Below are 111456 nucleotides of genomic sequence, written 5' to 3' on the forward strand. Positions count from 1 at the left end.
CCCCGTAGGAGCCGGCTTGCCGGCGAAGAGGCCCTCAAGCCTTGCACCGCCCTGGCGAACGCCTTCGCTGGCAAGCCAGCTCCTACCGCACGCAGGCGGTCAGGCTTGCAGCGCCAGTTGCAGGCGCTCCAGGCCAATGCCGAAGCCGGCACCCTGGCGATAGGCGCCTGCCCCCACCACTTGCTGCTGCGCCCCCAGGCGCGGGCAGCGCACTTCGAAACCCTCGCCATTGAGGTAGTAGGTCAGGCCGCGCTTGACCCCGAGGTTGAGCTGGTATTCCAGGCCCAAGGCGTCGAGAAAGCCCACGCACAGCGCCCGCGCCTGCTCCAGGGCGCGCTGCGGATCGGGGCCGAGAATCTCCAGGCCCAACTGGGTGAACTCGCGGTAGCGCCCGGCTTGCGGCCGCTCGTAGCGATAGCAGCGGGCAACGTAGAAGAAGGCCGCCTGCTCGCGCCCCGCCAGCAGCTCGCCGGCGGTTTCCTGGAACAGCGCGGTGGCTTCCGGGATCAGGCAGCAAGGCCGCCCGGCCTTGTCGTTGAAGGCCCACATCTGGCCGATGACTTCGCTGCCGCCGGCCTTCTCGATAAAGGTGTCCTGGCCCCACAGCGCCGGGACAATGACTTCTTCAGCGCCCGCTTCGATGAAGCCAGCTCCGGAAGCGTCCTTCCAGGGTTCGCAGGGTGGCGGCTTGTTCGCCGGTGATCATTCGAGTGCCACGTAACATGGTCATGGGTCATTCCTCTGGTTTTTTGACAGGCAATAAAAAAGGCGCCTTGTGGGGCGCCTTGGTTTTTTTCATCGAAGGTCAGTGATCGCGATTGCTCGATGACTGACGGCTCGACGCGCACAAGCGACCACGGCCCCGGAGATGAGGTCGATGGTGATGAAGGCGGGAGACGAGCCGGGAAAAATTCATGGCGCATCCTGCCACGCCGCCCCCGGGCCTGACAAGCAAGCACCTGCGCCCCGCACAACAGTGCCCCCCTGTGGAAGCCGGCTTGCCGGCGAAGAGGCCCTGCATCGCCCTGGCGGCCGCCTTCGCTGGCAAGCCAGCTCCTACAGCGGGCGTTGCAGGCAGCGCTGGTAGCGTTCGTCCACCCGTTTGGCGAACCAGGCGGTGGTCAGCTGGCGGGTGATCTTCGGGCTCTTGAGTTCGATACCGGGCAGTTGCTGGCGCGGTACGGGCTTGCCCGCCGTGCGATCGGCCAGGGCGAACACCTGACGGTACAGCTCGGTTTCTTCGAAGTCCTGGCGGTCGCCCTTCTCCAGCTGGGCGCGGATCTGCGGGTTACGCAGCCCCAGCTGCTTGCCCAGGGTGCGCACCGCCAGCTCGGTGCTGCCGGGCATGACCGAGCCGTAGCGGATCAGGTCGCCATCCAGCGCCAGCCTGATCCCGCTGGCCCGGCTCACCGCGCTCTGGAACGCCGCGTTGCGGCTGGCGTACCAGCCGGCGTTGAAATCGGCGAAACGGTACAACGGCTGCGGGTAGTCCACCGGGTAGCCCAACAGGTGGGCGATGCCGAAATACAGGCCGCCGCGGCGGCTGAAGACCTCATGACGGATGGAGTCCTGCACCGGGTAGGGATAGCCCTGGGCATGCTGCTGGGCGAACTCGATGCTGACCTGCATCGGCCCACCGGTGTGCACCGGGTTGAAGCCGCCGAACAGGGTCTTGCCCAGGGGCACCATGCCGATGAAGTCATCGAAGATCGCACTCAATTCCTTCTCGCTGCGGGCACTGGCCAGGCGCTGGCTGTAGGACTGGCCGTCCGGGCCGCGCACTTGCAGGGCGGCGCTGACCAGCAGCGCCGGCACATGCACCTTGGCCGCGCGGCGGTCGATCTCTTGCCGGGCGATGCGCCCCAGGCCCGGCACCGTCGGGTCGACCTGGAAGGTGGACTCCTGCTCGGTCACCGCCAGCACCGCGCACAGGTTGCTCTGGCTCGGCTCAAGGCCCTGGGCGCTGAAGGCCACCTGGATGTCCCGGGCCCAGCCCGGGCGGTCCGCCACCTGGGCCGGCAGCAGGCGCAGGATCCGGGCCTGGGTCTGTTCGGGGGTCAGTGTTGGTGCCTGGGGGCCGCGCTGGCTGGCGCAACCGGCCAGCAGCGACAGGCCCAGGAAGCAACTGAGAAGACGAGAGGAAATCATGGGGCTCCGCGAGATGGCTGGGCGAGGGCCGTGCAAGTAAAGCAGCGGCTGGGGCGTTCGACCAAGGAATGCGAGCGCTGTTCCCGCCGCGGCCCTTGTAGCCGCTGCCGCAGGCTGCGTAGCAGACGCCGCGCCCCTGAGGCCTCTGCGGGATCGGCGGGAGATCGCCAGGCAAGGTCCTGCGGACCTTTGCGCAGCTTCGCGGGCTCAGCAGCGGCTACAGGCTAGAATCCTTCTATTGGCGGTGTGGCTGGGTGTATTTTGATGACCCCCGACCTCGGTGTGGCGCCCAGCCCTGACCCCGCGCCTGCCCTCAATGGAGTGATGCCCGGATGTTGACCCTGGATTTCCTGATCACCAGCCTGATCGTCGTGCTGATTCCCGGCAGCGGCGTGATCCTGACCATTTCCACCGCCCTGGTGGCCGGCAAGCGCGCCAGCCTGTTCACCGCCATCGGCTGCACCGCCGGGATTGTCCCGCACCTGCTGGCCTCGATCCTAGGCCTGTCGGCCATCCTGCACTCCAGCGCGCTGGCCTTCCAGGGCCTGAAGTTCGCCGGCGTCGCCTACCTGCTGTACCTGGCCTACGCCACCTGGCGCGACCGCTCGGCCTTCGCCGTGGACAGCAACGCCGTCAGCCATGGCCCCGGCGCGCTGATGCTCAAGGCCTGCCTGCTGAATATCCTCAACCCCAAGCTGACCCTCTTCTTCCTGGCCTTCCTGCCCCAGTTCATCGCCCATGACGGCAGTGACCCGATCCCGCAGATGCTGCTCCTGAGCGGCGTGTTCATGGCCATGACCTTCTTCGTGTTCGTGCTCTATGGCCTGCTGGCCAACCTGTTCCGCACCGCGGTGATCGAATCGCCCCAGGTGCAGAACTGGCTGCGCCGCAGCTTTGCCGCAAGCTTCGCCGGGCTCGGCCTGAACCTGGCCTTCGCCCAGCGCTGAGCCCGGCGGCAGCCGCCTGCATGACCTTGATCGTCTACCGAGGGCAAGCCCATGAATTGCAGCGACGTACTGATCATCGGCGCCGGCCCCACCGGCCTGGTCCTGGCGCTCTGGCTGCGCCGGCAGGGGGTCAAGGTGCGGATCATCGACAAGACCCCAGGCCCGGGCACTACCTCCCGGGCCCTGGCGGTGCAGGCGCGAACCCTTGAGCTGTACCGCCAGCTGGACCTGACCCGGGCCATCGTCGAGCGCGGCCACCATGTGCCGGCGGTGAACCTCTGGGTCAAGGGCGAGCGCGCCGCCCACCTGCCGTTCAACGCCATCGGCGAAGACCTGACGCCCTACCCCTTCCTGCAGATCTTTCCTCAGGACGAACACGAGCAACTGCTGATCGAACGCCTGGCGCTGCAGGGGGTGGAGGTCGAACGCAACACCGAGCTGCTGGCCTTCACCGACCACGGCCACCTGATCAACGCCCGCCTGCGCGGCCCCGACGGGCGCGAAGAACACTGCCAGGCCTTCTACCTGGCCGGCTGCGACGGCGCCCGCTCCACGGTGCGCAAGACCCTGGGCACCGGCTTTCCCGGCGGCACCTACCAGCAGGTGTTCTACGTCGCGGATGTGCAGGCCAGCGGCCCGAGCATCGACGGCCAGTTGCACGTGGACCTGGACGACGCCGACTTTCTCGCGGTGTTCCCCCTGGCCCAGAGCGGCCGCGCACGGCTGATCGGCACGGTGCGCGACGAGCGTGCCGAGCACCCGGAGAACCTGCGCTTCGAGGATGTCAGCCAGCGCGCCATGCGCCAGCTCAAGGTCGAGGTGGCCCAGGTCAACTGGTTCTCCACCTACAAGGTGCATCACCGGGTGGCCGAGCAGTTTCGCACCGGCCGGGTGTTCCTCCTCGGGGACGCCGCCCACGTGCACAGCCCGGCCGGCGGCCAGGGCATGAACACCGGGATCGGCGACGCCATCAACCTGGCCTGGAAACTGGCAGCGGTACTGAGCGGCAAGAGTGCCGAGCGCCTGCTGGAAACCTACGCCACCGAACGCATGGAGCTCGCCCGGCGCCTGGTGGCCACCACCGACCGGGTGTTCAGCTTCGCCACCGCCGACGGCCCGGTGGCCTACCTGGCGCGCACCCGCCTGGCGCCCCTGCTGCTGCCGAAGATCGCCGCCTTCGACAGCGCCCGGGAGTTTCTCTTCCGTACCGTGTCGCAGATCACCCTGAACTACCGCGGCATGCCCCTGAGCGCCGGCGGCGTCGGCCCGGTGCACGGCGGCGACCGCCTGCCCTGGGTGCGCGATGGTGAACACGACAACTTCGACAGCCTGGAGTACCTGGGCTGGCAGGTGCATGTCTACGGCGTCACCAGTGACGCCCTGCGCGACTGGTGCACCGCGCACCAGGTGCCGTTGCGCACCTTCGACTGGCGCCCGGCCCATGCCGCCGCGGGGCTGGCGCGCAACGCCTTCTACCTGCTGCGCCCGGACACCTACGTGGCCCTGGCCGAGCGCTCGGCCGACCCGCGCGTGCTGGAGCGCTACTTCCGCGAACGGGAGATCTCCCCGCAGAGCGCCGCCCCCTCCCTCAAGCCCCGATGAAAGGCTGCTTGATCTGCCCCCAGCGCCGGGCGAACTGCTCCGGCGTGGCCGCCGCGATCCGCTTCAGGTCCCGGGGGTAATCCACACCGGGGGCCTCCTGGGGGCGCCAGGCACTGAACTGGCCATTGCTGGCCCGCAGGATGTAGCCGCTATCCTGGCACTGCTCGCTGACCAGAAACAGCACCCCCGGCGTCACCCAGTCCGGCTTGAGTTCCGGCGGCTCCTCGCTGACGCCCCACATGCGGGTCTTGGCCACCGGCGACACCGCGTTGACCCGGATCCCGTGCTCCGCCCCTTCCTGGCCCAGGGCATTCATGATCCCGACCTGGGCCATCTTGCCCGCGCAGTAGGCCAGCAGCCCCGGCTGGGCATATTCCGGGTACAGCGCACGGTCGGAGGTGGTCAACAGCAGCCGCGGTGCGGCGGACTGCCGCAGATGGGGCCAGGCATGCCTGGCCAGCCAGATGGGCGCATACAGGTTGATCCCCAGCATGCGCTCGAGAAACCCGGCGTCGGTCTGCTCCAGCGCCTGGTAGCCAACCCAGCCGGCGTTGTGAATCAGGATATCCAGGCTGCCAAAGGCCTCCAGGGTGCGCTGCACCAGCCCCTGGCAACCGGCCTCGGTGCCCAGGTCGGCGGTGTCGGCCAGCGCCCTGGCACCGCTGGCCCGCAAGGCCCGCACCGCATCATGGGCGACACTGTCATCCGCCCCGCTGCCGCTGCCGTCACTCCCGCAATCGCTGATCACCACCTGGGCACCACGACGGGCCAGGGCCCGTGCATAACTCAAGCCCAGGCCGCGCCCGGCGCCGGTGACAATCGCCGTTCTGCCGCTGAAATCCATGCTCTTCCCTCCTGTGTGAATTCCAGGGTAACAGCATGAAAATCAGTGACTTAATACTAAATTCCAGGTTCTGTGAGAGGTTTTTGATATCAATGAATTCGCTGTGAAACCATGAGCCTTGGGGTTTACAGTCCCACAGCCCCCAGCCAGGAAGCATCGCCATGATCGAAACGCGCCTGTTGCGCCAGTTCATCGCCGTCGCCGAAGAACTGCACTTTCACAAGGCCGCCACGCGCCTGCACATGGCCCAGCCGCCCCTGAGCCAGGCCATCGCCCGCCTGGAGGAAAAACTCGGTTTCAGCCTGCTGCGGCGCAATCGTCGAGGCGTGGCCCTGACCCCGGCCGGGGCGGATTTTCTGCACAGCGCCCGGCGCACCCTGGCTACCCTGGAACAGGGCATCGAGCAGGCGCGCCATATTGCCCAGGGCCTGGCCGGCAGCCTGCGCGTCAGTAGCCTGTCACTGGCCGGCTACCCGAGCTTGCTCGCCCGCCTGCGGGGATTTCGCCAGGCCTTGCCCGAGGTGCGCCTGGAACTGCGGGAACTGCCTTCGGCCGAGCAGCTCAAGGGCTTGCTCGGCGGCGACATCGACCTGGCGTTCATGCGTGAGCTGCCGCTGCCCGAAGGGCAGATAGCCTCGCGCCTGATCCTCGATGAGCCGATCGTCATCGCCCTGCCCCACGACCACCCCCAGGCCCAGGCGCCAGAGGTGGACCTGCGGGAGCTGGCCAACGACGACTTCGTGTTCACGCCCCAGGCCCTGGGCAGCGGCTACCACAACCAGTTGATGGCGCTGTGCAGCGCGGCCGGGTTCACCCCGAAGGTGGTCCAGGAAGTGGCCCGGGTCCAGACCCAGCTGGGCCTGGTGGGCTGCGGTTTCGGCGTGGCCCTGGTGCCCCGCTCGATGGCCGATGCGGTGCTGCAGGGCAGCGTCGCCTACCGCCCGCTGCGGGCCATGGGCACGCAGCCCGGGCCAAGCATCGGGCTGTACATGAACTGGCACCGGGACAACCCTTCGCCACAGCTGCAGCGTTTCATGGCCTTGCTCGACGCCGGGCCCGGGGCCTGAAGCGGCCGTGCAGAAGGTCTGCGCGGCCGCCACCAGGCCTTAGAAGTCGGCCTTGACCGACAGGGTGAGGTTGCGCGGGTCACCGTAGAAATTGCCGAAGCCTTCGGTGCCGATGGTGGTGTAGTAGCGCTTGTCCAGCAGGTTGTTGCCGTTCAGCGCCAGGGACCAGGTGTCGTCGATGCGGTAACCGATGCGGCCGTTCCAGATCGCATAGCCGGCCTGGCGGATGTGGTTGCCGCTGGTGGGCGAGACCCGGTAGTTGTCACTCTGGGCGTTGACCCCGGCCCCCACGGTGAAGCGCTCCAGGGCACCTCCCAGCTGATAGTCGCCCCAGACCCGCAGCAGGTGGCGCGGCACGTAGGTGGTGAACGGCAAGCCGTTGTTGGCGCTGTTGGCATCCTCCAGGGTCTTGGTCTGGGTGTAGGTGTAGCCGGCCAGCACTTGCAGGCGTTCGATCACCTCACCGCTGAGCTCCGCTTCAAAGCCCTGGGCGCGGACCTTGCCCGAGTTCAGCGAGCAGGTGCTGTCCGGGCAGGCCGGGTCGTCCTGCTGCGCGTCCTGCTGGATGGTGCGGAACAGGCTGAAGGCGCTGTTGAGGCGGCCATCGAACCACTCGCCCTTGATCCCCAGCTCGTAGCTCTTGCCCACCAGCGGCTTGAGGGAGGCGCCGTCCAGGGTCCGATAGCTGCCCTGGGGGGTGAAGATGCTGGAGTAGCTGGCGTAGGCCGTGAGGTTGTCGTTGAGGTCGTACAGCACCCCGGCGAACGGCGTGACCTCGCCGGTTTCCTTGGATCGGGCACTGCTGGGCGTGCGCGTATCGCGCCAGTAGGCCACCGAATCGTTCTGCGACTTGTACCAGCTGACCCGGCTGCCCATGACCAGGGTCAGCGGGTCGGCCAGCTTCAGGCGCACAGTGGAATACAACCCTTGCTGCTGGATCCGCAGATCAGTGGGGCCGCCCCGGGTGGAGTTGCTTTCGTAGTAGCTGTCGTCGGGCTTGGGCAGGTGGTGATCGGGGTCCAGCACGTTCTGCCGCTGGGGCAAGCCGGCCACGGCGTAGAAGTCGTCCTTGATCGAGCGGCTGGCGTTGGCGCCGAAGGTCAGCTCGTGCTCCTGGCCAAAGGCCTGGAAGTGCCCGTCGACATAGGCATCGAAGCCGTAGTCCACCTGGTCGTAGTCGTAGATGCTGCCCAGCATCAGGGTGCTGGAACGGCTGGCCCCCACCGGCACCGAACCGCTGGGGAAGGCGTACTCGATATCCTGGGTATTGCGGGTGTAGACCCCGGCCACCTTCAGCGCCCAGTCGTCGTTGAGTTGCTGGCGCAGGTCGGCGAAATAGGTCGCGCGCTTGCTGCGCGAGTTGTTCCAGGCGGTGTTCAGGCAGGTGGAACGGCCCAGCTTGAGGTCGCTGCCGTCGCTGTAGCGCGGCAGGCCGCCCCAGCACGGGCGCGAGTCGACGTCTTCATAGGCCATGCCCAGGCCCAGGGTGGTGGCGTCGCTGAGGTCGAAATCCAGGGCGCCGTAGTAGACCTGGTCCTTGCGCTCGCCCAGGTCGTAGAAGTACTGCCGGGTCTGCTGGGTCACCACCGCCCGGCCGCGGACGGTACCGGCATCGTTCAACGGCCCGCCGGTGTCCACCTGGGCCCGGTAGTTGTCCCAGCTGCCGGCGGACATCGTCAATTCGGTGTGCGGCGTGGCCTGGCCGCGCTTGCGCACGAAGTTCACCGAGCCGGCAGTGCCGCCCGCACCCTTGAGCATGCCGGCAGCGCCGCGCAGGATCTCCACCCGGTCATAGAAGGCCATGTCGCTGCTGAAGCTGTCGGCCTGTACGTAGCTGCTACCCATGTCCAGGGGCACGCCGTCGTACTGGTACTGGCCGGTCATGCGAAAGCCCCGGGAGTAGAAATACTTGCCGCCCATGGGCGAGTCGTAAAGGGTGATGCCCGGAGTCTTCTCCATCACCTGGTCAATGGTGTTGAGGTTCTGGTCATCGAGCATCTTGCGGGTGATCACGGTCACCGACTGCGGGGTTTCCTTGAGCGAGTGCTGGCCCTTGCCGATGGTGACCGCGCCGGTGGTGTAGGAACCGGAATACTCGGTGGTGGCTCCCAGCTCCTGGCCCTGCACCTGGGTGGTGCCCAGCTCCAGAGCGCCGCTGCCCTGGGGCACGGGGCGCAGCACGAAGCTGCCGTTGCTCTGTGGCTCGGCCTGCCAGCCGCTGCCGGCGAGAATCCGCGCAAAGCCTTCCTGTACCCCGTATTCACCCTTGAGCCCCGCCGAACGCAGGCCGGCGGTCTGCCGGGCATCGAAGGAAATGGCCGCGCCGGCAGCGCTGGCGTAACGGCTCAGCACCTCGGTCAGGTCACCGGCGGCAATATCGAAGCGGCGCACCGCGGTCTGTTCGCTGGCCGCCACTGCGGTCAACGGCAGCAGTGCCGCCCCGTAGACCGCCAGTGCGCCCCAAAGCCCGACCTTGATCGCCTGGGCCAACTTCGACTTGTGAACATCAGACATGCTTTGCCTTCCCCGCTAACGAAAATGAATCCACTGGGGGATAAGCCGGACCAGGAGGGGCAAACATGCAAAGACCATTGAATTTTTTTTCGCCCCGCGGATTCAACCCACGCGGCTATCGCAAACCCGTACCCAGTAGCGGGTGTAGCGCTTGATCTGCAGGGAGAAACCGCTTTCCAGCGCCGCCAGGGCGCGGTCAGTGTCATCGATGGGGAAGGCCCCGGAGATCTTCAGCCCGGCAATCTGCGGATCGCACTGCACAACCCCGCGGCGGTAGCGCGACAGGTCGGCCAGCAATTCCCCCAGGGGGCGGTCGATGGCGATGATGCTGCCCTGGCGCCAGGCACCCACCGCGGCATCGTTGGGCCGCAGCGCGGCAAAGCCCCCGGCGCTGAACGCCAGTTGCTGGCCGGCCTCGACCCGACGCGGCGCAAGGCCTGCGCCCAGGCTGACCTGCACCGCGTGCTCCAGCACCGCCACCTGCTCCTCACGCTCATCGCTGCGCAGCACGAAGCGAGTGCCCAGGGCCAGCACCTCGGCGTCCCGGGTGAAGACCCGGAACGGCCGCTGCAAGGGATCGGCAGCGGTGCTGACCAGCATCTCGCCCCACAACAGCTGCACCTTGCGTTGCTGGCTGTCGAACTGCACGTTGATCGAGGTGTTGGTATTGAGCAGCAGCGAAGTGCCGTCCGCCAGGCGCACTTGCCGGCGCTCGCCGATCTGGGTGCGATAATCCGCCAGCAGTTGCTGGGCGCTGTCGCTGCGCCAGCCCAGCCAGCCCAGGGAACCGGCCGAGGCCAGCACCACCAGGTTGCGCATCAGCTCGCGGCGCGAGCGCCCTGCCCCGCGCAAGGTGGAACCGGCCAGGCCGCCGGGCAGTGCCGACATCTGCTCGCCCATTTGCTGCATGCGCTCCCACGCCTGGCGGTGCAAGGGGTCGGCGGCCAGCCATTCGCGCCAGGCGGCCTGCTCCTGCTCGCTGGCGCTGCCGGAGCGCAATTGCGCGTACCAGCGTGCCGCGCCGCTGATGGCCTGGCGCTCGCCGACGCTCAGTTGCAGGCCGGCGAAACTCATGACAGCTGCATCCGCATCTGCATCAGGCAGCAATGCTCCATGGCCTTGGCCATGTAGTTGCTCACGCTGCGCACGGAAATCTGCAGGCGCTCGGCGATCTGCTCGTAGGTCAGGCCGTCGCACTGGGACAGCAGGAAAGCCTGTTTCACCTTGGGCCCCAGGCCATCCAGCAGCCGGTCGATTTCCATCAGTGCCTGGAACAGCACGCTCTGCTCCTCCGGCGACGGGTGCTCGCCCTCGGGCACCAGCGCCAGGGCTTCGAGGTAGGCCTGCTCCAGGGAACGCCGGCGAAACAGATCGATCAGCAGGCCCCGGGCAATGCGCGACAGGTAGGGCCGCGGCTCACGGATCTCCACTGCGTTGCGCGCCTTGAGCACCCGCACGAAGGTGTCCTGGGCCAGGTCGGCGGCATCGAAGGCGTTGCCCAGGCGCTGGCGCAACCAGCCCTGCAGCCAGCCATGGTGATGGGTGTAGAGGTCGGTGACGGCACAGCGCAGGGATAAGTCGTCGGCGGGCATGACAGTAAGGATTCATATTTGATAATGAATCGCATTGTCATGTAGAGGCGGAAGTCTTGGCAATAGCCACGAACGCCGGGCGACGTTCGTGGCAGTACTGCGGGGCCTAATCAGATCCCGGCCAGGGCCAGGTCCATGGCGAAGTAGGTGAAGATCAGATCGGCGCCGGCACGCTTGATCGAACCCAGGGTTTCGCGCACCACTCGCTGCTCGTCGATGGCGCCGGCCTGGGCGCCGAACTTGATCATCGCGTACTCGCCGCTGACCTGGTACGCCGCCACCGGCAGGCGCGAGGCCTCGCGGATGTCGCGGATGATGTCCAGGTAGGCCCCGGCGGGCTTGACCATCAGCGAGTCGGCGCCTTCCTGCTCGTCCAGCAAGGACTCGCGCACCGCTTCGCGGCGGTTCATCGGGTTCATCTGGTAGCTCTTGCGATCGCCCTTGAGCGCGCTGCCGCCGGCTTCACGGAACGGGCCATAGAGCGCCGAGGCGAACTTGGTGGAATAGGCCATGATCGGCGTCTGGGTGAAGCCGGCGGCATCCAGGGCGCGGCGGATGGCCTGGACCTGACCGTCCATGGCCGCCGACGGCGCGATCACATCGGCGCCGGCACGGGCCGCAGCCACCGCCTGCTTGCCGAGGTTGAGCAGGGTCTGGTCGTTGTCCACTTCATGGCCGTGCATGACCCCGCAGTGGCCGTGATCGGTGTATTCGCAGAAGCAGGTGTCGGACATCACGATCATCTCCGGCACCGCATCCTTGGCGATGCGCGACATGCGCGACACCAGGCCGTTTTCCTTCCAGGTATCGCTGCCGTCGCAGTCCAGGTGGTGGGAGACGCCGAAGGTCATCACCGACTTGATCCCGGCGCGGGCGTAGCGCTCGATCTCGCCGGCCAACCTGGATTCGGGAATGCGCATCACCCCGGGCATGCTCTTGATCGGCACGAAATCGTCGATTTCTTCCTCGACGAAAATCGGCAGCACCAGGTCGTTGAGGGTGAATTCGGTTTCCTGGAACAGGCTGCGCAGTTGTTCGGAGCGACGCAGGCGACGCGGACGGGCTTCTGGGAACTGGCTGGACATGATTTTTCCTAAGGCTGAGCGCGAAACAACACGAGCTATGGCGAAAAAAGGCTGAAAGCTTATGCCCGCAGCCGCCCCGGTACAAACCCGCACGGCTCAAGAGAGTCTTGCCCAAGCCGTAACAATGCCCTTGAGGCCCCGCGATCCAAGGGGTATCGGTCACTCGACGCGGCCAGCCTGCGACCATCTGACGCAACAGCGGCAGCCGCCATTGAAAAACCTGCGTGCGACAAATCCGGCGGTTGGCCGCTTGCAGCAGCTCCTGGCTCCCGCACGGGTGTGCACACTACGGCGGCTCGCTGCCCTGCAAATTGAGGGTGTAGTCCTTCAGAGGCGTTTTGAAGTAGGCCATGCCGGTATCGTCAACCTTTCCCCTGAGCACGATCTTCTTGATCCGGTCGGCAATTTCATCGGCAGCGTTTTCGGACTGAATCGTCGCTTCGATACACTCGCCAGGCCGGTAACCCACAGTTCGAACGATCAGATTGAGATCGACGTAATGGTCAGCCTCGCGACCCACCACGCGACGATTTTCCGGGCCCTGGGTCCAATATATCTCCACGACTTTGCCGGCCGATGGCTTGAGCGGCAGGTTGCACGTGGCATTCACCGCCACGCCCTTGTCCCCTGGCGTGGCCGCCACGCTGGCGGATGTCGCGGATTCGCTCCCCGGTGTATTACCAGGCAAGGTTGCCGGGCCGGGCGGTTGTTTGACCGCTGTGGTTTGTGCAATGCAAAGCAGTGGATCAAGCGCCAGCAAACCCAGCAGGCCTGCCCGCAGCATCCAGCCCTTCCAGGACACAACCTGGGCCCAGGCGCACAGGAGCCGTGCCTGCCTGTGCGTGGCGGTGCCTGCAAAATCGCCAGGTGCCAGCGCGCTCATGGATGCCTCGGTCCAGTGGGCGAAGGTGTGTTCTCGCACGTTTGCTCACTGCTTGGGAAAAGCCGCAGGTGCCCTTCGATGCAGGTTCGTGCCGTGCCGCCGATCCAGATTTCATCGCCGATCTGTTCCACGTCAATCCGCCCTGCCCGCCCCATGCTCAGGCCCTGGCTGACGCGGTAGCGCGCCGGTGCCAGCCCGGCGCCCAGCAACCACTGGGCGATGCCGGCATTGAGGCTGCCGGTGGCCGGGTCTTCGGGCATGCCATCACCGGCGATAAAGGCCCGTACCTCGAACTGCGCGTCGCTGTCATCACGCTCGGGGTCACAGGGCGCGATCACCCCGACCGCCAGACCGATCAGCGCCGGGTAGTCCGGTTGCAGGTCCAGCACCTGCTGGCGTTCGCCGAGCATCACCGCCAGCCAGCCGGCGCCGTTGTCGACCCACTGCGCCTGCACGATGTCCCCGGGCGTAAGGCGCAGGCCACGGCGCACCTGCTCCAGCACCTGGGGCTCCACCGGGCCGGCCTTGAGCAGCGGCGGCGCGAGAAAGGCCAACTGATCGCCCTGGCGGCGGATGCGCACCAGGCCCACTTCGCACTCCTGGATGATCTCCTCGCCCCGGGGCACGCCGCCGGCTTCGAGCCAGGCGTGGCAACTGCCCAGGGTCGGGTGGCCGGCGAAGGGCAATTCCTGGGTGGTGGTGAAGATCCGCAGGCGGTAGTCGGCCCGGGGATCGCGGGGCTGGAGCAGAAAGGTGGTTTCGCTGAGGTTGGTCCAGTTGGCGAAGGTGGCCATGCGCTCGGTGCTGAGCTCGTCAGCGTTGAATACCACGGCCAAGGGGTTGCCTTTGAGGGGAGTCGAGCTGAAGACATCGACTTGCTTGAAACTTAAGGGGCGCATGCAAAAATTCCTGTTTCTTAATAAGGCCCAGCGTTATGAGGCACAACGTTGGCTGTAGCCGCTGCCGAGCCAGGGCGAGGCTGCGAAAGAGCGGGCTGCGTTCGGTACGCAGGCCCTGGCTTGGCGCCCCCAGACACCCCCCTGGCATTCTTGGGATCGCCGCCACCGCTGCGCGCTCGTGCACAGCCTGCGGCAGCGGCTACAGGGCGTGCGTGCGTCAAGAAACCTTGGGAATCTCCAACCCGCGGATCACCGCCGGGCGCGCCACGAATTTGGCCAGCACTCGCTTGACCTCGGGGAAGTTGTCGATGCCCACCAATTCACCCGCCTCATAGAACCCGATCAGATTGCGAATCCACGGAAAGGTCGCGATATCGGCAATGGTATAGCGCTCGCCCATGATCCACTCGCGCCCCCCCAGGTGCTTGTCCAGCACCCCCAACAGACGCTTGGCCTCGTTCACGTAGCGCTCCAGCGGCCGCTTGTCCTCGTACTCCCTGCCGGCAAACTTGTTGAAGAACCCCACCTGCCCGAACATCGGGCCGATGCCGCCCATCTGGAACATCAGCCACTGGATGGTTTCATAACGCGCCGCCGACTCCTGGGCCAGCAGTTGCCCGCTCTTGTCCGCCAGGTAGATCAGGATCGCCCCCGACTCGAACAGCGCCAGCGGCTGGTCCCCCGGGCCGTGGGGGTCGAGAATCGCCGGGATCTTGTTGTTCGGGCTGACACTGAGGAACTGCGGGGTCATCTGGTCCTGGGTCTCGAAGCTGACCCGATGCGCCTCGTAGGGCAGGCCGATCTCTTCGAGCATGATCGAGACCTTGACCCCGTTGGGGGTCGGCAAGGAATACAACTGAATCCACTCAGGGAATTGCGCAGGCCATTTCTGGGTGACGGCAAAGGCGGAAAGATCGCTCATGACAGGCTTCCAGTCTCAATCAAAGGGGGGTGGCGCCACGGATGGGCAACGGCGGGGAATTATCCGCCGGGTTTTCTTAAATCGGCAACATGCAGCGCTTAAGCTGCCTGCAATCGAACCAAAAGCCGTTCAGGGACTCATAAGCCACGGCCCGATCAGGCCATGAGCAACGACAGGGAACATGGGTTTGTCAGCCTCACGCATCGCACTTGAAGAATGACCGCACCATGAACCTGCCCCGCCGCCTTGCCCGCCACTGCAAGCACCGTCGCTACCTGCCGTTGCCGGCCCTGTTGCTGGGCGGCGCCCTGTGCCTGTCCCTGGAATCCAGCGCCAGCCGCGCGCAACCGGTGGACGGCACCCAGACCCTGGTGTTCCTGCGCCACGCGGAAAAGCCCGCCGGCGGCCTCGGGCAGCTCAACTGCCAGGGCCTGAACCGGGCCATCGACCTGGCCTCGCTGCTGCCGGAGAAATTCGGCAAGGCGCAGTACGTGTTCGCCGCCAACCCCACGCGCAACGTCGAGGAAGGCGAGCTGGACAACTCCTACAGCTATATCCGCCCGCTGATGACCATCAGCCCCAGCGCCATCAAGCTCGGCCTGCCGGTGAACATCGACTTTGCCGCCAATGACACCAGCGACCTGGCGGACGAGCTGCTGCATGACCGCTACCACAACTCGATCATCTACACCGCCTGGTCCCACGGCTACCTGCCGGAGCTGATCAACAAGGTCGCCGAAGAAGCCGTGGGCGAACAGCAGCCGATCACCGAAGACTGGGCCTCCAGCGACTTCGACTCGCTGTACGTGCTGACCCTGACCTGGCGCAACGGCAAGGCCAGCCTGCACAGCCAGAGCTACAAACAGGGCCTGGACGGCGGCGAGCAGGATTGCCCGAGCTGATCAGCCCAGGGCGTCGAGCAACCGGTACCAGGCGATCCCCGCCCCCAGGTAGAGGCGTTGCAGGCCGTGCAGCGGAATCGGCCGCAACGGCGTGACCGGGAAAGGAAAACCCTGCCCCGCTCCCGTCAGCCGCGCCGCCAGGTGCCTGCCCAGCAGGGTCGACAAGGCAATGCCGCGCCCGTTGTAGCCCAGCAGGATCGACAGCCCCGGCGCCGGCTCGTGCAACTGCGGCAGAAAACTCGGGGTCAGGGCCACGCGCCCGCTCCAGCGATACTCGATGGGGACGCCCGCCAATTGCGGAAACAGGTTCAGCAACGAACGCTCCAGGTGGTTCCAGTCGGCATCCCGGCGCGGCTCGGAAAACGGCCCGCGCCCACCCAGCAGCAGGCGCCCCTGGGCGTCCTGCTTGAAATACAGCAGCAGGCGCCGGGCATCGGAACACACCTCGCCGCCCGGCAGGATGCTCTGGCGCAGCTCGGCAGGCAGCGGCCGGGTGGCGATGATGAAACTGTTGGCGGCGATCACCGTCTGGCGCAACCCCGGCCACAAGTCGTCGGTGTAGCCATTGGTCGCCAGCAGTACCTTCGAGGCACGCACCCGAGCGCCGCGGTCGGTCTCCAGGGTCCAGCGTCCGCCATCGCGCTGCAGCTTCCGGACCCGGCTCTGGCCGTGAATGCTCACCCCCAGCCCCATCGCCACCCGGGCCAGGCCCCGGGCGTAGTTCAGCGGGTGTAGGCTGCCGGCCCGCGGGTCGACCCAGCCGCCCAGGTATTGCGAACTGCCGATGCGCTGGCTCACGGCGGCCTTGTCCAGCAACTCCACGGCCACGCCGCGCTGGCGCCACTGCTCGGCGCGCTGCTCCAGGGTGTGCATCGCCGCGCCGGAAAACGCCGGCTGGATCCAGCCCTTGCGGGTGGCGTCGCAGCGAATGCCGTGTTCCTTGATCAGCTCGAACACTTCATCGGCCGCGCCACCCACGGCATCGACCAGCGCCTCGCCCTGTACCGGGCCGAACTTGGCCAGCAGTTGCTCGGGGTCGAACTTGAGCCCGGGGATCACCTGCCCACCGTTGCGCCCGGAGGCGCCCCAGCCGGGCTCGCCGGCATCCAGCACACAGACGCTGGCACCGCTCTGGGCCAGGCGCAGGGCGCTCACCAACCCGGTGTAGCCGGCGCCGACAATCGCCACATCGACCTCCCGGTCCTCGGCCAGTGCCGGGGTGTGCTCGGCCGGCATGGCCGTGGCCGCCCACAGCGAGGGCGGCATGCGCAGGGGCTCGGATGCGCTCATGCCTGCACCTCCGCGCCCTGGTTGAGCAAGCGCCGCAGGAAGTCCTGGGTGCGCGGGTGGCTCGGGGTACTGAGCACGGTTCGGGCCGGGCCGGCCTCGACGATGCGCCCGCTGTGGAGGAAGCACACCTGGTCTGCCACGTCCTGGGCAAAGCCCATTTCATGGGTGACCACGATCATGGTCATGCCCTCGTCGGCCAGCTTGCGCATCACCGCCAGCACCTCGCCCACCAGTTCCGGGTCCAGCGCCGAAGTCGGTTCGTCGAAGAGAATCGCCTCCGGGTCCATGGCCAGTGCCCGGGCAATGGCCACCCGTTGCTGCTGGCCGCCGGAGAGCTCGTCCGGGTAGGCGTGCATGCGATGGGCCAGGCCGACCTTTTCCAGCAGCGCCTCGGCCCGCAGGCGTGCTTGCCGGGGGTCCTGTTTCTTGACGTAGATCGGCCCCTCGGTGACGTTCTGCAAGGCCGTGCGATGGGGGAACAGGTTGAAGCGCTGGAACACCATGGCCACCCGGGTACGCAGTTCATGGATGCTCTTGGCCTGCCGGTCGACCCGCGCCCCGCTCACCAGGATGTCGCCCTGCTCGTAGCTTTCCAGGCCGTTGATGCAGCGCAGCAGGGTCGACTTGCCGGACCCCGAGGGCCCGATCAGGCACACCACTTCACCGCTGTGCACCTGTAGGTCGATGCCTTCGAGCACCGCCACGTTGCCAAAGCTCTTGTGTACGCCCTTGATCTGGATCATGGCTTTCTCCGGGTGCTGATGCGCGCCTCCAGGCGGCGCAGGGCAAAGGACAGCGGCAGGCTCAGGGCCAGGTAGAGCAAGGCCACCAGGGTGTAGACGGTCATGTTCTCGAAGGTCGAGGAAGCGATCAGCTGCCCGGCCCGGGTCATCTCGGCCACGGTGATGGTGGACACCAGGGACGAGTCCTTGAGCATCATCACCAGGGTGTTGCCATAGGGCGGCAAGGCGATGCGCAGGGCCTGGGGCAGCACCACCCGACGCATGATCATCGGCCCGCGCATGCCGATGGATTCGGCGGCCTCGATCTGCCCCTGGTGAATGGCCTGGATACCGGCGCGGAAGTTTTCCGCCTGGTACGCCGAGTAGGCGATACCCAGGCCGATCACCCCCGCCTGCATGGCGGTGAGCTGGATGCCGAAATCCGGCAGCACGAAGTAGATGTAAAACAGCTGGACGATGATCGGCAGCCCGCGAATGACGTTGACCACGCCGATGGCGAACAACGCCACCGAGCGCACCTTGGACACCATCATCAAGGCGAAGACCAGGCCGATCAGCGAGCTGAGCACGAAGGAGCCAACGGTAACCTGCAGGGTGACCACTGCGCCTTTCAACAGAATGGGCAGGAAGTCCAGAGCGTTCTGGAGAAACATGGAGAGACCCGTTTAATCAGCAGGAAAGGGACCCGGGCCAGGCGCCGGGCCGCGACTGGATCAGTTGAGCTTCCAGTGCTCGATGATGCGGTCCAGGGTGCCGTCGGCCTTGATCGCGGCGATCCCGCGATTGACCTCGGCCAGGGTCTGGGCATCGCCCTTGCGCACGATCAGGCAGACATCGCCCATGACCACCGGCTGGTAGCCCTTGACCAGCCGCACCTTGTTCTGGGTGCCCTGGGCCAGTTGGTAGGCGAGGATCGGCCGGTCGGCGAAACCGGCCTTGATCCGCCCCAGGGCCAGGTCGCGCATCAGGTCGGGAATCGAGTCGTAGCCGCGTACTTCCTTGAAGATCCCACGCTTGTTCAGCTCGTCGATAAACACCGTGCCGACCTGGGCGCCGACGGTTTCCCCGGCCAGGTCCTCCATGCGGCGGTAGTCGCTGGCGTCGTCGGCCTTGACGATCAGGCCCTCGCCGTAGCTGAACACCGGGTCGGAGTACTGCACCACTTTCTCGCGCACCGGGGTGCGCAGCATGGCGGCGGAGATGATGTCGATCTTGTTCGAGGTCAGAGACGGGATCAGCGCGGCGAAGGTGGTCTGCTGGATGTCCACGGCGAAACCGCCGGCCTTGCCCACGGCCCGGGCGGCATCGATCATCATGCCCTCGATGCTCTGGCTCTTGACGTCAAGGAAGGTGAAGGGAATGCCGGTGGCGGTGGCCCCGACCTTGTACAGCGGCTCGGCCTGGGCCGACGCCGAAAGGCCCAGGCCAAGGGCGCAACAGAATGCGAAAACAGCGGGTGCAAGGACGCGAGTGCGGGTGTGCATGGCGAATCTCCCATTGGACGGTTTTATTGTTTGAAGTCCGTGATGGATAGCCTCTGGTGTGGAAGGCAGGAGGCATGAACCCGACTATAAACAATTTACAAAAATCGTAAAGAGATTTATAAATATCGAATATCGATATTAAAAACACAAAATAACCTGAAAGGACTGGTCATGAGCGATAACAACAACTCCCTTTTCAACCAGTCACTGGAGAAGGGCCTGGCGGTGCTGCGGGCCTTCAACGCCGCGCAACGGACCATGAACCTGGCGGAAATCGCCACGGCCGCCGACATCAACAAAAGCTCGGCGCAGCGCATGATCCACACCCTGGAACAGCTGGGCTACGTGCGTAAGCACCCGCAGACCAAGCGCTTCCAGCTGACCCCGCGGGTGATGGAGATCGGCTACAACTACCTGGCAGCCGACACCCTGGTGGACGTGGCCAACCCCTTCCTCGCCGAGCTGGCCCAGGTCACCGGGGAAACCACCAACCTCACCGAGCCCGATGGCCTGGACATGGTCTATGTAGCGCGCTTCGTGGCGCCCAAGTTCATCCCCATCCACATGCCCATCGGCAGTCGTATCCCGATGTACTGCACCGGCTCGGGCCGCGCCTACCTCAGCGCCCTGCCCGCCGCCGAGGCCTTGCAGATCCTCCAGGCCAGCGACCGCAAGGCCCACACCCGGCACACCCGCACCGACCTGGACGAGATCCAGCGCGAGATCGACGCCACCCAGCGCCGCGGCTATGCCCTGAACCCGGAAGAACTGTTCCTGGGCGACATGGCGATAGCCGCGCCCATCCTCGACGGCAAGGGCTTGCCGGTGGCCGCGGTGCACGTGGTGGTGCCCAGCAGCCGCTGGACCCTGGAAGAAGCCGAACGCAAGCTCGCGCCCTCGGTGATCGAATGCGCCCGGGCCATCCGCACCTCGATTCGCACCCTCTGAAAATCACTCTCCTGTAGCCGCTGCCGCAGGCTCGGGCCGCGTTCGGACGAACGACCCGAAGGGGCGCGGCGCTCTCAAGGCCGACAGCGCTCCGACGGAGGATCGCCAGGCAAGGCCCTGCGGGCCTTTGCGCAGCCTCGCTGACGCTCGGCAGCGGCTACAGGGCCAGTGCCGATCAAGGATTTGTGTAGCCGCTACCACAGGCTCGGGCCGCGTTCGGACGAACGGCCCGTAGGGACGCGGCGTTCTCAAGGCTGATGAGCTCCCGACGGGGGATCGCCAGGCAAGGCCGGACGAGATCGGTTCGCAGCGCGCCAGCGCCAGCGGCTACAATTCGCGCTTATTGTCCTCGTGCGGAATACCTTTCATGTCCAACCTCGCCTCCACCCAGCCCAACCGCGGCTGGGCGTTCTGGTGCAAACCCCTGCTGTTCCTGCTGGTCGCCGCCATCGGCCTGTATTACGTGAAGTGGTCGCCCTACTACCTCAAGGCCTTTGTCGCCGCCGACAGCCACAGCATCGGCGCCTCGATCCTCAACGATCAGCAGAGCTCGCCCTGGAGCGCCGCCCTGGCCTATTCCCAGGTGTACTTCCTGTCCATCTGGAAGGCTGCGGTGCTGGCGGTGATCCTGGGTTCCCTGCTGCAGGTGCTGATTCCCCGGGATTGGCTGCTGCGCCTGTTCGGCCGTGCCGGCTTCGGCTCGACCCTGCGCGGCGGGCTGTTCGCCCTTCCGGGCATGATGTGTTCCTGCTGCGCCGCGCCGGTGGCTGCTGGCCTGCGCCGGCAGAAGGTTTCGGTGGGTGCGGCCCTGGCGTTCTGGATCGCCAACCCGGTGCTCAACCCGGCGACCCTGGTGTTCATGGGCTTTGTCCTGGGCTGGGGCTTTTCCGCCCTGCGCTTGGTGGCGGGGATTGTCCTGGTGCTGGGCGTGTCCCTGGTGGCGCAGCGGGTCGCCGGCCCCGAGCAACTGCCCGAAGCCGCGGTGGATGCGGTGGTGGAAGCCAGCACGGTGAACGACCAGCCGTTCCTCAGCCGCTGGGGCAAGACCCTGTGGCAACTGTTCTGGAGCACCATTCCGATCTACGTACTGGCGGTACTGGTGCTGGGCGCGGCGCGGGTCTGGCTGTTTCCGCATATCGACGGTGCCATGGGTGACAGCCTGTGGTGGCTGGTGCCGCTGGCGATCGCCGGGGCCCTGTTCGTGATCCCCACGGCGGCAGAGATTCCCATCGTCCAGACCATGATGACCCTGGGCCTGGGCACCGGGTCGGCGGTGGCCCTGCTGATGACCCTGCCGAGCATCAGCCTGCCGTCGCTGCTGATGCTGCGCAAGGATTTCGATGCCCGGGTACTGGTGACCGTGGCCGTGCTGACCATGCTGGTGGGGATTGTCTGCGGGTTGATTGGTGCGGTGTTGTTGTAGGGCTGGAGGGCCCCTTCGCTGGCAAGCCAGCTCCTACGGTCGGTGGGAGCTGCCCATGTAGGAGCCGGCTTGCCGGCGAACGAATCAGCGCGGTGAGCGCTGGCGCAGGTAATCGAGCACGGCGCCGTGGTCGCCGCTGAACTCGATCCGCGCGCCCTTGCTCTCGCGCTGGAAGGCGTACATCGGGTCGTAGTATTCACCCAGCAAGCCTTCGATCCAGGCCCGGTGCCGTTCCACGTCGCCGCTGCGGGCCTGTTCCGCCAGCGCGGCTTCCATCAGCAGGAACAGGCGCTGGTGCCGCTCGCCACCGAGGCGCTTGTGGATCTTGTTCAGGCTTTCCAGCAGGCGCTCGGCGAACAGCGCGAAGCCCTGTTCGCCATGCACCGCCACAAACTCGGCGCAGAGGTTGACCACGTAGTCGTCGAGGATCCTTTGCACCCGGTTGGCCAGGCTGTCCTCCAGCCAGACCATGGGCAAGCCCTGCATGCTCTGGTACAGCGGCAGCGGCAAGGCGCAACTGCCGATCATGCGGTTCTCGTCTTCCAGGACAAAGCTCTGCACGCCGCGCTCACGCTTTTTCAGCAGGTCCACCGCCAGGCGGTTTTCGAAGTCGATGTTGCTCGGCTGGCCGGTGGCGCGGCGGCCGAAGCTGGAGCCGCGGTGGTTGGCGTGGCCTTCCAGGTCCAGGGCGTTGTCCAACTGGCCCAGCACTTGGGTCTTGCCGGTGCCGGTCATGCCCCCCAGGAGGACGAAATCACACTGCTGCAACGCCTGTTCGGTGGTGTCCAGAAGGAAGGTACGCATGGCCTTGTAACCGCCGCCAACCCGCGGGTAGTCGATGCCCGCTTCCCTGAGCCACTGCTGGACGATCTGCGAGCGCAGGCCGCCACGGAAGCAGTACAGCAGGCCGTCGGGATGGGCCCGGGCAAAATCGGCCCAGGCCTGGATGCGCTGTTCCTTGATCGCGCCGGACACCAACTGATGCCCCAGGACAATCGCCGCCTGCTGCCCTTGCTGCTTGTAGCAAGTGCCGACCCGTTGGCGCTCCTGGTCGGTCATCAGGGGCAGGTTGAGCACCCCGGGAAAGGCGCCCTTGGTGAATTCGATCGGCGCGCGGGTGTCCATCATCGGCCGGTCGTTGAGGAAGATCTCGCGGTAGTCGGTGCAGTCCAGAGACATCAGAACACCTCGACCGCGTGGCTCTGTCGCTCTACCAGCTCGCCAATCGGCGCCAGTTCCAGGCCCAGTTCCGCCGCCAGGGCCAGGAATTCGGCATTGCCTTGCGGGGTTACCGCCACCAGCAGCCCGCCACTGGTCTGCGGGTCGCAGAGCACGCGCTTGTGCAGTTCCTGCACTCGCCCGACCTTGTCGGCGTAGCTGCTGTAGTTGCGCAAGGTGCCACCGGGCACACAGCCCTGGTCCAGGTAGTATTCGACCCCCGGCAGGCGCGGTACGCGGTCGTAGTGAATGCGCGCGGTCAGGCCACTGCCGTCGGCCATTTCCACCAGGTGCCCGAGCAGGCCGAAACCGGTGACGTCGGTCATCGCGGTCACCCCTTCGAGCTTGCCGAAACGGCTGCCGGGCTTGTTCAGGGTGCACATCCAGTCCCGGGCCAGGCCGATGTCGGCGCTGCGCAGCTTGCCCTTTTTCTCGGCGGTGGTAAGCACGCCGATCCCCAGGGGCTTGGTCAGGTACAGCAGGCAACCGGCGGTGGCGGTGTCGTTGCGCTTCATGAAGCGTTTTTCCACCAGCCCGGTGACCGCCAGGCCGAAGATCGGCTCCGGCGCATCGATGGAGTGCCCGCCCGCAAGAGGAATGCCCGCGGCGTCGCACACGGCACGGCCGCCGCGGATCACCTCCCGGGCGATTTCCGGGGCCAGCACGTTCACCGGCCAGCCGAGAATGGCAATCGCCATCAGCGGGTCGCCGCCCATGGCGTAGATGTCGCTGATGGCGTTGGTGGCGGCGATGCGGCCGAAGTCGAAGGGGTCGTCGACGATGGGCATGAAGAAGTCGGTGGTGGAGACCACGCCGCGCTCTTCATCGATGGCGTACACCGCCGCGTCATCGCGCGAGGCATTGCCGACCCAGAGCTTGGGGTCGAGGTTCTGCGCCCCGCTGCCGGCCAGGATCACCTCCAGTACCTGGGGGGAAATCTTGCAGCCGCAGCCGGCTCCGTGGCTGTACTGGGTCAGGCGAATCGGCTCGCTCATGGGGCACCTCGTCAAGTCTGGGACCGGGATTCTAGCAGAGCCCTCAGGCACTTGGCCGCGGCGTGCCCTGATGGAACAGCATCTGCCAGCGCCCCTCCTGGCAGCGCCACAGCGAGCTGCGCCAGGCACTGCTGGCCGCCCGCCCGGGCGCTGCGGCGTTATGGCACAGGTAGGTGACCTGGGCCAGCTCGGCCCCCAGGCACTGCACGGCGAACTCGCTGATGCGCCGTTCGATGAACACCTGCTGCGGCAGGCTGGCCAGCACCTGGGCCTTGTCCCAGCGCCCGCCGCTGACGCCGAATTCAAGAAAGTCATCGGCCAGCAAGGCCTCCAGCGCCTGGCGATCGGCACGCACTTCGGCCTGTTGCAACTGGCGTTCAAGCATCAGCAGGTGGTCGGACAGCTCCATGGTCACTCCCGAGGTGGTGGCGGGTAAGTGGCGCACTCTAGCATTGCTCGCCTGCACCAGCGCCGGGCCTGGGGGCCGGGCATTGCCCAGGCCTGCAGCGTCCGGCCCTCCCCGCCATCGGCACGCACCCCGCCCCAAGCGCCAATCCCGCGGCCATTCACGCCTTTGTCGCAAGCCGCTGTTTCAAGTTGGTACGCCATATGCAAACGTTTGCGAGTTGTAATTTTGTGGGTGTTCGCCGCCTTCTTTCGAAGTGTCGAGCACAAGGGACTTCACACTGCAAGAACAGGGACTTTCCATGCTCAACCCTCTGCGACGCCATGCGTCCTGCCGTACCCTGGCTGTTTCGTTGTGGCTGGCCGGCGTTACGGGTCTACCCAGCGCCTTCGCCCAGCCCCCCGCCGCCCCGGCGGACGACTCGGCCCAGGGCGAAAGCCTGAGCGCCGATGTGCAACCGGCCAAACAGGGCGCCTACCTCTCCGACTGGTACAACCAGGACCTGATGCTCATCGGCAGCAAGGACATCAGCTTCGGCCCGCGCCCGGCAGACGACATCTACCTGGAATACGAATACTTCGGGCGCAAGGGCCCCTTCGAGCTGTACGGCTACATCGACCTGCCGAAGATCCTCGACATCGGCAACAGCCACGACAAGGGCATCTGGGACCACGGCTCGCCGCTGTTCATGGAGCACGAGCCGCGAATCTCCATCGACTACCTGGCCGGCCGCAGCCTGGCCATCGGCCCGTTCAAGGAGTGGTACGTGGCCTTCGACTGGATCTACGACCACGGCAGCCGTACCGCCAACCGCGCCAACACCCTGTACAGCGGCCTGGGCACCGACATCGACACCCATTCGCGGGTCAACCTCTCGGCCAACTTCTACGGCCGCTACCAGTGGGAAAACTACGGCGCCAGCAACGAATACTCCTGGGACGGCTACCGCGCCCAGCTGAAATACATCGTGCCCATCGACAGCTTCAGCAACGGCGCCTCGCTGACCTACATCGGCTTCACCAATTTCGATTTCGGCTCCGACCTGCACAGGGACAACCCGGCGCGCACCGCCAATGCCACGGTGGCCACCAACGTGCTGCTCTATTCCTTCACCCACCTGCGCTTCACCCTGGTGGGCCGCTACTTCCACAACGGCGGCAACTGGGAAGACGGCAGCGTGCTGAATTTCGGCGACGGAGAATTCCGCGCCCGCTCCAATGGCTGGGGCTATTACGCCGGGGTTGGCTATCAGTTTTAAAGCAGCGGCAAGACAAGAACGGTTGCGATGAGTTGCAACCTGGATCAGGCAGGATAAGCGCCGGTTAACGGCAGTCATGGAGGTTGTATGCGTGGGATTCAAAAGATTTCGTGGGGACTGGGCTTGAGTGCACTGGTGGCTAGCGGCGCCTGGGCCAGTGAGGCACCGATCAAGCCCAAGGTGGTGCTGATCAGCATGTTCGCGCCGGAAGCGCAGCACTGGATCGAGCGCCTGGAGCTCAAGCGCGAGATCCGCGTGCCGGGGCTGGCGGCGGAGTATCCGGTGATTCGCTGCAACGACCGGGAGGTGTGCCTGTTGACCACGGGCATGGGCCAGACCAATGCCGCGGCGTCGACCCTGGCCCTGGCGCTGTCGCCCAAATTCGACCTGCGCAAGAGCTATTTCCTGATTGCCGGGATCGCCGGCATCAGCCCCCAGCACGGCACCATCGGCACCGCCGCCTGGGCCCATTACCTGGTGGAGTTCGGCACCCAGTGGGAAATCGACTCCCGGGATGCGCCCGAGGGCTGGCCCACCGGCTACCTGGGGATCAACACCAAGGGGCCCAACGAAAAACCGCCCCTGGACTACAAGACCGAAGTCTTCGAGCTGAACCCCAAGCTCCAGGCCAAGGCCTTCGCCCTGAGCCGCAACGTGGCCCTGAGCGAGAGCAAGGAGTCGGTGGCCTGGCGCCTGAAATACCCCAAGGCCCCGGCCAACCAGCCACCGGTGGTGACCCGCTGCGACACCCTGGCGGGCAACACCTGGTTTTCCGGCACCCGCCTGAGCGAACGCGCGGAGGTCTGGACCCGCTTGCTGACCGACAACAAAGGCACCTATTGCACCACCCAGCAGGAAGACAACTCCACCTACGAAGCCTTGCTGCGGGCCAGCCGCGAGGGCCTGCTGGACATTCAGCGCCTGGCGGTGGTGCGCGCCGGTTCCGACTTCGACCGCCCGGCCCCGGGGGCCAGCGAAGTGGACAACCTGCTCAAGTACGCCGACCAGGGCGGCTTTGTCCCGGCCCTGGAAAACCTCTACCGGGCGGGCAACCCCCTGGTGCAGGACATCCTCGGCAACTGGTCGGCCTGGGAAAAGGGCGTGCCCGAGACCTGATTTCTCTCCCGGGAGCGGCCAGGCGGCGTTCCGCTTGCCGGCGATGGAGGTCTCAAGGCCCTCTTCGCCAGCAAGCTGGCTCCTACACAGAACACACAGCGCGCGCATCCCCCGTAGGAGCCGGCTTGCCGGCGAAGGCGATCTCAGCGCCCTCTTCGCCAGCAAGCTGGCTCCTACACAGAACACACAGCGCACGCATCCCCCGTAGGAGCCGGCTTGCCGGCGAAAGCGATCTCAAGGGCCTATTCGCCAGCAAACTGGCTCCTACACAGAACACGCAGCGCACGCATCCCCCGTAGGAGCCGGCTTGCCGGCGAAGGCGATCTCTGGGCCCCTTCGCCAGCAAGCGGGCTCCTACGCAGGGATGGCCGCTGCGCTCATGGGATGAGGATGATTTTTTCGCCGCGCCCCTGGTTCACTTCGGCATAACGCTCCAGCCCCCGTTCCAGCGGCGATTCCACCAGGCCTTCCGGCAGCGGCAGCAGGCCTTCATCGAAATAGCGGCCGAACTGCTCCAGCATCGCCGCGCACGCCTCTACGCCATACAACAGCGAGTTGATCCCCACCACCGAGCCACCCTTGCGGTACAGCGCCAGGGCCGGCAGTTGCACATGGCCGTCCACCGGGGCGGCGATGATGGCGATGCGGCCAAAGGTGGCCAGGGCCGGCACCGAGGCCGGCAGCCAGAAGCCGGTGGTGTCGAAGATCACCTCGGCACCGCCGGCATAGACTTCGGCCACCTGGGCCGCCAGGGTTTCCGGCTGTTGCAGGTGCAAGGTCGGGTAGCCCTGGGCTTCAAGCGCCTGGACCTGCTCCACCCGGCGCGCCGCCGCCAGCACCCGGGCGCCGCGCACCTTGGCCAGGGCCAGGGCCGCCGAGGCCACCGCGCCGCCGCCGATCACCAGCAGCCGGGTGTCACGGGCTACGCCACTGCGCTCCAGGGCATCCCAGGCCGTGGTGTAGGGCACCCCGAGGCTTGCGGCCTGGGCAAAGCTCAGGTGCCGTGGCTTGCGGGCCACGCCCTGGGCGGACAGCACCACGTACTGGGCATGGCTGCCGTCGGCGAAGAAGCCCAGCTCCTTGCCGGTGCCCCAGACTTCCTGGCCCAGCAGTTGCGCCGGCCCCTGCTCCACCACCCCGGCAAAGTCCCGCCCGGGCACCCGCGGCAGTGTGGTGTAGGGAAAGCGCCCGAGGACGTTCTTCACATCACTGGGGTTGAGGCCCGCGGCCTTGATGCGCACCAGCACCTGGCCAGCACCCGGTACCGGGGTGGGCAGGTCCACTACGTGCAGGGCCGCGAGGTCGCCGGTGGCGGAAAATTGCAGTGCTTTCATCGTCGGTTCCATGAGTCGGGGGAGAAAGGAAAAATGCGTGTTCAGGACAGCCAGCTCCCGAGCAACTGGCGCCCCAGGGGCCACAACTGCTCACCGCCGAGCATGCCCAAGAGGCCAACCAGGGCAATTGCCGGCGGCGCCGGAGAACGCACCTGCAAGGCGCCGTAAAGCAGGCCGACCAACAGGCCGGCGGCCAGGGAAATCAGGTAGTTCATGCTGCGCTCCAGAGGCCGTGCGGCTCATGCCGGGGTGAAGTGGCGTGTGCGGCACAGTCTAGGTGGCACGGTCCCGCGGCATCGGCCAAGTGCTTCAGGATTTCGGCCAAGGCCGAAACCCTGGCGGTCGCTTGGCTGGCGTCCGCCTGATGCACATCCGGCGCTCTCCGGATCTTCACGTCTCCTGCGACGGAGTGCCGCCCAGAGCGTTCGTTCGAACGCGGCCCGAGCCTGCGGCAGCGGCTACACGACGCCAGGCAGTCCCTGTAGCCGCTGCTGAGCCTGCGAAGCTGCGAAAAGGACCGAAGGGCCTTGCTTGGCGATATCCCGACGAACCTATGGCGGCTTTGAGATTGCCGCGTCTCCTGCGGAGCCGTTCGTCCGAACGCGGCCCGAGCCTGTGGCAGCGGCTACACCTGGTTGGCGCTGGCGTACTGGGAAGGCGCGACACCCAGTTCCCGGCGGAACATGTCGCTGAAGCTGCTGGGGGAATAACCCAGCTCCCGGGCAATGCGGCTCACCGGTACACCCTGGATCAGCTCCGCGGCAGCGGTGGCCAGTTGCACCTGGCGCCGCCATTCGGCAAAGCCCACGCCCAACTGCTCCTTGAACAGCCGCGCCAGGGTGCGCACGCTGGCCCCCGCCGCATCGGCGTGCTGTTCAAAGGAGATGGCCAGGGACGGCGCCGCCATCACCGCCTGGCACAGGCTGCCCAGGCGCCGGTCGGAGGCGTCCGGCAGGGCTATCTTCAATTGCGAGCGGTGAGCCCGGCGCAGTTCCAGCAGGGCCAGCCCCACCAGCGCCTCGTAGTACTCCGGCTGCGGCGGGTCGAGTTCCACCAGGCGCACGATCAATTCGCGCAGCAGGTTGTCCACCTGCAGCACCTGGACGCTGGGGTCCAGGGTCGCCGCCAGGGACGGGCGCAAGTAGATGTTGCGCATCTGCAGGTCGCTGACCACGCGAATCCCGTGGCTCACCCCCGGCGGCAACCACACCGCGCGCTGGGGCGGCACCACCAGGGCTTCATGGGGCGTCTCGACCCACATCACCCCGCTCATGGCGTAGAGCAACTGGCCCCAATCGTGTTCATGGGGCTCGATGAACAAGCCCCGCGGATAGGTGCGGGCCAGGGGTTGCACCGGGATCGCGGGGTCGCTGAGGTCGGGGGGTGCGGCTAGGGCCATGGCAAGGTCGCGGCAGGTCGGCGGGCGCCCATGGTAACCAGCCGCCCGGGGCGCCGCCAACCGCTGCCGCGCCCATCCGGATGAAGGCCTGGGCGCCGCTCGGGAATCCATTCGGATAGAGCGGCTGGCGGCCCATGACCGTCGGTAGCCCGGACGGACAATCAGAGTGAATTTTTCCGCCGCCCCAGGATCACTAAAAGATCACAGGGAGGAACAAAGGCTTTATGAACAACGCAAAACTTTTCGTCATCGAATACACCCTCCACGGCGCCCCCAAGTCCTTCATCATCCGCCAGGAAAAGATGGACAACGCCGAGGCCTGGCACTGGGCCAGTTGCGACGCTGGAGTGGGTCGGATAGGACGTTTCGGCCGCGAACGGGTGAAGAAGACCAGCAAGCCCATGGCCGAAAAGTTCGGTATCGAAAACGTCACCTGGCGCCCTTCGGTCTAGGACGCAGCAACGCGGGTGGAGCCGCACGGCCCCACCCGCCGATCCCCCCTCAGCCGTGGGCGCCCTTGGCGCATTTGCAGCCTTCGGTGGAAGCGCAAGGCTCGCCGTGGGCGTGATGGTCGGCGCACGCCTGGCAGCAGTAGTGCTTACCGTGACGGACGATGGCATGGGCGCCCAGCTTGCAGGTGCAGGCCGGGCAGGCACAGGTTTGCGTGGACATGGCATGGCTCCTAGGGTTCAAGGCTCGGGCCTTTGGGCGGGTGCTTCACCGAGCGCCCCGCTCGGGCCGAGTCCCCACAGGTTAGGCCAAGGCACCGCCCGGCCAGGGCGCACGCGACTGATGGTCGGCCCCTCACTCCCAGCCCTGCAAACGCAAGGTAGCGCGCACCAGCCGCTGTTCTTCGTCCTCGATGTCCCTGAGGTTGCGGGCAATGCCCTGGATATGCGCCACCGCCGCCTTGCGCGCCTGTTCCGGCAGGCGCCCGGTGACTGCGTTGTACAGCCGCGCATGCTGGCGGTCGATCTGGCGCTTGGGCGCCGGGCGGTGATAGAGGTTGTTGACCGAGGCGAACACCGAGTTCAGCAGCAGGTCGGTGAGCGAGCCCAGGGTCTGCACCAGCACCGGGTTGTGCGAGGCCTCGCAGATCGCCAGGTGAAAGGCGTGGTCCAGGCGCGCCAGGGCGGCGGGCTCCAGGGCCTGTTCATGGGCCTGCAGCAGGGCCTGGTAGGCGCGCTCGATCAGCACGAAATCCGCTTCGGTGCCGCGCAGGGCCGCCAGCCGCGCCGACTCGCCTTCAAGCAGGCTGCGCACTTCCAGCAGGTCGTAGAGGGTGCGGGGCTGGGAGCTGAACAGATGCATCAGCGGCGACTGCGCCGCCGGGGCCGACAGTTGCGCCACCTGGGAGCCGCGGCCCTGTCGAGTGTCGATGATGCCCCGCGCCCGCAGCAGTTTCAGGCCCTCGCGCAGGGCCGTGCGCGAAACCCCGAGCTTGGCCGTCAGGCGCCGTTCCGAGGGCAGCAACTGGCCGGTCTTGAATACCCCGTCGACGATCAGCCGCTCGATCCGTGCGCAGACCAGGTCCGCCACCTGGGGCCGACGCCCCGCTTGCGTGTCCTGCATGCTTCCTCCCACTGGTATGACCAGCCCTGTGCCATTTGTCCGGCTATTCCTGCGCGCCCGCCAAGCTTTTGAAAAACCTGATCTTTCGGAAAAACCCCGGCCTGCCCTGGAAAACAAAGTGGTTCGACCACTGCCAACGCACATGGACACTAAAGCCCGCCGGGCCAATCATGCAAGGCAGCCGTACAGCATTCGCGACCTGATAAAAACCACACAAGGTCCTTAGCCGCCATGACGATTCTCTACGACGAACGCCTCGATGGCGCCCTGCCCGACGTCGACCGCCAGGCCCTGATCCAGGCCCTGCGCCAGCAGCTACCGGAGCTGGAGCTGCTGGACCAGGAGCAACAGCTCAAACCCTACGAATGCGATGGCCTGAGCGCCTACCGCAGCACGCCGATGCTGGTGGCCCTGCCCCGGCACCTGGACCAGGTGCAGCGCATCCTGCAGATCTGCCACGCCCACCGGGTGCCGGTGGTGGCCCGGGGCGCCGGCACGGGCCTGTCCGGTGGCGCCCTGCCCCTGGAAAAGGGCCTGCTGCTGGTGATGGCGCGCTTCAAGGAAATCCTCCAGATCGACCCCGCCGCCCGTTGCGCCCGGCTCCAGCCCGGGGTGCGCAACCTGGCGATCTCCCAGGCCGCCGCGCCCTTCGGCCTGTACTACGCCCCCGACCCCTCTTCGCAGATCGCCTGTTCGATTGGCGGCAATGTCGCGGAAAACGCCGGCGGCGTGCATTGTCTGAAATACGGCCTGACCGTGCACAACCTGCTCAAGGTCCAGATGCTCAGCGTCGAAGGCCAGCCCCTGACCCTGGGCAGCGAGGCCCTGGACGCGCCGGGCTTCGACCTGCTGGCGCTGTTCACCGGCTCCGAAGGCCTGCTGGGGGTGATCACCGAAGTCACGGTCAAGCTACTGCCCAAGCCGCAGATCGCCAAGGTGCTGCTGGCGGCCTTCGACTCGGTGGAAGCCGCCGGCCGCGCCGTGGCCGACATCATTGCCGCGGGCATCATCCCCGGCGGCCTGGAGATGATGGACAACCTGGCGATCCGCGCCGCCGAGGATTTCATCCATGCCGGCTACCCGGTGGACGCCGAGGCCATCCTGCTGTGCGAGCTGGACGGCGTGGAAGCCGATGTCCACGACGATTGCGAGCGGGTGCGCCAGGTGCTGGAACGGGCCGGCGCCAGCGAGGTGCGCCTGGCCCGGGACGAGGCCGAGCGCGTGCGTTTCTGGGCCGGGCGCAAGAACGCCTTCCCGGCGGTGGGGCGCTTGTCCCCGGACTACTACTGCATGGACGGCACCATTCCCCGCCGCGAGCTGCCGGGGGTGCTGCGGGGCATCGCCCGCCTGGCCGACGAACACCAGCTGCGGGTGGCCAACGTGTTCCATGCCGGCGACGGCAACATGCACCCCTTGATCCTGTTCGACGCCAACCAGCCCGGCGAGCTTGAGCGGGCCGAGGCCCTGGGGGGCAAGATCCTCGAACTGTGCGTGGCAGTGGGCGGCAGCATCACCGGCGAACACGGGGTGGGCCGGGAGAAAATCAACCAGATGTGCGCCCAGTTCAACCACCACGAGCTGACCCTGTTCCACGCCATCAAGGCGGCCTTCGACCCCAGCGGCCTGCTCAACCCGGGGAAGAACATCCCGACCCTGCACCGCTGCGCCGAATTTGGCGCCATGCACATCCACCACGGGCAACTGCCCTTCCCCGAACTGGAGCGATTCTGATGAACGTGGCCAGCGATTTCGACGCCGCCGAGACCTTGCTGGAACAGGTGCGCGATGCCTTGGCGAGCAACACCGCGCTGCGCATCCAGGGTTCCAACAGCAAGGCCTTTCTCGGCCGCGAGAGTGCCGGGGAAATACTCGATACCCGCAGCCATCGCGGCATCGTCAGCTACGACCCCACGGAGCTGGTGATCAGCGCCCGGGCCGGTACGCCGCTCGCCGAGCTGCACGCCACCCTGGACGCCGCCGGGCAGATGCTGCCCTGCGAACCGCCGTCCTTCGGCGCGGGCGCGACCCTGGGCGGCATGCTCGCCAGCGGCCTGTCCGGGCCGCGCCGGCCCTGGGCCGGGGCGGTGCGCGATTTCGTCCTCGGCACCCGGGTCATCAGCGGCAGCGGCCAACACCTGCGGTTTGGCGGCGAGGTGATGAAGAACGTCGCCGGCTATGACCTGTCACGGCTGATGGCCGGCAGCTACGGCTGCCTGGGGCTGGTCACCGAGGTCTCGCTGAAGGTCCTGCCCAAGCCCCGGCAATGCCTGAGCCTGAGCCTGGAAATGGACCGCCAGCGGGCCCTCGCCCAGCTTGCCGAATGGGGCCAGCAGCCCTTGCCCATCAGCGCCGCCTGCCATGACGGCGAACGCCTGCACCTACGCCTGGAGGGCGGTGAAGGCTCGGTGGCGGCGGCCCATGACCGGCTCGGCGGCGAGCCCCTGGACCCGGGCTACTGGAGCCAGCTCAACGAGCAGCAACTGGACTTCTTCAACCCCGGCCCGCCGCTGTGGCGCCTGTCGGTGCCGCACAACACGCCGCTGCTGCCCCTGCCCGGCGAACAACTGCTGGACTGGGGCGGCGCCCAGCGCTGGCTGAAGACCGATGCCACGGCCGCCGACATCCGCGCCGTTGTCAGCGCCGTTGGCGGCCACGCCAGCTGCTACAGCCACGGCCTGCTGGACAGCCCGTTCCAGCCCCTGGCGCCGACCCTGCTGCACTACCACCAGCGCCTCAAGGCCCAGCTGGACCCGCAAGGGATCTTCAACCCCGGCCGACTCTACGCGGAGCTCTAGACCATGCAGACCACCCTCAGCCCCGAGGCCCGGCAACTGCCCCGGGCCGCCGAAGCCGAGCGCATCCTGCGCAGTTGCGTGCATTGCGGCTTCTGCAACGCCACCTGCCCCACCTACCAGTTGCAGGGCGATGAGCTGGACGGCCCGCGGGGGCGCATCTACCTGATCAAGCAGGTGCTCGAAGGCGCCCCGGCCACCGCCCAGGCGCAGCAGCACCTGGACCGCTGCCTGTCGTGCCGCAACTGCGAAAGCACCTGCCCTTCCGGGGTCGACTACCACAACCTGCTGGACATCGGCCGCGCCGCGGTGGATGCCGCCCTGCCCCGGCCCGTCGGCCAGCAATTGTTGCGCCGCGGCCTGCGGGCGCTGAGCGCCAACCCGCAGCTGTTCAAGGCCCTGATCCATGGCGGCAGCCGCCTGCGCCCGCTGCTGCCCCAGGCCCTGCAGGACAAGCTGCCGCGCCAGGTGCCCAGCGCCAAACCGCGTCCGCCCCTGCGCCATGCACGGCGCGTGCTGCTGCTCGAAGGCTGCGTGCAGCCGGGGCTGTCACCCAATACCAACGCCGCCGCAGCGCGGGTCCTGGATCGCCTGGGCATCAGCGTGCAACCGGTCAGCGAGGCCGGCTGCTGCGGCGCGGTGGACTATCACCTGGATGCCCAGCAAGCCGGTCTGCAGCGCGCCCGGCGCAATATCGACGCCTGGTGGCCGCACCTGCAACTGGGGGCCGAAGCCATCGTCCAGACCGCCAGCGGCTGCGGCGCCTTCATCAAGGATTACCAGCACCTGCTGGCCCATGACCCGGCCTACCGCAGCAAGGCCCAGCGCGTCAGTGCCCTGGCCCGGGACCTGGTGGAAGTGCTGCGGGACGAACCCCTGGAACAGCTCGGCGCCCACAGCGACCAGCGCCTGGCCTTCCACTGCCCCTGCACCCTGCAGCACGCGCAGAAGCTCGGCGGCGCCGTGGAACGCCTGCTGCAACGCCTGGGTTTTCACCTCACCGCGGTGCCCGACAGCCACCTGTGCTGCGGTTCGGCGGGCACCTATTCGCTGACCCAGCCGACGCTGGCGCGGCAACTGCGGGACGACAAGCTGCAGGCCCTGGAAAGCGGCCAGCCGGACCTCATTGCCACCGCCAATATCGGCTGCCAGAGCCACCTCGACGGCGCCGGCCGGACCCCGGTACGGCACTGGATCGAAGTGCTGGAAGCCGCCCTGCCCTGAACCTCACGCCCCTGGAGCTCGCCATGCAGCACAAAGCCGTACTGGGTCAAGACGAAGTCCGCCGCATCCTCGCCGCCGCCCGCGCCGAGGCCCAGCGCCACCGGTGGGCGGTGAGCATCGCCGTGGTCGACGACGGCGGCCATCCCCTGGCCCTGGAACGCCTCGACGGCTGCGCGCCGATCAGTGCCTATATCGCCACCGAAAAGGCCCGCACCGCGGCCCTCGGCCGGCGCGAAACCAAGGCCTACGAGGACATGGTCAATGGCGGGCGCAGCGCCTTTCTCTCGGCGCCGCTGCTCACCTCCCTGGAAGGCGGCGTGCCGATCCGCGTCGGCGGCCAGGTGGTCGGCGCGGTGGGGGTTTCCGGGGTCAAGTCCGGTGAAGACGCCCAGGTGGCACTGGCTGGCGCCGCGTGCCTGGAGGGCGATTGAAGCGGGTTCAGGCGCGGCGCACGCTGCTGCGGTACATGAACAGCAGCGCCAGGGCCAGGCACAGCATCGCCAGCAGGCGGCTGGGCGACAGTTCGATGGCCGGGTTGCCGAACCAGCCGAAGTTGTCGATCAGCATGCCCATGCCCAACTGCCCGAGAATCACCGCCACCGTGGCCACCGCAGTGCCGACCCGGGGCACGGCCCCCACCATCACCAGCATGTAGACCACGCCGAACAACGCGCCGGTCAGTTGCCATTTCGGCGCCTGCAGCAGGCTCATCGCCTGGGGCGGCTGGAAAAACACGATCAGCAGCCCGGTGATCAGGGCACCCACGGCAAAGGTCAGCAGGCTGCTGCGCAACACACCGACGCTTTCCCCCAGGCGGCCATTGATCGCCGCCTGCACACTCAGCACCGCACCGGCGGCCACCACCACAACCAGCAATAGAAACAGATTCATCTTCAACCTCGGGCAATCAGGATCAGGGCCAGCACAATCAGCGCCAGGGCCAGCCAGCGTTCGGCATTGACCGGCTTGCGGGCACTGCCGAACCAGCCGAAATGGTCGATCAGCACGCTTTTGCCCACCTGCCCGGAAAGGATCGCGATCATGGTCATGGCAATGCCGATATGGGGCGTGGCCAACGTCAGCACCACCACGTAGATCGGCCCCAGCACCCCGCCCAGCAACTGCCAGCGCGGCAACTGGCTGAAGGCCGGGCCGGGCTGCGGGCCGCTGAACAACAGCAGCAGCAACAGCAGCGCCGTGCCCACGCCGAAGATGCTCAGGGTCGCCCACAGATGGCCCACCTGGCTCCCCAGCGGGCCCAGCAGACCGGCCTCCACCGACAGGCCCATGCCCGCCAGGATCACCAGCGGCAACAGCATCAGACGCTGCCAGCCGGCAGCGGGTACAGCGCTCGCCACCGGGTTGGGCAGCGGTACTTCTATGGTTTCAGAGGACATGCAACACCTGCTCGACATCAAGGAATGGCCGGCATTATCGATTGCGCAAGCTTTGCGATAAATGGGAGCATGCCGACAACACCTTTGCGCAAAACGCACAGCAGGATCGACCCATGTACGGCTTCAACGACCTCGGTTTCAAGGCCCTGCGCCTATTTATCGCCGTGCTCGACCAGGGCAGTTTTTCTGCCGTGGCGCGCCGCGAGGGGCTGGCGCCCTCGTCCATTTCACGGCAGATCCAACTGATGGAACAGGCCCTGGGCCAGCAGTTGCTCTACCGCCACACCCGCGCCGTCAGCCCCACCGAGGCCGGGCGCCTGTTGGGGCACCACGCGCGGCGGGTGCTGGCGCAGTGGGAGGAAGCCGAACAGGCGTTGCAGGAACAGCAAGACGAGCCGGCCGGGCTGGTGCGGATCAACGCCCCGGTGGTCTTTGGCCAGCGCCACCTGTCGCCCTGGCTCGGTGAACTGCACGGGCGCTACCCGAAGCTGCAGCTGGATATCCAGCAGACCGACCGCTACATCGACCCCTTGCAGGACGGCACTGACCTGCTGTTTCGCATCGGCACCCTGGAAGACTCCTCGATGCAGGCGCGCCTGCTGGCCCCGCAGCGCTACCGGGTAGCGGCCAGCCCGGCGTACCTGGCCCGGCACGGCACCCCGCAGCACCCGGAGCAACTGCAGCGGCACCAGTGCCTGGCCTACAAGGGCGAGACCGGCCAGCAGCGCTGGTTCTTCCGCCAGGGCCGGGCAGACTGGACGCCCTACAGCGTCAAGGGCCCGCTGACCGGCAACCACGCCGACACCTTGACCCAGGCCGCCGAACAGGGCCTGGGGCTGGTGATGTTCCCTTCCTGGCTGATTGGCGAAGCCCTGCACCAGGGCCGGCTGGTGGCGCTGTTCGAAGACTTCGACGTGGCCACCAGCCTCGAACCGCAACAGATCGCCGCCCTCTGGCCCGGCAGCCGACGGCTGTCAGTGAAAGTGCGCACGGTGATCGACTTCTTCGTCGAGAAATTCGGCCCCGAGCCCTACTGGGACCGCCGCCCCGCCCCGTAGGAGCTGGCTTGCCAGCGAAGGCGGCAGCAAGGCTTGTGCAGAGTCCAAGGGCCCCTTCGCCGGCAAGCCGGCTCCTACAAGAGCACGCCATTCACTCGCCCCGTAGGAGCTGGCTTGCCAGCGAAGGCGGCGGCAAGGCTTGCGCAGGATCCAGGGGCCGTTCGCCGGCAAGCCGGCTCCTACAGGGCCATTTGCAGGATCAGCCAGGCATTGGCCGCGCTGATGATGGCGAACAGGCTCCAGGCGAGGATCCGGGTCGGCCAGCGGTTGACGAACTCGCCCATCAGGCGCCGGTCGTTGGTCATGCGGATCAGCGGGTACAGGGCGAACGGCAGTTGCAGGCTGAGCACCACCTGGCTCAGCACCAGCAACTGGCCCACGGCGCCGTCACCCAGCAGCCAGACGCCGATGAACGCCGGGATCAGGGCCAGCCCACGGGTGATCAGGCGCCGCTGCCAGCAGGGAATCCGCAGGTTCAGGTAACCCTCCATGATCACTTGCCCGGCAATGGTCCCGGTGAAGGTCGAGCTCTGCCCCGAAGCCAGCAGCGCCACGCCGAACAGCACGCTGGCCAGGGCCCCGCCCACCAGCGGGTCGAGCAGGTGGTAGGCGTCCTGGATCTCCACCACATCGCTGTGGCCGGTGTTGTGGAAGGCCGCGGCGGCGAGGATCAGGATCGCCGCGTTCACCAGCAGCGCCAGGGCCAGCGAGCCGATGGTGTCGATCCGCGCCAGCTTGATGGCGTCGGCGCGGCTGGCGCGGTCGTTGCCCACCAGCCGGGTTTGCACGACGGAGGTGTGCAGGTAGAGGTTGTGGGGCATGACCGTGGCGCCGAGGATGCCGATGGCCAGGTACAGCGGCGCGGCGTCGCCGATGGCCGAGAGCGAGGGTACAAAGCCCCGGGCCACGTCCGGCCAGTAGGGCTTGATCAGCAGCAGCTCGATGAAGAAGCACACGCCAATGGTCGCCACCAGCGCCAGCATGATCGCCTCCAGCCGGCGGAAGCCGCGGTTCTGCAGGGCCAGCACCAGCAGGGTGTCGAAGGCGGTGATGACGATCCCGGTGCTCAGGGACACCCCCAGCAGCAGGTGGAACGCCAGGGCGCAGCCCAGCACTTCGGCCAGGTCGGTGGCGATGATCGAAACCTCTGCCAGCAGCCACTGGGTGCGCGCCGAACGGGTGCTGTAGCGCTCGCGGCAGAGCTGGGCCAGGTCGCGCCCGGTGGCGATCCCCAGGCGGGAACACAGGCACTGCACCGCCATCCCCGCCAGGCTCGCCAGCAGCACCACGAACAGCAGGTTGTAGCCGTAGCGCGAGCCGGCCTCGATGGCCGTGGCCCAGTTGCCGGGGTCCATGTAGCCGATGGAAATCAGCAGCCCGGGGCCGGCAAAGCGCAGCAGGCGGCGCCACAGGGAAGCGCCGGGGTCGACGGCGACGGAACCCGCCACCTCCGGCGGGCAAAAGGGCGCGGTGGCGATTTTCGGCAAGCTGAATTTCACGGATATTTCCCAGGCGGATTGGCGCAGGGGCCCAGCTTAGACGTTTCAATGCGGGCACCCAAGCCTGAATTTACCCCGCCAAGGCGAGTATGCTGCGCAGGTTGTGCCCTGCGCCGAAACCTTCGGCAGTGAGTATTTTCTGGCCCAAGGTAGCCCTGTGAACAGCACTGCGACGCCCCCCGAACCTCTGCCCCCTTTCCTGCAACCCGGCGACCGGGTGCTGCTGTTCGATGGCGTGTGCAAGCTGTGCAATGCCTCGGTGCGCTTCGTCATCCGCCACGACAGCCAGCGGCGGATCAAGCTGGCCTCGGTGCAATCGCCCCAGGGCCAGGCGCTGCTGGCCTGGTTCGGCCTGCCCACCGAACAGTTCGACAGCGTGGTGCTGATCGAGGAAGGCCGGCTGTCCCAGCGCTCCGATGCGTTTATCCGCCTGATGGCGCAACTGCCGGCGCCCTGGCGCTGGCTGCGGCTGTTGCGCGGGGTTCCCCGGCCGCTGCGGGATTGGGTCTACGACCTTATTGCGCGCAATCGCTATCGGTTGTTCGGCCGTCTCGACGTCTGTTTACTGCCGAGCCCGGATCACCAGGGGCGCTTTCTCGACGACCCGTCCTGAGGCCCCGACCCGGCCCGATCAGCCGGGCTGACGCCGGAAGAACAGCGTCACCTGCCCGAGCTCGAAGCCGAACTTGGTCATGTAAGAACGATTGGCCAGGGTGTTTTCGTCCAACAGGTACATCCAGTCGTCGAAGTGCACCTGGTAGGTCTTGCCATCCACCGGCAGGTTGAGCACGTAGCGCCAGCGCAGGGCATTGCCGGCGACCTCACCCCGGGCCTCGCCGACCACATCGTCGGCGGTCCCGCGCCACAGGCCGGGCCCCGCGGGGACCAGGGTCCAGACCCGGGTCTGGCGGGTGCCGTCGCTGTAGGTGAAGTCTTCGTGCATGATGAATTTCTCGCCTTCGCTGCGGCTGTCGATCTGCACATGAAAGCGCTTGATCACCTCGCCGGAGCGCTTCTGGAACAGGCCCCAGGCCTCGACACGACCCTTGAAGAACTGCCGCAGTTCCAGCTCGGGCTTCTGGTCACGGTACTGCTTGACGTCGGTGTCGCTGCATGCGACCAGGCCGAGGCACAGCACTAACAAGTATTGCTTGAGCATGGAATATCTCCTGTGCTGCGCCCGCTATTGGCCCAGCAGTTGTGCGCGCAACTGCGGATTGCGCGTGCGCGGGTCGAGCCAGATGGCGAAAAACGCTCGGGCGAAGGCTTCGTCCTCGACCCTGTACTGCAAGCGCTGGTCGACAAAGAACTGCACCCCGCGCCCGGGCAGGAACACCCCGGTGATGCGCTGGCCCGGTTCGACATCGACGAAGGCGCGCTGCATCTGCGCCTGCCAGTCCTTGAGTTGCGCCGGGCTCACCGCGCTGCCGGACAGGCGCTGGATCTCGTCGAGGCTGGTCTGCACCAGATCGCCGCGGCTGATCGTGCGCCGGTAGGTCAGTTCCAGGGCGAAGGGGCTATCGGCCGTCAATGGCAACGTCGTGCCCCAGAGCCGCGCGGTGTAGACCTTGAAGCCGAACCAGCTGAACTCGCCGCTGCCCAGCAGCCGCGCATTGGGCAACGACTCTTGCCAACCGGCACTGGCCGTAGCGCTGAGCAGCACCAGCAGCCACAGCAACCGGGCCACGCCCACTCGCCGCCTGCGTTTCATTCAAGGCTGCCTGCGCAACAGCTGAAGAAACTCCTGGCGGGTGCTGGCCGACTCGCGAAAGGCCCCCAGCATTACCGAGGTGTTCATCAGCGAGTTCTGCTTCTCGACCCCGCGCATCATCATGCACATGTGCCGCGCTTCGATGACCACCGCCACCCCGGCCGCCCGGGTCACTTCCTGGATCGCCTCGGCAATCTGCCGCGTGAGGTTCTCCTGGATCTGCAGGCGTCGCGCATACATGTCGACGATCCGCGCCACCTTGGACAGGCCCAGCACTTTGCCGGTGGGGATGTAAGCCACATGAGCCTGACCAATGAACGGCAGCAAATGGTGCTCGCACAGGGAATACAACTCGATGTTCTGGACCATCACCATCTCGTCGCTGGTGGAGCTGAACAACGCACCGTTGACCAGTTCTTCGAGGCTGGTTTCGTAACCATGGCACAGATAACGCAAGGCTTTTGAGGCTCGCTGCGGGGTGTCCCGCAAGCCCTCGCGGGTCGGGTCTTCACCCAACCCCTGCAAAATGCCGTGAAAGTGCTGGGAGAGAGGATCGTGCATGGCGCATGGCTTCCGAAAGGCTGGCAGGGCGGGCAATTCCTTGCACGTGCCAAGGAAAAAAAGGCCTCCGAGGTGGTCGACCACCTAACTGACCCAGCCCCGGTTCCACCCGGGCCTGACCTCGGAGCCCAAAAAGCGTGGGCAGCGACCGCCGCCCCTTGAAAAACTGAGCAGCTATCGGCACATCCCACACCTTAAAAACCTATACGACAATTTAATTTTTGTACAATTTTTATCGGCTAAAAATGCCTTATAAGCCCAAATACTTGTACAAATAAGCCTTTAATCGATTCAATACTTTTTATCTGTACAAGAAAAAACGACCCTGCACTTCACTCCCGACCACTTCCCTGCCTGCAGATACGCGCCAATCGCTTCGTTGGATGCTAGCGTGGCGCACCGTTCATCCGCCGAGTGCGCCCATGCTGCTGTTGAAACTGCTGACCGTTCCCGGATTTCTGTGGTTGATCTCCCTGGCGAGCAAGCGCTGGGGCCCGAATGTCGCTGGCTGGCTGGCGGGGTTTCCCGTGGTGGTGGGGCCGATCCTGCTGTTCCTGGCCCTGGAGCAGGGCCAGGTGTTCGCCACCCATGCCGCGGTGGCGGCCCTGTCGGCGGTGTTCGCGATGATCGCCTTCAGCGTCGCCTATACCCATGCCGCGCAGCGCTTCTCCTGGCCCGGGGCCCTGGCCATTGCGACCCTGGTGTGGGCCTTGCTGGCCACGATCATCGCCCAGGTGCCGCCATCCCTGGGTTTTTCCAGCCTCTGCGCCGCCAGCGCCCTGCTCCTGGCCCCACGGCTGTTTCCGCCGGTGGGCGAACTGCCCGCCAGCCCTGGGCCGCGCTCCGACAAACTGCCCTACCGGATGCTCGCCGGGGCCCTGCTGACCCTGGCCGTGACCCTGTTGGCCAGCACCGTCGGCGAACGCTGGAGCGGCATGCTCGCGGTGTTCCCGGTGCTTGGCAGCGTCCTTGCGGTGTTCTCCCATCAGAGTCGTGGCGTGGCCTTCACCACCGTCCTGCTGCGCTCCCTGACCACCGGCCTGTACGCCTTTGCCGCCTTCTGCCTGGCCCTGGCACTGGCCCTGCCCCCGCTGGGCATGCTCGCCTTCGCGGTGGCGCTGGCAGCGTCGATGCTGGTCCTGGGGCTGAGCAAGCGGCTGTTGCGAGCCACTGTGCAGGAGCCGGCTGGCCGGCGCAGGGGCCCTTGAGTCTTGCACCGGGCTGGCGGAAGTTTTCGCTGGCCAGCCAGCTCCTACGAGCCTTGGCTGGCCGTCATCGGAGCCGCGCTGAAAAATCCTTGTGGAGCAGGCCGCAACGGCCGTGGGATGATGCGCGCCTTTGATCACTGCCCGGAGATTGCGCATGTCATCTTTCGCTAGAAAAGCCCTGGTCCTGGTGTTCGCCGCCGTGGCGGGCCTGGGCGCGCTGAACGCGGTCGCCGCCAGCAAATCCGCGGCCAGGCAGGCCTCGGGGGAGAAGGTCGCAGTCCTCGACGGCAAGCTCGCCTTCACCCTGCCCAAGGGGTTCAGCGCTTCGGTACTGCCGGCCGGCAGCGAGGCCAATGGCACCGAGGGTGCCAGCGGCACCCTGTATTCCAACGCCACCACCCGTACCGTGGTGATCGCGGCGCAGAACACCATTCCCCATGGGGCCAAGGTCCAGGACAACGACGCCGCCTTTCTCGATGACGCGGTCAGCGGCTTTCTCGCGCAACAGGCCGCGGCGCTGCCGGATTTCAGCAAGCAAAGCGAAAAGAACATGACCCTCAAGGGCCTTGGCGTGCGCCAGATCGACAGCACCGCCACCATGGGCGGCGGCCTGACCCTGAACTCCACCCTGATTGCCGGCTCCGGCACACGCATGGCGGTGATCCAGATAATTTCCCGGGCCACCGACAAGGCCGGCCACACCGCGCTGATGAAGCAGATCCTCGGTCAGTAGACCCCGTGCCGGCTCAGGGGTTGAGCCCCTGCAGCCAGCCCTTGAGGTCGTCGATCTCCGCTTCGCTGATGCTGTGCCCCAGGCCCGGGTAGGCATGGAACTGCGGTTGCAGTGACAACCCCTGCAGCAAGCGCTGGGCATCCACCGCATCGCTGTAGGGCAGGCGCTGGTCAAGGGTGCCATGGCCGATGAAGATGCCCAGGCGCTGCAGGCTCGGGTTGTTCTTCACCTGCGCTGCCAGCACCGGCAGGATCTTCCCGCTCAAGGCGGCGATGCCCCGCACCGACTGCGGATGGCGCAGGCCCACTTCATAGGCCATCACCGCGCCCTGGCTGAACCCCACCAGCACCACCTTGTCCGGCTGGGTCTGGTACTTGGCCAGCGCCGCGCGGACAAACTGGCCGATCAGCTCGGCGCCGCTGGCCAGCTCGCTGGTCACACCGTCGTAGGGGCCCTGGCCCTTGCGGTGGAACCACTGGTAGCTGCCCTCCTCCAGGGTCTGCGGTGCCCGCACCGACACATAGGTGTAGCTCGCCGGCAGGCGCTGGCGAAGGCCGAACAGGTCGGCCTCGTTGCTGCCGTAGCCATGCAGGAAAATCACCAGCGGCTGGTTGCGCGGCTCGGCCGGGGCCTGCTCCAGATACTTGAGCGGCAGGTCATCGTGCAGTGCATCGGCGGCCTGCACCCAAGGCGCGGCCAGCAGCGCCAACAGCGCCAGGTAGCGGATCATGTGTAGCTCCTTGAAGGGGTAAAAACGGGTCGCCAGAGCCTAGCACTGCCAGCCCCGAGCGTTCATCTGCCCAGCCCGCGCCAGGCCAGCGGCAAGCACAGCAGCACCGCCAGCGCAAACCCCACCTGGGACAGGTAGAAGGTCTCCAGCCACTGGCCATGGGCCGCCACGTAGAGGCTGTTGTGCAGCACATCCAGCAGGATGATTGCCAGGGTCAGCAGCAGGCCCCAGCGCGGGCGCACCAACAGCAGCAGCGCCGCCAGCGGATCGAACAGCGTCAGGGAGCCCCAGAAGGCCCGGCTGGCCAGGGGCGTGGCGGCGCCGTAGCCATAATCCCAGAGCAGGCCATGCTCGAAGGCGGCGCGCAGGTGATTGAACGTCGCCGCCAGCAGACACAGGGCGAACAGCAGGCGGATGCACAGCGACACTCGGGGCATGGGCACATCTGTCGTAGGAGCCGGCTGGCCGGCGCAGGGCGTGACGCCGGATCAAGGGGTGGGCGCGCTGCAGCTTGCGCTGGCCAGCCAACGCCCGATCGACCCCTGCGGTGGCGGTTCAGTCGTTGATCAGCTTGCCTTCACGAATCGCCTCGCGGCCGGCCACCTTGGCCAGCCAGATGCCCGGCTGGGTGTAGCGCCCACGGTCCAGGGCAAAGAGCACGCCGCTGGTGCCGGCACACACGGTGCTGACGCGATCGCTCAAGGGGTCCACCACTTCGAACAACGCATCGCCACGCTCCACCCACTCTCCGGCATCGCGCAGGAAACTGACCACGCCATGGTGGGGGGCGAACAGGTACTGGGTGCCTTCGAAGGGCATGCCTTCACAGCACTGCTGCGCAGCGGCCGGCCACTCGCCGCTGATCAGCCCCTGTTCGGCGAGAAACCCCAGGATGGCTTCGCAGTTGGCCCGGGCCTGCTGCACCCGGGTGTCGCCCATGCTGCCCAGCTCCAGGGTGGCGGCCAGGTTTGCCGGGGGAATCGCCGCCCGCGGAAAGTCCCGGGCCAGGCGCAGCCAGGGCGCGGAACAGGATTCATCGAAAGAGCTGCCGCCGGAGTCTTCGCACAACAGCGCCACCCCGGCCTTGAGCCGCGCCGCCAGGGACTGCCAGCGAGGCCAGTGCTGGGGCAAGGCATAGAGGTGGATCGCCGCTTCGAAATCGCAATGCAGGTCGAGGGTGATGTCGGCGTCGCAGGCATGGCGCAACAGCAAGCGATGCAGGGCTTGCAGCTGCGAATCAGCCGCTGGCAGCTCATCCAGCACCTGGACCATGGCCCGGCGGATCAGGGCGATATTGGCCGTGGCGTCGTCCCCCAGTTGCTTGCCGATCAAGTCGCCCACCGGGCCGCTGAGCTCGACGAAGGCGCGATTGAAATTCTTGCCGCTGCCCAGCTCGAAACGCCCCAGATGGCTGCCCTGCACCTGCTGGTCGAGGCCGATGGGATTGGCCACCGGCACCAGCTCGACCACAGCCTGCAGGCGCCCCTGGCTCTCCAGCTGCGCCAGGCGCTGCTTGAGCTCCCAGGCAGTGCGCATGCCGGGCAGTTCGTCGGCGTGCAGGCTGGCCTGGATGTACACCTTGCGCGGGCCGCTGCCAAAGCGGAACACACTGAGCTGGCGCTGGGTGCCCAGGTGGCCCCAGGGCAAGGAATGGTCGATGCGTTGCATGGCAACTCCGGAGATCAGAAAAAGGCGTGGCGCAGAATAAAACAGTGGCGCACAAAAAAGGTGGCTGCCGGCCCCCGGCAACCACCTTTTTCAACGCCCGGGCTTACTCGCCGTAGACGTCGAAATCGAAGTACTTGTCCTGCACTTGCTTGTACTTGCCGTTGGCACGGATCTCGGTGATGGCCTTGTTGAATTTCCCGGCCAGTTCCTGATCCCCCTTGCGCACGGCAATGCCGGCACCGCCGCCGAAGTATTTCGGATCGTTGTACTCAGGGCCCACGAAGGCGAAGCCCTTGCCGGCGTCGGTTTTCAGGAAGCCATCGTCGAGGTTCACCGAATCCGCCAGCAGCGCGTCGACGCGGCCGGAGACCATGTCCAGGTTGGCTTCCTGCTGGGAGCCGTAGCGCACCAGGTCGATGCCCGCCGGCACCAGCACTTCGGTGGCGAAGCGGTCATGGGTACTGGCCCGCAGCACACCGACTTTCTTGCCCTTGAGCTCGGTCAGCGGGTCCTTGATGCTGGTGCCGGCCTTCATCACGAAGCGCGCCGGGGTGTGGTAGTACTTGATGGTGAAATCGACGTTCTTCTTGCGGTCGTCGGTGATGGTCATGGACGACAGGATGGCGTCGATCTTCTTCACCTTCAGCGCCGGGATCAGGCCGTCGAACTCCTGCTCGACCCAGGTGCACTTGGCCTGCATCTGCTCGCACAGGGCGTTGCCCAGGTCGACATCGAAACCGGTGAGCTTGCCGTCGGGGGTCTTCATCGAGAACGGCGGGTAGCCGGCTTCGATACCGATACGGATCGGCTTGGCCTCGTCGGCCGAAGCGGTAAAGGAAAACAGCGACAGTGCCAGGGCACCGAACAGCGCAAACTTGTTCATTTATAACTCCAGGAGACGGAGGCTTTTATTGGCTGGTTTCGATTGGGGGGGCAAATCGAAGTGGCCAGCAGTCTAGAGCGGCTCCCGGGATGCAAATTGTGTTTATGCGACAAATACTTATAAAAAATATGCGCCCGCGATCCTCTGCCTTCTCCCTCGCCCCGGCATGATGCGTTTGCCCCTGAAAATACCGACGTTCGCCTCAGAACGGGCCATTTTTACCGACACATCCCCGCTAGGCGCAGCCCAAGGCCGCTACTAGCGGAGTCAGCCCTTCAGCAGGCGCAGGACAGATCCGCTCCCTCGCGGCGCGGTTGCCCGGTGCTGAGCTGGAAGCCCTCATCGAGCCAGCCGGTGACACCGCCGATCATCTCCTTGACCGAGTATTCCAGGGCCGCCAGCTTGACCGCCGCCTTGTTCGCGCCATTGCAGTGAGGGCCGGCGCAATACACCACGAACAGGGTGTCGCGAGGATAACCGGCCAGGTGTTCGGCGGTGAGCAAGCGCCCGGGCAGATTGATCGCCCCGGGGACATGGCCACGGGCAAAGGCTTCGGGGCCACGCACATCCACCAGGACAAAATCCACTTCACCGGCCTCCTGGCTGCTGTGGACGTCGGAACAGTCGGTTTCAAAGGTCAGGCGGTTGCAAAAATGCATCAGGGCAATGGCCGAAGGGGCGGCGGCAGTGCTGCGGACCAGGCTGGTCATGGGCGTCTCCAGAAACTTGCGATTAAGGTGGGAAGGACTTTATAGGCCCTGCCCCACCACGCTAAAGTGGCGCCCCGGACACTGACTGGTAACTTTCCGCCAAATGCACAATCACCCCGGACTGGTGGCGATTCTCGCCTACGACGGCCTTTGCACCTTCGAGTTCGGCATTGCCGTGGAGATTTTCGGCCTGGCCCGGCCGGAGTTCGATTTCCCCTGGTACCGGCAAACCATCGCCGCCGTGGACCCCGGCCCGATGCGTGCCCTGGGCGGGATCCAGGTGCTGGCCGACGGGGGCCTGGAGCTGCTGGAGCAGGCGCGGACCATCATCATTCCCGGCTGGCGCAGCCGCGAGCAGGCGCCGCCGCCGAAGTTGCTGGAAGCGCTGCGCCAGGCCCACCAACGCGGTGCGCGGCTGCTGTCGATCTGCTCCGGGGTGTTCGTTCTGGCGGCGACCGGGCTGCTGGATGGTTGTAGCGCCACCACTCACTGGCGCTACGCCCGCGAGCTGGCAGAGGGTTTCCCGAATATCCGGGTGGACCCGGATGTGCTTTATGTCGATGCCGGGCAACTGATCACTTCCGCTGGCAGCGCCGCCGGTATCGATGCCTGCCTGCACCTGGTGGCCCGGGATTTCGGCACCCAGGTGGCCAACAGCGTGGCCCGGCGCCTGGTGATGTCGCCGCAACGCACCGGCGGCCAGGCGCAGTTCATTCCCGCACCGGTCAGCCGTACCCCGCGCAGCGACCTTTCGCGAGTCATGCAATGGGCCCGGGAGCGCCTGCATCAACCGCTGAGCGTGAGCGAACTGGCGGCCCGGGCGCTGATGAGCGAACGCACCTTCCTGCGGCGTTTCCACGACGCCACTGGCGCCTCGCCCAAGGCCTGGCTGCAGCATGAACGGCTGGCCCGGGCCAGGGAACTGCTGGAAAGCGGCAGCGAGAGTACCGAAAGCATTGCCCTGCGCTGCGGTTATCGCTCGGTGGAGAGCTTTCGCGTGGCCTTTCGCGGCCTGGTGGGCGTACCGCCGTCGGTGTACCGCGAACGCTTCGGCCGCGGCCTGGAAAGCACCACACCACCGCGCCCGTAGGAGCCGGCTTGCCGGCGAAGGGGGCGACGCTGGTAAGGCGGCGTCCATTCCGGCGCTTTCGCGGGCAAGCCCGCTCCTGCAGAAGAGACGTGCAGGAGCGGGATGCAATCGGTCGACGCGGGTCCGGCGGGGCGTCAGTCCTGGGGTTTGCGCAGCAGGTAGGTGTCCATGATCCAGCCATGGGTCTGGCGGGCCTGCAGGCGCACACGGCGGATTTCGTCGGCCACCTGGTCCAAGGGGCCGCTGATGAGGATTTCATCCGCGGTGCCCAGGTAGGCCCCCCAGTAGATGTCCAGGCCCTGGTTGCGCAGGTGGCGGTAGGAGTCCTCGGCGTCGAGCATCACCACCAGGCTGTCGGCGGAACCGGCCTGCCCCGCTGCCAGGCGGCGTCCGGTGGTGATTTCCACGGAGCGGCCAATGCGGTTCAGCGGCACTTTGTGCCGGGCCGTCAGGGCCTGGACACTGGTGACGCCGGGGATCACTTCGTACTCGAACGACGCCGCGCCGCTGGCCAGGATCTGCTGCAGGATGCGCAGGGTGCTGTCGTACAGCGCCGGATCGCCCCAGGCCAGAAAAGCGCCGGTTTCACCGTCCGCCAGTTCCTGGTTGATCAGCCGCTCGAAGACCTGCTGCTTGTCGCGGTTCAGGATCTGCACACTGGCCTGGTAGTCCACGTCGCCGCGCTCGCGCTCGGGGTTCTGCGCCTCGACGTAACGAAAGGGCCGCTCGGTGAGGTAGCGCTCGCACAGCTCGCGCCGCAGGTCGATCAGGGAATCCTTGCTCGGCCCCTTGTCCATGAGGAACACCACGTCGCTGCGGTTCAGCGCCTTGATCGCCTGGATCGTGATGTAGTCGGGGTTGCCGGCGCCGATGCCGATCACCAGGAGGGTTTTCATGGGCTTGCTCTCGCTGTTTTGCCAGCGGGCCAGTATGCGGCGCTTTGGCCTGATGAGAAATGCTTCTGTAGCCCCCTGGGGCGGCGGGCATCGGAGCGGCGAAAGGTGGTCTGGGGCCGTTGCATGTCCGGCGGGAGATGGCCAGGCAAGCCCCCCCGGGGCCTTTGCGCAGCCTCGCGGGCTCGGCAGCGGCTACCGGGATGGCGTCGGGGGGCCGGGCAGGCGCAGGCGCCAGCGGCCGGCGTGGCTCAGGTCGAGCCGGGACAGGGGCTCGATGTCGATCTGGTTGAAGCTGGCCAGCGGCGCCTGCAGCACCTGCACCAGCACGGCGCGGATGACGAACGGATGGGTCACCGCCAGCCAGTGGCCCGGGCGCTGCGCCATGACCTCCAGCCATTGCGCCACGCGCTGGCACAACTGGGCCAGGGATTCGCCTCCCGGTGGCGCCAGCTGCGGGTCCTTGAGCCAGGCCTGCAGCGCCTCGGGTTCACGCTCTTGCAGTTCATCGATGCGCAGCCCCTGCCAGGCGCCGAAATCACAGTCGCGCAAGGCGTCCTGCACCTCATGCTCGGCGCTGAACAGCTGGGCGCTCTGGCGGGTACGCAGCTCGGGCCCGCACAGCACCCGGATGCCGCGCTTGAAATCAGCGGCGCGGCTCAGGGCCTGGGCTTGCCAGTCCAGCTCCAGGGGTTCGTCCCGGGGAAAACGCGCCAGCTTCTGGGCGGCGGTGCGGGCATGGCAGATCAGGGTCAGACGGGTGGCCTGCACGGTGTTTACTCTGGCGTTATCGATTGGCAAACCTACACGGGCCGGGCAGATGCAACATCTTTGCTGCAACCGCCTCCAAGGTTCATTGCAAAACAGCACGCAGGTGCCTGTCCGGTGCGGTCGCGCCACTGTATTCGGCCTGCTCGGCGTAAGCCAGACCCTGTTGCGATCGCTCCCCTACGTCCCGCACCGTGGCTTCCCGCCCCGCCAACAACAGATTCCCACCTGAAACCGCCCCATTTCAGGGCAATTTGATATCAGAGGAAAATTCACTAGACATGTAGCGTCTATTACATAAATATCCATTTCGCCATTTTATGAAATAAAAACGACATCACTTTCCAAGGCACCCCGATGCCCTCTCTCAGAGACCTGATCACCGACCCCGCCCTCGACCTCACGCCCTCCGAGCGCAAGGTCGTGCGGGCCCTGCTCGATCACTACCCGCGCAACGGGCTGGGGCCGATGTCACGCCTGGCGGAACACGCCGGGGTCAGCGATCCGACCATCGTGCGCCTGGTGAAGAAGCTCGGTTTCAGCGGCTACGGCGAATTCCAGGAAGCCCTGCTCAGTGACATGGATGACCGCCTGCGCTCCCCCAGCACCCTGCTGCGCCCGCGTTCGCAAGTGGCCCAGGGCGATACCTGGGGCCGCTACCTGGCCGACAGCCAGCGCGTACTGCAGGACACCCAGGCCCTGACCCAGCCCGAAGACATCCGCGTGCTCATGGACTGGCTGCTGGACAGCCGGCATTCGGTGTACTGCTTCGGCGGCCGCTTCAGCAGCTTCCTCGCCCTCTACCTGTTCAACCACCTGCGGCTGATGCGCCCGGGCTGTTTCTTCCTTGACGACAACGCCCAACTGCCGGACCGCCTGTTCGATGTCCAGCGCCAGGACCTGGTGCTGCTGTTCGACTACCGCCGCTACCAGTCCCAGGCCATGCGCGTGGCCAGTGCGGTCAAGGCACGCAACGCCCGGGTGGTGCTGTTCACCGATATCTATGCCTCGCCGCTGCGGGAGCTGGCGGACCTGGTCATCAGTGCACCGGTGGAATCCTTGTCGCCATTCGACACCCTGGTGCCGGCGCTGGCCCAGGTCGAGGCGCTGGTCGCCTGCCTGACCCCGCGCAGCCCTCATCTTGATCAACGCCTGGAGGGCATCGATGCCCTGCGGGCGGAATTTGCTACCCATGTGCTGGAGGAAAAATAAGGATGTTCAGCCTGCCCCACCGTTCGCCCCGGGACCTGCCCTTCGTCGTCGACCACACCGCCCTGCTGCTGGTGGACATGCAGCGGGCGTGGCTTGAACCGCAGTTCGATCCGCACCTGCAAGGGCCCGAGGGCGAGGCCTTTCTCAAGCGCGCACGAGAGCGGGTGATCCCCAACCAGCAACGGCTGCTGGCGGCGGTGCGCGAGGCGCGGCAGAACGTGCTGCACACCATTATCGAAAGCCTGACCGCCGATGGCCGTGACCGCTCCCTGGACCACAAGCTGTCGGACATGCACCTGCCCAAGGGCAGCCCCCAGGCGGCGATCATTGCCGAGCTCGAGCCGGTGGAAAACGAGATCGTGCTGCCCAAGACCTCCTCCGGGGTGTTCAACTCCACCAACATCGACTACGTGCTGCGCAACCTGGAAACCCGCCACCTGATCATCGCCGGGATCGTCACCGACCAGTGCGTGGACATGGCCGTGCGCGACGCCGCCGACCGCGGCTACCTGGTGACCCTGGTGGAAGATGCCTGCGCCACCTACGGCGATACCCGGCACCAGGCCTGCCTCAACGCAATCAAGGGCTACTGCTGGATCACCGACACCGACACCGTGCTCGGCCGCCTGCGGGAGATCCGCGGATGAGCCGCGGCCAGGGCATCGAGGCCCTGACCCCGGTGGCCATGACCAGCATCGTCACCACCGACCTGATCGGCGTCACCCGTGGCCGCTCCTTTCCCAGCGACGAACTGGAGCGCTACAAGGTCGGCGGCTGCGGCTGGGTGCCGGCCAACAGCGCGCTGACGCCCCAGGACCTGATCGCCGAGGACAACCCCTGGGGCGCCTATGGCGACCTGCGACTGATCCCCGACCTGGACAGCCGGGTCAGTGTCGGCGCCGGGCCGGATGCCAGCGCGGCGCCGCTGGATTTCATCCACGCCGACATCTGCGAGACCGACGGCACGCCCTGGGCGGCCTGCCCGCGCACCCTGCTGCGCAAGGAAATCGAGCGCTACCGCGAGCTGGGCATCCAGATCACCGCGGCCTTCGAGCATGAATTCAACCTCGACACCGGCACCGGCCAGCGCGAGCACCTGGCCTTCTCCCTGGAAGCCCAGCGCCAGGGCGCGGCCTTCGGTGGCTGGCTGCTGGCGGCGTTGCGAGCCGCCGGCGCCGAACCGGAAATGTTCCTCCCCGAATACGGCAAGCAGCAGTACGAGATCACCTGCCGGCCGACCCAGGGCCTGGCCGCTGCCGACCGGGCGGTGAACGTGCGCGAGATCACCCGGGAAATCGCCCGGCAACTGGGGCACCGAGTCAGCTTCGCGCCCAAGACTGCCGACGACGCGGTGTGCAACGGGGTGCACCTGCACCTGAGCCTGCAAAACCTGGACGGCGAGCCACTGCTCTACGACCCCCACGCGGTGAGTGGCGACGACCTGTCGAGCCTGGGCCAGCACTGGGCCGCCGGGGTGCTCAGGCACCTGCCGGCGCTGTGCGCCTTCACCGCGCCGACGCCGATTTCCTACCAGCGCCTGCAGCCCCATCACTGGAGCGCCTCCTACGCCTGCCTGGGCCTGCGCAACCGCGAAGCCTCGCTGCGTATCTGCCCGACCCTGAGCCTGGGCGGCAAGCCGGTGGCGCCGCAGTACAACCTGGAATTCCGCGCCCTGGATGCCACCGCCTCGCCGCACCTGGCCATGGCGGTCATCCTGATGGCCGGGCGCCTGGGCCTCGAACAGCAACGGGTGCTCAATGCGGTGACCGACAAGGCCCCCTCGGACCTGAGCGCCGAGCAACGCCTGGCCAGTGGCATCGTGCCGCTGCCGGGCTCCCTGCCCCAGGCCCTGGAATGCCTGCGCGGCAACACTGAACTGCTGCAGTTCCTGCCCCAGGACCTGCTGGCCACCTACTTCGCCGTCAAACAAAAGGAAGTGTCCCTGACCGAGCACCTGACCGCTGCCCAACTCTGTGAGCACTATGGACACCTGTACTAAATCCGCCGAGCTGGGGTTCTACACCGAGCCGGCCTACCGCCTGATCCGTGAAGACTCCGAGCACCCGCTGATTCTGGTGTGCGAACACGCCAGCCACTACATTCCACCGGCCCTGCACGACCTGGGCCTGGACCCGCTGGCGGCCCGCGAACACATCGCCTGGGACCCGGGCGCCCTGGAACTGGCCCAAAGCCTGTCCCAGGCCCTGGGCGCGACCCTGATCGCGGCCAATTACTCGCGCCTGCTGATCGACCTCAACCGACCGCGCCACGCCCCCGACAGCATCCCGCTGCAAAGCGAGATCTATCAGGTGCCGGGCAACCAGCAGCTGGACGAGGCCACTCGCGAGTACCGCCGCCAGCAGCTGTTCACGCCGTTTCACCAGCGCCTGCAAAGGATCATCGACCGGCGCCTGGCCCAGGGCCGTGAAGTGCGGGTGGTGGGGATCCACAGCTTCACCCCGGTCTACTACGGGCAGCCGCGCGCGCTGGAAATCGGCGTGCTGTATGGCAGCGCCACCGACTACGCGGCGCGGATCCTCGAAGGGCTGTGGAGGCTGCCGATCAAGGTGGCGGGCAACCAGCCCTACGAGATCGATCCGTTGAGCGACATGACCGTGCCGGTGCACGGCGACGCCCGTGGCCTTGCGTCGGTATTGATCGAGGTGCGCAACGATCTGCTGCGTACCCCTGAAGCGGTGCAGCACTGGAGCGATACACTGGCGCCGCTGCTGTAGCCGCGGCGAGAGGAAGGTTTCACCGGCGCGCCCCGAAGGACTCACCCGGCGCGCCAAAACGCTGTTTGCAGGACCGGTACAACAACTAGAAAAACCGCTGTGGTGTGTCTTTAAACCCTGCCAGGTTCAAACACGAAAGCGCGGCCCGAGGTGTCAATGACGACCCGCAGGGCCCCGCCTTTACCCACTTACACAGGCTCAAGGAGAACGGCTTCATGGAGATTGAAGAATTCGGCTACAAACAGGAACTCAAGCGCGGGCTGAGCCTGCGTGACCTGGTGGTCTACGGGATGATTTTCATGATTCCCATCGCCCCGTTCGGGGTCTACGGCTACGTCAACCAGGAAGCCCCGGGCATGGTGCCCCTGGCCTACATCATCGGCATGGTGGCGATGGTCTTCACCGCCCTGAGCTACGGCGCCATGGCCCGCGCCTTTCCCATCGCCGGTTCGGTGTATTCCTACGCCCAGCGCGGCCTCAACCCCCATGTGGGCTTTCTTGCCGGCTGGCTGATGCTCCTGGACTACCTGCTGATCCCGCCGCTGCTCTACGTCTACGCGGCCATGGCGCTCAACCACCTGTACCCGGAAGTGCCCAAGGTCGGCTTCATCCTGGCGTTCCTGGTCAGCGCCACCTTCGTCAACCTGCGCGGCATCACCTTCACCGCGCGGATGAACATCCTGTTCCTGCTGGCGCAACTGGCGGTCCTGGGGATCTTCCTGTTCTACGCCTGGAATGCCCTGCACGGTGGCGCCGGCAACGGCCAACTGACCCTGGCGCCGCTGTACAACCCGGAGAACTTCCACTTCGGCATGCTGATGCAGGGCGTCTCGATTGCGGTGCTGTCGTTCCTCGGCTTCGATGCCATCTCCACGCTCGCCGAAGAGGTCAAGGGCGACCCGGGCCGCAGCGTCGGCCGCGCCGCGCTGATCACCCTGGTGGTGATGGGCGCGATCTTCGTGGTACAGACCTGGATCGCCACCGACCTGGCCGCCGGCATGGGCTTCAAGTCCGCCGACACCGCCTTCTATGAAATCGCCGAACTGGCCGCCGGCAGCTGGCTGGCGACCCTCACCGGAGTGGCCACGGCGCTGGCCTGGGGCGTGGCGGTGGCCATCACCTCGCAGGCCGCGGTATCGCGCCTGCTGTTCGGCATGGCCCGCGATGGCAAGCTGCCCAAGGTGCTGGCCAAGGTCCACCCCAAGCACAACACCCCGCACATCAGCATCTACCTGGTGGCGGTGCTGTCGCTGCTGATCTGCTACCTGTTCATCAACTCGGTGGACACCCTGACCTCCCTGGTCAACTTCGGCGCCCTGAGCGGCTTCATGCTGCTGCACATCACCGTGATCAATTTCTACTGGCGCCGGCAGAAGTCCGGCCAGGTGGTGCGCCACCTGATCTGCCCGGTGATCGGCTTCGTGATCGTCAGCGCCATCATGTACAACATGGGCGTGGATGCGCAGAAACTCGGCGCCATCTGGATCCTTGCCGGGCTGGTCTACCTGTTCCTGCTGAACAAGCTGGGCAGCGGTGCCGCCCTGCCCGACCCGCTCAAGCACTAGTTGCACCCGCGCGGCGCCCCAGGGCGTCGCGCCAACCCCGGCGCTGCCAGCAAGAGCGGCCCGGGGACTGGCCGCCGGATGCCGCGGCCATGGAACTGCGTGGTAACCGACAGTGATGTCTGGCCAGTGCCTGCCCCCCGGGGCAAGCGGCCCTTGATACAGGAGTACACCCATGCTGGCCTTGCGTCCGGTGGCGTTATCCGATCTGCCCCAACTGCGGCGCCTGGCCCGCGAACGCCTGCTGGGCGTCACCTCCCTGGTGGATGACGAAACCTGCCTGCGGGACAAGATCCTCGATTCCCAGGCCTCCTTCGCCAAGAGCGAGGCCAGCCAGGGCCCGGAGAACTATTTCCTGGTGCTCGAGGACCTCGACAGCGGCCAGTTGCGCGGCTGCTCGGACATCCTCGCCACTGCCGGTTTTGCCAGCCCGTTCTACAGCCTGCGCAACCGCCCGTTCATCAGCAGTTCCCGGGAGCTGAACATCCAGCACGGGGTGCCCACCCTGTCGCTGTGCCACGACCTCAGCGAACAGACCCTGCTGCGCAGCTTCCATGTCGACCCGCCGCTGGGCGGCACGCCACTGGCCCAGCTCACCTCCCGCGGGCGGTTGCTGTTCATCGCCGCCCACCCCCAGCGCTTCGCCGACAGCTGCATCAGCGAGATCGTCGGCTACAGCGACGCCAACGGCGAGTCGCCGTTCTGGCAAGCCGTGGGCCAGCACTTCTTCGACCTGCCCTATGTCGAGGCCGAGCGCCTGTGCGCCCTGCAGGGCCGCGGCTTTCTCGCCGAACTGATGCCCCAGTACCCGCTGTACATCCCGATGCTGGCGCAGGCGGCCCAGGACTGCATCGGCCAGGTTCACCCGGATGCCCGGGAGGCCTGCCAGATCCTGATCGACGAAGGCTTCGCGCCGACCCAGTACGTCGACCTGTTCGATGCCGGGCCGACCCTTCAGGGGCGCAGCCACCAACTGCGCTCGATCGCCCAGAGCCGGGTTGCCACCAGTTACCCCAGCCCCCAGAGCGGCCAGGGCCAGCAGTGGTTGCTGAGCAACGAGCGGCTGCAGGGCTTTCGCGCCATAGTCGCGGCGCTGGACACCGCCCCGGGCGCTGAAATCGGCCTCGACCCGGCCATGTTCCAGGCCCTGCAACTGGCGCCGGGCGAGCCGGTACGGAGCGTTGCCTTATGAACCGGCCCCTGTTGCCCCCCTGCCCGGCGTCATTGCCAGGAGCCCGCCAATGATCGTCCGTCCGATCCGCGTCACCGATCTGCCGGCGGTCTTGAGCCTGCTCGAAGGCAGCTGTCGCGAACTGAACAACCTGTCCACCGACCCCGAGCGCCTGGCCCATCGGGTGCGCTGGGCGCAGCGAGCCTTCGCCAACCAGGTGGAGCGGGCCGATGCCGACTACCTGTTCGTCATGGAGGATGACGAGCAGCAGGTGATCGGGGTCTGCGGCCTGAGCGGCGCCATCGGCCTGCGCGAGCCCTGCTACAACTACCGGGTCGGCACCACCCACGGCAGCGCCCCGGTGCTGGGCATCGAAAAGCACATCCCGACCCTGTTCCTGTGCAACGAGATGACCGGGCAGTCGCTGCTGTGCTCGCTGTTCCTGCGCCGCGATCACCGCCAGGGCTACACCGGCCGCCTGCTGTCCACCGCGCGCCTGCTGTTTGTCGCCGAATTCCCCCGGCTGTTCGGCGACAAGCTGGTGGCCGAACTGCGCGGCCAGCTCGACAGCCAGGGCCGCTCGCCGTTCTGGGACAGCCTGGGGCGGCACTTCTTCAAGATGGGTTTCCAGCAGGCCAATCGCCTGTCCAGCCACGGCAGCAAATCCTTCATCGCCGAACTGATGCCGCGCCAGCCGCTGTACACCTGCCTGCTCAGCCCCCAGGCGCAGGCCGCCATCGGCCAGGCCCACGCCAGCACCGAACAGGCGGTGAGCATCCTGCGCGACGAAGGCTTCAGCCATCAGGGCTGCATCGACATCTTCGATGGCGGGCCGCTGATCGAGGCCGAGGTGGCGAAGATCCGCAGCGTGCGCGAAAGCCAGACCCTGCCCCTGCTGGTGGGCACTCCGGACGCACAGGCGCCAGTGTGGCTGATCCACAACCGGCGCCTGGAAAGCTGCCGCATCACCGCCGCCCCCGGGCGCCTGGTTTCGGGTTGCCTGCTGGTGGACCGGCTGACCGCCAAGCGCCTGCAACTGCAGCCGGGCGACTCGGTACGGGCGGTGCCGCTGCTGGCCTGCGAGTCACGCACGGCCCTGCACGCACAGCGGCACCTGGCCCCGCAAAGCGCCCTGCTCCTGTAGCCGCTGCCGCAGGCTCGGGCCGCGCTCGGAAGCACGGCCCGCAGGGGCGCGAAATCTCAAGACCGCTGAGGTGCTCGACATGAGACTGCCAAGCAAGGCCCTGCGGGCCTTTGTGCAGCCTCGCGGGCTCGGCAGCGGCTACAGAGGCGTCAGGGCGATGAATCCGGTAACACCTGGCGGCAGGCGCAACGTTGACGAACGCCGGGGCGGATGTTCATATGCCGCCCAGTTTCAGGTGCCTCCTGCCGCCGTGCAGGAGGTGAAACGGGAAACCGGTGCGCCCCTTTTCGGGCAAGTCCGGTGCTGCCCCCGCAACGGTAAGCGAGTGCTGCATTCAACAGGCCACTGTACCCAAGGTATGGGAAGGCGAATGCCGCCAGACTCGCAAGCCCGGAGACCGGCCTGTGACGTCTGTTTGGCAATCCTGCGGTGGGCGGGCATGGGCCGGTATGGTCGCGTGCCCGTGGCCGATACCCTCTCCTGCGTGCTTCCCGAAGACACTTTCGAGAAGACCAACAATGACAACACCTGACACTTTCCTTGCACGCGACTGGCGTGCACCTGGCCGCATCATGAGCGGCGCCCTGCTCGGCTGCCTGTTCAGCCCCCTGCTGCTGGCGGACGACAGTCCCCTGACGCTGGACCGGCAATTTGTTTCCGCCCCCTCGGTGGAGTCCACCACGGTGGCCGAAATGGCCCGGTACGGCAGCAAGGTGGAGATCATCGACCGCCAGCAGATCGAACGCGCCGGCCCCAGCAGCGACATCACCCGGGTCCTGCAGATGTACGTGCCGGGGCTGTATGTGGCGCCCAAGAATGGCCCCTTCGACTACGGCACCTACTCCCTGCTGGGCGGGCGCAACGACGACACCCTGATCCTGCTGGACGGCGTGCGCCTGAACAACCGCCTGTACGGCGGCCTGTACCTGGATACCCTGCCGGCCAACGCCATCGAGCGCATCGAGGTGCTCAAGGGTGGCCAGAGCCTGCTGTTCGGTACACAGGCGGTGTCCGGGGTGATCAACATCGTCACCCGCAGCCCGCAGACCCGCGACGTCTCCGGCGAGGTCAACCTGGGCCTGGACAGTTTCATGGGCACGAGCGGCGATGCCCGCGCCGAGCAGATCCTCAGCAACGGCCTGGGCGAGCTGGGGCTGTTGGCCTATGTCAGCCACAACGTCTCCGATGGCTACCAGCCATTTCGCAACAGCGCCTACAACGCCAACACCCGGGACAAGAAACGCAGCTATGAAGTGACCACCTTCGGCGCCAAGGCGATCCAGGGCCTTGGCGACGCTTCGCGGCTGGAACTGTTCTACCAGTACAGCGACGCCAACCTGGATTTCGCCCGCCCGGTGAACAACCGGAAAACCACCAACGACCGCATCCAGCAGATCGCCACCGCGACCTTCGAGCAGCGCCTGGACGAAGGCTTCAGCTACTTCGTCAAGGGCCATGTCAACGACTGGGACACCCGCTACACCAGGATCGACAGCCTCGACGACGCCAGCCTCAAGGTGCGCAACCACAACGACTACTGGGGCTTCACCGACTGGGGCCTGCAGGCCGAGGGCAAGGCCGAGCTGGACGGCGGCCACGTGCTGGTATTGGGCACCGACAACCAGTGGTTCAAGGGCCAGGACGACGTGCTCAAGATCGATAACAAGCAGGCCCAGGCCAATGCCCTGTACACCCAACTGCGCCCGGTGTTCGACGCCCTGCCCGACTGGCACCCGAGCCTGGGCGTGCGCCACGAGAAAATCAGCGGCGGCGAGAGCGCCACCGTGGGCATGCTCACCTCGCTCTACGACCTGACGCCCCACTGGCAACTGCGCGGCCAGTACGGCAGCGCCTTCAAGCTGCCCAACGCCGAGCAGCTGTACGCCAACGAGGACTACGAAAAAGGCAACCCCGACCTCAAGCCGGAAAAGAGCCTCAATGCCGAGCTCGGCCTGGACTACAAGGGCAGCCTGCTGGCCGGCGAATTCAACGCCAGCGTCAGCGCCTTCCACCGCAAGATCGACGACCTGATCACCCTCAACGCCAACGATGTCTGGAGCAACGGCCAGGGCCGGATCAAGGTGCGCGGCATCGAACTCGACGGGCGCTGGCAGTTCAGCCCGCAATGGACCCTGCAGGCGGACATGACCCGCAACCTGTTGGAGTCGCGCAACGGCGTGACCCTGAGCAACATCCCCGGTTTCTTCGCCCGTTCGCGGCTGGGCTTCGAAGCCCCGGACCGGATGTGGGGCGTGGGTGGTGCGGTCCGCTACATCGGCCAGATCGACAGCCCGAAGAACGTCGACTACGGCCACTATTCGGTGGTCGACGCCGATGCCTATCGCTACCTGGATACGGCCCAGCAGCACCGCCTGAGCCTGCTGGTGGAGAACCTGTTCGACCGCGACTACAGCACCAGCATGACCAGCACCTCGCCCTCGGTGGACAACCTGGGGCGACCCTTCACCACCGAAGTGCGCTACACCTACCGCTTCTGAGGCCGACCGACATGCATGAGAACTATCAACGGGTGCTGTTCGTCGGCCCTGGCCTGCACGGCGGCGCCCTCGGCGAAGCCTTTCGCAAGGAGCTCCAGGCCCTGCGCGGCGACGGCGCCGACACCCGGGTGATCGACACCCTGGACGGCTTCGACAGCCTCTGGGCGGCGCTGGGCGAAGCCCTGCCCGAGGACGGCGCGAAGCTGCTGGTGGTGGACCTGGAACCCAGCTCCGACAGTGCCTACCTGGACTGGCTGCGCGATGAGCTGGGGCGCCTGGCCCAAGCCCACCCCCAGGCACCGCGGCTGTGGATCACCGCCCAGGCCCTGGGCCGGCGCGGGCTGGACGCGGCCCTGGCCTGCGCCAGCATCGGCCAGCGCGAGCGCCACCTGGCCTGCGACAACGTCAACGCGGTGCAGAGCGACCCGGACTGGTCGCGGGTGCCGCCCCATGCCCGCCAGGTGTTCCTGTGCACCGGCCCGCGCTGCGTGCGGCGCGGCGCCCTGGCGCTGTGGAAGACCCTGCGCCGCGAACTGCTGCGCCTGGAGCACATGGAGACGCCCGGTGGCGTGCTGCTGACCCGCACCGCCTGCCAGTTCCCGTGCAACCTGGGGCCGGTACTCACCGTGCACCCGGACGGCTGCTGGTACCGGGTGCGCGATGACGGCGAGGTGCTGCGCCTGGTGCAGCAGCACCTGGTCCAGGGCGAACCGGTGGCGGATCTACGGATTCCCGCGCCCTACGGAGGAACGGCGGATGCCTAGCAGACTGCTCGGCCTGCTGCTGTGGCTGGCGGCCCTGCCAGCCCTGGCACACAGCTACCAGAACTGTGGCCGGACCTGGACGGTGGATGGCCCGCCCCAGCGCATCGTCGCCCTCAACCAGCACAGCGCCGACCTGCTGCTGGCCCTGGGTGCCGGGCCGTCGATGATCGGCGTCGCCTATCTGGACGACGATGGCCAGGCCCAGGCCGAAGGGCTTTACCACGGCGTGCCGGTCATCGCTCGCCAGTACCCGTCGGCAGAAGTGCTCTACAGCCTGAAACCCGACCTGGTGGTGGGCGGCTTCGCCTCGGCCTTCCCGGAAAACTTCAGCTCCCGGCAACGCCTGGGGGCCATAGGCGTGGGCAGCTACCTGCTGGAATCGGCCTGCGCCGGGCATGACCAGGACTACTTCGGGCATATCCGCCGCGACCTGCTGACCCTGGGCCGGCTGCTGCGCCAGGAGGCCCGCGCGCAGCAACTGGTGGGCCAGATGGATGCCGACCTGGAGGCCGCCGCGGCCCTGTACCACGGGCGCCCGACGCCTTCGGTGTTCTACCTGGACAGCGAAGTCAACGGCCTGGCCAGCCAGGGCCAGCGCGGGTTTGTCGGCGTGCTGCTGCAAGCGGCCGGTGCGCGCAACAGCTTTGCCGCCATCGACCGCCCGCGCCTGACCGTGGACAGCGAGACCCTGCTGGCCAACGACCCCGACGCCATGCTCCTGGCCGACGCCCTGTGGTCGCCCGCCCGGCGCAAACGCCAGCTGCTGCACAGCGACCCTGTGCTGTCGCGATTGCGCGCGGTGCGCGAAGACCGGCTGATCGACATCCCCTTCGCCCGACTGGTGCCGGGCATCGCCAGTGGCCGCACCGCCCTGGAACTGGCCCGGCGCCTGCACCCCACCCACGACTGACCCCCACACCCCGCAGGAGCCGGCTTGCCGGCGAAGGGAACACCCCCGATCCCTCGGCGTACCCACAGACGCCTTCGCGGGACACAAGGAACAGCGGCTACAGGGAGTTGAGCAAACGCCTGGACGGCTGCTCCGGCGGGTGGCAGGTGACGTTGTTGCGGCCGCAGGTCTTGGCCGCATACAGGGCCTGGTCGGCATCGTTGAGCCAGCCCATGGCGTCGTCGTGCAGGGGGTTGAAGGCCGCCAGGCCGATGCTCAGGCTGACCTGCAGCGCCGGGCTCTGTTCATAGCCCAGGGCCCCAAAACGACCGCGCAGGGCCTCCATCAGTTCGGCGGCATGAGCCAGGGGCACGTCCGGCAGGATCACGCAGAACTCGTCGCCGCCATAACGCCCGGCCTGGTCGCTGACCCGCAGGTTCTGCCGCAGCAGCTTGCTCAACTGGCGCAGCACCACATCCCCGGCCACATGGCCGTAGGTGTCATTGATGGCCTTGAAGTGGTCGATGTCGATCAGGGCGATGGCGCCACCATGGGCCTGGCGCTTGCAGCGTTGGAACTCGATCTCCAACTGGTCCTTCCAGGCGCCATGGTTGAGCAGCCCGGTCAGGCTGTCGGTGCGGCTCAGGGCCAGCAGCTCGCGCTTGTGCCGGCCCAGGGTCACCGCCTGCTGATAGCAGATGTAGCCCAGGGCCAGCGGGTACAGGGTCAGCATCGGCAGGCAGGCATACACCTGCTCGGGGGTGGTCTGGGCGACAAACGCCGGCCCGAACAGCCACAGGGCAACGCCCATGCCCAGCACTTGGGCCGCACTGCCGGCGAGGAAGAAACGTAACCCGCCCAGGGCCATGTTGTTCATGGCCATCATCCCCAGGGTGGTGGCCAGCGGCAGCGGATTGAAGTGCATGGCGCCGACCCAGAAGCCCCCCAGCAGCGAATCCACCAGCAGGTTGCGGTACTCGGCACGAAACGGCACCCGGGCCAGCCGCGCCCATTGGTAGGCCAGGTGCGGCCAGGCAAATGCATTGAACAGCATGAAGCCCCAGACCCAGGGCGCCGGTTGCAGGGGCGCCATCCCCGCGGCCACGCAGAAAAACCCCAGGGCCAGGCCCAGGGTCCGTGACCGATAAAGCCTCCTGGCCAATGACAGTCCCTTCCCTCTGGTGTCCTGCGCAGGGAGCAAGTCGCCTCCGATCAGCAATGGGTAAAGGTGGAACGAGCGGGTGGCAAGCAACCGGTGAAAGTCTATCAGTCGCGTTTCAAAGCGCCATCACTGCCAACGCCCAGTTTCGGCCTGCCAGCGCCAGCAGGTGGGGAATATTTGGCTATAACTGAGGGGCGGCCGATAACCGACTTCGCAGTGGCGAGCACGACGCGCGCCGCCCCTGAGCCGATCCACCCTGCCCCTGGAGGCCGCCGATGCTGGTGATCCTGGTCCTGCTGCTCCTTGCCGCACTCTGGTGCTACCGCACCTACCCGCGCATCGGCCACCTGCTGTACGACGCCAGCGTGGCCCTGGAAGCACGCCTGTACCGGCTGCAGAAAGTCCCGGTGCAGATCGGCGAAGAGACCCTGATGACCTACCAGGGCGGCCCGGCCCAGGCGCCGGTGATCCTGCTGCTGCACGGCCTGAGCGCGGACAAGAGCATCTGGCTGCGTTTTGCCCGGCACTTCAACCGCGACTACCGGTTGCTGATCCCGGACCTGGGCGGCCATGGCGAAACCGCCTATGCCGCCCACCAGGACTACCGTGTTCCGGCCCAGGCCCAGCGCCTTTTGCGCTTGCTCGACGCCTGCGGCATCCAGCGGGTGCAGGTGATCGGCAACTCCATGGGCGGCTATATCGCCGCCTGGCTGGCCGCCCATGCCCCGCAACGGATCAGCGGCCTGGCGCTGTTCGACCCGGCCGGCGTCGAAGCCCCCGAGACCAGCGACCTGCAGCACCTGCTGGAACAGGGCAAGAACCCCTTCCTGGTCCGCTCCCGCGCCGACTTCCAGCACTTCTACAGCCTGACCATGGCCGCCCCGCCCTGGGTGCCCGAAGCAGTGCTGGCGGCCATCGCCGAACGCTATCAGGCGCGCCGCGGGCAACTGGCGCGGATCTTCGCCGAGCTCCAGGCCAGCCCGCCCATGGAGCCCGAGCTGGCGAAGATCCAGGCCCCGACCCTGCTGCTCTGGGGCCGCGAGGACCGCCTGCTGCACCCCAGCAGCGCCCAGGTCTGGGCCAAGGGCCTGCCCCAGGCCCAGGTGCAACTCTGGGAGGGCATCGGGCATATGCCCATGGTCGAACGCCCGGTGCGCAGTGCCCGACTGTACCAGCAGTTCCTGGAACGCCAGCGGCACTGACAGCGGCCCGCTCATGCATTCATTTGCAGAATGAAGTTCAGAGGAAACTTCGTTTGTCAGCCTCGGGCAGGCCCAGCAGAATCGAGGCCGACCCGCCCTTTCACGCCTCGCCCCTCTGCCACGGGAAGCCTGTTCATGAGCAACCAGCACTTCGTCAGCCCGGACCTGATCCGCCAGGGATTTTCCCGGGCGATGTCGGACATGTACCGCGAGGAGGTGCCGCTCTACGGCGCCCTGATGGAGCTGGTGGCCGAAGTCAACGCCCAGGTCCTGGAGCGGCAGCCGGCGCTTGCCCGGCACCTGCAGAGCAGCGGTGAACTGCAGCGCCTGGACCTGGAGCGCCACGGCGCGATCCGCGTCGGCAGCGCCGCCGAGCTGGCGACCCTGGCCCGGCTGTTCGCGGTAATGGGCATGCAGCCGGTGGGCTACTACGACCTGACCCCCGCCGGGGTGCCGGTGCATTCCACGGCCTTTCGCGCGGTGCACGAAGCGGCCCTGCAAGTCAGCCCGTTCCGGGTCTTCACCTCGCTGCTGCGCCTGGAGCTGATCGACAACCCGGAGCTGCGCAGCTTTGCCGAACAGGTCCTGGCCCGGCGCCAGATCTTCACCCCCCAGGTGCTGGAACTGATCCAGCAGGCCGAGGCTGCCGGAGGCCTGGACGCCGAAGACGCCGAGCGCTTTATCCGCCAGGCCCTGGAAACCTTCCGCTGGCACCACCACGCCACGGTGACCGCCGCCCAGTACGCCAGCCTCAGCGCCCAGCACCGGCTGATCGCCGACGTGGTGGCCTTCAAGGGCCCGCACATCAACCACCTGACCCCGCGCACCCTGGACATCGATGAAGTGCAACGGCTGATGCCTGCCCGCGGCATCACCCCCAAGGCGGTGATCGAAGGCCCGCCGCGCCGGGAATGCCCGATTCTGCTGCGCCAGACCAGCTTCAAGGCCCTGGAGGAATCCGTGGCCTTCACCGACCAGGCCCAGAGCCAGGGCAGCCACAGCGCGCGTTTCGGCGAGATCGAACAGCGCGGCGCGGCGCTGACCCCCAAGGGCCGCGAGCTCTACGACCGCCTGCTGAACGCCGCCCGCGACGCCCTGGGCGACTTCCCCAACGAAGCCAATGCCCAACGCTACAACCAACTGATGCAAGAGCACTTCAGGGAATTTCCCGACAGCCACCCAGCCATGCGCGAACAGGGCCTGGCCTACTTTCGCTACTTCGTCAGCGAAACCGGGCTGGCCGCGCGCAACCAGCCCCAGCGGCCCACCAGCCTGGCAGCGCTGCTGGCGGCCGGGCACCTGAGCGCCGAACCCCTGGTGTATGAAGATTTCCTGCCGGTCAGCGCCGCCGGGATCTTCCAGTCCAACCTGGGGGACGACAGCCAGAGCCACTACGCCGGGCAATCCAACCGCCAGGCGTTCGAAGCCGCCCTGGGCCGCCCCACCCTCGACGAACTGCAGCTCTACGCCCAGACCCAGCAGCGCTCCCTGGAGCACTGCGCCGCCACCCTGGGCCTGCCGGCGCTCTAAGGCGCAGGGCAGGCCCGCGGGCCGATGCCGGCCTTGCAGCCGGTGCGCTGCCCCCATGGTCATGGACCCGTCGCGGCGTTATTCTGCCGCCACTTGCGCCCCCATCAGCGGCGCGCCACCACCAGGGATGGACACGGCGAATGAGATTCGCGATCGGCCTGTTTTTATGTGCGGCACTCGGCGGCGCACTCACCACCCACGCCGCAGAAACCGTCAACGACATCACCCAGCTCAACCCCATAGTGGTGGACCAAGTGGTACGCCCCACCCGCCTGGAGCAGATCGTCCAGCTGGTGGCCGGGCACCCCGGCCCTATCGCCATTGGCGGCGGGCGCTACAGCATGGGCGGCCAGACCGCCACCGAACAGGCCTTGCAGATCGACATGCGCGGCTTCAACCGGGTGCTCGACTTCTCCAAGGAACGCAAGGAAATCACCGTGCAGCCGGGCATCACCTGGCGCGCCGTGCAGGACTACATCGACCCCCACGATCTGTCCGTGAGCATCATGCAGAGCTACGCCAACTTCACCGTCGGCGGCGCCCTGAGCGTCAACGCCCATGGCCGCTACATCGGCTACGGCCCGCTGGTGAGCTCGGTGAAATCCATCAAGCTGGTGCTGGCCGACGGCCAAGTGGTGGACGCCAGCCCGCAGCACAACAGCGACCTGTTCTACGGCGCCATCGGCGGCTACGGCGGCCTGGGGGTGATCGTCCAAGCCACCCTGCAACTGAGCGACAACGTGCGCCTGCTGCGCAGCGTCGACGAGATGCCCCTGGGGGACTACCGCCCCTACTTCCAGGCCCGGATCCAGAACAACCCCAAGGTCATCCTGCACAACGCCGTGCTCTACCCCGACCAGTACCAGACCCTGCGCGCGGTTTCCTACAGCCAGACCGACCTGCCGGTCACGGTCAAGGAACGCCTCACGCCCCTGGACCAGAACTACTGGAAAGAACAGAAGGCCCTGAAAGTGGTGAGCCAGTGGCCCGGCGGCAAGACCCTGCGCCAGGAAGTGATCGACCCCCTGGTGCTGAAAAAACCGCAAGTGTCCTGGCGCAACCACGAAGCCAGCCTCGATGTGCGTGAACTGGAACCCGACTCCCGGGCCAAGCGCACCTACGTGCTGCAGGAATACTTCGTGCCCCCCGACCAGCTGGAAAGCTTCGTCCAGGAGATGGGCGCGACCCTGCGGGCGCACAAGGTCAACGTGATCAACCTGTCGATCCGCCACGCCAAGGCCGACCCCGGCACCCTGCTGGCCTGGGCCAAGACCGAGGTCTTCGCCCTGGTGCTGTACTACCAGCAGAGCACCGCGCCAGAGGAACGGGAAAAAGTCGGCGTATGGACCCGCGCCCTGGTGGACAGCGCCATCGAGCGCGGCGGCAGCTACTACCTGCCGTACCAGATCCACGCCACGGCCCAGCAGTTTCGCGCGGCCTATCCACGGGCCGGGGAGTTCCTGGCGCTGAAGGCCCGGGTCGATCCGCGGAACAAGTTCCGCAACAAGTTGTGGGATACCTATGGGCTGGGGGCCACAGGGGATGGGGCTGCCCAACCTTAAGGCCGGGGGCCATCAATGGGCCGCGGAGCGCAGTGGCGCCAATACCTTGCGTTGCTGCAGGTAAATCACTCCGTCACCGTCGAAGGCCAGCACCTTGTCGGTGGTCAGGGCGCTGGCGTCGCCGTCCTCGTACTTGAGCCAGCCCTCATCCCACAAGTCGCCACTTTCATGACGCACCTGCACAAAGAAATAAGGCGGCTCGGAGCGGGTGATTTCAATGTAATGCCCACCATCGGGGCCCCCCTGCCACCGCGCATCAGGGTGCTCGGCCAATACATGGGCCGGCGTCGTGGAGAAGCCGTTCTTGAACACGACCGCCGCCAGCAATACCAGCGCCAGTACGCCCACCGACATGAGCAAACGTTTTAACCAGATCAATCCAGGATCTCCGCTATCATTCACCGCCCTCGACCTGTCCCGGTCGGGCAATCGCGCATTCTGTTGAAGGCCCGCGCAGTGTGCAATAACAAGCGCAGTGGCCGCTTGCCATCCAGCCCGGCCGCGCCCCCGGAAAGCCGGCTGGACGCCTCTTGAACCCGCAGTACCAAGGAAAGGATTGGCCATGCGTATCACCCTCAACACCCTCCATGTAGAAGCCGACCATAGCCTGTGGGTCAATTTCAGCAGTGCGTTCGGCGAAGGCCGGGGCCAATGGCTGGGCACGCCGCCACAAATGGGCCAGGTGCATGAGGTGGAGTTGAGCCTGGAGGACGATTTTGTCTGGGATCACAACCTGTGGGCCGCGACCCAGGACAGGCCACGCATCAGCCGGGAACAGGCGGGGCTGCGGGTCACCGGGCAGTTGCTGCCCCGGGAAGACGAGGCTGTCGCGGCGCTGGCCATAGGTCCGAACATCGTCCTGCTGTCGCTGCAGGGTGGCCACGCGCAGCCAGGCGGCTTCGTCAGCCTGCTTGCACGCCAGGTCAGCTTGAGTCCGGTGGCGCTGTAGAGGGAGCACGGCAGGCTCGCGCCGGAGCATCCAGCCAGGGTCGATTCAGGGTGATGCACAGCGGGAAAGTCGCAGGACGCGACAGGGAAAGGTGTTCGCCCAGTGCTCTGGCCTTGGCAATCCTTGCACCGGTAAAGAGCCCTTGCACCGGGCGAACGGTTGGCATTCTAGTGCAACTGGCGGGGAAAGTCCGTGGGCAGATTCTGAATAAAACTGCACAGTGCAGTTAACCCGATTGCCCATTGCCTCCCCCGCTCAGTCCTGCTCCCTCAGCCTTCGTGGGCAGTGCTGACCTGCAGGATGTCGGTGTAGGTCACCAGCACGCTCTGGCCCACCTTGAGGTCCTTGAGGCGCTGCTGGACTTCGGGTTTCTCCACGCTCACCACTTTCTTGTTGCCCGCCGGGCCTTCGAAGGTCAGCTGGTTTTTCTTCAAGTCGATGGCGGTGATCTTCAACTGCACCTGCACCTGGCGATAGGCCGCGCCGCCGGGGTTGGGGTTGTCTGCGGTAGCGCGGACCACGCCGCTGGCTTCGCTGGAATCGGGCTTGCCCTTTTCAACGTCGGTGTCGAGCACCGCCACCACCGAGTGGGTGACCGTGACCTTGACCTGATCGCCGACCTTGAGGTGGCCCAGGTCCTTGGCCTGATCGCTCAATTGCACATGCACCGGCTTGCCCCCGGCGCCTTCGAGCACCACCTGGTGCTTGGCGGCGTCCACCGACAGGACCTTGGTCACCACCTGATCGGCCTCGATGGCCCCGGACAGCGGGATATCGGCGGCGTGTGCGGCAAGGCTGGCGGTGCCCAGCACAGTGGCCAGGGCGATGGCGCGGGCCAGGGTATTGAGGGTTTTCATCATGAACATTCCTTGTGGTTGAGAAACACACTGACTTTCAGTCAGGCCCTTGAGCATAGACGCCCTGCCAGCTTTCACCGGGGGGATGGGTGCAAGCGTCGCGGTGCCCTCAATAACCGGTCATCTCCAGGTAGCCGCTGCCACTGTGGCTGCCAGCGAATTGCAGCGGCCCTTCCCAGTAGGGAATGCTCAGGTTCATCCAGGCCTGGGGGTTCAGGGCCCGGGTGGTGATATCCAGGCCCTTGGCGGGGATCTTCAGTTGCCAGGTGGTGGGCAGGCTGCGGCCCTGGACCCTGGACTGGGCCAACGGCAGCAACTGGATCTGCTCCTTGCCCAGGCTCTGGGTGTGGCCATCGGTGCTGATCCAGGTGCCGGTGATATAGGGCGCCTTGTCCCGCTCGCGGACCCGGAACAGCATCAGCCGCTCGCCGCTGTCCAGGTGCAGAGAGAACCAGTCCCAGCCGCTCTGGTCCGCGCCCAGGGGCTGGCTGCTCCATTCCCGGTCGAGCCAGGCCGGGCCGCTGACCTGATAGCGCTGGCCATCGATCTGCAACTCCCCCGCGGCCTGGAAGAACGGCTGGCTGTAGTAGTAGGAGGCCTGCCCCTGGTCGGATTTGCGGCTGTAGCCGCCCTCGCCCTGCAGCACCAGCGGCCGGCTGCTGGAAAGCTGCAGGCGATAGGCAAACCCCGGCCCCGCGGCCTGCACCTGCATCCGCGCCAGGGGGTCGCCGGCGCTGTTCAGGGTGCTCAACTGCCAGTCGTCGATCCAGGCCTGGAACGGCTGCGCGATCACCCCGGCCTGGCCGACGCCACCCCGGGCATAGCGCTCGGCGGCGTGGTGGCTCTGGGCCGAAGTGGCCGCTGCATGGCCCAGCCACACCAGCGGCGCGCCCCAGCCCGGTTGTTCGGGAGCGGCCCGCAGGGCACTGCGAAACAGCGTCCACTGCACGCCGAAGTGGCGGCCCTGGGCGTCGCTCAGGTCTGCCGTGAGGTACCACCACTCGATGCGAAACCCGTCATGGGCACCGTGGTCGGCAGGAAAGCTGAAACTGCGCCCCGGCAGCACCGGGGTGAAGGCCGCGGCCTCGCTGCCCAGGCCGGCGAAACCCTGGGGCGGCTCGGCGGGCTGTTCACAACCGGCCAGCAGCGCCAGCAGCAACCCCGCCAGGGCCCGGCCCAACACATCAGTCTTCATGGGCAAAAGTCCTCAGCAGGTCCGCCGGTTGCGCGCGGTACAAACGCAGCAGCGGCCAGGCCGATGCCAACAGAGTCGCCAGCATGGCCAGGCCCAGAAGTTGCAGAAGCTGCCCGGGGAACACCCGCAACGGCAGGCGCCAACCAAAGGCCTGGACATTGATCACGCTGTCCAGACACCAGGCCAGGAGGATGCCCAACGGCAGCGCCAGGACCAGGGTGAGCAAAGCCAGCAGCCAGGTCTGCCCGAGGTTCAGCAGCATCAGTTGACGCCGCCCCACCCCCAGGGCCCAGAGCGGCGCCAGCTGGCCCAGCCGGCTCTGGCTCTGGGTCAGCAGGCTGATGAACAGCGCCACCCCGGACACCCCCAGGGTCAGGCTGTTGAGGGCGGCGGTGGCGGCGAAGGTGCGTTCGAAGACCTGCTGCGACCAGCCCTTGAGCCGGGCCTGATCGATGATCCGGCTGTCGTCCAGGGCGAACCGCTGTTGCAAGGCGCCGACCAGCCCGGGCATCGCTCCCGGCGCCAGGCGCAGGTTGAAGCGGCTCGGCGTCAGCGCTGGCCAATGCGCCAGCAAGTGCCCGGCATTCACCAGCAGGTGGCCCTTGGGGTTGCCATAGTCGGCGTAGATCCCCACCACCCGGGGCGCCCACTGCCCGACGGGCACCGGCAGGCTCAGGCGGTCGCCGGGGCGCACCTTCAGGCGTCGGGCCAGCTGTTCACTGAGCATCAGGGTGTCCTGGCTCGCCAGTTGTGCCCAGGGCTCGGCGCCGTCGCTTTCCAGGAGCGGCCAGTGCTGGCGGTAGCTGGGATGGTCGATCACCCCATACAGGTCCGCCGGCCAACCCTGCACCTGCAACGCCACCTGCCAGCTGGGCAGCACAGCGACAACCTGGGCCTGTTGCGGCAACCAGTCCAGCAACTGCCGGGCCTGCTCCGGGCTCTGCGGATTGACATACAACTCGGCGCTCAGGCGTTGCTCCAGCCAGTCGTTGAAGGTTTCGCGAAACCCTGCCGTCATGCTGCCGGCGCCGATATTCGCCGCCAGCGCCAGCAGCAGCGCCATCAGGGCCAGGCTCAGGGCCGGCAGTTGCTGGCGGCAATCGGCAAGAAACCACTGCCCCAGCACCCCACGCCGGCGCCCGAGCAAGGCCCCCAGCACCGCATCGAGCAGCACCGGCAGGCCCAGGGCCGCCGCCAGCAGCAAGGCCGCCATCAGCACAAAGCCGCTGGCCAGGCTGTCGCCCCACTGCCACGCCGCCAGGGCCAGCAGCAGCGCCACTACGGCCACCGCCCCCTGGCGGCGCAGCCAGCGGGCATGGGCCTGATGCCAGGCCTGGGGGTTGGCCAGGGCCAGCAGCGGCAGGCGCGCCGCCCGCAGCAGGCTGGCGGCGCCGGCCAGCAAGGCCCCCAAGAGGCTCAGGCCGATACCGCTGAACCACCACCCGGGGCTGAGGCTCAACTGCCCCGCCACCTCGGCGCCGTACAAGCCGCGCAGGCTGGCAGCCACGTCCGGCAGCAGCAGCCCGGCCAGCAGGTAGCCGCTGATGACCCCCGCCACTCCACCCAGCAGCGCCAGGGCCCCCAGTTCCAGAATCAGGCTGAAGATCAGAAGCCGCGCACTGACCCCGCAGGCGCGCAAGGTCCGCAGCAGGCCACGACGTTGCTCCAGGGCCAGGCCGATGGCGGCATGCACGATGAACAGCCCGACCACGAAGGACAGGAAACCCAAGGCATCCAGGTTCAGGTGAAAGCTCTCGGTCAGGCGCGCCAGGGTGTTTTCCGACTCGCCCGAATGCAGCACCAGTTGCCCCGCCAGCTCGGCCGGCAAGGGTGGCGCGCGGGCGGCAAAGTCCCGGGGCAACAGCAGGCGGCTCAGTTGCCCCGGCTGGTCGAGTACCTGCTGGGCAAAGCCGATGTCCATCAGCAGCAGCCCCGGGGCCATGTCCGCCTGCACCTGCAACGGCGGCAGCAGCCGGCCATTGCTGGCACGGGGCTGCTGGCCCTCGCGGTAGCCGAGGCTGGCCAGGGTCTCTGGGGCAACCCAGGTACGCCCCGGAGGGCTGAAGAACTCCACCACCTGCTGCATCGCCAGTGGCTTGCCGGTCACTGCGGAACCGGCGGGCAAGGACAAAGGCTCGATGCCCATCAGTTGCAGGCGCAGCGCCTCGAAGCCCTGCAACTGCACCCGCCCTTGCAGCACCGGCGACACCGGCCAGCCGGCCCGGCGCAGGTCGACGAACCATTGCTGGGCAAAGCTTGCGCCAGTGGCCGTGCCCAGGCTGGCCTGGGGTTCACCGCCAATCAACTGGCTGGCCCGGGCATAGCTGTCCCGGGCCTGGCTGTTGAGGGCCAGGACCCCGGTCAGCAGGCTGGTGGCCAGCCACAAACCGGTGAGCACACTGAAGAACTGCACCGGGTGCTGGCGCCAGTGGCTCAACAGCGCCTGCAAGGTGCCACGCAGCACCCGCATCTCAGGCCCCGCCCGCTGCGGCCAGGCGGCCACGCTGCAGGACCACGGTGTGTTGCAAACGGCTGGCCACGCGCTGGCTGTGGGTCACCATCAGCAAACTGGTGGGGCTGTCGGCCAGCAGTTCCAGCAGCAAATCCAGCACCTGGTCACTGGTGGTTTCATCGAGGCTGCCGGTGGGTTCATCGGCCAGCAACAGCCCGGGCCTCGACGCCAGGGCCCGGCCCAAAGCGACCCGCTGCTGCTGGCCGCCGGACAGCTGCTCGGGGTAGCGGCGCAGCAAGTCCCCCAGGCCCAGGCGTTCCACCAACTGCGCCTGCCAGCGCGGATCGAAGCGCCCGGCCAGGCGCGCCTGGAAACCCAGGTTGTCCTCGACCCGCAAGCTGCCAATCAGGTTGAACTGCTGGAACACCAGGCCGACTTCGGTGCGGCGCCAGTTGGCCAACTGGCTTTCGCTCATGCGCTCCAGGCGCTGGGCGCCGATGCGAATGCTGCCGCCATCCACCTGGTCCAACCCGGCCACCAGGTGCAGCAAGGTGCTCTTGCCGCTGCCGGATTCGCCCATCAGCGCCAGGCTGCTGCCCTGCCCCAGGTGCAAATCGACACCCTGCAGCACCGCCAGCGGCCCCTGGGGGGTGGCATAGCTCTTGAACACTCCTTGTACTTCCAGCATGGGCTGACTCGTCCGACCTGAAGGGGGCTCAAGGATAACCCGTGTCGCCCATGGCACCAGCGCAAACCTGCAGCGCTGCAACCGATGAGCCAGGGCGCGCCCCTATCGCCCAGCGGCCACGGAATATAGTATTGCGGCCCTTTTGTTCATTGCAGGAAGCACCCATGACCTACACCAGGGCCCAATTGCAGTACCGGCTGTACATCGCCGCAGGCGCACTGTTGTTTACCGGTGCCTTGATCTCGACCTTTTTCTCGACCCTGAAAATGCTCTACTGGCGCCTGGACAGCTACACCACCATGGCCTCGACCATCAATCGCCCGATCAAGTACTTCGTGTACCAGGTCAATGCCAACACCCAGCCTTTGAACTGGTTCTGGGACAACAGCCCGACACCCAGCTTCCTCGACCTGAGTTACTCCTCCCACTGGAAATTCCTGGTGATCTACCTGCTGATCTTCGTCGGCGCGGCGCTGTTCGCCACGGGCCGGGGGATGATACGCAAGGTCGAAGAAGTCGAGCCGCTGATCGAGGCCCAGCTCCAGGCCCCGGTGGAGGAAGGCGTCCCCGCCAAGACGCTGCAACAGCTGGAGGACTCGACCCTGGTGGGCAAAGCGCCGTCGTTCTTCAGCCAGACCCGCCTGCTGGTGGTCTGGCCCCTGGGCTGTGCGGCGGTCTACCTGGGCCTACTGTGGATGCTGCGCATCATCTGAGCCCCGCGCCGGCGCATCGATTTAGCCGCCCCCCCTTGCCACCACTAGCCCAGCAACTGGCTGAGCACGGCCCGCAACTTGCCCGGCTTCACCGGTTTGTTGAGCAGCGGCGCGCCCAGTTGCTGCAAGGCGCGGCGGCACTGGTCGCTGCGGTCGGCGGTGATGATCACCGCCGGCAGCGGTTGTTGGAAATGCTCGCGCAAGCGCCTGACCACCTGGCAGCCGGTGACCCCGTGATCCAGGTGGAAGTCCGCCAGGATCAACTCCGGCGCCCGGCCCTGCAGCACCTCCAGGGCCGCGGCCTGATCGGTGGCGGTCAGCACCTCGCAGCCCCACTGGCCGAGCAGCGCAGCCATGCTTTCAAGAATGCTCAACTCGTTGTCCAGCACCAGCAGGCGCCGCCCCGGCAGCGGGTTGCCGGTGCCCGGCTGCGGCGCCTGCTGGCTCAAGGGCAAGGGCACCCGGGCCGCCAATGGCACCTCGATGCTGAACCGCGAACCGTGCCCCGGCCGCGACGCTACCTGCACCCGATAGCCGAGAATCTTGGCGATGCGCTCGACAATCGCCAGCCCCAGTCCCACCCCTTTGCGGTCGGCGGCGCGGCCTACATCCAGCTGGTTGAATTCAAGGAAAATCGACTCCAGGCGGTCGGCGGCAATACCGCGCCCGGTGTCCCACACCTCCAGCCGCAACTGGTCGCCGCGACGGCGCGCCGCCAGCAGGATGCTGCCGCGCTCGGTGTAGCGGCAGGCATTGCTGAGGAAGTTGCGCAGGATCCGCGTCATCAGCCGCAAGTCGGTGAACAGGGCAAAGTCACCGAAGCGCACCCGCAGCCCCAGCCCCGCCGCCTCGGCCACCGACTGGAACTCGGAAACCAGGGGCGCGAGCATTTCATCCAGGCGGTAGGTGGCCAGGTCCGGCTTCACCGCCGCCTGATCGAGCCTGGAAATATCCAGCAGGTCGGTGAGCAGGTCCTCGGCGCCTTCCAGGGCCTGGTGGGTGCGTTCCACCAGCAGTTGCTCCGGGGCCGGCAGGCTGCGCTCGCGCAGGGTGGAAATCAGCAGGCGTGCGGCATTCAGAGGTTGCAGCAGGTCGTGGCTGGCGGCGGCCAGGTACTTGTCCTTGCTGCGGTTGGCTGCCTCGGCGGCGTCCCGGGCCTCGCGCAGGTCGCGCTCGATGCGCTCGCGCCGGGCGATCTGCTGCTGCAGGTTGCGGTTGGCGTCCAGCAACTCATCGGTGCGCGCCGCCACCCGCTGCTCCAGCTGGTCGTTGAGCTGTTCCAGGTGCTGCTGGGCCAGCTTGCGCTCGGTGATGTCGGCGACGAACCCTTCCACCAGCCCGTCCTGGTCGGGCTTGAGCAACAGGTTCATCAGCACATCGATGCTGCTGCCGTCCTTGCGCCGCAGCTGGGTTTCGTAACCCAGCAGGCTGCGCTGGTTCTGCAACTGCTCGCCGATGGCCGCCAGTTCCCCGGCGCCGCCCACGAACAGGTTGCCCGCCAGGTCGGCCAGGGAAAACAGCACTTCCTGGGGGTCCTGATACCCCAGCATGCGCGCCAGGGCCGGGTTGGCGGCACGCATGCCGGCCTGCAGGCTGGCCTGGAAGATGCCGTGCACTGCGTTCTCGAACAGCCACTTGTAGCGGTTGCGCTCGGTTTCCAGGTCTTCCAGGCGCGCCGCCAGTTCCGGGTAATGGCTCTTGCGCGCCGAGTGGTTGCCCAGCCCCAGGAGCCCGGCCAGGGCCCGTTGCTGTTCGTCAGAGGGCCTCGCCATAGACCACCTCGACATCACGCTGGCTGGATTCACGAGGGTTGGTGAGGATGCATGGGTCGCCCATTGCGTGCTGCGAGAGGAACGGAATATCGCTGCTGCTGACCCCATGCAGGCCCAGGGTCTCGTGGAAGCCGATGGCGCGCTTGAGGGCGATCAGGTGCTCCACCAGGCGCCCGCAGATCTGCCGCTGGTTGAGCCCGCGGCAGTCGATGCCGAAAGTCTCGGCAATCACCTTGAATCGCTCCGGCGCCGCGCTGTAGTTGAAGGCCACCACATGCTCCACCAGCACCGCGTTGCACAGCCCGTGAGGCAGGTCGAGAAAGCCCCCCAGGCTGTGGGACATGGCATGCACCGCGCCGAGGATCGCGTTGGAGAACGCCAGCCCGGCCTGCATGCTGCCGAGCATGATCTTCTCGCGCAGGGCGATGTCCGAGGGGTTGGCGATCATCTGCACCAGGTTGCCGTTGATCAGGCGCATGGCTTCCAGGGCGTGGGGATCGGTCAGCGGCCCGTGGCCGGTGGAAACGAAAGCCTCGATGGCATGCACCAGGGCGTCGATGCCGGTGCAGGCGGACAGGAACGGGTCCATGCCCTGGGTGGTTTCCGGGTCGATCAGCGACACATCAGGGACCACCGCCTTGCTGACGATGGAGAACTTCATCCGCTCCTGCTGGTTGGAGATGATCACGAACTGCGAGACATCCGCCGAGGTGCCGGCGGTGGTCGGGATCATGATCAGCGGGGGGCTGGGCATGCGGATGGTGTCCACCCCCTCGAACTCGAGGATGCTGCGCCCGTGGGCGGCGACGATGCCGATGCCCTTGCCGCAATCCATGGGGCTGCCGCCACCGACCGCGACGATCACATCGCAGGCGTTTTCCCGGTAGATCTGCGCGCCGTGCATCACCTCCTCCACCCGCGGGTTGGGCGACACCGCGCTGTACAGGCAGTACTCGACGCCCTGGGCCAGCAGGCTGGCCTCGACATCGGCGACCCAGCCGGCGGCGATCACCCCGGGGTCGGTGACCACCAGCACCTTGCGCGCACCGAAGGTCTTCGCATAGTTGCCGACGTTGTGCCGGCAACCGGCGCCAAAGATGATTTCCGGAGAGACGAACTTGCGCAGCAGACTGAGATTCTGGCCCATGGGGGAAGCCTGTTTTCTTATTGTTCTGGAGAAGAACGCCAGCCTAAAGCATCCGTTGCTGAAAGCAATCCGACCATTGGCGGACTTCGCAGCCTCGGCAGCGGCTACAGGCCATGTAGCCGCTGCCGCAGGCTGCGAACGGCACGAAGGGCCGCAGCGTGCTTGAGGCCGCTGCGGGTTCGGTGGGAGATGGTCAGGCAAGGCCCTGCGGGCCTTTTCGCAGCTTCGCCAGGGCTCAGCAGCGGCTACAGGGCCAGTGCCGATCCGAGGTTGGTGTAGCCGCTGCCGCAGGCTGCGAACGGCACGAAGGGCCGCAGCGCTCTTGAGGCCGCTGCGGGTTTGGCGGGAGATGGTCAGGCAAGGCCCTGCGGGCCTTTGCGCAGCCTCGCGGGCTCGGCAGCGGCTACAGGGACCGGGTGGCGTCAGAGATGGATGTCCATGCCGTCATGCGCCACTTCGATGCCGCGGCGGGTCAGTTCGGCGCGCTCGGGGGAGTCCTCGTCGAGGATCGGGTTGGTGTTGTTGATGTGGATCAGCACCTTGCGCGCCCGGGGAAAGCGCTCCAGCACTTCAAGCATGCCGCCGGGGCCGCTTTGCGCCAGATGGCCCATCTCGCTGCCCAGCTTGTCGCCGACGCCACAGACGCGCATTTCATCGTCGCGCCACAAGGTGCCATCCACCAGCAGGCAGTCGGCGCGCTCCATCCACCCCAGCAGGGCCTCATCCACCTGCCCCAGACCCGGGGCATAGAACAGGCTGGCGCCGCTGCGCCGGTCCTCGATGAACAGGCCGATATTGTCCCCCGGGTGCGGGTTGCCGCGATGGGGCGAATACGGCGGCGCGCTGCTGCGCAGGGCAATCGCCCGCAGCGCGATGTCCGGGCAGGCCGGCAGGCTGAATTCCCGGCCATCGAGGTGGATGGGCTGCCACTGCAAGCCGCCGTTCCAGTGGCTGAGCATGTTGAACAGGGGGAAGCCGCTGCACAGGTCCTGGTGGACCATCTCGGTGCACCAGACCTGATGCGGGCAGCCTTCGCGCAGGCTGAGCAGGCCGGTGCAATGGTCGATCTGGCTGTCCAGCAGGATCACCCCGGCCAGGGCGGTGTCCCGAAGCTGTCGGGCCGGTTGCAGCACCGGAAAGGACTCCAGCTGCTGGCGAATGTCCGGGGAGGCGTTGCACAGGATCCACTCGCTGCCCTGGTCGCTCAGGGCGATGGACGACTGGGTGCGGCGCCGGGCCCGCAGCGTGCCGTTGCGCACGCCGGCACAGTTATGGCAGTTGCAGTTCCACTGGGGAAAACCGCCACCCGCCGCGGACCCGAGAATGCGGATATGCATGAGGTGCTCCTGAAGGGCAAAAGGCTCCGGCCGACACCAGTACCGGCCGGAGCGGGACGGCTCAGCGGTTGGCGAAGTACATGGTCACTTCAAAGCCGATACGCAGGTCGGTGTACGCGGGTTTATGCCACATGGGGTCAAGCCTCTTGTTGTGCCGGGGGATTCCGGTAAAGGCATTAATACACGGGGAGCGCGGGGGCCGAATGCTACTTTGGGACGAGCTGGCGGGTGCGTTGGTAGGGGTGGATTGACGGTGGTCTTGCGGGCCTCTTCGCCAGCAAGCTGGCTCCTACAGGGTTGGCGGTGCTGCGCCCACAACGCACACGGGGAGGTGCCCACCCATGAGCCCTCCCCGTGTCCGTCCCGCACAAGCGCGGCGGCACCCAACCACCGCGCCTGTTGTTGCCCTTAGAAGAAGCCCAGGGGATTGATGTCGTAGCTCACCAGCAGATTCTTGGTCTGCTGGTAGTGGTCGAGCATCATCTTGTGGGTCTCGCGGCCCACGCCGGATTTCTTGTAGCCACCGAACGCGGCGTGGGCCGGGTACAGGTGGTAGCAGTTGGTCCACACGCGGCCGGCCTTGATCGCCCGCCCCATGCGGTAGGCGCGGTTGATGTCGCGGGTCCACAGCCCGGCACCCAGGCCGAACTCGCTGTCATTGGCAATCGCCAGGGCCTCGGCTTCGTCCTTGAAGGTGGTCACGCCCACCACCGGGCCGAAGATCTCTTCCTGGAACACGCGCATCTTGTTGTGGCCCTTGAGCAGGGTCGGCTGGATGTAATAGCCGCTGGCCAGGTCACCTTCCAACAGCTCGGCGGCGCCACCGGTGAGCAGCTCGGCGCCCTCCTCCTGGGCGATCTGCAGGTAGGAGAGGATCTTCTCGTACTGCTGCTGCGACGCCTGGGCGCCGACCATGGTCTCGGTGTCCAGCGGGTTGCCGCGCTTGATCTTGACGATCTTCTTCATCACCTCGGCCATGAACGGCTCGTAGATCGACTCCTGGACCAGGGCCCGGGATGGGCAGGTGCAGACTTCACCCTGGTTGAAGAACGCCAGCACCAGGCCTTCGGCGGCCTTTTCGATGAACTTGGGTTCGGCCTGCATGATGTCTTCGAAGAAGATGTTCGGCGACTTGCCGCCCAGCTCCACGGTGGACGGAATGATGTTCTCGGCGGCGCATTTCATGATGTGCGAGCCCACCGGCGTGGAACCGGTGAAGGCGATCTTGGCGATGCGCTTGCTGGTGGCCAGGGCCTCGCCGGCTTCGCGGCCAAAGCCCTGGACGATGTTCAGCACCCCGGCCGGCAGCAGGTCGGCGATCAGCTCGGCGAAGACCATGATCGACAGCGGGGTTTGCTCGGCGGGCTTGAGCACCACGCAGTTGCCGGCGGCCAGGGCCGGGGCCAGCTTCCAGGCAGCCATCAGCAGCGGGAAGTTCCACGGGATGATCTGCCCGACCACGCCCAGGGGTTCGTGGAAATGGTAGGCGGTGGTCAGTTCGTTGATCTCTGCGGCGCCGCCTTCCTGGGCACGAATGCAACCGGCGAAGTAGCGGAAATGATCGGCGGCCAGAGGCACGTCGGCGTTGAGGGTTTCGCGCACGGCCTTGCCGTTGTCCCAGGTTTCGCTGACCGCGAGGATCTCCAGGTTCTGCTCGATGCGGTCGGCAATCTTCAGCAGCACCAGCGAACGGTCCTGGGCGCTGGTCTTGCCCCAGGCATCGGCGGCGGCATGGGCGGCGTCCAGCGCCTTGTCGATGTCCGCGGCAGTGGAGCGCGGGAATTCGGCGATCACCTCACCGTTGACCGGCGAGGTGTTGCTGAAGTACTGGCCAGCCACCGGCGGCACGAACTGGCCACCGATGAAATTGCCGTAGCGTGGCTTGAAGGACACGACGGCGCCTGGGGTTCCGGGTTGTGCGTAGATCATGCTGGGCCTCTGCTGGTCGATGCCTGTCCACGACAGGCGATGGCTCGATGGTAGAGAGCCCCGCGTGCCGGACGAATGCATCGTTGGCAGGGGGGCTCTCGTCATTTGGTCGTAGGTTGATTGCCCTGTGCGGGAGCCGGCTTGCCGATGAAGGCGCTCTTGCGGGCCTCTTCGCCAGCAAGCTGGCTCCTACGGTCGGCAGGGATATTGCGAGAGCTTTGTAGGAGCCGGCTTGCCGGCGAAGGCGGTCGTGCGGGCGCCTTCGCCGGCAAGCTGGCGCTTACGATCAGCGTTTGCTCACCAGGTCCTTGGGCAGCTTGAAGGTCCAGAGCATGCCGCCCTGGTTGAAGTCCTTGACCCGCTTGGCCACCTCGCCGCCCCACAGCGGCACCGCGCCGCCCCAGCCGGAGAGCACCGAGACGTACTGCTCGCCGTCCATTTCCCAGGTCACGGGCGAGCCCAGGACCCCGGAGCCGGTCTGGAATTCCCAGACCTTCTCGCCGGTCTTGGCGTTGAACGCCTGGAGGAAGCCCTCAGGCGTGCCGGTGAACACCAGGTTGCCCTTGGTGGTCAGCACCCCGCCCCACAGCGGCGCGAAGTTCTTGTGGCGCCAGACTTCCTTGCCGCTGATGGGGTCGATGGCCCGCAGCACGCCGATGTAGTCCTCGTTCAGCGGCTTGATGGTGAAGCCCGCGCCGAGGAACGCCGCGCCCTTCTTGTAGGCGATGCCTTCGTTCCAGATGTCCATGCCCCATTCGTTGGACGGCACATAGAACAGCCCGGTGTCGCGGTTGTAGGCCATGGGCATCCAGTTCTTGGCGCCGAGGAAGGCCGGGGCGACGAACACCGAGCTGCCCTTGGCTTCGCTACCCGGGGCGCCAGGGCGGCTGGCCTCGTTGTAGATCGGCCGGCCGTTCTTATCCAGGCCGGTGGCCCAGGTGATCTTGTCGACAAAGGGGAAGCCGCGGATGAATTTGCCGTTGGTGCGATCGAGCACGTAGAAGAAGCCGTTGCGGTCGGCGGTGGCGGCGGCCTTGATCTCCTTGCCGCCCTCCTTGTAGTTGAAGGAGATCAGCTCGTTGACGCCGTCGAAGTCCCAGCCGTCGTGGGGGGTGCTCTGGAAGTGCCACTTGATGGTGCCGTCGTCCGGGTTCAGGGCCAGGCGCGACGAGGAATACAGGTTGTCGCCAGGGCGCAGGTGGGAGTTCCACGGCGCCGGATTGCCGGTGCCGAACAGCAGCAGGTTGGTTTCCGGGTCGTAGTAGCCGCCAAGCCACGGCGCCGCGCCGCCGGTCTTCCACAGATCGCCCGGCCAGGTCTTGCCCGCCTCGCCGCCGGAAATGCCGTTCTCGATGGCCTTGCCGTCCTTGTACACGTAGCCCATGTGGCCTTCCACGGTGGGGCGCATCCACAGCAGCTCGCCGTTTTTCGGGTCGTAGGCCTGGATCTTGCCGACCACGCCGAACTCGCCGCCGGCGACCCCGGTGATCAGCTTGCCATTGACCATCATCGGCGCCGCGCTGATGGAGTAACCCTCTTTGTGATCGGCGACCCTCTTGCTCCACACCACCTTGCCGGTGTCCTTGTTCAGGGCCACCAGCTTGGCGTCCAGGGTGCCGAAGAACACCAGGTCGCCGTACAGCGCCACGCCGCGGTTGATCACGTCGCAGCACGGGCGGATGTCGTCCGGCAGGCGCGCGTCGTACTGCCAGAGCTTCTTGCCGGTGCGCGCGTCCACCGCGAACACCCGCGAGTAGGAACCGGTCATGTACATCACCCCGTCCTTGATCAGCGGCTGGGCCTGCTGGCCGCGCTGCTTCTCGCCGCCGAAGGAGAAGGCCCAGACCGGCCGCAGCTCCTTGACGTTATCGACGTTGAGGATATCCAGCGGGCTGTAGCGCTGGCCCTGGACGCCCAGGCCGTTGGTGACGATCTGCTGCGGGTTCTTCGGGTCCTGGAGGATCTCTTCATCGGTGACGGCGGCCAGGGCCGCGCTGGACAGCAGCATGGCGCTGAGCACCAGGCTCACGGCGAAAAAGGGACGACGTGGGGGTTGGGTCATGACGGCTACCTCGGCGGTTATTGTTGTTCCCGGGAAATTTTCCCGGTCTGCCGGGAATTCTTGGTCCCGGCCTGCCTGCCAACAATTGCCCGCAGTGCGGAGTTTTCTAGTTCCTTGGTACAGGAGCGGCCGCCGACGCCTACAAAGCCCCACCCGATCTCCCTGCCTACCGTAAAAGCTGGCTTGCCAGCGAAGAGGCCCGCAAGACCGCTATCGCCGACCAGCCGGCTCCTACAAAGCCCCACGCGATCTCCCTGCCTACCGTAGGAGCTGGCTTGCCAGCGAAGAGGCCCAGCAAGACCGCCATCGCCGGCAAGCCGGCTCCTACAAAGCCCCACGCGATCTCCCTGCCTACCGTAGGAGCTGGCTTGCCAGCGAAGAGGCCAACAAACACATTCGACGGCAAGCCGGCTCCTACAGGCCGTCGATACGCTGCAGGCGCTGGCGTTCGTAACGCGGGTACAGGTGGCTGACGCTGCGGATCAGTTCGTAGCGGGTCAGGCTGATGCCGGCAAAACGCTCGGGGATCGGGCGGCGGATCATCTCCGCCATGTCGTCGCCCTGGGCGGCGCCGTCGCGCATCAACCCGTCCAGCCAGCCCAGGTAGTCCCGCATCTGGGCAAAGGGCGCCGTATCGCTGGCCACCGGGCCATGGCCTGGCACGATCAGCTTCCACGGCAGGGCCTGCAAGGTATCCAGGTCCTTGAGCCAGACCCCGAGCCCCGGGCTGTTGGGGGTGGTCAGCGCGCGCTCGTAGAACACCAGGTCACCGGCAAACAGCACCCCGGTGTTCTCGTCGAGAATCGCCAGATCAGCGCCGGTGTGCCCACTCAGGCCCAGCAAGCGCAAGCGATGCCCGCCCACCTCAAGCACCCCGGGCTCAAGCACCTGGGTCGGCAGCACCACCTCGGTGCCGCGCATCCAGTCGCCGACCATGCGGTACATGTTCTCGGCCATGGCCTCGCCCTGCTGGCGCAGCAGGTCGCCGGTGCCGGCCAGGGCGCCGATGGGCACATCGCCAAAAGCCTGGTTGCCCAGCACATGGTCGGGGTGATGGTGGGTCAGCAGCAGTTGGATGACCGGTTTGTCGGTGGTGGCGGCAATCGCCCGGCGCAAGGCTTCGCCGTAGCGTTTCGACGGCCCGCTGTCGATCACCACCACCCCGCTGTCGGTGACGATGAAGCCGGTGTTGACGATGTTGCCGCCATTGGCCTTGGCGAAATTGTCGGTGCTGCCTTCCAGCAGCCAGGTGCCCGCGGCGATCTGCCGGGGCTTGAGTGGATAGTCCAGGTCGGCCCGGGCCGGCAGGCCCAGGCACAGCAGCAACAGCAGGATCCAACGCATGGCGCGCCTCGGCTCGGGTGGGTCAAAGGATGCGGTCAGGGCAGCCTGGCCTCGAACTGGTTGCCGCTGTTGTCGCGCAACAGCAAGCGGGTCTGCCCCGGCCCCTGGATATCGAACCCCAGGTTGGGGTTTTCGCTGACCGCCGGGAACAGTTCGAGGCTGGCCAGGCGCTGGTCGTTCTGGTCGCGCAGTTCGGCGTGGTTGAGGAAAAACTCAGGGATGCCGCTGACCAGGCCGTTGTCCATCGGGTGGGAGATTTGCAGGCGCAGGCGGCTGGCATCTCCACGGGGATAACGCCCGCCCAGCACCTCGCCGATGTGCTCTTCCCAGCCGGGCTGGGTGCGCACCACGCTGGGGGCGGTACAGCCGCCGCCCGCGGCATCGATCAGGGTCGAGCCCACGTGCCACAGGCCATCGCGGGTCAGCACCGCGGCGCGCAGCGGCGTGGCCTGCTCGATACGGATGCGGATCGACAGCCAGGGCAGCACTCGCTCCCCCGGTTCGAAATCGACGATGCGCGGCAAGGGGTTGAGCTCGGCCCAGGCAAGGATGCGTACCACCTCGCCGCCAAAGGCCCGGGCGTCGATCTCCAGGGGCACCTGCCGCGCATCCTCGGCAAAGGGCGGCGCCAGCAGCTTGACCCGGTCATCGAAGACGAACGCCGCGTCCCCCAGCAATTGCTTGTGGTAGAAGGCCCACATCACCGAAGGCACCGGGTCCGGGGCCGGGGCCTGCGGATCGGCGGCCAGCACCGGGGTCGCCAAGGGCAGCCAGCACGCCAGCAGACAGGTCGCTCGCCAGTTCATCGCAGCTCCTATTGATACATCTGTGGGACCTCGTAACGCAGGCCATAACGGGCGTACAGCGCCTGCAGGCGACCGTCGCGGATCAGCCCTTCCAGGGCCTCTTCCACGGCATAGGCCAGCTGGCGGTTGCTTTCATGCACCGCCATGCCGATCTCCCACACCTGCTTGCCCATGTTCGGGTAGGCGTTTTCCGCCAGGGCCAACTGCGGATCAGCGGCCTTATGCAACTGCCAGTCGATCTCGCCGCGCATGGCCATCACCGCGTCCACCTGCCCGGCCCGCAAGGCGCCGAACGCCTGTTGCACGCTGGGGTAATGGTGGGTCTTGGCACTGAGCATGCCGTTGAACACCGAGGTCAGGTAGAACGACGGCACACTGTCCACTTCGACGCCAATGGGGTGCTCCTGGAACACCGCGACACTGGCCACCGAATCCAGCCGGCGGCGGTCGAATGCCACCTGCCAGCGCTCCTCCTGATAGGGGCCGAACATCACCACGTGATCGTTGGCCAGCTCCCCCAGTTCGTTGCGCTTTTGCGCGTAGTCGTGGTCGTAGGGCACGCGCATCATCAGGTCGGCCAACTGCTGGTGGCGCAGCGGGCTGCCGCGCCAGATGTAGTCGCGCAAATCGTCGTCGAGTTTCTCCCCCGGGGGCGCCCAGATCAGTTGCAGGCGCACCCCCAGGGCCTCGGCCAGGGCTTGCGCCAGCTCCACATCGACACCCCGGGGCTGGCCCTGGTCCTCGAAGCTGTAGGGGGCAAAATCCTGGTACACCGCCACCTTCAGTTCACCGGAGGCGATCATCGTGTCGTAGTTGCGCACCTCGGCCTGGGCCGTGGCGCAACACAGCAGCAGGCCAGCCAGGAACAGGGCGAAGCGGCCCATGGCGATCACTCCTCGACGCGCACGCTGTCCAGGTAGGTGCGCACCGCCCACAGGGCTTCCTGGCTCAGGTAATCGGCCATCTTCGGCATGTACACCCGGCCATCGCGCACCGCACCGTGGCGCACCCGCTCGACGAACCATTCATCCCCGGCTTCGCCGGCGTCGAGCATGCGCAGGTCCGGGGCGATACCGCCGGACTTGGCTTCCAGGCCATGGCAGGCGGCGCAGTTCTGGTTGTAGGCCGAAGCGCCGATTTCCACCGCCTTGTCGTGCTCGGGCGAGGTGCGGTACGGGTTGACCGAAGCCCAGCCGTCGCCATCGACGCTCACCCCGGCATCCTTGATCGGCGTCAGGCCCTTGGTTTCCACCGCCTGGGGCACCACGTTGCCATGGGCCCATACAGCACCGGTGGCCAAGGCACCGGTCAGCAGCCCTACCGCGAGCAAGGCGTTGCGTTTTGTTGTCATTGTTATGCCCTCAAGATTGCACGCAAGACCTCGCTACAGAGGCCATGGCGCCATCTTAGAAACAGCCGGCGGGCGGCCGTATGCTGCTTTGGTGGCCGCGCCCTACTCCCTTGGTAGTAGGGCTTGTGGCGCGGGCCTAAATCAGGTGCCGCCCGGGAACTATTCCCGGCAAGGGCGGGACTTTTTCCGTATCTCAAAGCACCTCGCGCGGCAGACCCTAGTCAGGCCAAAACCTCCACTGGGAACCGCAACCATGACAATAAGATCGCTACCCGCCCTCTCCCCCCTGAGCCTTGCCGTCCAGGCCCTGCTGCTGGCCGGCAGCCTGTCCCTGGGCGCGGCGGCCACAGCGGCCACCGCCCCGGCGGCACCTGCCAGCAAGAACGTGACCTGGGAAGACATCGCCAACGACCACCTGACCACCAAGGACGTGCTGCAGTACGGCATGGGCACCAACGCCCAGCGCTGGAGCCCCCTGGCCCAGGTCAACGACAAGAACGTGTTCAAGCTGACCCCGGCCTGGTCCTATTCCTTCGGCGACGAGAAGCAACGCGGCCAGGAATCCCAGGCCATCGTCAGCGACGGCGTGGTCTACGTCACCGGCTCCTACTCCCGGGTGTTCGCCCTGGACGCCAAGACCGGCAAGCGCCTGTGGACCTACAACCACCGCCTGCCGGACAACATTCGCCCGTGCTGCGACGTGGTCAACCGCGGCGCGGCGATCTACGGCGACAAAATCTACTTCGGCACCCTCGACGCCCGGGTCATCGCCCTGGACAAGAACACCGGCAAGGTGGTGTGGAACAAGAAGTTCGGCGACCACAGCGCCGGCTACACCATGACCGGCGCCCCGGTGCTGATCAAGGACAAGACCAGCGGCAAGGTGCTGCTGATCCACGGCAGCTCGGGCGATGAATTCGGCGTGGTCGGCCAGCTGTTCGCCCGCGACCCGGAGACCGGCGAAGAGGTGTGGATGCGGCCCTTCGTCGAAGGCCACATGGGCCGCCTGAACGGCAAGGACAGCACCCCCACCGGCGACGTCAAGGCGCCGTCCTGGCCCGACGACAAGACCACCGAAACCGGCAAGGTCGAAGCCTGGAGCCACGGCGGCGGCGCCCCTTGGCAGAGCGCCAGCTTCGATGCCGAAACCAACACCATCATCGTCGGCGCCGGCAACCCCGGGCCATGGAACACCTGGGCGCGCACCGCCAAGGACGGCAACCCCCACGACTACGACAGCCTGTACACCTCGGGCCAGGTCGGCGTCGACCCGAGCACCGGCGAAGTGAAATGGTTCTACCAGCACACGCCGAACGACGCCTGGGACTTCTCCGGCAACAACGAACTGGTGCTGTTCGACTACAAGGGCAAGGACGGCAAGGTGGTCAAGGCCACCGGCCACGCCGACCGCAACGGCTTCTTCTACGTGGTGGACCGCAACAACGGCAAATTGCAGAACGCCTTCCCCTTCGTCGACAACATCACCTGGGCCAGCCACATCGACCTCAAGACCGGGCGCCCGGTGGAAAACGAAGGCCAGCGTCCGGCCAAGCCGCTGCCGGGTGAAACCAAGGGCAAGCCGGTGGAAGTCTCGCCGCCGTTCCTGGGTGGCAAGAACTGGAACCCCATGGCCTACAGCCAGGACACCGGGCTGTTCTACATCCCCGGCAACCAGTGGAAGGAGGAGTACTGGACCGAGGAAGTGAACTACAAGAAAGGCTCGGCCTACTTAGGCATGGGTTTCCGCATCAAGCGCATGTACGACGACCACGTCGGCACCCTGCGCGCCATGGACCCGACCACCGGCAAGCTGGTCTGGGAGCACAAGGAACACCTGCCGCTGTGGGCCGGCGTCCTGGCGACCAAGGGCAACCTGGTGTTCACCGGCACCGGCGACGGCTTCTTCAAGGCCTTCGACGCCAAGACCGGCAAGGAGCTGTGGAAATTCCAGACCGGCAGCGGCATCGTTTCGCCGCCCATCACCTGGGAACAGGATGGCGAGCAGTACATCGGTGTGACCGTGGGCTACGGCGGCGCGGTGCCGCTGTGGGGCGGCGACATGGCCGAACTGACCAAGCCGGTGGCCCAAGGCGGCTCGTTCTGGGTGTTCAAGATCCCGAGCTGGGATAACAAGACCGCCCAGCGCTGATCATCCCCGCCTTGTCTGTGGCGAGGGAGCCCGCTTCCTCGCCACACCCGCCTTCACTCCCGCCTGGAGAACCGCACCATGAACTACCTGCCCCTGGCCCTGCTGCTGAGTCTCTCCCCCGCCTTGGCCATGAATGTCGACGACGACGGCAACGACGTCCCGCTGACGATCAACGGCTGCCTGATCGCCGAATCCAGCCAATGCCCCGGCGCCAACCTGCGTGGCGCTAACCTCGCCAACCAGGACCTGCGCAAGATGAACCTGGCCGGCGCCGACCTCTCCGGCGCCGACCTGCGCCACGCCCAACTGGACCTGGCCAACCTGGAAAAGGCCCGCCTGCAAGGCGCCAACCTGACCCGCGCCAGCCTGCAACAGAGCAACCTGCGGCTGGCGGACTTCACCGACGCCAAGCTGATGGCGATCCAGGGCTGGGGCCTGTTTGCCCAGGGCGCGCAATTCGAAAAAGCCGACCTCAGCGCGGCCTACCTGCAATTTGCCCGCCTGTCCGGGGCCAAGCTGCACCAGGCCAAACTGCGGGCGGCGGACCTGGAGATGGCCTGGTTGAGCAAGGCGGATCTGCAAGGGGCCGATCTGAGCGATGCCAATCTGCAGGAGGCGAAGTTTGGCGAGAGCAATCTGGAACGGGCCGATTTGCGCGGGGCGCGGCAGCACTATGGGAATTTTCAGGATGCCAATATGGAGGGGTGCCAGGGGTGTCCGGGGACGTGGGATAAGTAAGGGGACGGGGGGCATATCCGTTGCTGCGGGTGTAGCTACTTTGGGTTTCGCTCTTACAGCGGTGGGCTGTGTACATATCCGTTGCTGCGGTCACGGCCGCTGGCGGTTTCGCTCTTACAGCGACTCACTTTTGAAAATCCGGAATGCCGGCCCAGACAAAAGGTGAGCAAAACGCTTCTGCCCCTCCACTCGGTGCCTCGCCTAGGCTCGGCATGCCCTCACTCCGGCATTGTTCCGTGGGCCGCCGCCACCGGCCATCCATGGCCGGGTGGCGGCTAACCCGGCATCCCTGCCGGGTTACCCACGGCTCAATGCCTGCGTTCGGCCATCGTGTCTAAGGGGGCAAGCAGATCAAAAGCAAAAGCAAAATCTGACGGCGGCGTTGCGGCCGGCCTGAAGATGGAATGGGGTGTCCCTCCCACCACCTCCTGTAGGAGCTGGCTTGCCAGCGAAGACGTCCGCCCGGACGCTGCATGACTCACGGGCCTCTTCGCCGGCAAACCGGCTCCTACGAACAGCGCGTAAAACGCGCTTGGCTTTTGCTCTTGATCTTGATCTTCAGGCCCCTTCCCAGCAGGCCGAGCGCGACGTTGCGTAGGGGGCAGCTCGGCAGGGATGCAGAGCTAGCCGCCATCAGGCCATGGATGGCCTGTGGCGGCGTGCCCCCGGAGCAATGTCGGAGAGAGGGAACCCCGAGCCCTAGCGAGGGGCCCATGGAGGGGCAAGCGTTTTTGCTTACTTTTTGCTGGGCCGGCACTCCGGCGTTTGAAAAAAGTGAGTCGCCATAAGGGCGAAACCCTAAGTGGCCGTTACCGCAGCAATGGATATGTACCCAAACCCCAAACCATCAAGACGAAACCACCAGCAGCCACACCCACAGCAACGGATATACACCCCACCCCCTCACCACAAAAAGCCCCCAACATCCCCCACCACTACCGGAAAACACCTTCAGCCAACCACTCAGGAAAGTCCCGCATACCATGCAAAACCCGCCATACGTCGATGTAGTCATCGCGTTCAACGTAGAACACCAGATAGGGATAGCGCTTCAGCGGCAAGCAAAGCACCCCCGGCAGATCCAGCTCGTGGGCGTAGCGAAACATACCCAAGGCCGGATGGCGGCCGATATGAAGATAGGCCTTTTCCAAAGCATCGATAAAACCGAGCGCAGCCTGCTCGGCCTGTTGGTCAAGCTAGTCGCTGATAGCGCCTCCCACGTCATGGCTGGCAAGGGTACGTGGAATGACCGGCTTGGCTTTCATCCTCGCGCCTTGTGAACCCTGGCACGCAGGGATTCGAAATAGTCACCCTGCACAGCAGTGCCCGGCGCCGATTGAGCACCGGCCAACAACAGGCCACGCAGATGTTGCCGATCCTGATCCTTGCGAATCAGCTCACGCACATATTCACTGCTGGTGCTGTAGCCGCGCTGGCTGACTTGATCATCGACAAAGGACTTGAGAGCGTCCGGCAGGGAGATGTTCATGGTGCTCATGGCTTTGTCCGCTTTTGACAAAATTTGCCAAACCATACCCCCTCACCCCGCCACCCGCACCACCCCCATATCAATCCCCAAATGCACCAACTCCGCATGGGAGCTGACCTGCAGCTTGCTCTTGAGCAAGGTCAGGTGGTTGGACACAGTCTTGGCGCTGATGCACAGCTGCTCGGCAATCACCCGCGCCGGGGTGCCCTTGGCCAGCATCACGAAGATCTCCAGCTCGCGCTGGGTCATGCTCTGCAAGCGCGGGTCGCTGCTGTTCTGCGCCGGGGTGCAGGCCAGTTGCGTGGCCAGGGGCTGTTCGATGTAGGCGTGCCCGGCCAGTACTCGGTGCACCGCTTCGATCAGCACCTGGGGCGCGGAGTTCTTGGTCAGGTAGCCCGAGGCTCCCGCCTCCAGGGCCTGGCGCACCAGGGGCAGTTCGTCGTGCATGCTGAAAAACAGCACCCGCAGCTGCGGCAGGCGCTGGCGCAGGCGGCGGGTGGTCTCCAGGCCGCTGATGCCCGGCAGGCCGAAATCCATGATCACCAGCTGCGGCACTTCTTCGGCGACCCGGGCCAGGGCCTCTTCGCCGCTGGCCGCTTCGCGCACCTGCATCGCCGGCAATACCGCGCGCAGCAGGCTGGCGTAACCCTGGCGGACCACGGCGTGGTCATCCACCAACAAGATGTTCATCAGGCCTCCATGGGCATGTTCAGGGGCATATTCAAGGCCAGTGCCCAACCGACGCCGGGACGGCTGAGGATGTGCAGTTCGCCGCCCAGGCTGCGGGCCCGCTCGGCCATCGAGTGCAGGCCGACGCCGGGGCGCTGGGGCTGGCGCGCGCCGCAACCGTTGTCGCGCACCAGCAGGCGCAGGCCCCGGGCGCTGCGTTGCAGGCGCACCCGTACCTGGCTGGCGTCGGCGTGCCGGGCGACATTGGTCAGCGCTTCTTGCAGCAGGCGGTAGAGGTGGGTCTTGCTGGCGCTGGGCAACGCTGGCAGGTCGGCGCCGACCCGCAATTGGCAGTCGATGCCCTGGCTGTCCTGCCATTGGCTCACCAGCAAACCGAAGGCTTCGGCCAGCGGCAGGTGCTGCAGCACCACCGGGTACAGGTCCTGCACCAGGGCGCGAAAGCCTTGCTGCAAACGCTCGCAGTTGAGCTCCAGGGCCTGGGCCGTGTGTTCCACCACCGTGGGCTGGTTGCTGACCATGCGTAGCAGGCAGGCCTGGGCGCGAATGCCCGCCAGGTATTGTCCGAGGTCGTCGTGCAGGGTCTGCGCCAGGTAGGTGCGCTCGCGCTCCTGCACCGCTAGCAGGGCCTGGGTCAGTTGCGCGTTGTCGGCGCGGGTCTGTTCCAGGGTCGCGGTCATGCGGTTGAAGTGCCCGGCCAGTTGCCGCGCTTCCGGCAGGCCGGCTTCGCGCAGGCGCACCGCCAGTTGCCCGCCGGACACCTGCTGTAAGGCCCGCAACAGGTCATCCAGCAGGCCCATGCCGCGGCGCACCGCCCAGCGGATGGTCAGCAGGCTCAGGAACAGGGCCAGGCCGCACAGGCTCAACAGCTGTTGCAGGGAATCCCAGACTTCGTCGATCTCATCTCGCGCATCCACGGCGATCAGCACCCGGCGGCCATCGCCCAGGTCCAGCTCGCGGGCGCTGTGGCGGCGCTCGCTGAACAGCTGGCGGCCGAGCCAGGCGTCCAGCCCGGCCTCTTCCGGCATGCGGGCCGCCTCGTCCGCCGCCAGCCAGTGCACCCGTACATGGCGCAGGCTCTGGGTCAGGTGCGGTTGCAGGCCCGCCGGGTTGCGCTCGGCGCTGTCGCTGAGGTACTCCACCACCGCTTCGGCAGACTGCAGTTCACGTTCGACATCGGCCACCGCCTGATGCAGCAGCAAGGCAGCGCAGGCCAGGGTCACCACGGCAAAGAACGCCGTGACCCACAGGTTGATCCGCCACAGCGCCGACATGCTTAGCGCCCCGGAACCAGCGGCACCGCCAGGGGCACGACCGGGCGCGGGCCGTGCAGGCGATCGACGCCGATCAGGCTGAGGATCAGCAGCAACGGCAACAGCAGCAATTTGAGGATGCGCATGACGGTGTTCTCCAGGGGCAGGGCCGCTGCAACCATGCTAAGACCGCCGCACCCGCGCCGGGCTACTACCTTGGTACTGCCCGGGCGCTACTTTCTGCATATTTCCCCGCCCCGGTACTCTTCCTATGCTGGCGCCACCTGCCGTGGAGTGCCTTATGCACCAGCCTGCCCCGCTTATCCCGACCTGCCTGCTGGCCCTGGCCTCGGTCCTGTTGCCCCTGGCCGCGAGCCAGGCCGGCGAGGAACCGCTGCAGGTGCGCATCGGCTACCTGGGCTATCGCCCCGACCCCGGCCCGCTGCTGTCCAACATCATTCCCGAGCCAGCCGACGCCGGGCTGCAGGGCGCGCAGCTGGCGATTGTCGACAGCAACAGCACCGGGCGCTTTCTCAAGCAGCAGTTCCAGCTCGACAGCGCCAGCGTCGACAGCCCCGAGGCGCTGCTGCAAGCCGCCAAGGCCCAGCATGACCAGGGCCTGCGGCTGTTCGTGGTGAATGCCCCGGCGGCCAGCCTGCGCGAGTTGTCCGCGGCCCTGCCCGACAGCCTCTTGTTCAACGCCGGCAGCCCCGACGACCGCCTGCGCAGCAGCCAGTGCCTGGGCAACGTGCTGCACAGCCTGCCCGGCCGGGCGATGCTGGCCGACGCCCTGGTGCAGTTCATGGTGCTGCGCAAATGGCAACGGGCCTTGCTGATCGTCGGCCAGACCGAGGATGACCGGGCCTACGCCGATGCCCTGCGCCGGGCCACCCGGCGCTTCGGCGTGAAGCTGGTCGCCGAGAAAGACTGGACCTTCGACAACGACCAGCGCCGCAGCGCCCAGGCCGACATGCCGCTGTTCACCCAGACCGCCGAATACGACGTGGTGCTGGTGGCCGACGAGCGCGGCGACTTCGGCGAGTACCTGCCCTACCAGACCTGGTACCCGCGCCCGGTGGCCGGCACCCAGGGCCTGACCCCCACCGGCTGGCACAAGAGCGTCGAAACCTTCGGCGCCGCGCAACTACAAAAGCGCTTCGAAGCCCAGGCCGGACGCTGGATGAACGACCGCGACTTCGCTGCCTGGATGGCCGTGCGCAGCGTCGCCAGCGCGGTGAGCAAACTGCGCCAGGCCGACCCTCGGGCCCTGCAGACCCTGCTGCTCAGCGAGCAGTTGCCCCTGGACGGGTTCAAGGGCCGCAAGCTCAGCTACCGGCCGTGGAACGGTGAACTGCGCCAGCCGATTCCCCTGGTACAGCCCCGGGCCCTGGTCAGCACCTCGCCCCAGGACGGTTTCCTGCACCCCTTCAACGAAATGGACAGCCTGGGCTACGACCGCCCCGAAGTGACCTGCCGCTACCCCTGATCCCATAACCACAACAACAAGGAATCCGCCATGCGCCGCCCCCTTCTCTGCCGCTCCGCCCTGTGCGCGGGCCTGCTGCTCGCCGCCGGGCACGCCATGGCCGCCACGGCCTGGGTCTCCAATGAAAAGGACAACAGCCTGAGCCTGATCGACCTGCAGACCCTGGAAGTCACCGAGACCCTGCCGGTGGGTCAGCGCCCGCGGGGGTTGCTGCTGTCCCATGACAATAAGCTGCTGTACATCTGCGCCAGCGATTCGGACCGGGTCCAGGTGATGGACGTGTCGACCCGCAAGATCATCAAGGAGCTGCCCTCCGGCAAGGACCCCGAGCAGTTCGCCCTGCACCCCAACAACCGCTGGCTGTACGTGTCCAACGAGGACGATGCGCTGGTCACGGTGATCGACACCGAGACCGCCAAGGTCCTCGGCCAGATCAACGTCGGGGTCGAGCCCGAAGGCATGGCGGTGAGCCCCGACGGCAAGTGGGCGGTGAACACCAGCGAAACCACCAACATGCTGCACTGGATCGACACCAGCACCCAGACCCTGGCCGACAGCACCCTGGTGGACCAGCGCCCGCGCTTCGTCGAGTTCAACCAGGACGGCTCAAGGCTTTGGGCCTCGGCGGAAATCGGCGGCACCGTGACCATCCTCGACGTGGCCACGCGCCAGGTGCTCAAGACCCTGAACTTCAAGATCAAGGGCGTGCACCCGGACAAGGTGCAGCCGGTGGGCATCAAGCTCAGCGCCGACGGCAAGTACGCCTTCGTCGCCCTGGGCCCGGCCAACCACGTGGCGGTGATCGACGCCAAGACCTACGAAATCCTCGACTACCTGCTGGTGGGGCGGCGGGTCTGGCAACTGGCATTCACCCCGGACCAGAGCCAGTTGCTGGCCACCAACGGGGTCAGCGGCGATGTCTCGGTGATCGACGTGAACAGCCTCAAGGTGCTCAAGTCGGTGAAGGTCGGGCGCTATCCCTGGGGCGTGGTGGTGACCCCATGAACGCCCTGGAGGTCAGCCAGCTGAGCTTCGCCTATGGCCCGCGCCAGGCCCTCGATCAGGTCAGCCTGAGCCTGGCTCCCGGGCGCTTTGCCGCGCTCTTGGGCCCCAACGGCGCCGGCAAGTCGACCCTGATCGCCCTGCTCACAAGGCTCTACGACCTGCAGCAGGGCGACATCCGCGTCGGCGGCTGCTCGCTGCGCAACGCCGCCCGCGCCGCCCTGCGCCAGCTCGGCGTGGTGTTCCAGCAAAGCACCCTGGACCTGGACCTGAGCGTGGAGCAGAACCTGCACTACCACGCCGCGTTGCACGGTTTGTCGCGGCGCCAGGGGCAGGCGCGGATCGACGCCGAACTGGCGCGCCAGGGCTTGAGCGAACGGCGCCGGGATAGCGTGCGCGCCCTCAATGGCGGCCACCGCCGACGGGTGGAGATCGCCCGCGCCCTGCTGCATGAACCGCGCCTGCTGCTGCTCGATGAAGCCAGCGCCGGCCTCGACCCCGCCAGTCGCCTGGCGCTCAACCGGCACATTCGCCAGCTGTGCCAGGAACAGCGTCTGAGCGTGCTCTGGACCACCCACCTGCTGGACGAAGTGCAGGCCGACGACCAGTTGCTGATCCTGCATCAGGGGCGCCTGGTGGCCAGTGGCGTGGCCGGCACCATCAGCCAGGAACAGGGCGGCGACCTGGGCACGGCCTTCGCCCGCCTGACCCAGAATCCCCAGCCACACCCGGCCCCGATCGGAGAACCGCTCGCATGAACGCCTACTGGCAATGCCTGCGCGGCATCGTGCTGCGCGAATGGCTGCGCTTCGTGCTGCAGCGCACGCGCTTTCTCAGCGCCCTGGTGCGCCCGCTACTGTGGCTGCTGGTGTTCGCCGCCGGCTTTCGCGCCGCCCTGGGCATCGCCATCATCGAGCCCTACAGCACCTACATTCCCTACGAGGTCTACATCGTCCCGGGGCTGGCCTGCATGATCCTGCTGTTCAACGGCATGCAGGGCTCGCTGTCGATGGTCTACGACCGGGAAATGGGCAGCATGCGCGTGCTGCTCACCAGCCCCCTGCCCCGGGCCTTCCTGCTGGCCAGCAAGCTGCTGGCCACCTCGCTGATCTCGCTGCTGCAGGTCTACGCCTTCCTCGCCGTGGCCTGGCTGTATGGCGTGCAACCGCCGGCCATGGGCCTGCTGGCCGCGCTGCCGGCGCTGCTGCTGGTGGCCCTGATGCTCAGCGCCCTGGGGCTGCTGCTGTCCAACGCCATCCGCCAGTTGGAGAACTTTGCCGGGGTGATGAACTTCGTGATCTTCCCGCTGTTCTTCCTGTCCTCGGCGCTGTACCCGCTGTGGAAGATGCTCGAAGCCAGCCCCTGGCTGTACTGGCTGTGCGCCCTCAACCCCTTCACCCACGCCGTGGAACTGGTGCGCTTCGCCCTGTATCAACGCCTCAACCTGCTGGCCCTGGCGGTGTGCCTGGGGCTGACCCTGGTGTTCTCCCTGCTGGCGGTGCTGACCTTCAACCCCCAGCACGCCGCCCTGCGCAAAAGCACCTGAGCCACCATCCTGCCACCCACCTCCACCCAACGTAGGAGCTGGCTTGCCAGCGAACAGGCCCGCAATCCCAACGCCAGACCCCAGGCCCCTTTCGCCGGCAAGCCGGCTCCTACACAGCGCTTGCCCATGGGCGATCTACGACTTTGGTACTGCTTTTGCTGTCGATGGTCGCATTCACAAAAGGCCCTGCCCTGGCATGTAATGGGCCTATAACAAAAAGGATAAAAGCCTTATGCCCCGTGCCTTAGAGACCCTGGCCGCGCTAACCCTGAGCCTGGCGCTGGGCGCCGCCCATGCCGCTGCCCCGCTGTTTTCCGCCGAGGGCTATCGCACCAGCCTGTACCGCAGCCCGACCCCGCTGCAGATCGACCAGGGCCGGATCATCGACACCCCGGGCCTGCAAGAGCTGCTCAAGGAGCAACCGGCGCCCCTGCTGATCGACGTCTACCGTCGGCAATGGCTGCAAGGCCGCTTCATCGACAGCGAGCCCCACGCCAACCTCCCCGGCAGCCACTGGCTGGCCAACACCGGCGACGGCGAACTGAGCCCCGAGTGGCAGGCCTATTTCGCCGGCAACCTGCAACGGCTGAGCCACGCCGACCCGCAGCGCGCCCTGGTGTTCTATTGCCGTGCCGATTGCTGGCTGAGCTGGAACGCGGTAAAACGCGCGGCAGCCCTGGGCTATAAGAACATCTACTGGTACCGCGACGGCCTGGATGCCTGGGAGGCCGCCGGCCTGCCCGTGGAGGCGGCCCGGCCGCAACCCTTTCCCTGAGCGCCGCAGCACGGCGTTGCCGCCCCCATAACCACAATAACGAGGTGAAAGGCCATGTATAAAATTCTGATAGCCGACGATCACCCACTGTTTCGCGAAGCCATCCACAACGTCATCAGCGACGGATTTCCCGGCAGCGAGGTGATGGAAACCGCCGACCTGGACAGCGCCCTGGCCCTGACCCAGGAACACGACGACCTCGACCTGATCCTGCTCGACCTGAACATGCCCGGCATGCACGGCCTCAACGGCCTGATCACCCTGCGCAACGAAGCGCCGACCATTCCGGTGGTGATCGTTTCCGCCGAGCAGGACAAGCAGATCGTGCTCCAGGCCATCACCTACGGCGCCGTCGGCTTCATCACCAAATCCTCGGCGCGCTCGCAGATGACCGAGGCCATCGAACAGATCCTCAACGGCAACGTGTACCTGCCGCCGGACATCATCCGTACCCAGAAAAGCCAGCCGGGGCGGCGCAGCAGCGAGACCCCGAGCTTCCCCCCGGAACTGCTGCAGGCCCTGACCCGCAAACAGCTCCTGGTGCTGGAACGCATGACCAAGGGCGAATCCAACAAGCAGATCGCCTACACCCTGGACATTGCCGAAACCACGGTGAAGGCCCACGTCTCGGCGATTTTGCGCAAGCTCAACGTGCACAACCGGGTGCAAGCGATCCTCAGTGCCGGGGACATCGATTTCGGCGCCTACCTGCGCCGCTGAATTGCGCTGATCGTGTACCGACCCTGTAGGAGCCGGCTTGCCGGCGAAGGCGATCTTGCCGGCCTCTTCGCTGGCAAGCCAGCGCCTACGATTGGTAGGGACTGTGGCGTGAACCCGTAGGAGCCAGCTTGCCGGCGAAGGCGGTCTTGCGGGTCTCTTCGCTGGCAAGCCAGCTCCTACGATTGGCAGTCAGTGATGGGGCGTAGGGGTGGCCGGGCTCAGCAGGTGGCTGATGGCGGTCTTGAGTTTCATCGGGCGCACCGGTTTGTGCATCAGGGTGTGGCCCAGTTCGCGCAGTTGCTGTTTGAGCTCGTTGCTGTAGTTGGCGGTGATCATCATCGCCGGGATCGCCAGGGCGCGACGGGCGTTGATTCGCGCTACCGCATCGATGCCGTTCTGTTGCTGGTCCAGGTGGTAGTCGGCAATCAGCAGGTCGGCCTCGGCGCGGTAGTCGTCCACCTGGCGCGCCAGGTCTTCTTCGGACAAGGCGGTGATCACCTGGCAGCCCCAGCCTTCAAGCAAGGTGCGCATGCCGGCGCAGATCGCCGCGTCGTTATCCAGCACCCAGATCCGCGCCCCCTGCAAACGCTCCAGCAGGGCGTCGCCCAGCTCCGGGCGCGGCGCTGGCAAGGGCGCGCTGGCGCTGATCGGCACCTGCACGCTGAACACCGAGCCGCGCCCCGGCCAGGAGCGCACGCCAATGCGGTGCCCGAGAATCCCGGCAATCTTCTCGACGATGGCCAGCCCCAGGCCCAGGCCGCGATCCTGGTCCGGGCGCTGTTCTTCGCCACGCTTGAACTCCTGGAAGATTTCCTCCAGGCGTTCGGCGGCGATACCCATGCCGCTGTCCCAGACTTGGATCGACAGCCAGCGCCCCTGGCGCCGACAGCCCAGCACCACCCGGCCCTGGCGGGTGTAGCGGATGGCGTTGCTCAACAGGTTGCGCAGAATCCGCGCCAGCAGCTGAATGTCGCTGCGCACCAGCGCCGAGCAGGCCACGAAGTGCAGTTCCAGGCCTTCGCTGCGGGCCACCTGGGCGTACTCGGCGGCGAGGTTTTCCAGCAGTTCGCTCAAGGCAAAGGGCGCGATATCGGCCTTGATCACCCCGGCATCGAGCTTGGAAATGTCCACCAGGGTGCCCAGCAGGTTTTCCACGTCTTCCAGGGAGTTGCTGACATTGCGCACCAGGGCGCTGCTGGCCTGGGGATCGCGACGCTCCAGCAAGGCGCTGGTGAACAGCCGCGCGGCGTTCAGGGGTTGCAGCAGGTCATGGCTGACCGCGGCGAGGAACTTGGTCTTCGACAGGTTGGCCCGTTCGGCCTCGGCCTTGGCCTCGCGCAGCCGCGATTCAACCCGGCTGCGCTCTTCGATCTCGCGCAGCAGCTGCTGGTTGAGGGTAGTCAGCTCGGCGGTGCGTTCGCGCACCCGCAGCTCCAGGTTCTGGTAGGCCTGATGCAGGGCCTCGGCGGTGCGCCGGCGCTCGGTGATGTCGCGGATCAGCACGAAGATCCCCACCACCTCGCCATTGGCCAGGCGGTTGGGCACGTAGGAGCGCAGCATGTAGCGCTCCTGATTGTTGATGTTGGTCTCGGCGAATTCGAAGGTCACGCTCTCCCCGGCCAGGGCCCGTTCCACATAGCTTTCCAGGCGCTGGTAGTGCTGCTCGCTGTGCACCTCGCGCAGGCTCTGGCCGAGCATCACGCCGCGGGGCCAGCAGTACCATTCCTCGTAGACCTTGTTGGTGAACTCATACACCAGATCGGCATTGAGGTAGGCGATCAGCGCCGGCACATGGTCGGTGATCAGGCGGATCCAGCGCTCGCTTTCGCTCAGGGCCTCGGCGTGCTGGTAGCGCTCGGTGATGTCGGTGAAGGTGTTGACGAACCCCCCAGTGGGCAGCGGATGGGTGCGGATCTCCAGCACCCGGCCATCGCTCAGGCGTTGCTCGCATTCGTGGATCGGCCGGCCGTTGGCGTCGCGGCTGTCGGGGCTCAGCAGGCGCAGTTCGCTGTCGCCGATGACCTCGGCAAACAAGCGATGCGCGGCCACCGGGGCCAGCCCGCTGAGTTCCAGGAAGCGCCGGTTCCACAACTCCAGCACGCCCTCGGCGCTGACCATGGCCACGCCCTGGGACAGGTTGTCCACCGCCCGTTGCAGCAGGTGGGACTTTTGCGCCACCGCCTGTTCCCGGCGCAGGGTTTCGCTGTGCTTGACCTCGGTGATATCGGTGAACAGGATCACCCGCCCGCCTTCCCGGGTCGGCCGCTCGCTGACCTGCAGCCAACGGCCGTTATGCAGGCGATACAGCAACTGCTCGTCACCGCCACTGCGCGGTTCTTCGCTGAACAACCCGGTGCTGGTCAGCAACCTGCGCACTTCCGAGAGGCGCATGCCGGCCATGATCCGCACCCGGCTGTGGCTCCAGAAGGCACGGAAGCGGCTGTTGAACAGGACGATGCGCTGCTGCTGGTCGAACAGCACGAAGGCGTCGGAAATGCTCTCGATGGCATCGATCAGGTGCTGGTGCGCCGTCTCGGCCCGCAGCCGCGCTTCGCTGAGCAAATGGTTGCCGGCCTTGAGCTCGGCCATGGCCTGGTTCAGGGCGTCGGTGCGTTCGCGCACCTGCTCGGCCAGCACCACCGAATGCTGGAACGCCGCATAGGGGTCATTGCCCCGGGTGATGCCCGATTCGACCCGTTCGATCAGCGCTTCGTTGATGCGCCGCAGCTTGCGGTTCTCGCGCTGCAGGTCATCGAGCTGCGCTTGCAGCTCAGCGGCGGGCCGGAGTTCGACTGCGGGCAATGGCGACCCCGGTGAAGGTCTGGTTGATGTGCATGCCATTGAACTGTTCTCCGTAGGTGTTGAAACCCATCACCCGCTGTTCCCGCAAAAAGGCCCCGATCTGCTCCAGGCTGCCCTGCCCCTCCAGCTCCAGGCGGCGCAAAAAGCAGTCGCAGCCAATGGTCAGCAACAACCCGCCGAGGCGCTGCTGCAAGCCGTCGAACAGCTGTTGCAGGTTGGGCAGCAAGGGGCCGGGGGTCATGGCGGTGAGGACGATGCCGTTCTCCACCGCGCAGTAGAAACTCAGGCTCAGGTCCGGGTGCACCTGCTGCACCGCGCGCACGTAATAGTGCTGGTTGATGCGCACCGCCAGGGGGTGGGCGGCGAACACCCGGTGGTCGAGCTGCGCCAGGGGCACGCCGATCAGCCGCGCGTACTCCTCGGCGGCGGGCTCGGCGTTCAGTTCATAGACCCGGCGCAAGGTACTGTCGGCACCGGTGACCACCAGTTTTTCTTCCCGGGGCTGGATGTGGTGGGTGGTGAACACCTCGAAATCCAGCCAGGTGTTGACCAGCACCACCACCGCCGCGCCGCTGTGGAACTCGCCGCCGTAATACACGTGGGTGTGGGTCAGGTAGTTGTCATCGCCGGCCGAACCGCCGAAATGCGGAATGTCCCCCAAAGCCGCGCTAAGGGCGGCCAGCACCATCTCTTCGCGGCTCGACAGGCCGTCCAGCAGGGTCAGGGCGAAGCTGTTGCCCTTGATCGGCGCCAGGGTGTTGCTGCGGCAGCGGCCCACCAGGCGTTCGACCATCTGCTGGGCGTCGATCAGGCTGAAGTGTTCCATCTGGTCGATGAGTTCGGCGGCGATGGAAAAGTGCCGATGGTCGAAGCCGATGGCGGTCACGCAATTGCGCCCGTAGCCCAGGGGGGTGATTTCCCCGGCGCTGGTGCAGCCCACCAGGGGGATGCCGCCGAAGCTCTGCTGCAGGGCCGGGCCGAGGGTTTGCAGAGGGTATTCGGCGGAACAGAAGAACAGCACGAAGCCCAGGTGCGGATGCAGCAACTGGCTGGCCAGGTCCTGGGCCACCTGCTGCGGATCGACGGCCTGGGACATGGCACTGACCACGCCCTCGCTCTGGGCTTGCTGCATCGTCGCCTCCGGCGCGGGTTGTCTGAGCAATGAGTGTACGAAGCCGGCCCCGGGGCACGAATGCTACTTGGGTAGCGGGTAGCCGGTTCCATGGGTGTAGGCGCTGGCTTGCCAGCGAAGGTGTAGGCCGGGCTGGTGCAGGGCTTGAGGGCCTATTCGCCGGCAAGCCGGCTCCTACGGGGAACGTGCAAATACGGGGGATAGGGGGAATGCGGGGCGCCGGCCCGGGCGCGATGCGCGCGCCAGGGCCGGCGCTGGGGTTACCAGGTCAGCACCGCGCCCACGGCGAAGGTGTCGGTGTTTTCGTTCTGCGCATTGGTGTGGTGGCCGTCGATCTCGAACTGGTTGTACTCGGCCACCAGCTTGAGGTTGTCGTTGATGTCGTGGAACAGCGCCACGCCCCGGGTCTGGTAATCGGCGCCGCTGCCGACCACGCCGTTGCCATCGTCACGGGTCTTGCCGTAGGACAGCGCCAGGCGGTTCTTGCCCACCTTGTACGAGCCCTGCAGCAGGTAGCCCTTGCTGTCGACATTGCGCAGGGTGGCCTCGCCGGCATTGTTGGTGAAGAACGGGTTGATGCCCTTGGCCTGGAACCCGGAGCCGGTCAGGGACAACCCGCCCATCTTCGCCTGCAGGCCATAGCCCAGGCCCTTGGAGGTCACCGATTGCACGTTGGGGTCGGTGTTGTCGGAGGTCTGGTAGCTGCCGTTGAGCCAGCTGTAGAACTTGGCCCCGCCCAGGTCGAACTGGTAGGTGACCTCGCTCTCGGTGCGCGGGTTCTTCTGGTAGGCCTTGCCCAGGGCGCTGCTGTCGTTGGTGTCCACCGGGTCGAGGATGCCCACCGCCACCCGCAGGCCGTCCATCACCGGGCTGCGGTAAGTGATCTGCGACGACGGAAAGGGATAGGGGTAACCGCTGCCGATGTTGCCGAACGACACCCCGCCGCCGTCCACCAGCCCCAGGCTGTCGCTGACCTGGCCGTAACCGGCAAGCATTTCATCGAGCAGGATGTTGGAACGGGCGAACAGGCCGAAGTCCTTGCCGATCAGCACCTCGCCCCACTCCGGGTTGGCCACGGTGCCGTAGAACTGGCGCACGTCGATGGCGGTGTCGGTGCCGTTGGTCTCGCTGTCGTTGATGGTCACCCAGAACGAGGCCCGGGCGCCGAGCTTGAGGTCGTCCACCTGCTTGCCCATGTTGAAGCCCAGGTAGTTGGGCAGAAAGCCCATCTTCACCCGCGCCTGACGGCGGTCGTACTGGTCGCCGGCGCGGTCGACCTTGCTGTTGACGTAGAAGGCGTTGATGTAGCCGTCGGTGGAAAAGGTCGTCTGGTCCTTGTCGTACAGCATGATCTCGGCTTCGGCGACAGTGCCCAGGCCAAGGGTCGACAGGCCGACAAGCAGGGCCGGAATCAGAGGGTACTGGCAGTTCTTATTGTTATGCATGGCGCGCTCCGCAAACGGGGGACGAAATGTCGGAGGCGATTATCGAAACGCGCCAAGGCCGCCCATAGGCTGCCTTGGGGGCAAGTTCACGGTGCTTTGGAGGGGCTGGCAGGGAGCGGCAAATCCGATCCACGACCGGCCCGCTACCGGGCCCACTACCTGGAGTAACACCAAGGGCTCATGGACCCGGGTGCGAAGGGATGAAGTCCTTAGTCGTCGCCCGTTCAGTCGTCGCCCGCCAGGGCCCGCAGCCGCGCCAGTTCGGCGGCGGCCAGGGGAATGCCCTCTTGCAGGGACTTGGCTCGGGTGCGGTAGCGTCGGTCGCCGGGCATGCGCTCCAGGCCCACGGCCTGCATCTGCCGCACCAGCTCGCCGCTGCGCTGGGCAAAACGCCCGCCGCCCAGGTGGCTGGGGTCGATGACGATCAGCAGTTGCCCGGTCCAGGGCGTTTGCGCCCCCGGGTGCTGGGACCAGTCGAATTCGAAGGAGAAATTGCCGCCGGTCAGCGCCGCCGCCAGCAGCTCCACCATCATCGACAGCGCCGAGCCCTTGTGCCCGCCAAAGGGCAGTAAGGCGCCGCCGTCGAGAATCGCTGCCGGATCGCAAGTGGGCTGGCCGTCGCGGTCCACCCCCATGCCCGGTGGCAACTGCTGGCCCTGGCGCTTGGCGATCTGCACATCGCCGTGGGCGATGGCGCTGGTGGCCAGGTCGAAGACGATGGGCTCGGCGCCCTCGCGGGGTGCGGCAAAGGCAATCGGGTTGGTGCCGAACAGCGGCCGCTGGGCGCCGTGGGGCACCACGCAAGTCATGCTGTTGACCAGGCTCAGGGCCACCAGGCCTTCTTCGGCGAAGGGCTCGACATCCGGCCACAGGGCGGCGAAATGGTGGGAATTGCGAATCGCCAACACCGCGATCCCGGCGCTGCGAGTCTTGCTCAACAGCAGCTCGCGGGCCGCCGCCAGGGCCGGCTGGGCAAATCCGCCGCCGGCGTCCACCGCCACCACGCCGGGGGCCACATCCTCCACTTGCGGCAGCGCCTGCCCATTCACCCAGCCACTGGCCAGGGACGACAGGTAACCGGAAATGCGGAACACCCCGTGGCTGTGGGAACCGTCGCGCTCGGCGCGGGCGCAGTTGTCGGCCAGCACCCGGGCCACCTCGGCAGAGGTGCCGTGGCGAAGAAAAATGCGTTGCAGCAAGTCGGTCAAGGCCGGCAGGTCGAGGTACTCGACATCAGCCTGCGCCAGGGTCGCGTGGGACATGGTGGCTCCATTGGAATTGTTATTGGAAGGTGCCTGACTATCGCGTCACGCCAGTTAACTGTCAAATGTTGACTTCATGACAGAAAACATTCATTTTCCATTGTCAACGGCCCACAAGAATGAAAACAACCATGAGCCAACCCATCAAGCAACGCCTTGAAAGCAGCCTGTCCAGCGCCACCGCGTCGGGCCGGGCGATTGCCAGCTACATGCTGGCCAACCTCTATGAACTGCCCTTCCAGACCGCCGCCGACATCGCCGAAAAACTCGGCGTCAGCGAGTCCAGCGTCGGGCGTTTCTGCCGCGCCATCGGCTACAGCCATTTCAAGGATCTGAAAAACGACCTGAAGAACGACCTCGGCGAAGGCCCGTGGCTGGTGGGCGACCGCCTGCAGGAGTTTCGCCAGCAGCCCAACCCGGCGGCCCAGGGCCTGCCGCGCAGCTTCGAGCTGGAAGTGGCGGCGCTGGTCAAGGTCTACGAATACAGCCTGACCCCGGCCTGGCAGACCGTGGTCCAGCGCCTGGCCAGCCGGCGCCGGGTGTACGTGGCGGGGTTCCAGACCGAGCGCGGCATCGCCGCCTCCATGGTCCACCTGCTGCAATACCTGCGTGACGGCGTGCACCTGGTGGACGGCGCCGCCGGGCATTTCGCCGACGTACTGCTGAGCCCCGCCGAGGACTGCGCCCTGGTGGTGTTCGAGGCCCGGCGCTACTCGCGCCACGCCCTGACCCTGTGCCACAAGGCCCGCGAGGCCGGGATTCCGGTGACCCTGGTCACCGACACTTTCTGCGACTGGGCCGAGCAGAACGCCGACGAGGTGTTCCGCGTGCCCACCGAATTCAACCTGTTCTGGGAGTCCACCGCGGCCATGCTGTCGCTGGTGCACCTGTTGGTGAACGAGGTGTGCAAGCACCTGGGACCCGAGGTGGAAAAACGCCTGGAAGCCACCGCTGCCCTGCATAACGAGTTTGTTGGCTACACATCGTCCGCCCGACCAAAACAATAAATAACCGAGGTGCTCCATGAACAACGTCCTCCGCTTCGCCGGCGCTTGCGCCCTGGTCATCGCCGCCTCCACGGCCCAGGCCGAAACCCTGAAGATCGCCACCGAAGGCGCCTACCCGCCCTTCAACTACGTGGACTCCAACAACCAGCTGCACGGCTTTGACGTGGACATTGCCAACGCCCTGTGCAAGCAGATGCAGGTCGAGTGCCAGATCGTCGCCCAGGACTGGGAAGGCATCATCCCGGCGCTGCTGGCGAAGAAATACGACGCCGTGGTGGCCTCGATGATCGCCACCGACGAACGCAAGAAGAAGATCGCCTTCAGCAACCACTACTACCGCACCCCGCTGTCGGTGGCGGTGGCCAAGGACTCGGACATCACCGACGCCCAGACCAACTTCAAGGGCCGCACCGTGGGCGCCCAGGCCTCCTCGACCCAAGCCATCTACGCCGAGGACCACTACGGCCCGGCCGGCGCCGACGTGAAGTTCTACCCGACCCTGGACGAAGCCAACAGCGACCTGGCGGCCGGGCGCGTGGACGGGGTGATCGCCGACAAGTTCCCGCTGCTGGCCTGGGCTGAAAGCGCCGGCAAGGATTGCTGCAAGATCATCGGCGACGTCAACGGCACCACCGCCGACGCCTCGATCGCCGTGCGCAAGGAAGACAATGCCCTGCGCGAGCGCCTGAACAAGGCCCTGGACGAAATCGTCGCCAACGGCACCTACAAGCAGATCTCCAGCCGCTACTTCGCCTTCGACATCTACTGACCGCCCGCCTTAGCCGCTGCCCTTGCCCCGCGTTCCCTTGAGCGCGGCGGCGCCCTGCACGGTTCAATTTTCCTGAGGGTTCGCGCATGTTCGAACAGCTGTCACTCCTGTCCTTTGCCAGCGGCGGCTGGGGCTCAGCCCTGCTCGCCGGGGCCCTGGTGACCATCGCCCTGGCGCTGGCCTGCGTGCCCATCGGCCTGCCCCTGGGCCTCGCCGTGGCCCTGGCCGCGCGCTCGAAAAACCGCTGGGCGCGGGCCTGGGCCACGACCTTTTCCACGGTGTTTCGCGGCCTGCCGGAGCTCTTGACCCTGCTGATCATCTACTACGGCTGCCAGATTGCCGCGCAGAAAATCCTCGGCGCCCTGGGCTACCCCGGTGAAGTGGCGATCAACACCTTCGTCGCCGCGATGATCGCCTTCAGCCTGGTGTTCGCCGCCTTCTCCAGCGAGATCTGGCTGGCCGCGTTCAAGACCCTGCCCAAGGGCCAGTACGAAGCCGCCCGCGCCCTGAGCCTGTCGCGGCGCACCACCTTCAACCGGGTGCTGCTGCCGCAACTGACCCGCATTGCCCTGCCGGGGCTTTCCAACAACTGGCTGTCGCTGCTCAAGGACACCTCGCTGGTGTCGACCATTTCCCTGGTGGACCTGATGCGCCAGACCAACCTCGCGGTCAGCGTGACCAAGGAACCCATGCTGTTCTACAGCGTGGCGTGCTTTGGCTACCTGTTCTTCTCGGCGCTGTCCGGGCACTTGTTCAGCTTTCTTGAACGGCGCTTCAACCGTGCGCAACGGAGCCTGCAGCCATGAACCTGGATGACCTGCTGAACCTGTTCCTCAACCAGGAACTGCTGGAACGCTACGGCCCGCGCTTTATTGACGGCCTGCTGGTGACCGCCAAGCTGGTGGCGATCTCCTTCAGCCTGGGCGCGGTGCTCGGCCTGCTGATCGCCCTCGGGCGGCTGTCCAGCAATCGTTTCCTGCGGCGCTTCACCGGGGCTTATGTGTACTTCTTCCGTGGCTCGCCGCTGCTGGCCCAGCTGTTCATGCTGTATTACGGCCTGGGCTCGTTCAAAGGCTTCTGGCAGGACGTGGGCCTGTGGTGGTTCTTCCGCGATGCGTGGTTCTGCACCCTGCTGGCCTTCACCCTGAACACCGCCGCCTACCAGGCGGAGATCCTGCGCGGCAGCCTGCTGGCCGTGGCCCAGGGCCAGCGCGAAGCCTGCAAGGCCCTGAGCCTGTCGCGCTGGACCGCGTTTCGCAAAGTGATACTGCCGCAGTCGCTGCTGATCGCCATCGGGCCGCTGGGCAACGAGCTGATTTTGATGATCAAGGCCAGCGCCATCGCCTCCCTGGTGACCATCTACGACCTGATGGGGGTGACCAAACTGGCCTTCTCCCGCAGCTTCGATTTCCAGATCTACCTGTGGGCCGCGGTGCTGTACCTGCTGATCGTCGAAATAGTGCGGCGCAGCCTCAAGTACCTGGAAGGCCGCCTGGGCCGGCACCTGAACTGAACCCTTGAGCGGGCCGCCGCGCGGCCCCTGTCATAAGGACTGAAACATGCATTGCCAAACCCTCGTCCTGGGCGCCGGAATCGTCGGCGTCAGCAGCGCCCTGCACCTGCAGGCCCGCAGCCGCCAAGTAGTGCTGCTGGACCGCCAGCCTCCGGGCAACGGCACCAGCCACGGCAACGCCGGGCTGATCGAACGCGCCAGCGTGATTCCCTACGCCTTCCCCCGGGAAGTGACCAAGCTGGTGCGCTACGGCCTCAACCAGCAATCGGACGTGCGCTACAGCCTGCGCCACCTGCCCAAGGCCGGCCCCTGGCTGCTGCAATACTGGCGCCACTCCTCGCCCAAGGGCCTGGCCGCCGCCACCCGCGCCATGCTGCCGCTGATCGAACGCTGCGTGAGCGAACACCTGGCCCTGGCCCGCCCGGCCAACATGCTGCAGCTGATCGCCGACGGCGGCTGGCTCGAAGCCTTCAACGACCAGGAGGCCTTCGACTTCGCCCAACGCGCCGCCGCCGACCTGCGCGACTACCAGCTCAACTACCGGGTACTGGACCGCACTGCACTGCTGGCCCTGGAACCCGGCCTGCACCAAGACGTAGTCGGCGGCCTGCACTGGCTCGACCCCAAGACCGTCAGCGACCCCGGCGGCCTGACCCGCGGCTACGCCGAACTGTTCAAGCAGCGCGGCGGCCAATTCGTCATCGGTGATGCCCTGAGCCTGACCCAGATCGAAGGCGGCTGGCAGGTGCAGAGCGAACTCGGCCCGATCACCGCCCAGGAAATGGTGGTTGCCCTCGGCCCGCAAGCCAGCGGCATCTTCGAGCCCCTGGGCTACCGCATCCCCCTGGCGATCAAGCGCGGCTACCACATGCACTACGCCGCCCTGCCCGGCACCCGCTTGCAGCACCCGATCCTCGACCCGGTGGGCGGCTACGTCCTGGCGCCGATGGTGGGCGGCATCCGCCTGACCACCGGCATCGAATTCGCCGACCGCGACGACCCGATCAACGAAATCCAACTGCGCCGCTGCGAAGCCCTGGCCCGCCGCTTCTACCCCCTGGGCGAACGCCTCGACGCCGAACCCTGGCTGGGCCGCCGCCCGTGCCTGCCGGACATGTGCCCAGTGATCGGCCCGGCCCCGCGCCACCCCGGCCTGTGGTTCAACTTCGGCCACGCCCACCACGGCCTGACCCTGGGCCCGGTGAGCGGCCACCTGCTGGCGCAGATGGTCACCGGCGAAACCCCGTTTACCGACCCCACCCCCTACCGCGCCGAGCGCTTCAACTGACCGACGGAGAACCGCCATGCAGACCCAGACCGCCCCGCTTCCCGCCGCCCTCCAAGCGCCCGTTCACCCTGCCGTCGACCCGCGTGAAGTGGTGATCGATATTGCCGGGCTGAACAAGTTCTACGGCGCCTTCCACGTCCTGCACGACATCGACCTCAAGGTGCGCCAGGGCGAACGCATCGTCCTCTGCGGGCCTTCCGGCTCCGGCAAATCCACACTGATCCGCTGCATCAACCGCCTGGAGATTGCCGAAAAAGGCCGCATCCTGGTGGACCGCACCGACCTCTCGCAAAACACCCGCGAAGCCGCCCAGGTACGCAGCCAAGTGGGCATGGTGTTCCAGCACTTCAACCTGTTCCCGCACATGAGCGTGCTGGATAACTGCACCCTGGCACCGATGACCGTGCGCGGGTTATCGCGGAAAAAGGCTGAAGAACTGGCGCGGGTTTTTCTGGCCAAGGTGGGGATTGAGAATCAGGCGGATAAGTACCCGAGCCAGCTTTCAGGCGGGCAGCAACAGCGCGTGGCGATTGCCCGGGCGTTGTGCATGGAGCCGAAGATCATGTTGTTTGATGAACCGACTTCGGCGCTGGACCCGGAGATGGTGAGTGAGGTGTTGGATGTGATGGTGAAGCTGGCTGGGAGTGGGATGACGATGTTGTGCGTGACTCATGAGATGGGGTTTGCACGGCAGGTGGCGGAGCGGGTGTTGTTTTTGGATGGGGGGCGGATTGTGGAGGATGCGCCGCCGGAGGCGTTTTTTGGGGCGCCGAAGAGTGAGAGGGCTAAGGCGTTTCTTGCGCAGATTGTGCATTGAGTGGATGGGCGCCGCGTATTGTGCGGCGCCTGTTTAGCTTAAGTAGAGGTATTTATTGCTGCACTTAGTGAAAGACTGCTATCGGCCAAAAGCGGTCATCACGGTAGCCGTGCGTAAGACTTCAGCGAGGGTTCTGCAACAACTAAGTCAACCAGTCCATTGCTTGGTCAATGTATCAGGTGGCGACGACCTCGATTTTAAGGTCATATCCACCGAGCTTATGTCCTCCCCAGCTTGTCTTCTTAACGATTATTTGTTTATCACCATGGGACTCGCAGTGTTGTGCACCAAAGCGCAGCGCATCCTTGACGGAGTCAGAAATATCAATCCCGAGGCTTTCTCGGACTAAAACTCTCGATAATACGAGAAGCCTCTCATTTGCTTGGCGCGCGCGGCTATTGTCGTTCACGTTCAGCTTGATTTTTAATACCTTTGCGACACCTTCGACACCCTCTACGTAGTATGCGAAATTATCGCAAAGTAGGTCATCTCCAATGTCGTGCATTTTCGAAGACGCACACCATTGATCGGAAAAAATGAGATTATAATGTCCTGTCGAAACCCCCTTACTCAAAAGGAAGTCCTTTGCAAGGTATGGTGACCATCCTTGTGAACCGACAACTTCCGGCTTCATCTTTTCCAGCTTTTTTAGCTTGCGCAAATGGACAAAGGTACTTAATAGCTGTTTGTGCGAAATCACATCAACTCTGGCGATGTGATCTGCCCATCGCCGGATATCGTCAAGCCTGAAATTAAATAACAATACCGTATACAACTTTGCAAGATTACGTAGTTTTTTGTCTTGCACAGTGAATTGAAGTCGCACGAAAACCGTCTCATAGGTTGAATATGTCATAATCGCAAACACGAAAGGCAAATACATCACTGTCAGCAGAGCGGGAACAACAAAGTCATAAAAAGTTTTTTCCTGACCAAGCTCTTTGAAATCAGTAGCGAGCATGTAAGCCGTGTAGACCAGTGTAAAAAGTCCGAAGGAAATGACAATGCCGTTGAGGAGCTTTTTGACTTGCAGGTACTTAATATCTGACTCTGCGATAGCGATCATCGTACCCACCGCCACCATAAATGGGACTAAAAACAATTCGGCCAGAAGTGGCAAACTGTAGATCCCAATCACGAACTGCAAGATGGCGAGCAGCCTCAGACTGCCGATTACAGAGTTTTTGAAAAAATGCGGGTCTATTTTTATTTTGTCCAAATTGTAAATCGACAGCAACCCCACGGAAAAAAACCAAAATACCGTATTTTTCAACTGATCAATATTCCATAGCTCCCAATCTAGCAAGAGATAGACCATGCCGACGGTGTACACGACTGCCAACGAGAAAACTATCATCAGGGGGCGTGATTGAAATACAAATATTAGCCTTTTGAAGGCTGATCGGACCTCTCTCATCCTTTTGGCAGAGAAAATATACGTTGCGGCGAGAATCAGCCACAGTGCGATTGCGATTTCTCTATTGTTTAAAATATCCATATAACTGACCTTGGTGAAATGCTAGGTGAGCGGATGTTAAGTGGTCTCGCCCCTCACTCCAATGTGGCAGTGCATATCTGAAAAAGGGGAATGGCAGCTATCGACAAAAAGCAGACCTCGGTGACCGGTAGCTGACGAACAAATACTCACTACTCTCATCTTTACTATTAGTCATAAACATAACCGTTCGTCTATCCCTTATTTAGGCCTTCGTGGCGATGTGTTGATTGACTAATCGTCAAACTAACGGTTGGCTTCCACAGTCTCAGTGAGTGGAGCCGAACGTCTTAAGCTACTTGTTAACAGGCATACTCCATACGACGTATTACTCCAGCAATCATTTCTAGCTGATAGAGCTCACAATGAGCATACTGATAAGAGATTAGTTTCAAAATTTCAGCTTTAATCTCTGGGCTCAATCTCAAACCAAACGTAATAGATTTTAGTTCACCAGGATAGAATTTAAAATCCGTATAGAGAGTATCTCCGCCAGGATTTACCTTATGAATCACTCGCCACTCTTTTTCGT

General features: G+C 66.1%; 109 protein-coding genes and 1 riboswitch (1 of these 110 running past the window's edge). Of the genes, 47 read left to right on the forward strand and 62 right to left on the reverse strand.

Annotated elements, in window-relative coordinates:
* Positions 1–99: 99 nt before the first annotated feature.
* Together BM382_RS27575 and BM382_RS27580 are read right to left on the reverse strand one after the other, a co-directional pair.
* Positions 100–642, reverse strand: a complete 543-nt coding sequence (locus tag BM382_RS27575) for an ATP phosphoribosyltransferase regulatory subunit (protein ID WP_041117318.1) — start codon at positions 640–642, stop codon at positions 100–102.
* A 414-nt stretch (positions 643–1056) separates the two neighbouring features.
* Positions 1057–2148: a DUF1615 domain-containing protein gene (locus BM382_RS27580; RefSeq protein ID WP_015635084.1), complete on the reverse strand. Its 1092-nt coding sequence runs from the start codon at positions 2146–2148 to the stop codon at positions 1057–1059.
* A gap of 332 nt (positions 2149–2480) precedes the next feature.
* Between BM382_RS27580 and BM382_RS27585 the strand changes: the two genes are divergently transcribed.
* Together BM382_RS27585 and BM382_RS27590 are read left to right on the forward strand one after the other, a co-directional pair.
* On the forward strand, positions 2481–3095 hold the full coding sequence (locus tag BM382_RS27585) for a LysE family translocator (RefSeq protein WP_011060595.1): 615 nt from the start codon (positions 2481–2483) through the stop codon (positions 3093–3095).
* Positions 3096–3146: 51 nt separating this feature from the next.
* The gene (locus tag BM382_RS27590; protein WP_072444670.1) at positions 3147–4697 is read left to right on the forward strand and encodes an FAD-dependent oxidoreductase; all 1551 of its coding nucleotides are present in this window, start codon (positions 3147–3149) and stop codon (positions 4695–4697) included.
* Here the strand turns inward: BM382_RS27590 and BM382_RS27595 are convergent.
* Positions 4684–5541: an SDR family NAD(P)-dependent oxidoreductase gene (locus BM382_RS27595; protein WP_015635082.1), complete on the reverse strand. Its 858-nt coding sequence runs from the start codon at positions 5539–5541 to the stop codon at positions 4684–4686. The genes BM382_RS27590 and BM382_RS27595 overlap by 14 nt on opposite strands.
* 161 nt (positions 5542–5702) lie before the next feature.
* Here BM382_RS27595 and BM382_RS27600 point away from each other — a divergent pair, with 161 nt between their 5' ends.
* Positions 5703–6608 (forward strand): LysR substrate-binding domain-containing protein, encoded by a 906-nt coding sequence (locus BM382_RS27600; protein WP_072444672.1) that lies wholly within the window; start codon positions 5703–5705, stop codon positions 6606–6608.
* Positions 6609–6647: 39 nt separating this feature from the next.
* On the opposite strand, the gene BM382_RS27605 is transcribed toward BM382_RS27600, so the two are convergent.
* The 7 genes from BM382_RS27605 to BM382_RS27635 all read right to left on the reverse strand — a co-directional run bounded on the left by BM382_RS27605 (position 6648) and on the right by BM382_RS27635 (position 14503).
* On the reverse strand, positions 6648–9122 hold the full coding sequence (locus BM382_RS27605) for a TonB-dependent siderophore receptor (protein WP_011060591.1): 2475 nt from the start codon (positions 9120–9122) through the stop codon (positions 6648–6650).
* Positions 9123–9224: 102 nt separating this feature from the next.
* Positions 9225–10196 carry a FecR family protein gene (locus tag BM382_RS27610; RefSeq protein ID WP_072444674.1) on the reverse strand — a complete coding sequence of 324 codons (972 nt, stop codon included), beginning with the start codon at positions 10194–10196 and terminating at the stop codon, positions 9225–9227.
* Positions 10193–10714: a sigma-70 family RNA polymerase sigma factor gene (locus BM382_RS27615; protein ID WP_015635079.1), complete on the reverse strand. Its 522-nt coding sequence runs from the start codon at positions 10712–10714 to the stop codon at positions 10193–10195. Before BM382_RS27615 ends, BM382_RS27610 begins: the two co-directional genes overlap by 4 nt.
* A 110-nt stretch (positions 10715–10824) precedes the next feature.
* Complete coding sequence (gene hemB, locus BM382_RS27620; RefSeq protein ID WP_015635078.1) at positions 10825–11799, reverse strand: porphobilinogen synthase; 975 nt, start codon at positions 11797–11799, stop codon at positions 10825–10827.
* Between the two features lie 286 nt (positions 11800–12085).
* Complete coding sequence (locus BM382_RS27625) at positions 12086–12682, reverse strand: hypothetical protein (protein WP_072444676.1); 597 nt, start codon at positions 12680–12682, stop codon at positions 12086–12088.
* On the reverse strand, positions 12679–13581 hold the full coding sequence (locus BM382_RS27630) for a PhzF family phenazine biosynthesis protein (protein WP_015635076.1): 903 nt from the start codon (positions 13579–13581) through the stop codon (positions 12679–12681). Before BM382_RS27630 ends, BM382_RS27625 begins: the two co-directional genes overlap by 4 nt.
* Before the next feature lie 217 nt (positions 13582–13798).
* Positions 13799–14503: a glutathione binding-like protein gene (locus tag BM382_RS27635; RefSeq protein ID WP_072444678.1), complete on the reverse strand. Its 705-nt coding sequence runs from the start codon at positions 14501–14503 to the stop codon at positions 13799–13801.
* Positions 14504–14730: 227 nt separating this feature from the next.
* Between BM382_RS27635 and BM382_RS27640 the strand changes: the two genes are divergently transcribed.
* Positions 14731–15405, forward strand: coding sequence for a histidine phosphatase family protein (locus BM382_RS27640; RefSeq protein WP_170866359.1), 675 nt, complete (start codon positions 14731–14733; stop codon positions 15403–15405).
* Here the strand turns inward: BM382_RS27640 and BM382_RS27645 are convergent, their stop codons facing one another.
* The 4 genes from BM382_RS27645 to BM382_RS27660 are packed head-to-tail and all read right to left on the reverse strand — an operon-like array spanning position 15406 to position 18922.
* Positions 15406–16695, reverse strand: a complete 1290-nt coding sequence (locus BM382_RS27645; RefSeq protein ID WP_019094198.1) for an NAD(P)/FAD-dependent oxidoreductase — start codon at positions 16693–16695, stop codon at positions 15406–15408.
* Positions 16692–17438: an amino acid ABC transporter ATP-binding protein gene (locus tag BM382_RS27650; RefSeq protein WP_011060582.1), complete on the reverse strand. Its 747-nt coding sequence runs from the start codon at positions 17436–17438 to the stop codon at positions 16692–16694. Before BM382_RS27650 ends, BM382_RS27645 begins: the two co-directional genes overlap by 4 nt.
* Positions 17435–18091, reverse strand: a complete 657-nt coding sequence (locus BM382_RS27655) for an amino acid ABC transporter permease (RefSeq protein ID WP_011060581.1) — start codon at positions 18089–18091, stop codon at positions 17435–17437. Before BM382_RS27655 ends, BM382_RS27650 begins: the two co-directional genes overlap by 4 nt.
* A 60-nt stretch (positions 18092–18151) precedes the next feature.
* Entirely contained in the window at positions 18152–18922 is a 771-nt protein-coding gene (locus tag BM382_RS27660) for an ABC transporter substrate-binding protein (protein ID WP_015635071.1), read from the reverse strand.
* 171 nt (positions 18923–19093) lie between these two features.
* On the opposite strand from BM382_RS27660, the gene BM382_RS27665 reads away from it, so the two are divergent.
* Positions 19094–19870: an IclR family transcriptional regulator gene (locus tag BM382_RS27665; protein WP_011060579.1), complete on the forward strand. Its 777-nt coding sequence runs from the start codon at positions 19094–19096 to the stop codon at positions 19868–19870.
* Between the two features lie 367 nt (positions 19871–20237).
* Complete coding sequence (locus BM382_RS27670; RefSeq protein WP_072444680.1) at positions 20238–21293, forward strand: permease; 1056 nt, start codon at positions 20238–20240, stop codon at positions 21291–21293.
* A gap of 84 nt (positions 21294–21377) precedes the next feature.
* Here BM382_RS27670 and mnmH read toward each other — a convergent pair whose 3' ends face one another.
* From mnmH to BM382_RS27685, 3 genes are read right to left on the reverse strand one after another with little or no spacing between them, the layout of a single operon-like run.
* Positions 21378–22472 carry a tRNA 2-selenouridine(34) synthase MnmH gene (gene mnmH, locus BM382_RS27675; RefSeq protein WP_072444682.1) on the reverse strand — a complete coding sequence of 365 codons (1095 nt, stop codon included), beginning with the start codon at positions 22470–22472 and terminating at the stop codon, positions 21378–21380.
* The gene (selD, locus tag BM382_RS27680) at positions 22472–23506 is read right to left on the reverse strand and encodes a selenide, water dikinase SelD (RefSeq protein ID WP_015635068.1); all 1035 of its coding nucleotides are present in this window, start codon (positions 23504–23506) and stop codon (positions 22472–22474) included. The genes mnmH and selD overlap by 1 nt, the downstream gene beginning before the upstream one ends.
* 43 nt (positions 23507–23549) lie before the next feature.
* Positions 23550–23951 carry a nuclear transport factor 2 family protein gene (locus BM382_RS27685; RefSeq protein ID WP_239690425.1) on the reverse strand — a complete coding sequence of 134 codons (402 nt, stop codon included), beginning with the start codon at positions 23949–23951 and terminating at the stop codon, positions 23550–23552.
* A 262-nt stretch (positions 23952–24213) separates the two neighbouring features.
* Here BM382_RS27685 and BM382_RS27690 point away from each other — a divergent pair, with 262 nt between their 5' ends.
* Both BM382_RS27690 and BM382_RS27695 read left to right on the forward strand, forming a co-directional pair.
* Entirely contained in the window at positions 24214–25170 is a 957-nt protein-coding gene (locus BM382_RS27690; RefSeq protein WP_072444684.1) for a nucleoside-specific channel-forming protein Tsx, read from the forward strand.
* Between the two features lie 87 nt (positions 25171–25257).
* Positions 25258–26286, forward strand: coding sequence for a purine-nucleoside phosphorylase (locus BM382_RS27695; protein WP_072444686.1), 1029 nt, complete (start codon positions 25258–25260; stop codon positions 26284–26286).
* Between the two features lie 377 nt (positions 26287–26663).
* On the opposite strand, the gene BM382_RS27700 is transcribed toward BM382_RS27695, so the two are convergent.
* The 3 genes from BM382_RS27700 to BM382_RS27710 form a co-directional block, all read right to left on the reverse strand.
* Entirely contained in the window at positions 26664–27620 is a 957-nt protein-coding gene (locus tag BM382_RS27700) for a quinone oxidoreductase family protein (RefSeq protein ID WP_011060572.1), read from the reverse strand.
* Between the two features lie 41 nt (positions 27621–27661).
* Complete coding sequence (locus tag BM382_RS27705; protein WP_015635062.1) at positions 27662–27835, reverse strand: DUF1427 family protein; 174 nt, start codon at positions 27833–27835, stop codon at positions 27662–27664.
* 410 nt (positions 27836–28245) lie between these two features.
* The gene (locus BM382_RS27710; RefSeq protein ID WP_011060570.1) at positions 28246–29019 is read right to left on the reverse strand and encodes an AraC family transcriptional regulator; all 774 of its coding nucleotides are present in this window, start codon (positions 29017–29019) and stop codon (positions 28246–28248) included.
* 224 nt (positions 29020–29243) lie between these two features.
* Between BM382_RS27710 and BM382_RS27715 the strand changes: the two genes are divergently transcribed.
* A complete protein-coding gene (locus BM382_RS27715) occupies positions 29244–29471 on the forward strand; it encodes a DUF6555 family protein (protein ID WP_011060569.1) in 228 nt (75 codons plus the stop codon).
* Between the two features lie 49 nt (positions 29472–29520).
* Here the strand turns inward: BM382_RS27715 and BM382_RS27720 are convergent, their stop codons facing one another.
* Together BM382_RS27720 and glcC are read right to left on the reverse strand one after the other, a co-directional pair.
* The gene (locus BM382_RS27720) at positions 29521–29691 is read right to left on the reverse strand and encodes a hypothetical protein (RefSeq protein WP_015635060.1); all 171 of its coding nucleotides are present in this window, start codon (positions 29689–29691) and stop codon (positions 29521–29523) included.
* Positions 29692–29823: 132 nt separating this feature from the next.
* Positions 29824–30591: a transcriptional regulator GlcC gene (gene glcC, locus BM382_RS27725; protein ID WP_011060568.1), complete on the reverse strand. Its 768-nt coding sequence runs from the start codon at positions 30589–30591 to the stop codon at positions 29824–29826.
* Between the two features lie 231 nt (positions 30592–30822).
* Between glcC and glcD the strand changes: the two genes are divergently transcribed.
* From glcD to BM382_RS27745, 4 genes are read left to right on the forward strand one after another with little or no spacing between them, the layout of a single operon-like run.
* On the forward strand, positions 30823–32322 hold the full coding sequence (gene glcD, locus BM382_RS27730) for a glycolate oxidase subunit GlcD (RefSeq protein ID WP_011060567.1): 1500 nt from the start codon (positions 30823–30825) through the stop codon (positions 32320–32322).
* Positions 32322–33386 (forward strand): glycolate oxidase subunit GlcE, encoded by a 1065-nt coding sequence (gene glcE / locus BM382_RS27735; protein WP_072444688.1) that lies wholly within the window; start codon positions 32322–32324, stop codon positions 33384–33386. Before glcD ends, glcE begins: the two co-directional genes overlap by 1 nt.
* A gap of 3 nt (positions 33387–33389) precedes the next feature.
* Positions 33390–34607 (forward strand): glycolate oxidase subunit GlcF, encoded by a 1218-nt coding sequence (glcF, locus tag BM382_RS27740; protein ID WP_019094211.1) that lies wholly within the window; start codon positions 33390–33392, stop codon positions 34605–34607.
* A 23-nt stretch (positions 34608–34630) separates the two neighbouring features.
* Complete coding sequence (locus tag BM382_RS27745) at positions 34631–35038, forward strand: heme-binding protein (protein WP_019094212.1); 408 nt, start codon at positions 34631–34633, stop codon at positions 35036–35038.
* Between the two features lie 7 nt (positions 35039–35045).
* On the opposite strand, the gene BM382_RS27750 is transcribed toward BM382_RS27745, so the two are convergent.
* Together BM382_RS27750 and BM382_RS27755 are read right to left on the reverse strand one after the other, a co-directional pair.
* The gene (locus BM382_RS27750; RefSeq protein ID WP_011060563.1) at positions 35046–35498 is read right to left on the reverse strand and encodes a DMT family transporter; all 453 of its coding nucleotides are present in this window, start codon (positions 35496–35498) and stop codon (positions 35046–35048) included.
* 2 nt (positions 35499–35500) lie between these two features.
* The gene (locus BM382_RS27755; protein WP_225368796.1) at positions 35501–35926 is read right to left on the reverse strand and encodes a DMT family transporter; all 426 of its coding nucleotides are present in this window, start codon (positions 35924–35926) and stop codon (positions 35501–35503) included.
* Positions 35927–36117: 191 nt separating this feature from the next.
* On the opposite strand from BM382_RS27755, the gene BM382_RS27760 reads away from it, so the two are divergent.
* A complete protein-coding gene (locus BM382_RS27760) occupies positions 36118–37062 on the forward strand; it encodes a LysR family transcriptional regulator (RefSeq protein ID WP_072444690.1) in 945 nt (314 codons plus the stop codon).
* A 179-nt stretch (positions 37063–37241) separates the two neighbouring features.
* Here BM382_RS27760 and BM382_RS27765 read toward each other — a convergent pair whose 3' ends face one another.
* Entirely contained in the window at positions 37242–38510 is a 1269-nt protein-coding gene (locus tag BM382_RS27765) for an Nramp family divalent metal transporter (protein WP_230493604.1), read from the reverse strand.
* A 208-nt stretch (positions 38511–38718) separates the two neighbouring features.
* Between BM382_RS27765 and BM382_RS27770 the strand changes: the two genes are divergently transcribed.
* Positions 38719–39174, forward strand: a complete 456-nt coding sequence (locus BM382_RS27770; protein WP_011060559.1) for a thiol-disulfide oxidoreductase DCC family protein — start codon at positions 38719–38721, stop codon at positions 39172–39174.
* Between the two features lie 18 nt (positions 39175–39192).
* Here the strand turns inward: BM382_RS27770 and BM382_RS27775 are convergent, their stop codons facing one another.
* From BM382_RS27775 to folE, 3 genes are read right to left on the reverse strand one after another with little or no spacing between them, the layout of a single operon-like run.
* The gene (locus BM382_RS27775) at positions 39193–39720 is read right to left on the reverse strand and encodes a DUF3833 domain-containing protein (protein ID WP_011060558.1); all 528 of its coding nucleotides are present in this window, start codon (positions 39718–39720) and stop codon (positions 39193–39195) included.
* Positions 39721–39744: 24 nt separating this feature from the next.
* Positions 39745–40272, reverse strand: coding sequence for a chalcone isomerase family protein (locus BM382_RS27780; RefSeq protein ID WP_041774165.1), 528 nt, complete (start codon positions 40270–40272; stop codon positions 39745–39747).
* A complete protein-coding gene (folE, locus tag BM382_RS27785) occupies positions 40273–40833 on the reverse strand; it encodes a GTP cyclohydrolase I FolE (protein WP_015635048.1) in 561 nt (186 codons plus the stop codon).
* Between the two features lie 422 nt (positions 40834–41255).
* Between folE and BM382_RS27790 the strand changes: the two genes are divergently transcribed.
* Together BM382_RS27790 and BM382_RS27795 are read left to right on the forward strand one after the other, a co-directional pair.
* Positions 41256–42041: a hypothetical protein gene (locus tag BM382_RS27790; protein ID WP_053157560.1), complete on the forward strand. Its 786-nt coding sequence runs from the start codon at positions 41256–41258 to the stop codon at positions 42039–42041.
* A 154-nt stretch (positions 42042–42195) separates the two neighbouring features.
* Positions 42196–42774, forward strand: a complete 579-nt coding sequence (locus BM382_RS27795) for a DcrB/PsbP domain-containing protein (protein ID WP_011060554.1) — start codon at positions 42196–42198, stop codon at positions 42772–42774.
* Between the two features lie 13 nt (positions 42775–42787).
* Here BM382_RS27795 and BM382_RS27800 read toward each other — a convergent pair whose 3' ends face one another.
* The 5 genes from BM382_RS27800 to BM382_RS27820 form a co-directional block, all read right to left on the reverse strand.
* Positions 42788–43504 (reverse strand): alpha/beta hydrolase, encoded by a 717-nt coding sequence (locus tag BM382_RS27800; RefSeq protein ID WP_011060553.1) that lies wholly within the window; start codon positions 43502–43504, stop codon positions 42788–42790.
* 62 nt (positions 43505–43566) lie between these two features.
* A complete protein-coding gene (locus BM382_RS27805; protein WP_026020012.1) occupies positions 43567–43941 on the reverse strand; it encodes a hypothetical protein in 375 nt (124 codons plus the stop codon).
* Between the two features lie 118 nt (positions 43942–44059).
* Positions 44060–45172 (reverse strand): succinylglutamate desuccinylase/aspartoacylase family protein, encoded by a 1113-nt coding sequence (locus BM382_RS27810; RefSeq protein WP_019093531.1) that lies wholly within the window; start codon positions 45170–45172, stop codon positions 44060–44062.
* Positions 45173–45275: 103 nt separating this feature from the next.
* Positions 45276–46055 carry an ABC transporter substrate-binding protein gene (locus tag BM382_RS27815; RefSeq protein ID WP_011060550.1) on the reverse strand — a complete coding sequence of 260 codons (780 nt, stop codon included), beginning with the start codon at positions 46053–46055 and terminating at the stop codon, positions 45276–45278.
* A gap of 275 nt (positions 46056–46330) precedes the next feature.
* Positions 46331–46765 (reverse strand): rhodanese-like domain-containing protein, encoded by a 435-nt coding sequence (locus BM382_RS27820; RefSeq protein ID WP_011060549.1) that lies wholly within the window; start codon positions 46763–46765, stop codon positions 46331–46333.
* Between the two features lie 103 nt (positions 46766–46868).
* Here BM382_RS27820 and ftrA point away from each other — a divergent pair, with 103 nt between their 5' ends.
* The gene (ftrA, locus tag BM382_RS27825) at positions 46869–47855 is read left to right on the forward strand and encodes a transcriptional regulator FtrA (RefSeq protein WP_019095782.1); all 987 of its coding nucleotides are present in this window, start codon (positions 46869–46871) and stop codon (positions 47853–47855) included.
* A gap of 134 nt (positions 47856–47989) precedes the next feature.
* Here the strand turns inward: ftrA and cobF are convergent, their stop codons facing one another.
* Both cobF and BM382_RS27835 read right to left on the reverse strand, forming a co-directional pair.
* Positions 47990–48751: a precorrin-6A synthase (deacetylating) gene (gene cobF / locus BM382_RS27830; RefSeq protein ID WP_072444692.1), complete on the reverse strand. Its 762-nt coding sequence runs from the start codon at positions 48749–48751 to the stop codon at positions 47990–47992.
* A gap of 192 nt (positions 48752–48943) precedes the next feature.
* Entirely contained in the window at positions 48944–49519 is a 576-nt protein-coding gene (locus BM382_RS27835; RefSeq protein WP_019093534.1) for a histidine phosphatase family protein, read from the reverse strand.
* Between the two features lie 354 nt (positions 49520–49873).
* On the opposite strand from BM382_RS27835, the gene BM382_RS27840 reads away from it, so the two are divergent.
* The 10 genes from BM382_RS27840 (at position 49874) to BM382_RS27885 (ending at position 61512) form a co-directional block, all read left to right on the forward strand.
* On the forward strand, positions 49874–50728 hold the full coding sequence (locus BM382_RS27840; protein ID WP_011060545.1) for a MurR/RpiR family transcriptional regulator: 855 nt from the start codon (positions 49874–49876) through the stop codon (positions 50726–50728).
* Between the two features lie 2 nt (positions 50729–50730).
* Positions 50731–51375, forward strand: coding sequence for a cysteine hydrolase family protein (locus BM382_RS27845; protein ID WP_011060544.1), 645 nt, complete (start codon positions 50731–50733; stop codon positions 51373–51375).
* Positions 51372–52727, forward strand: coding sequence for a type I glutamate--ammonia ligase (locus tag BM382_RS27850; RefSeq protein WP_015635040.1), 1356 nt, complete (start codon positions 51372–51374; stop codon positions 52725–52727). Before BM382_RS27845 ends, BM382_RS27850 begins: the two co-directional genes overlap by 4 nt.
* Positions 52711–53463: an N-formylglutamate amidohydrolase gene (locus BM382_RS27855; protein ID WP_011060542.1), complete on the forward strand. Its 753-nt coding sequence runs from the start codon at positions 52711–52713 to the stop codon at positions 53461–53463. Before BM382_RS27850 ends, BM382_RS27855 begins: the two co-directional genes overlap by 17 nt.
* A gap of 215 nt (positions 53464–53678) precedes the next feature.
* Positions 53679–55028: an APC family permease gene (locus BM382_RS27860; protein ID WP_011060541.1), complete on the forward strand. Its 1350-nt coding sequence runs from the start codon at positions 53679–53681 to the stop codon at positions 55026–55028.
* A 172-nt stretch (positions 55029–55200) separates the two neighbouring features.
* Positions 55201–56217 carry an arginine N-succinyltransferase gene (locus tag BM382_RS27865; protein ID WP_011060540.1) on the forward strand — a complete coding sequence of 339 codons (1017 nt, stop codon included), beginning with the start codon at positions 55201–55203 and terminating at the stop codon, positions 56215–56217.
* Between the two features lie 49 nt (positions 56218–56266).
* Positions 56267–57340: an arginine N-succinyltransferase gene (locus BM382_RS27870; protein ID WP_011060539.1), complete on the forward strand. Its 1074-nt coding sequence runs from the start codon at positions 56267–56269 to the stop codon at positions 57338–57340.
* A 216-nt stretch (positions 57341–57556) separates the two neighbouring features.
* Positions 57557–57761, forward strand: a riboswitch (cobalamin riboswitch).
* Positions 57762–57912: 151 nt separating this feature from the next.
* The gene (locus tag BM382_RS27875) at positions 57913–59838 is read left to right on the forward strand and encodes a TonB-dependent receptor plug domain-containing protein (protein WP_072444694.1); all 1926 of its coding nucleotides are present in this window, start codon (positions 57913–57915) and stop codon (positions 59836–59838) included.
* Between the two features lie 11 nt (positions 59839–59849).
* Positions 59850–60602 (forward strand): (2Fe-2S) ferredoxin domain-containing protein, encoded by a 753-nt coding sequence (locus tag BM382_RS27880; RefSeq protein ID WP_011060537.1) that lies wholly within the window; start codon positions 59850–59852, stop codon positions 60600–60602.
* Entirely contained in the window at positions 60595–61512 is a 918-nt protein-coding gene (locus BM382_RS27885) for an ABC transporter substrate-binding protein (protein ID WP_019093536.1), read from the forward strand. Before BM382_RS27880 ends, BM382_RS27885 begins: the two co-directional genes overlap by 8 nt.
* A gap of 97 nt (positions 61513–61609) precedes the next feature.
* Here BM382_RS27885 and BM382_RS27890 read toward each other — a convergent pair whose 3' ends face one another.
* A complete protein-coding gene (locus BM382_RS27890; protein ID WP_050783808.1) occupies positions 61610–62692 on the reverse strand; it encodes a diguanylate cyclase in 1083 nt (360 codons plus the stop codon).
* A gap of 236 nt (positions 62693–62928) precedes the next feature.
* On the opposite strand from BM382_RS27890, the gene BM382_RS27895 reads away from it, so the two are divergent.
* The 3 genes from BM382_RS27895 (at position 62929) to BM382_RS27905 (ending at position 66947) form a co-directional block, all read left to right on the forward strand.
* Positions 62929–63855 (forward strand): alpha/beta fold hydrolase, encoded by a 927-nt coding sequence (locus BM382_RS27895; RefSeq protein WP_011060534.1) that lies wholly within the window; start codon positions 62929–62931, stop codon positions 63853–63855.
* A 135-nt stretch (positions 63856–63990) separates the two neighbouring features.
* Positions 63991–65385: a 2-oxoadipate dioxygenase/decarboxylase HglS gene (locus BM382_RS27900; protein WP_170866360.1), complete on the forward strand. Its 1395-nt coding sequence runs from the start codon at positions 63991–63993 to the stop codon at positions 65383–65385.
* A 140-nt stretch (positions 65386–65525) separates the two neighbouring features.
* Complete coding sequence (locus BM382_RS27905) at positions 65526–66947, forward strand: FAD-binding oxidoreductase (RefSeq protein WP_072444698.1); 1422 nt, start codon at positions 65526–65528, stop codon at positions 66945–66947.
* A gap of 12 nt (positions 66948–66959) precedes the next feature.
* Here the strand turns inward: BM382_RS27905 and BM382_RS27910 are convergent, their stop codons facing one another.
* Entirely contained in the window at positions 66960–67325 is a 366-nt protein-coding gene (locus tag BM382_RS27910; protein ID WP_072444700.1) for a hypothetical protein, read from the reverse strand.
* A gap of 184 nt (positions 67326–67509) precedes the next feature.
* Between BM382_RS27910 and BM382_RS27915 the strand changes: the two genes are divergently transcribed.
* Entirely contained in the window at positions 67510–67896 is a 387-nt protein-coding gene (locus BM382_RS27915; RefSeq protein WP_065363547.1) for a hypothetical protein, read from the forward strand.
* A gap of 269 nt (positions 67897–68165) precedes the next feature.
* Here the strand turns inward: BM382_RS27915 and BM382_RS27920 are convergent, their stop codons facing one another.
* The 4 genes from BM382_RS27920 to BM382_RS27935 form a co-directional block, all read right to left on the reverse strand.
* A complete protein-coding gene (locus tag BM382_RS27920) occupies positions 68166–68753 on the reverse strand; it encodes a hypothetical protein (RefSeq protein ID WP_026020035.1) in 588 nt (195 codons plus the stop codon).
* A 109-nt stretch (positions 68754–68862) separates the two neighbouring features.
* A complete protein-coding gene (locus tag BM382_RS27925) occupies positions 68863–69948 on the reverse strand; it encodes a lipocalin-like domain-containing protein (RefSeq protein WP_011060528.1) in 1086 nt (361 codons plus the stop codon).
* Complete coding sequence (locus BM382_RS27930; RefSeq protein ID WP_072444702.1) at positions 69938–72418, reverse strand: ABC transporter permease; 2481 nt, start codon at positions 72416–72418, stop codon at positions 69938–69940. Before BM382_RS27930 ends, BM382_RS27925 begins: the two co-directional genes overlap by 11 nt.
* 1 nt (position 72419) lies before the next feature.
* Positions 72420–73088, reverse strand: coding sequence for an ABC transporter ATP-binding protein (locus BM382_RS27935; RefSeq protein WP_011060526.1), 669 nt, complete (start codon positions 73086–73088; stop codon positions 72420–72422).
* A gap of 164 nt (positions 73089–73252) precedes the next feature.
* On the opposite strand from BM382_RS27935, the gene BM382_RS27940 reads away from it, so the two are divergent.
* On the forward strand, positions 73253–73801 hold the full coding sequence (locus BM382_RS27940; protein ID WP_019093656.1) for a YniB family protein: 549 nt from the start codon (positions 73253–73255) through the stop codon (positions 73799–73801).
* Between the two features lie 44 nt (positions 73802–73845).
* On the opposite strand, the gene BM382_RS27945 is transcribed toward BM382_RS27940, so the two are convergent.
* From BM382_RS27945 to pedF, 10 genes are all read right to left on the reverse strand, one after another.
* Positions 73846–75573: a PAS domain-containing hybrid sensor histidine kinase/response regulator gene (locus BM382_RS27945; RefSeq protein WP_015635023.1), complete on the reverse strand. Its 1728-nt coding sequence runs from the start codon at positions 75571–75573 to the stop codon at positions 73846–73848.
* Entirely contained in the window at positions 75557–76720 is a 1164-nt protein-coding gene (gene ercA / locus BM382_RS27950; RefSeq protein WP_011060523.1) for an alcohol dehydrogenase-like regulatory protein ErcA, read from the reverse strand. Before ercA ends, BM382_RS27945 begins: the two co-directional genes overlap by 17 nt.
* 422 nt (positions 76721–77142) lie before the next feature.
* Positions 77143–78057 (reverse strand): pyrroloquinoline quinone biosynthesis protein PqqB, encoded by a 915-nt coding sequence (gene pqqB / locus BM382_RS27955; RefSeq protein WP_072444704.1) that lies wholly within the window; start codon positions 78055–78057, stop codon positions 77143–77145.
* 61 nt (positions 78058–78118) lie between these two features.
* The gene (pqqA, locus tag BM382_RS27960; RefSeq protein ID WP_011060521.1) at positions 78119–78190 is read right to left on the reverse strand and encodes a pyrroloquinoline quinone precursor peptide PqqA; all 72 of its coding nucleotides are present in this window, start codon (positions 78188–78190) and stop codon (positions 78119–78121) included.
* A gap of 275 nt (positions 78191–78465) precedes the next feature.
* On the reverse strand, positions 78466–79986 hold the full coding sequence (locus tag BM382_RS27965; protein WP_072444706.1) for an acetaldehyde dehydrogenase ExaC: 1521 nt from the start codon (positions 79984–79986) through the stop codon (positions 78466–78468).
* Between the two features lie 286 nt (positions 79987–80272).
* Complete coding sequence (pedH, locus tag BM382_RS27970) at positions 80273–82048, reverse strand: PQQ-dependent alcohol dehydrogenase PedH (protein ID WP_072444708.1); 1776 nt, start codon at positions 82046–82048, stop codon at positions 80273–80275.
* A 414-nt stretch (positions 82049–82462) separates the two neighbouring features.
* The gene (locus BM382_RS27980; RefSeq protein WP_072444710.1) at positions 82463–83392 is read right to left on the reverse strand and encodes a quinoprotein relay system zinc metallohydrolase 1; all 930 of its coding nucleotides are present in this window, start codon (positions 83390–83392) and stop codon (positions 82463–82465) included.
* A 35-nt stretch (positions 83393–83427) separates the two neighbouring features.
* Positions 83428–84198: a quinoprotein dehydrogenase-associated SoxYZ-like carrier gene (locus BM382_RS27985; RefSeq protein WP_072444712.1), complete on the reverse strand. Its 771-nt coding sequence runs from the start codon at positions 84196–84198 to the stop codon at positions 83428–83430.
* Between the two features lie 8 nt (positions 84199–84206).
* The gene (locus BM382_RS27990) at positions 84207–85082 is read right to left on the reverse strand and encodes a substrate-binding periplasmic protein (protein ID WP_041752130.1); all 876 of its coding nucleotides are present in this window, start codon (positions 85080–85082) and stop codon (positions 84207–84209) included.
* 5 nt (positions 85083–85087) lie between these two features.
* Positions 85088–85549, reverse strand: coding sequence for a cytochrome c-550 PedF (gene pedF, locus BM382_RS27995; protein WP_016967318.1), 462 nt, complete (start codon positions 85547–85549; stop codon positions 85088–85090).
* Between the two features lie 253 nt (positions 85550–85802).
* On the opposite strand from pedF, the gene exaA reads away from it, so the two are divergent.
* Together exaA and BM382_RS28005 are read left to right on the forward strand one after the other, a co-directional pair.
* Positions 85803–87698: a quinoprotein ethanol dehydrogenase gene (gene exaA / locus BM382_RS28000; protein ID WP_019093085.1), complete on the forward strand. Its 1896-nt coding sequence runs from the start codon at positions 85803–85805 to the stop codon at positions 87696–87698.
* Between the two features lie 78 nt (positions 87699–87776).
* The gene (locus BM382_RS28005) at positions 87777–88436 is read left to right on the forward strand and encodes a pentapeptide repeat-containing protein (RefSeq protein WP_011060513.1); all 660 of its coding nucleotides are present in this window, start codon (positions 87777–87779) and stop codon (positions 88434–88436) included.
* A 935-nt stretch (positions 88437–89371) separates the two neighbouring features.
* On the opposite strand, the gene BM382_RS28015 is transcribed toward BM382_RS28005, so the two are convergent.
* From BM382_RS28015 to BM382_RS31960, 5 genes are all read right to left on the reverse strand, one after another.
* Positions 89372–89596 (reverse strand): type II toxin-antitoxin system RelE/ParE family toxin, encoded by a 225-nt coding sequence (locus BM382_RS28015; RefSeq protein ID WP_239690433.1) that lies wholly within the window; start codon positions 89594–89596, stop codon positions 89372–89374.
* A 101-nt stretch (positions 89597–89697) separates the two neighbouring features.
* Positions 89698–89934 carry a type II toxin-antitoxin system ParD family antitoxin gene (locus BM382_RS28020; RefSeq protein ID WP_011060512.1) on the reverse strand — a complete coding sequence of 79 codons (237 nt, stop codon included), beginning with the start codon at positions 89932–89934 and terminating at the stop codon, positions 89698–89700.
* Positions 89935–89976: 42 nt separating this feature from the next.
* Complete coding sequence (locus tag BM382_RS28025; RefSeq protein WP_015635011.1) at positions 89977–90615, reverse strand: response regulator; 639 nt, start codon at positions 90613–90615, stop codon at positions 89977–89979.
* A complete protein-coding gene (locus BM382_RS28030; protein ID WP_072444714.1) occupies positions 90615–91886 on the reverse strand; it encodes a sensor histidine kinase in 1272 nt (423 codons plus the stop codon). Before BM382_RS28030 ends, BM382_RS28025 begins: the two co-directional genes overlap by 1 nt.
* A 2-nt stretch (positions 91887–91888) precedes the next feature.
* Positions 91889–92047: a hypothetical protein gene (locus BM382_RS31960; protein WP_170866357.1), complete on the reverse strand. Its 159-nt coding sequence runs from the start codon at positions 92045–92047 to the stop codon at positions 91889–91891.
* 119 nt (positions 92048–92166) lie between these two features.
* Here BM382_RS31960 and BM382_RS28035 point away from each other — a divergent pair, with 119 nt between their 5' ends.
* The 6 genes from BM382_RS28035 to BM382_RS28060 all read left to right on the forward strand — a co-directional run bounded on the left by BM382_RS28035 (position 92167) and on the right by BM382_RS28060 (position 97394).
* Complete coding sequence (locus BM382_RS28035) at positions 92167–93351, forward strand: ABC transporter substrate-binding protein (RefSeq protein WP_072444716.1); 1185 nt, start codon at positions 92167–92169, stop codon at positions 93349–93351.
* A gap of 30 nt (positions 93352–93381) precedes the next feature.
* The gene (locus BM382_RS28040; protein ID WP_072444718.1) at positions 93382–94356 is read left to right on the forward strand and encodes a YVTN family beta-propeller repeat protein; all 975 of its coding nucleotides are present in this window, start codon (positions 93382–93384) and stop codon (positions 94354–94356) included.
* Positions 94353–95111 (forward strand): ABC transporter ATP-binding protein, encoded by a 759-nt coding sequence (locus BM382_RS28045; protein ID WP_019092736.1) that lies wholly within the window; start codon positions 94353–94355, stop codon positions 95109–95111. Before BM382_RS28040 ends, BM382_RS28045 begins: the two co-directional genes overlap by 4 nt.
* Entirely contained in the window at positions 95108–95899 is a 792-nt protein-coding gene (locus BM382_RS28050) for an ABC transporter permease (RefSeq protein WP_072444720.1), read from the forward strand. The genes BM382_RS28045 and BM382_RS28050 overlap by 4 nt, the downstream gene beginning before the upstream one ends.
* Positions 95900–96131: 232 nt before the next feature.
* Positions 96132–96674 (forward strand): PQQ-dependent catabolism-associated CXXCW motif protein, encoded by a 543-nt coding sequence (locus BM382_RS28055; RefSeq protein ID WP_011060505.1) that lies wholly within the window; start codon positions 96132–96134, stop codon positions 96672–96674.
* A gap of 54 nt (positions 96675–96728) precedes the next feature.
* Positions 96729–97394: a response regulator transcription factor gene (locus BM382_RS28060; RefSeq protein ID WP_011060504.1), complete on the forward strand. Its 666-nt coding sequence runs from the start codon at positions 96729–96731 to the stop codon at positions 97392–97394.
* Positions 97395–97583: 189 nt separating this feature from the next.
* On the opposite strand, the gene nahK is transcribed toward BM382_RS28060, so the two are convergent.
* The 4 genes from nahK to BM382_RS28080 form a co-directional block, all read right to left on the reverse strand.
* A complete protein-coding gene (nahK, locus tag BM382_RS28065) occupies positions 97584–100235 on the reverse strand; it encodes a hybrid sensor histidine kinase/response regulator NahK/ErcS' (RefSeq protein ID WP_072444722.1) in 2652 nt (883 codons plus the stop codon).
* Entirely contained in the window at positions 100165–101328 is a 1164-nt protein-coding gene (gene nosP, locus BM382_RS28070) for a nitric oxide-sensing protein NosP (RefSeq protein WP_011060502.1), read from the reverse strand. Before nosP ends, nahK begins: the two co-directional genes overlap by 71 nt.
* Positions 101329–101588: 260 nt before the next feature.
* Positions 101589–102773, reverse strand: a complete 1185-nt coding sequence (locus tag BM382_RS28075; RefSeq protein ID WP_072444724.1) for a porin — start codon at positions 102771–102773, stop codon at positions 101589–101591.
* A 224-nt stretch (positions 102774–102997) separates the two neighbouring features.
* Complete coding sequence (locus BM382_RS28080; RefSeq protein ID WP_072444733.1) at positions 102998–104035, reverse strand: Ldh family oxidoreductase; 1038 nt, start codon at positions 104033–104035, stop codon at positions 102998–103000.
* A 131-nt stretch (positions 104036–104166) separates the two neighbouring features.
* Here BM382_RS28080 and BM382_RS28085 point away from each other — a divergent pair, with 131 nt between their 5' ends.
* From BM382_RS28085 to BM382_RS28110, 6 genes are all read left to right on the forward strand, one after another.
* Positions 104167–105042 carry a MurR/RpiR family transcriptional regulator gene (locus tag BM382_RS28085; protein WP_047285528.1) on the forward strand — a complete coding sequence of 292 codons (876 nt, stop codon included), beginning with the start codon at positions 104167–104169 and terminating at the stop codon, positions 105040–105042.
* A 16-nt stretch (positions 105043–105058) separates the two neighbouring features.
* Positions 105059–105811 (forward strand): transporter substrate-binding domain-containing protein, encoded by a 753-nt coding sequence (locus tag BM382_RS28090; protein ID WP_047285526.1) that lies wholly within the window; start codon positions 105059–105061, stop codon positions 105809–105811.
* Positions 105812–105897: 86 nt separating this feature from the next.
* Positions 105898–106617 (forward strand): ABC transporter permease, encoded by a 720-nt coding sequence (locus BM382_RS28095; RefSeq protein WP_011060497.1) that lies wholly within the window; start codon positions 105898–105900, stop codon positions 106615–106617.
* Entirely contained in the window at positions 106614–107324 is a 711-nt protein-coding gene (locus BM382_RS28100; protein WP_072444735.1) for an ABC transporter permease, read from the forward strand. Before BM382_RS28095 ends, BM382_RS28100 begins: the two co-directional genes overlap by 4 nt.
* A gap of 46 nt (positions 107325–107370) precedes the next feature.
* A complete protein-coding gene (locus BM382_RS28105) occupies positions 107371–108612 on the forward strand; it encodes an NAD(P)/FAD-dependent oxidoreductase (RefSeq protein WP_072444737.1) in 1242 nt (413 codons plus the stop codon).
* A gap of 16 nt (positions 108613–108628) precedes the next feature.
* Positions 108629–109429 (forward strand): amino acid ABC transporter ATP-binding protein, encoded by an 801-nt coding sequence (locus BM382_RS28110; RefSeq protein WP_072444739.1) that lies wholly within the window; start codon positions 108629–108631, stop codon positions 109427–109429.
* 175 nt (positions 109430–109604) lie between these two features.
* On the opposite strand, the gene BM382_RS28115 is transcribed toward BM382_RS28110, so the two are convergent.
* Positions 109605–110927, reverse strand: a complete 1323-nt coding sequence (locus BM382_RS28115; RefSeq protein WP_083541092.1) for a hypothetical protein — start codon at positions 110925–110927, stop codon at positions 109605–109607.
* Between the two features lie 299 nt (positions 110928–111226).
* Positions 111227–111456: the 3' end of a DUF2971 domain-containing protein gene (locus tag BM382_RS28120; protein ID WP_139187223.1), read on the reverse strand. Its footprint extends 649 nt past the window's final position; only the last 230 of its 879 coding nucleotides appear in the window; its start codon lies beyond the right edge, outside the window; its stop codon occupies positions 111227–111229.

Origin of the sequence: Pseudomonas sp. NFPP25, from assembly GCF_900116505.1 — a bacterium.
GTDB classification, from domain to species: domain Bacteria; phylum Pseudomonadota; class Gammaproteobacteria; order Pseudomonadales; family Pseudomonadaceae; genus Aquipseudomonas; species Aquipseudomonas protegens.

What these genes read in the sequence shown, in the direction of transcription:
- BM382_RS27580 (WP_015635084.1), bottom strand. Translation starts at nt 2,148, where the DNA reads ATGATTTCCTCTCGTCTTCTCAGTTGCTTCCTGGGCCTGTCGCTGCTG.
- BM382_RS27585 (WP_011060595.1), top strand. Translation starts at nt 2,481, where the DNA reads ATGTTGACCCTGGATTTCCTGATCACCAGCCTGATCGTCGTGCTGATT.
- BM382_RS27590 (WP_072444670.1), top strand. Translation starts at nt 3,147, where the DNA reads ATGAATTGCAGCGACGTACTGATCATCGGCGCCGGCCCCACCGGCCTG.
- BM382_RS27595 (WP_015635082.1), bottom strand. Translation starts at nt 5,541, where the DNA reads ATGGATTTCAGCGGCAGAACGGCGATTGTCACCGGCGCCGGGCGCGGC.
- BM382_RS27600 (WP_072444672.1), top strand. Translation starts at nt 5,703, where the DNA reads ATGATCGAAACGCGCCTGTTGCGCCAGTTCATCGCCGTCGCCGAAGAA.
- BM382_RS27605 (WP_011060591.1), bottom strand. Translation starts at nt 9,122, where the DNA reads ATGTCTGATGTTCACAAGTCGAAGTTGGCCCAGGCGATCAAGGTCGGG.
- BM382_RS27610 (WP_072444674.1), bottom strand. Translation starts at nt 10,196, where the DNA reads ATGAGTTTCGCCGGCCTGCAACTGAGCGTCGGCGAGCGCCAGGCCATC.
- BM382_RS27615 (WP_015635079.1), bottom strand. Translation starts at nt 10,714, where the DNA reads ATGCCCGCCGACGACTTATCCCTGCGCTGTGCCGTCACCGACCTCTAC.
- hemB (WP_015635078.1), bottom strand. Translation starts at nt 11,799, where the DNA reads ATGTCCAGCCAGTTCCCAGAAGCCCGTCCGCGTCGCCTGCGTCGCTCC.
- BM382_RS27625 (WP_072444676.1), bottom strand. Translation starts at nt 12,682, where the DNA reads ATGAGCGCGCTGGCACCTGGCGATTTTGCAGGCACCGCCACGCACAGG.
- BM382_RS27630 (WP_015635076.1), bottom strand. Translation starts at nt 13,581, where the DNA reads ATGCGCCCCTTAAGTTTCAAGCAAGTCGATGTCTTCAGCTCGACTCCC.
- BM382_RS27635 (WP_072444678.1), bottom strand. Translation starts at nt 14,503, where the DNA reads ATGAGCGATCTTTCCGCCTTTGCCGTCACCCAGAAATGGCCTGCGCAA.
- BM382_RS27640 (WP_170866359.1), top strand. Translation starts at nt 14,731, where the DNA reads ATGAACCTGCCCCGCCGCCTTGCCCGCCACTGCAAGCACCGTCGCTAC.
- BM382_RS27645 (WP_019094198.1), bottom strand. Translation starts at nt 16,695, where the DNA reads ATGAGCGCATCCGAGCCCCTGCGCATGCCGCCCTCGCTGTGGGCGGCC.
- BM382_RS27650 (WP_011060582.1), bottom strand. Translation starts at nt 17,438, where the DNA reads ATGATCCAGATCAAGGGCGTACACAAGAGCTTTGGCAACGTGGCGGTG.
- BM382_RS27655 (WP_011060581.1), bottom strand. Translation starts at nt 18,091, where the DNA reads ATGTTTCTCCAGAACGCTCTGGACTTCCTGCCCATTCTGTTGAAAGGC.
- BM382_RS27660 (WP_015635071.1), bottom strand. Translation starts at nt 18,922, where the DNA reads ATGCACACCCGCACTCGCGTCCTTGCACCCGCTGTTTTCGCATTCTGT.
- BM382_RS27665 (WP_011060579.1), top strand. Translation starts at nt 19,094, where the DNA reads ATGAGCGATAACAACAACTCCCTTTTCAACCAGTCACTGGAGAAGGGC.
- BM382_RS27670 (WP_072444680.1), top strand. Translation starts at nt 20,238, where the DNA reads ATGTCCAACCTCGCCTCCACCCAGCCCAACCGCGGCTGGGCGTTCTGG.
- mnmH (WP_072444682.1), bottom strand. Translation starts at nt 22,472, where the DNA reads ATGTCTCTGGACTGCACCGACTACCGCGAGATCTTCCTCAACGACCGG.
- selD (WP_015635068.1), bottom strand. Translation starts at nt 23,506, where the DNA reads ATGAGCGAGCCGATTCGCCTGACCCAGTACAGCCACGGAGCCGGCTGC.
- BM382_RS27690 (WP_072444684.1), top strand. Translation starts at nt 24,214, where the DNA reads ATGCTCAACCCTCTGCGACGCCATGCGTCCTGCCGTACCCTGGCTGTT.
- BM382_RS27695 (WP_072444686.1), top strand. Translation starts at nt 25,258, where the DNA reads ATGCGTGGGATTCAAAAGATTTCGTGGGGACTGGGCTTGAGTGCACTG.
- BM382_RS27700 (WP_011060572.1), bottom strand. Translation starts at nt 27,620, where the DNA reads ATGAAAGCACTGCAATTTTCCGCCACCGGCGACCTCGCGGCCCTGCAC.
- BM382_RS27705 (WP_015635062.1), bottom strand. Translation starts at nt 27,835, where the DNA reads ATGAACTACCTGATTTCCCTGGCCGCCGGCCTGTTGGTCGGCCTGCTT.
- BM382_RS27710 (WP_011060570.1), bottom strand. Translation starts at nt 29,019, where the DNA reads ATGGCCCTAGCCGCACCCCCCGACCTCAGCGACCCCGCGATCCCGGTG.
- BM382_RS27715 (WP_011060569.1), top strand. Translation starts at nt 29,244, where the DNA reads ATGAACAACGCAAAACTTTTCGTCATCGAATACACCCTCCACGGCGCC.
- BM382_RS27720 (WP_015635060.1), bottom strand. Translation starts at nt 29,691, where the DNA reads ATGTCCACGCAAACCTGTGCCTGCCCGGCCTGCACCTGCAAGCTGGGC.
- glcC (WP_011060568.1), bottom strand. Translation starts at nt 30,591, where the DNA reads ATGCAGGACACGCAAGCGGGGCGTCGGCCCCAGGTGGCGGACCTGGTC.
- glcD (WP_011060567.1), top strand. Translation starts at nt 30,823, where the DNA reads ATGACGATTCTCTACGACGAACGCCTCGATGGCGCCCTGCCCGACGTC.
- glcE (WP_072444688.1), top strand. Translation starts at nt 32,322, where the DNA reads ATGAACGTGGCCAGCGATTTCGACGCCGCCGAGACCTTGCTGGAACAG.
- glcF (WP_019094211.1), top strand. Translation starts at nt 33,390, where the DNA reads ATGCAGACCACCCTCAGCCCCGAGGCCCGGCAACTGCCCCGGGCCGCC.
- BM382_RS27745 (WP_019094212.1), top strand. Translation starts at nt 34,631, where the DNA reads ATGCAGCACAAAGCCGTACTGGGTCAAGACGAAGTCCGCCGCATCCTC.
- BM382_RS27750 (WP_011060563.1), bottom strand. Translation starts at nt 35,498, where the DNA reads ATGAATCTGTTTCTATTGCTGGTTGTGGTGGTGGCCGCCGGTGCGGTG.
- BM382_RS27755 (WP_225368796.1), bottom strand. Translation starts at nt 35,926, where the DNA reads ATGCTGTTGCCGCTGGTGATCCTGGCGGGCATGGGCCTGTCGGTGGAG.
- BM382_RS27760 (WP_072444690.1), top strand. Translation starts at nt 36,118, where the DNA reads ATGTACGGCTTCAACGACCTCGGTTTCAAGGCCCTGCGCCTATTTATC.
- BM382_RS27775 (WP_011060558.1), bottom strand. Translation starts at nt 39,720, where the DNA reads ATGCTCAAGCAATACTTGTTAGTGCTGTGCCTCGGCCTGGTCGCATGC.
- BM382_RS27780 (WP_041774165.1), bottom strand. Translation starts at nt 40,272, where the DNA reads ATGAAACGCAGGCGGCGAGTGGGCGTGGCCCGGTTGCTGTGGCTGCTG.
- folE (WP_015635048.1), bottom strand. Translation starts at nt 40,833, where the DNA reads ATGCACGATCCTCTCTCCCAGCACTTTCACGGCATTTTGCAGGGGTTG.
- BM382_RS27790 (WP_053157560.1), top strand. Translation starts at nt 41,256, where the DNA reads ATGCTGCTGTTGAAACTGCTGACCGTTCCCGGATTTCTGTGGTTGATC.
- BM382_RS27795 (WP_011060554.1), top strand. Translation starts at nt 42,196, where the DNA reads ATGTCATCTTTCGCTAGAAAAGCCCTGGTCCTGGTGTTCGCCGCCGTG.
- BM382_RS27800 (WP_011060553.1), bottom strand. Translation starts at nt 43,504, where the DNA reads ATGATCCGCTACCTGGCGCTGTTGGCGCTGCTGGCCGCGCCTTGGGTG.
- BM382_RS27805 (WP_026020012.1), bottom strand. Translation starts at nt 43,941, where the DNA reads ATGCCCCGAGTGTCGCTGTGCATCCGCCTGCTGTTCGCCCTGTGTCTG.
- BM382_RS27810 (WP_019093531.1), bottom strand. Translation starts at nt 45,172, where the DNA reads ATGCAACGCATCGACCATTCCTTGCCCTGGGGCCACCTGGGCACCCAG.
- BM382_RS27815 (WP_011060550.1), bottom strand. Translation starts at nt 46,055, where the DNA reads ATGAACAAGTTTGCGCTGTTCGGTGCCCTGGCACTGTCGCTGTTTTCC.
- BM382_RS27820 (WP_011060549.1), bottom strand. Translation starts at nt 46,765, where the DNA reads ATGACCAGCCTGGTCCGCAGCACTGCCGCCGCCCCTTCGGCCATTGCC.
- ftrA (WP_019095782.1), top strand. Translation starts at nt 46,869, where the DNA reads ATGCACAATCACCCCGGACTGGTGGCGATTCTCGCCTACGACGGCCTT.
- cobF (WP_072444692.1), bottom strand. Translation starts at nt 48,751, where the DNA reads ATGAAAACCCTCCTGGTGATCGGCATCGGCGCCGGCAACCCCGACTAC.
- BM382_RS27840 (WP_011060545.1), top strand. Translation starts at nt 49,874, where the DNA reads ATGCCCTCTCTCAGAGACCTGATCACCGACCCCGCCCTCGACCTCACG.
- BM382_RS27845 (WP_011060544.1), top strand. Translation starts at nt 50,731, where the DNA reads ATGTTCAGCCTGCCCCACCGTTCGCCCCGGGACCTGCCCTTCGTCGTC.
- BM382_RS27850 (WP_015635040.1), top strand. Translation starts at nt 51,372, where the DNA reads ATGAGCCGCGGCCAGGGCATCGAGGCCCTGACCCCGGTGGCCATGACC.
- BM382_RS27855 (WP_011060542.1), top strand. Translation starts at nt 52,711, where the DNA reads ATGGACACCTGTACTAAATCCGCCGAGCTGGGGTTCTACACCGAGCCG.
- BM382_RS27860 (WP_011060541.1), top strand. Translation starts at nt 53,679, where the DNA reads ATGGAGATTGAAGAATTCGGCTACAAACAGGAACTCAAGCGCGGGCTG.
- BM382_RS27865 (WP_011060540.1), top strand. Translation starts at nt 55,201, where the DNA reads ATGCTGGCCTTGCGTCCGGTGGCGTTATCCGATCTGCCCCAACTGCGG.
- BM382_RS27870 (WP_011060539.1), top strand. Translation starts at nt 56,267, where the DNA reads ATGATCGTCCGTCCGATCCGCGTCACCGATCTGCCGGCGGTCTTGAGC.
- BM382_RS27875 (WP_072444694.1), top strand. Translation starts at nt 57,913, where the DNA reads ATGAGCGGCGCCCTGCTCGGCTGCCTGTTCAGCCCCCTGCTGCTGGCG.
- BM382_RS27880 (WP_011060537.1), top strand. Translation starts at nt 59,850, where the DNA reads ATGCATGAGAACTATCAACGGGTGCTGTTCGTCGGCCCTGGCCTGCAC.
- BM382_RS27885 (WP_019093536.1), top strand. Translation starts at nt 60,595, where the DNA reads ATGCCTAGCAGACTGCTCGGCCTGCTGCTGTGGCTGGCGGCCCTGCCA.
- BM382_RS27895 (WP_011060534.1), top strand. Translation starts at nt 62,929, where the DNA reads ATGCTGGTGATCCTGGTCCTGCTGCTCCTTGCCGCACTCTGGTGCTAC.
- BM382_RS27900 (WP_170866360.1), top strand. Translation starts at nt 63,991, where the DNA reads ATGAGCAACCAGCACTTCGTCAGCCCGGACCTGATCCGCCAGGGATTT.
- BM382_RS27905 (WP_072444698.1), top strand. Translation starts at nt 65,526, where the DNA reads ATGAGATTCGCGATCGGCCTGTTTTTATGTGCGGCACTCGGCGGCGCA.
- BM382_RS27915 (WP_065363547.1), top strand. Translation starts at nt 67,510, where the DNA reads ATGCGTATCACCCTCAACACCCTCCATGTAGAAGCCGACCATAGCCTG.
- BM382_RS27920 (WP_026020035.1), bottom strand. Translation starts at nt 68,753, where the DNA reads ATGAAAACCCTCAATACCCTGGCCCGCGCCATCGCCCTGGCCACTGTG.
- BM382_RS27925 (WP_011060528.1), bottom strand. Translation starts at nt 69,948, where the DNA reads ATGAAGACTGATGTGTTGGGCCGGGCCCTGGCGGGGTTGCTGCTGGCG.
- BM382_RS27930 (WP_072444702.1), bottom strand. Translation starts at nt 72,418, where the DNA reads ATGCGGGTGCTGCGTGGCACCTTGCAGGCGCTGTTGAGCCACTGGCGC.
- BM382_RS27935 (WP_011060526.1), bottom strand. Translation starts at nt 73,088, where the DNA reads ATGCTGGAAGTACAAGGAGTGTTCAAGAGCTATGCCACCCCCCAGGGG.
- BM382_RS27940 (WP_019093656.1), top strand. Translation starts at nt 73,253, where the DNA reads ATGACCTACACCAGGGCCCAATTGCAGTACCGGCTGTACATCGCCGCA.
- BM382_RS27945 (WP_015635023.1), bottom strand. Translation starts at nt 75,573, where the DNA reads ATGGCGAGGCCCTCTGACGAACAGCAACGGGCCCTGGCCGGGCTCCTG.
- ercA (WP_011060523.1), bottom strand. Translation starts at nt 76,720, where the DNA reads ATGGGCCAGAATCTCAGTCTGCTGCGCAAGTTCGTCTCTCCGGAAATC.
- pqqB (WP_072444704.1), bottom strand. Translation starts at nt 78,057, where the DNA reads ATGCATATCCGCATTCTCGGGTCCGCGGCGGGTGGCGGTTTTCCCCAG.
- BM382_RS27965 (WP_072444706.1), bottom strand. Translation starts at nt 79,986, where the DNA reads ATGATCTACGCACAACCCGGAACCCCAGGCGCCGTCGTGTCCTTCAAG.
- pedH (WP_072444708.1), bottom strand. Translation starts at nt 82,048, where the DNA reads ATGACCCAACCCCCACGTCGTCCCTTTTTCGCCGTGAGCCTGGTGCTC.
- BM382_RS27980 (WP_072444710.1), bottom strand. Translation starts at nt 83,392, where the DNA reads ATGCGTTGGATCCTGCTGTTGCTGCTGTGCCTGGGCCTGCCGGCCCGG.
- BM382_RS27985 (WP_072444712.1), bottom strand. Translation starts at nt 84,198, where the DNA reads ATGAACTGGCGAGCGACCTGTCTGCTGGCGTGCTGGCTGCCCTTGGCG.
- BM382_RS27990 (WP_041752130.1), bottom strand. Translation starts at nt 85,082, where the DNA reads ATGGGCCGCTTCGCCCTGTTCCTGGCTGGCCTGCTGCTGTGTTGCGCC.
- pedF (WP_016967318.1), bottom strand. Translation starts at nt 85,549, where the DNA reads ATGACAACAAAACGCAACGCCTTGCTCGCGGTAGGGCTGCTGACCGGT.
- exaA (WP_019093085.1), top strand. Translation starts at nt 85,803, where the DNA reads ATGACAATAAGATCGCTACCCGCCCTCTCCCCCCTGAGCCTTGCCGTC.
- BM382_RS28005 (WP_011060513.1), top strand. Translation starts at nt 87,777, where the DNA reads ATGAACTACCTGCCCCTGGCCCTGCTGCTGAGTCTCTCCCCCGCCTTG.
- BM382_RS28020 (WP_011060512.1), bottom strand. Translation starts at nt 89,934, where the DNA reads ATGAGCACCATGAACATCTCCCTGCCGGACGCTCTCAAGTCCTTTGTC.
- BM382_RS28025 (WP_015635011.1), bottom strand. Translation starts at nt 90,615, where the DNA reads ATGAACATCTTGTTGGTGGATGACCACGCCGTGGTCCGCCAGGGTTAC.
- BM382_RS28030 (WP_072444714.1), bottom strand. Translation starts at nt 91,886, where the DNA reads ATGTCGGCGCTGTGGCGGATCAACCTGTGGGTCACGGCGTTCTTTGCC.
- BM382_RS31960 (WP_170866357.1), bottom strand. Translation starts at nt 92,047, where the DNA reads ATGGTTGCAGCGGCCCTGCCCCTGGAGAACACCGTCATGCGCATCCTC.
- BM382_RS28035 (WP_072444716.1), top strand. Translation starts at nt 92,167, where the DNA reads ATGCACCAGCCTGCCCCGCTTATCCCGACCTGCCTGCTGGCCCTGGCC.
- BM382_RS28040 (WP_072444718.1), top strand. Translation starts at nt 93,382, where the DNA reads ATGCGCCGCCCCCTTCTCTGCCGCTCCGCCCTGTGCGCGGGCCTGCTG.
- BM382_RS28045 (WP_019092736.1), top strand. Translation starts at nt 94,353, where the DNA reads ATGAACGCCCTGGAGGTCAGCCAGCTGAGCTTCGCCTATGGCCCGCGC.
- BM382_RS28050 (WP_072444720.1), top strand. Translation starts at nt 95,108, where the DNA reads ATGAACGCCTACTGGCAATGCCTGCGCGGCATCGTGCTGCGCGAATGG.
- BM382_RS28055 (WP_011060505.1), top strand. Translation starts at nt 96,132, where the DNA reads ATGCCCCGTGCCTTAGAGACCCTGGCCGCGCTAACCCTGAGCCTGGCG.
- BM382_RS28060 (WP_011060504.1), top strand. Translation starts at nt 96,729, where the DNA reads ATGTATAAAATTCTGATAGCCGACGATCACCCACTGTTTCGCGAAGCC.
- nahK (WP_072444722.1), bottom strand. Translation starts at nt 100,235, where the DNA reads ATGGCATGCACATCAACCAGACCTTCACCGGGGTCGCCATTGCCCGCA.
- nosP (WP_011060502.1), bottom strand. Translation starts at nt 101,328, where the DNA reads ATGCAGCAAGCCCAGAGCGAGGGCGTGGTCAGTGCCATGTCCCAGGCC.
- BM382_RS28075 (WP_072444724.1), bottom strand. Translation starts at nt 102,773, where the DNA reads ATGCATAACAATAAGAACTGCCAGTACCCTCTGATTCCGGCCCTGCTT.
- BM382_RS28080 (WP_072444733.1), bottom strand. Translation starts at nt 104,035, where the DNA reads ATGTCCCACGCGACCCTGGCGCAGGCTGATGTCGAGTACCTCGACCTG.
- BM382_RS28085 (WP_047285528.1), top strand. Translation starts at nt 104,167, where the DNA reads ATGAGCCAACCCATCAAGCAACGCCTTGAAAGCAGCCTGTCCAGCGCC.
- BM382_RS28090 (WP_047285526.1), top strand. Translation starts at nt 105,059, where the DNA reads ATGAACAACGTCCTCCGCTTCGCCGGCGCTTGCGCCCTGGTCATCGCC.
- BM382_RS28095 (WP_011060497.1), top strand. Translation starts at nt 105,898, where the DNA reads ATGTTCGAACAGCTGTCACTCCTGTCCTTTGCCAGCGGCGGCTGGGGC.
- BM382_RS28100 (WP_072444735.1), top strand. Translation starts at nt 106,614, where the DNA reads ATGAACCTGGATGACCTGCTGAACCTGTTCCTCAACCAGGAACTGCTG.
- BM382_RS28105 (WP_072444737.1), top strand. Translation starts at nt 107,371, where the DNA reads ATGCATTGCCAAACCCTCGTCCTGGGCGCCGGAATCGTCGGCGTCAGC.
- BM382_RS28110 (WP_072444739.1), top strand. Translation starts at nt 108,629, where the DNA reads ATGCAGACCCAGACCGCCCCGCTTCCCGCCGCCCTCCAAGCGCCCGTT.
- BM382_RS28115 (WP_083541092.1), bottom strand. Translation starts at nt 110,927, where the DNA reads ATGGATATTTTAAACAATAGAGAAATCGCAATCGCACTGTGGCTGATT.